This is a genomic window from Zobellella endophytica (genome assembly GCF_003012775.1).
Taxonomy (GTDB): domain Bacteria; phylum Pseudomonadota; class Gammaproteobacteria; order Enterobacterales; family Aeromonadaceae; genus Oceanimonas; species Oceanimonas endophytica.
In genome coordinates, this window is sequence record NZ_PXYG01000007.1 from 1 (window position 1) to 112,271 (window position 112,271).

Genomic DNA, 112,271 nt, shown 5'->3' on the forward strand with positions numbered 1-112,271 from the left:
TGCGAGTGCCCACACAGTTTGCTTGATAGATTGTTAAAGAGCGTTGACCTGGTGTTGGTCAGGGCTGCGTATTCTACGCCGTCCTTTTGATTCGTCAAGCGTTAAAACCGAAGTTTTTACCGCTTGTGACCGCGGCGGGTTGCGCCGTGTCAGTGGATGCGCATTATAGGCAGCCGCGCTTTTTGCGCAAGGGCTTTTTTAATAAAAAACATCGCTAGCCTAATTTTCGACCACAAACCTGCTATTACTCTATTTTTATAGTTTCAGGCCAGCCATGCGCAACCGGCCGCACTTAATACAGCCTGCTTTGGCGGATGCAGCCTCGCCCGCCTTGGGGTAAGATAGCGCCCCTTTTTTACCCCCCTTCAGCTTGGAGAATTGAATGCCTTTTTCCCTCGGCCAGCGTTGGATTAGCGATACAGAAACCGATCTGGGACTGGGAACCATTGTCGCCATCGATGTGCGCATGGTAACCATGCTATTTCCTGCCTGCGGTGAAAACCGCATGTATGCCAGGGACGATGCTCCCGTGACCCGGGTCATGTTTAATCCCGGTGATACCATCAGCAGCCATGAAGACTGGGAACTCGAAGTAGAGTCGATTACCGAGCAGGATGGCCTGCTGACTTACCACGGTACCCGCCTGGACAATGGCGAGCAGACCGGCCTGAAGGAAACCTTTCTCAACCACTTCATCAAGCTGAACAAACCCCAGGAACGGCTCTTTGCCGGCCAGATCGACAAAATTGGCCGTTTCAACTTGCGTTACCAGGCACTGATGTATCAGTTCAACCAGCGCCGCTCTTCCCTGCGGGGCCTGGCCAGCGGCCGGGTGAGCCTGATCCCCCATCAGTTGCACATCGCTCGGGAAGTGGGCAGCCGCTATGCCCCTCGGGTATTGCTGGCCGATGAAGTGGGCCTGGGAAAAACCATCGAAGCCGGCATGATCATCCAGCAGCAATGGCTCTCCGGACGGGCCAGCCGCATTCTGATCCTGGTGCCCGATGCGTTGATCCACCAGTGGCTGGTGGAAATGCTGCGCCGTTTCAACCTGCACTTCGCCCTGTTCGATGAAGAACGCTGTGTCGAGGCCTTTGCCGACGCCGCCAATCCTTTTGATACCGAACAGCTGATCCTGTGCAGCCTCGACTTTATTACCAAGAAACGGAAACGCTTCGAGCAACTGCTCGACAGTCAGTGGGATCTGCTGGTGGTGGACGAGGCCCATCACCTGGTGTGGGACGCGGAGCAACCCAGTCGAGCCTATGAGGTGGTGGAAGCGCTGGCCGAGCAAATCCCGGGGGTATTACTGCTCACCGCTACCCCGGATCAGCAGGGTCACGAGAGCCACTTCGCCCGCCTGCGCCTGCTCGACCCAGAGCGTTTCTACGACTACGACGCTTTCCTGGCGGAAGAGGAAGACTATCAGCCGCTGGCGCAAGCGGCGGAAGCCCTGCTTTCCGAGGCCCCGCTGGATGAAGCGGCCATCGCCCGCCTGGCACCCTTTATGGACGGTCAGGACGTCGACATCCTGAACGACGCCACCGCTCGTCAGCAATTGCTGACCCAGTTACTCGATCGCCACGGCACCGGTCGCCTGCTGTTTCGCAACACCCGCCATGCCATCAAGGGCTTTCCTTCCCGGCAGCTGCATCTGCACCCCCTTCCCCTGCCCAGCCAGTACAAGACCGCTATCCGGGTGGCCGGCATGATGGGCAGCCATCAGGACACCGCCGCCCAGGCCCTGCAGGCACTCTATCCGGAAGAAATCTACCGCCAGTTCGAGGGCGGCGACAGCGCCTGGGCCCAGTTCGACAGCCGAGTGGAATGGTTGCTGGAGTTCACCAAAGCCAAGCGCAACGACAAGATCCTGATCATCACCGCCAAGGCCGGGGTAGCGCTGGCTCTGGAGGAAGTGCTGCGCACCCGCGAAGGGATCCGCGGCACCGTGTTCCACGAGGGGATGTCGCTGCTGGAGCGGGACAAGGCCGCCGCCTACTTCGCCCAGCAGGAAGGGGGCGCCCAGGTGATGATCTGCTCGGAAATCGGCTCCGAGGGTCGCAACTTCCAGTTCGCCCACCAGCTGGTGCTGTTTGATCTGCCGCTGAATCCGGATCTGCTGGAACAGCGCATCGGCCGCCTCGACCGTATCGGCCAGCAGCATGATATCGACATTCACCTGCCCTATCTCGAAGGCACGGCGCAACAGGCGCTGACCCTGTGGTATCACCAGGGCATGGATGCCTTCAGCAAACCCAATGCGGTCGGCCAGCCGGTCTACCAGCAGGTGGCCGAACGCTTGCTGGAGCTGCTGGCCAACCACGGCCAGGATCGGGAAGCCCTGGAACAGCTGATCGCCGACACCCGCGCCCTGACCCTTGAGCTGAACAGCCAGATGGAGCAGGGCCGGGATCGGCTGCTGGAGCTGAATTCCAGCGGCGTTATCCATAACCACAGCCTCGCCAGCGAACTGGCCGAGGCCGACGAGGATCCCACCCTGGCGATCTTCGCCATCAAGCTGTTCGATGAAGTGGGGGTGCATCAGGACGACAAGGGCGAAAACATGATCGTGGTCCGTCCCACCGAACAGATGCTGGTTTCCCACTTCCCCGCCCTGCCCGAAGACGGCGCCAGCATTACCTTCGATCGGGAAACGGCGCTGAGCCGCGACGACCTGCAATTCCTGAGCTGGGATCACCCGATGATCCGCGGTGGCATCGATCTGGTGCTGGGGTCGGAAATCGGCACCACCTCGGTGGCCATCCTCAAGAACAAGGCGTTGCCGGTCGGCACCCAGTTCGTGGAGCTGGTGTTCGTGGCCGAATCGGCCCATAACGCCCAGCTGTATCGCTTCCTGCCGCCGGCCCCGATCCGCCTGCTGCTCGACAAGAACGGCAATAACCTGGCGGACAAGGTCAGCTTCGAATCCTTTGATCGGCAACTGAGCGCGGTCAACCGTCACCTGGCCAGCAAGCTGGTCAACGCCTCCCAGACGGTAATTCACCAATTGCTGCAGGCCGCCCAGCCCGTGGCGGAACAGCAGATGATCCAGTTGGTGGAGCAGGCCAGAGCACAGATGCACGAGTCCATCGGCCAGGAGCTGGGCCGCCTGCAACAGCTGGCCAAGGTCAACCCGAACGTACGTGACAGCGAACTCGGCCACCTGCAGGAACTGAAAACGGAGCTGGACAACCTGCTCAGCCATACCCGCTTAAAACTGGACGCGATTCGGTTTATTGTGGTCAGCCATCAATAAGGGACGATACCACCATCATGGTTTTGCTGCGTTACGATCCGCCCACGGCTCCCCAGTTCGAGGTGCTGTACCAGGACAACAGCCTGATTGTGCTGAACAAGCCAAGCGGGCTGCTGACCGTGCCCGGCCGGGAGCTTGTTCACCGGGACAGCCTGTCCTACCGGGTACAACGGGTCTATCCCACGGTACAGGTGGTGCACCGGCTGGACATGGCCACCTCCGGGGTCATCGTCATGGCCCTGCACCCCAAGGCCCACCGGGAGCTCAACCGGCAATTCCGCGAGCGGGAAACGGCCAAGCGCTACTACGCCTGGGTCTATGGCCGCCCGGAGCAGGACGGTGGCAGCATAGCGCTGCCGCTGTGCTGCGACTGGCCCAACCGACCCCGGCACATGGTCAGCCTCGAACATGGCAAGCACGCCCTCACCCACTGGCGCTGTCTCAAACGGCTCGCCGATCGCAGCCTGCTGGAGCTGACGCCGATCACCGGGCGATCCCATCAGCTGAGGGTGCACATGCTCAGCCTGGGCCACCCCATACTGGGCGACAACCTGTATGCACAGGGCCCGGCCCTGGAGATGGCGCCCCAGTTGCAGCTGCATGCGGCCCTGCTGGAGTTTCGCCATCCCAGGACCAAACAGTGGCTCAGTTTCAGCACCACGGCCCCCTTTTCCATGGAGTAGCCTATGGCCCGGACAGGATGGCGTGCCGGCATATTGATCTTGCTGAGCCTGCTGGGCGGCTCGGCCGCCTGGGCCCGTCTCGACTGGACGGCCTTCGAGCAATACCGGTCGCCGTCGGCGCTGCTGTATTTTGAAACGCCACGGCCACGGGCGGAAGGCAGCCTGCTGATCTGGCCCGAGCTGAGCCAGCCGCACCTCTGGCTGGCCATGGCCGAATACTGGCAGCGGAAGGGATGGGACTTCATCCTGTTACTACCGGATGCCAGCCAGCAGGCCTTTGATCCGGCCACCGAAGCCCCCTCCCCGGTGCAGCGCCAGTGGCTGGTCCGGCAGGGAGAACGCCTGCAGGACGCCCTGGCCGACACTGATCCGGAGCGGCGCCTGCTGGTACTGGTGCAGGGCAGTGCCGCCCTCTGGTATCAACAGCTGGTGGACGGGGGCACACTGAGCACCCCCGATGCCCTGGTGGTGTTCGATGCCCATCCCCGGCCGAGTGCGCAACAACGCATGCTGGCCATCAGCCTGGCCCGCAGCCCCTATCCGGTGCTGGATATCGACAGCCGGCCCCGGGAGCCCCTGAGCCGCCTCAACCAACAACGCCGCCGACAGCAGAGCGAGCAACAGGAAAAAGCCGATTACCAGATGGAATTATTAACCGGGCATGCCCTGCTGGAAAGGCAGATCGCGGGCTGGCTGGTCCGTCTGGGCTGGCTGCCGCTGCCGCCAGGCGCACCCGATTACCTGAAAGGAAAACGCAATGAAGCTGGTATTTCTAGACCGACAGACCCTGGCCCCGGACGTTAAGCTCCGCTCCCCGGACTTTGCCCACCAATGGCAGAGCTTCCAGCACACCGCCCCCGAGCAGGTGGAGGAACGCCTGCAGGATGCGGACATCGCCATCGTCAACAAGGTCCGCCTCAAGGCCGCCACCCTGGCCCGGCTGCCCCGGCTGAAACTGGTGGCCATCGCCGCCACCGGCAGCGATAACGTCGATCTGGCCGCCTGCCGTGCCGCCGGCATCAGGGTGTGCAACATTCGCGGTTACTCGGAAAACTCGGTGCCGGAGCATGCCCTGGCGCTGATCATGGCGCTGAACCGCAGCATCACCGCCTACCATGCCTCGGTCATCGCTGGCCGCTGGCAACAGGCCGGGCAGTTCTGCTATTTCGACTATCCGGTGCGGGATCTGGCCGGACAGACCCTGGGGCTGGTCGGCTACGGCACCATCGCCCGGGATCTGGAGCGGCTGGCGACGGCACTGGGGATGAAGGTCATGGTCGCGGCCCGCAAGGGCCAGCCGGCCGGCGAAGGCCGCCTGGCCTTCGACGAGGTGCTGGCCCGAGCCGATGTGCTGAGCCTGCACTGCCCGCTGACCCCGGAGACCCGCAACCTGATAGGCCCCCGTGAACTCGCGCTGATGAAATCCGACGCCCTGCTGATCAATGTCGGCCGTGGCGGCCTGGTGGACGAGAGCGCCCTGCTGGCGGCCCTGGAAAACGGAACCATCGGTGGCGCCGGCTTCGATGTGGTCACCCAGGAGCCACCGGCGCCGGACAACCCGCTGCTGCAGGCCCTGCGTTACCCCAATTTTATCCTGACCCCCCACGTGGCCTGGGCCAGCCATTCGGCCATGCAGCGGCTGGCGGATCAGTTGATCGACAATATCGAGGCCTTTGTGGCCGGCAGGGCGCAGAACTGTTTGGTGTAAGCGAAGGGGTGAGGGGCCAAGCATGGCATCGCTTAACACTTCCCCCCTGCCACCCATTCAACGAATATTGCGCGCCGCCTTGATGGTTTCCCAGGCCTGCTGAATGTCCTGGGCCTTTTCCTTGGCCATGTCCATCATCTCCTTCGGCAGGCCCTGGGCCACCAGCTTGTCCGGGTGGTGCTTGGACATCTGCCGGCGATAGGCTTTCTTGACGGTGGCGTCGTCGGCGCCGGCCTCCACCTCCAGGATACGGTAGGCGTCGCGCAGCCTGTCCTCCGCCGGCCGCTGTTGCCGCCTGCCCGTCTGCTGTCCGTTGCGGAACATGTGCAGCTGGGCCTCGGCAAAGGCCAGCAACTGCTCCAGTTCATGCTCGGAGAACCCCAACTCGGCGGCGATGACGTGCAACAAACGGCGTTCGGCCGGGTGCAGTCCGCCGTCGGCAAAGGCCAGCTGCAGCTGCACCTCCATGAAGAAGCGCAGCAGGTTGCGGCTGTCCTTCACCTGAGCGCGAAAGCGACGCAGGGTGTCAGCCAGGGGAAAGTCGCTTTCCTTGCCTTCCCGAAACGCCTGCTGGGCCCGGCTGCGCAGCTCGCCCTGCAGCCGCATCTGCGTCATCAGGTGTTCGGCCAGCCGGATTTCTTCACTCGATACCTGGCCGCTGGACTTGGCAATATGTCCCATGGTGGCGAAGGTGGCATAGAGAAACTCGGCCTGGGCACTCTTATTGAACTGCCAGGCATTGGCCAGTTTCTTGTCGACCAGATGCCCCAGCCACAGGCCGAGCAGGGCACCGGGAATATTGCCGATCAGCAGCCCGAACAGAAAGCCGATCAGTTTGCCTTTGATATGGGCCAGCATTCAGCGCCCTCCCGCCCGCACCGGCCGACGGACCGGGCAGGATGTCAAAGGAGAAAGGTGCGGCCTCGACAGCGATGGCCAGTGATGGAAGGATGGTTTCATCGAGCGTGTCCGGGTTCAGAAAAGTGTTGTAAAAGCAGGGCCATAGTGCTGACAGCGAGAATGCATTATCATAGCCAGCTACCATAAAGTAATGACACCAAAAGCTCAACCAGCCTTAACCCCGCGATCAGGGCGGTGTCGCCAAGATCAGGAACGCGAGCGTCAACCCATGAGAATACGGATTATCGGCTTTCCCCTGCTGTTTGTCTCCGGCCTGGCCCAGGCCCAGAGCGACGCCATTGTCGCCGACAATGACGCCCCCTTTTCTTTCAGCCGCTGTTTCAGCCATGTGCCGCTGCGGGTCGACAGCACCGAAAACGACACCGATGCCCCCATCACCGTGACCGCCGAGGTGCTCAATGCCACCCGCGAGGGCAAGATCCTCTACCGGGGCGATGTGCAGGTCAACCAGGCCCGGCGCAGCTTCAGTGCCGACTACGCCGAGCTGGAGCAGCAGAGCCGCGACGTCAGGGCCGAGGGCAATATCCGCTACAGCGACGGCACCATCACGGTGGAAAGCGACGGCCCCCTCAGCGGCAACCTCGACACCAGGGACACCGAGCTGGAGCAGGCCCGTTACCAGTTGCACGGCAATCCCGGCCGGGGGGAAGCCGGCCGGGTGCGGATGACCGACAACACCAACAGGGTCGATCTGAACGGCGCCAGCTATACCACCTGCCCCCCCAACGAGGAAGCCTGGCAACTCAGGGCCAGCTCGGTGCAGGTAGAGCAGGATAAGGTGTTCGGCGAGGCCTGGAACGCCGTCCTGTGGCTGGGAGAAGTCCCGGTGTTTTATTTTCCCTACATCAAGTTCCCGGTCAAGGACGAGCGCCAGAGCGGCCTGCTTTACCCGTCCTTCGACATCAGCAGCGAAAGCGGCACCGATATCCGCCAGCCTTTTTACTGGAACATCGCGCCCAATTACGACGCCACCATCACGCCCCGTTACATGGAACGACGCGGCACCATGGCCCAGCTGGAGTTTCGCTACCTGCCGGTGGAAGGCCAGAGCGGCACCCTCTACGGTGAATACCTGAGCAGCGACGACAAGCTGAGCGATACCGAGTGGCGCGACGACGCCCGCTGGCTGTTCAACTGGCAGCACAGCGCCCGCTTCGATGCCGAGGGCCACTGGCGCGGACAGATCGATTACACCAAGGTGGCCGGCTGGGATTTCGCCTATGTGGACGATTTTTCCCCCCCGGTGGGCGTCCTGGTCGACGACCAGCTGCTGCAGTCCTTTCAGGGCGGCTATTACGACCGCAGCTGGCAGCTGACCGCCGAGATGCGCGATTATCAGATCCTCAAACCGGACCGGCTCAGCCCCTTCGAACTGGCCCCCAGCCTGACGCTGACCAGCTACCGCGGCATGGGCAGTATCGATCTCGCCTTCGACTCCGAACTAACCCGGTTCGGCAACGACGCCCAGGACATCTATGAAGCCACCCGCTTCCATGCCGAGCCCAGGCTGATCTACTCGGTCATCGACCAGCCCGGCGCCCAGCTGACCGCCGATGCCGGCGCCTACTATACCCACTACGAGCAGGATGTGCCTGATCGGCTGAACGATCACTACAGAAATAAACTGGGCTTTAATTCTGAAGAGCTGGACAGCAGCGTCGACCGGTTGCTGCCCCGGTTGCGGCTGAATGGCACCCTGGTGTTCGATCGCGACACCCGCTGGTTCGGCCAGGATTTTACCCAGACCCTCGAGCCCCAGCTTCAGTATCTGTATGTGCCGTACAAGGAGCAGGACCATATCGGCCTGTACGACACCACCGATATGCGCCAGGACTACTACAGCCTGTTCAGCGATCGCCGTTTTGCCGGCCTGGACAGGATCAGCGACGCCAACCAGCTGACCGCCGGCTTCTCCAGCCGGATCTACGACGACAGCGGCACCGAACGCCTGCGCCTGGCACTGGCCCAGTCCTACAACTTTACCCCGCCCCGGGTCCGGCTGTTTCCGGGCGATACCCCGAGCGACACCAACCGCTCCTTTCTGACCTTCGAGGGCGATTTGAACCTCGACGGCAGCTGGTTCATCCATTCTGAAGCCCAGCAGGATACCCGTAACAACCGGCTGGCGGCAGGCAACCTCACCCTGGAATACAACGAGCAGGGCAAGCTGGCTCAGCTCGGCTTCCGCCACCTCAACCGGAACTACTTCAGCGACGCCAGCCTGGAAAAGGATCTGAACCAGCTCGGCGGCACCTTTTCCTGGCCACTAGACCCGCAATGGCGCCTGATTGGCGGTTATTACCGGGATATTGAACTCGATCGCAATATCGATACTCTGATAGGGTTGCGCTACGACTCCTGCTGTTGGGCCGTCAGCCTGGTATGGGAGCAATGGCAGAAAGAGGACAAGCTGACAAACCGCCCGGATGCGATACAGGAAACCAGTATCGGTTTACGTTTCGAACTGAAAGGGTTGAGCTCGGTCGGAACCGGAAGCGGCGAGTTCAAGCCGGGTACCCAGCTGTTGCCTTACTATCGTCCGTTCAATCTCAACAACTGAATTCTTACTGTGCACAGGACCTGTCATGAACAAAAGATGTAAACAACTGCTTATCGCCGCCGGCCTGAGTCTGGTGACGGCCACCAGCCAGGCGGTTGAACTGCTGGATAAGGTGGTCGCTGTCGTCAATCAGGATGTGGTGCTGGAAAGCCAGCTCTCGGGTCTGGTCAATCAGGTCCGGCAGAGCGCCCGGGCCGCCGGTCAGCCCTTGCCGGAAGAGCAACTGCTGCGCAAGCAGGCGCTGGAACGTCTCATCCAGGAAAGCCTGCAGCTGCAGCTGGCCGAACGCCTGGGGCTGCGCATCACCGACACCCAGCTGGAGCAGGCCCTGGCCAATATCGCCCGCGGCGAGGGCAAGAGCCTCGAGCAGCTGCGGGCCGACGCCGCGGCCGAGGGCCTGAGCTACAGCCAGTTCCGGGAGCAGGTGCGCAACGAAATCCTGCTGAGCGAGCTGGCCCGCAACCAGGTTCGCCGCCGCATCAACATCTCCGATCAGGAAGTCAAACAGGTGGTGCAGATGATCAAGGAGCAGGGACAGAGCAACACCCGTTACCGGGTCGGCAATATCCTGCTGCCGCTGCCGTCCAGCCCCAGCAGCGAACAGCTGCGCCAAGCAAGCAGCCGGGCCGAGCAGTTGATCACCCAACTGAAACAGGGCGCCGATTTCCGCCAGTTGGCCATCGCCCACAGTGCCGGTCCCAAGGCGTTGGAAGGCGGCGACTGGGGCATGATGGGCATCAACGAAATGCCCTCGTTGTTCAGTGAAGCCGTGAAGAATTACGGCAAGGGTGATATCATCGGGCCCATTCGCTCCGGGGCCGGCCTGCATATCCTGACCATCTTCGATACCGAGGGCGGAACGGCGCAAACGGTGCAGGCAGTGGAAGTCAAGGCCCGCCATATCCTGATCAAGCCTTCGATCATCATGAGTGAGGAAAAGGCCCAGTCGATGCTGGCCGGCTTTGCCCGCGCCATCCGTTCGGGCGAAACCTCGATGACAGCACTGGCCGAGCAGTATTCCGAAGATCCCGACTCCGCCATCAACGGCGGCGACCTGGGCTGGGCCGCGCCCGAGATGTACGTCAGCGCCTTTCGCGATACCGTCAACCGGCTTGAGGTCGGCCAACTGAGCGAACCGTTCCGCTCCGAACACGGCTGGCACCTGGTGCAGCTGGAAGACCGGCGGGTGACGGACGCCACCGAACAGGCGACGGAGCAACGCGCCTACCAGTTGATCTTTAATCGTCGCTTTACCGAAGAAGTGCAGACCTGGCTGGACGAGCTGAGGGACGAAGCCTATATCCGTATTGTCGACACCAATTTATCCGACGGTGAACTGTGATTTGTAAACGCATAGCGATAACCCCCGGCGAGCCCGCCGGCATCGGGCCTGAGCTGATGCAGGCTCTGGCGGAACACGACTGGCCGGTGGAGCTGGTGGTGATCGCCGATCCCGAGCTGCTGCAGAGCCGCGCCCAGACGCTGGGCAAGCAGTTGACCCTGCTGCCCTACCACCCCGAGCAGCCGCCGCGGCCGCAAAAGGCCGGCACCCTGACCATAGCGCCGGTCCGGCTGGCCAAGCCGGCGGTGCCCGGCAAGCTGGATGAGGCCAACGGCCTCTACGTGTTGGAAACGCTGAAACGCGCCTCCGACGGCAACATGAACGGCGAATTCGAGGCCGTGGTCACCGGCCCGGTCAACAAGGGCATCATCAACAAGGCCGGGGTGTCTTTCAGCGGCCATACCGAGTTTTTTGCCCAGCAGGCCAATGTGCCGGACGTGGTGATGCTGCTGGCCACCCCCGGCCTGCGGGTCGCCCAGGTGACCACCCATATCCCGCTGGCCTATGTGGCCAGGGCCATTACCTCCGACCGGCTCGGCAAGATCACCCGTATCCTGCATGCGGAGCTCAAGGCCAAGTTCGGCATCGCCAACCCGCGTATCTATGTGTGCGGGCTCAACCCCCATGCCGGCGAAGACGGCCACCTGGGGCGTGAGGAGCTGGACATCATCATCCCGACCCTGGACGCGTTACGCACCGAGGGCATGGATCTGGTGGGCCCCTTGTCGTCGGACACCGTGTTCCAGGAAAAATACATGAAGGATGCCGATGCCTTCCTGGCCATGTACCACGATCAGGGGTTGCCGGTGCTGAAATACATCGGCTTCGGCAAGGCGGTGAACATCACCCTGGGGTTGCCGTTCATCCGCACCTCGGTGGATCACGGCACCGCGCTGGAACTGGCCGGCACCGACAAAATCGATGCGGGCAGCATGCTGTGCGCAGTTAATCAAGCCATTGAAATGATAGAAAAACGCGATGAATAGTAAGGTTCACCAGGGCCACAAGGCCCGTAAGAGATTTGGTCAGAATTTTTTGCACGATGACTACATCATTGACCAGATAGTCAATGCTATTCATCCCAGCGACGACTTCACCATGATCGAGATCGGCCCCGGCCTGGGCGCCCTGACCGGCCCGGTCTGCGCTCACGTAAGCCGCCTCAACGTGGTGGAACTGGATCGGGACCTGGCGGCACGGCTGGCGACCCATCCTTTCCTGAAGGACAAGCTCAGCATTCACCAGGCCGACGCCATGAAGTTCGACTTCGGCACACTGAAGGAGCCCGGCAAGAAGCTGAAGATTTTCGGCAACCTGCCCTACAACATTTCCACCCAACTGATGTTCCACCTGTTCGAGTTCGCCCCGCTGGTGGAAGACATGCATTTCATGCTGCAGAAGGAAGTGGTCAACCGGCTGGCGGCCGGCCCCGGCAGCAAGGCCTACGGCCGGCTGAGCGTGATGGCCCAGTATTATTGCCAGGTGGTGCCGGTGCTGGAAGTCGGGCCCGACGCCTTCAGGCCCGCGCCCAAGGTTGAATCGGCGGTGGTCAAGCTGCTGCCCTACGACACGCCCCCTTTTCCCGCCAGGGACATGGCCTGTCTGTCGCGGGTGACCGCCGATGCCTTCGGCCAGCGCCGCAAAACCATCCGCAACAGCCTGCAGCACCTGTTCCGCGCCGAACAGCTGAGCGAGCTCGGCCTGGATCCGTCCACCCGCCCCGAGCAATTGACCCTGGATCAGTACGTGACCCTGGCCAATGCCCTGGCCCAACAGAAGGAATAACCATGCTGCCCGGTACCATCCACATCACCACGGCCCCCCAATATCTGGCGGACAGATCCGCGCCGGATGAGCAGCATTATGTGTTTGCCTATACCATCACCATCAGAAACAACGGCACCCAGCGGGTTCGCCTGCTGGGCCGGCGCTGGGTCATTACCGATGCCAATGGCAAGATAACGGAAGTCCAGGGCAGTGGCGTGGTCGGAGAACAGCCCAGGATAGCGCCGGGCGAACAGTATACCTATACCAGCGGCGTCAGCCTGGAGACCCCGGTCGGGGTGATGGAAGGCAGCTATACCATGGCCCTGGACGATGGCCGGGAATTCCAGGCCCCCATCGACGCCTTCCGGCTGGCCTTGCCGAACCTGATCAACTGATGGCCAGCTACCTGATTGGCGACCTGCAGGGCTGCCTGAAAGAGCTCGATCTGCTGCTGGCCCAGGTCGCCTTCAACCCGTCCAGAGACACTCTCTGGCTGACCGGGGATCTGGTCGCCCGCGGGCCGGACTCCCTCGGCTGCCTGCGCCGGGTCATCGGACTCGGCAACGCCGCCACGACCGTGCTCGGCAACCATGACCTGCACCTGCTGGCCATCGCCCACGGTATCGGCCGCCCCAAACCGGCGGACCGGATCGACGATATCCTCCACGCCGCCGACCGCGCGGATCTGTTGTACTGGCTGCGGCACCAGCCGCTGCTGGCGGAGCATGAGCAACAGGGCTTCGTGATGACCCACGCCGGCATACCGCCGCAGTGGGACCTAGAGCAGGCCCGCACGGCCGCGCGCAGGGTGGAAGCGGAGTTAAGCTCGGACCAGTACCGACAGCGGCTGCGGCAGATGTACGGGGATCAGCCGGATCACTGGCGTGATGATCTGTCGCCCCTCGAACAGCTGCGCTTCAGCATCAACGCCTTTACCCGCATGCGCCTGTGCCATCCGGACGGGCGTCTCGACTTTGCCAACAAGGCCACCCTGGCCGAGGCGCCGGAAGAGCTGCAACCCTGGTTCAGGCTGCGTGCCGGCTATCAGGATCCGCCACTGGTGTTCGGCCACTGGGCCGCATTGGAAGGGGAATGCGACATCGCCGGCATCCATGCGCTGGATACCGGCTGTGTCTGGGGTGGCAGCCTGACCCTGCTGCACTGGGAAAGCGGGGAGCGCCTCAGCACCCCCTGCCCGGCTTACGCCGGCTGAGTACGCTCCAGCAGCTGAAAGCGGCAGGCGTAGGCATTGCGCTCATCCGCCGGGAGCTGCTGCTCCGACACCAGGCGCCATTCCTCCCCCACCTCGGGAAAGTAGGTGTCGCCCGCCAGGCTGGTGTCGATCCGGGTCAGGTAGAGCCGGCTCGCCAGCGGCATAAGGGCCCGGTACAGCTGGCCGCCACCGATCACCATGACTTCCTCCTCGGCGGCCAGCAGCCGGAGCGCCTCGGCCGGAGACGCCACCACTTCGGTTCCGGCGGGCGCCTCGTCCAGGGTGCGGCTGATGATGACATTGCGCCGCCCCGGCAGGGGCTTGCCGATGGAGGCGAAGGTGTTGCGCCCCATCAGCACCGGCTTGCCCAGGGTGGTACGCTTGAAATAGGCCAGATCCCCCGGCAGGTGCCAGGGCATCCGGTTTTCCCTGCCGATGACCCGCTCCCGGGTCATCGCCACGATCAGCGACAGCCTCATGCCTTACTCCCGGGTGTAGATGACATGACCGTCGTCATCGTCATCTTCATCGTCCCAGTCGTCATCGTCGTCATCCGCTTCGGACAGCTTGGCCTGATGGTACTCGTCCCACTTGAAGTTGACCGGCTCGATGGCCTGCTGCAATTCTTCCTTGCTGCGCGGGTGCTCGTCGAGGAAGCCCATCAACGCCTGGGTCAACTCCCGGGTACCATCCTTGCTGATGGCGCAGATGCGGAACACCGGCCCTTGCCAGTCAAGCATTTCGATCACCCGCTCGATGATCTCGTCGGCTTCTTCTTCCAGCACCAGATCCAGCTTGTTGAATACCAGCCAGCGCGGCTTGGCCGCCAGCTCTGCGCTGTATTGCGCCAGCTCATTGACGATGATGTCGGCATTGTCGGCCGGATCCGAGCCGTCCACCGGTAGCACATCGATCATGTGCAGCAATACCCGGCAACGCTCCAGATGCTTGAGGAAACGGATACCCAGGCCGGCGCCGTCGGCAGCCCCTTCGATCAGGCCGGGAATATCCGCCACCACGAAGCTCTTCTGGCCATCACAGCGCACCACCCCGAGGTTGGGCACCAGGGTGGTAAAGGGGTAGTCGGCGACCTTGGGCTTGGCGGCGGAAACGGAGCGGATAAAGGTCGACTTGCCCGCGTTGGGCAGCCCCAGCAGGCCCACGTCGGCGAGCAGCAGCAGTTCCAGCAGCACATTGCGCACTTCGCCCGGGGTGCCGTTGGTCTTTTTCCGCGGTGCCCGATTGACCGAGCTCTTGAAGCGGGTGTTGCCAAGGCCGTGAAAACCGCCCTTGGCGATCAGCAGTTTCTGGCCATGGCGGGTCAGATCACCAAGGATCTCACCGGTCATCTCGTCCTTGGCCCGGCTACCGACCGGTACCGTCAGCACCAGATCCTTGCCGCGCTTGCCGGTACAGTTGCCGCCGCGACCGTTTTCACCGCGTTCGGCCCGGTGAAAACGCTCGAAGTGATAGTCGATCAGGGTATTGAGGTTCTCATCGGCGAGCAGATAGACATCGCCGCCATCGCCACCATCCCCCCCATCGGGGCCCCCGTTGGGGATGTATTTTTCCCGGCGGAAGCTGACACAGCCATTCCCACCGTCACCGGCTTCAATCCGGATCTCCGCTTCATCGACAAATTTCATTGCATTGCTCTCCCATTCGCTTGCTGCGACCAGTATATCCGGCCGGAACGCCGAATGACGCCTTTCTGTAATGCAAAAAGCCCCGCCGGTTGGCGGGGCTTTGATCTGGTCTGCCAGTAGCTTATTCGGCTACGATGCTGACGTATTTACGGTTGTTCGGACCTTTAACCTCGAACTTCACCTTGCCGTCGGCTTTGGCGAACAGGGTATGGTCTTTGCCCAGGCCAACGTTGTCGCCGGCATGGAACTTGGTACCGCGCTGACGAACGATGATGTTGCCCGCCAGGACAGACTCACCGCCGAAGCGCTTAACGCCAAGACGTTTACTTTCTGAATCGCGACCGTTACGAGTTGAGCCGCCTGCTTTTTTGTGTGCCATGGAACTTAACTCCTCTCTTAGGCGCTGATACCAGTGATTTTCACTTCAGTGAACCACTGACGGTGACCCTGCTGTTTGCGAGAGTGCTTACGACGACGGAACTTGACGATCTTGACTTTCTTGCCGCGACCGTGAGCAACCACTTCGGCCACTACCTTGCTGCCGTCTACATAGGGAACACCAACTTTAACGTCTTCACCTTGGGCAACCATCAGTACTTTGTCGAACTCGACAGAAGCACCGGTTTCAACGTCCAGCTTTTCCAGACGAACAACCTGGCCTTCGGCTACACGGTGCTGTTTTCCGCCGCTTTGGATTACCGCGTACATGTTTATAACTCCGAATATGGCACTTTTACCCTCTTCGGGCCGTGCACTAAAACTGTTCTACAATGGCCGCGCATTGTACGCAAATTGATCCCCTTAGACAAGGGCGGATCGGCAAAAAAATCACAGTTTCCGGGATTCTGGCCATCGCCGTCCCGGGCGGGTTTATCCCTTTGACAAATCGTGTAAAATCCTAGCATCCATGGCTTTACAGTGCACCGTCCGGCTTCATTTTATGGTAGATATCAACAAGGTAAAACAACTGACCGAGCAGGACATGCAATCGGTTGACTCGCTGATCATGTCGCGGCTGCAATCGGACGTGGTCCTGATCAACCAGCTCGGGTACTACATCGTCAGTGCCGGCGGCAAACGCATGCGTCCGTTGCTGACGGTGCTGGCCGCCCGCGCCCTCGGTTATGGCGGCGACGCCCACCTCAAGCTGGCCGCCATCATCGAGTTCATCCACACCGCCACCCTGCTGCACGACGACGTGGTGGACGAGTCTGATCTGCGCCGGGGCCGGGATACCGCCAACGCCCTGTTCGGCAACGCCGCCAGCGTCCTGGTGGGTGATTTCCTCTATACCCGCGCCTTTCAGATGATGACCGAGCTGGACAACATGAAGATCATGCATATCCTCAGCGACGCCACCAACATCATCGCCGAAGGCGAGGTGCTGCAGTTGATGAACTGCAACGATCCGGACACCACCGAAGCCAGCTACATGCAGGTGATCTACTGCAAGACCGCCAAGCTGTTCGAAGCCGCCACCCGCCTGGCCGCCGTGCTGACCCACCAGCCACCGGAGATAGAGCAGGCCATGCTGGATTACGGCAAGTACCTGGGCACCGCCTTCCAGCTGGTGGATGACATCATGGACTACAGCTCGGACGCCAGCGACATGGGCAAGAACGTGGGCGACGACCTGGCCGAGGGCAAACCCACCCTGCCGTTGCTGCGCGCCATGGCAATCGGCGACGCCGCCCAGCGTGAACGGATCCGCGATGCCATCGCCAATCGTACCGGCCTGGATCACCTGGATGAAATCATGGCCATACTGGCCGATACCCGGGCGCTGGAATACAGCCGCGGGCGGGCCCAGCAGGAAGCCGACAAGGCCATCGCCTGCCTGACGGTACTGCCCGATTCGGAACACAAGACGGCGCTGGAAGCCTTGGCGCACATGGCGGTGGAACGTACCCGCTGAGCCGGGCCCCTAGCCCACCGGAAACGGGCCTGGCGGTGTGAAGCGAAGGGCTGCCAGTTAAAAACGCCAGTCATCGGACTGGCGTTTTTTATGGCGTTACGTCTTGGCTCAGGCTTCGAACGGATGACGCAAGATCATGGTTTCGGCACGATCCGGACCGGTAGAGATGATGTCCACCGGTACACCGGTGATCTCTTCAATGCGCTTGATGTAATCGCGGGCCGCCTGGGGCAGGCCTTCCACCGCGGTCACGCCGAAGGTGTTGTCACTCCAGCCGGGCATGGACTCGTACACCGGCTTGACGGTTTCATAACCTTCCGCCGCCATCGGCGGTACGTCTTTCACCGAGCCGTCGGGCATCTGGTAGCCCACGCAGATCTTCACTTCTTTCAGGCCGTCGAGCACATCCAGCTTGGTCAGGCAGAAGCCGGAGATGGAGTTGACTTGGATGGCCCGCTTCATCGCCACCGCATCGAACCAGCCGGTACGACGCTTGCGGCCGGTAGTGGCGCCAAACTCGTGGCCTTTCACGCCCAAATACTCGCCCACCTCGTCGAACAGCTCGGTGGGGAAAGGACCTGAGCCGACCCGGGTGGTGTAAGCCTTGACGATACCCAGCACATAATCCAGGTAGCAGGGGCCGAAACCGGAGCCGGTGGCCACACCGCCGGCAGTGGTGTTGGAAGAGGTCACATAGGGGTAAGTGCCGTGGTCGATGTCCAGCAGGGTGCCCTGAGCCCCTTCGAACATGATTTTCTCGCCGTTCAGGCGGGCCTTGTCCAGCATGTCGGTCACATCGACCACCATGCTGGTGAGCAGTTCGGAATAGCCCCTGGCCTGCTCCAGCACCTCGTCGTAAGACACCGCTTCGGCACCGTAGAAGCCGGTGAGCTGGAAGTTGTAGTAGGCCACCACTTCTTTCAGCTTGTCGGCGAAGGAGGCCATGTCGAACAGGTCGCCGACGCGCAGGCCGCGGCGGGCCACCTTGTCTTCATAGGCCGGACCGATGCCACGACCGGTAGTGCCGATGGCCTTGGCGCCACGGGCTTTTTCCCGGGCGATGTCCATGGCCACATGGTACGGCAGGATCAGCGGACAGGCTTCGCTCAGCACCAGGCGCTCGCGTACCGGAATGCCGCTGTCCTCGAGACCGGCCATTTCCTTCAGCAGGGCTTCGGGCGACAGCACCACGCCGTTGGCGATCACACAGGTACAGTTGTCACGCAGAATACCGGAGGGGATCAGATGGAGAACGGTTTTCTTACCGTCAATGACCAGGGTATGGCCGGCATTGTGGCCTCCCTGATAACGTACAACATAACGGGCTTTGTCAGTCAGCAGGTCGACGACCTTACCCTTGCCTTCGTCACCCCACTGGGTGCCTAGTACAACAACGTTTTGTCCCATTTTCACTAACTGTTGAGTTGTTAAAAATGGAGTCTAACAAATTTTGACCAAGGTCGGAATAATCGAAGCAGGAGATCGGGGGAAAAAATCGCGCAGAAAAAAGCCCGGTTGCCCGGGCTTGGTATCATCAGTTGATCCCCGATGGATTCTTCAGGAAACGGAAGAAGTCGCCTTCCGGTTTCAGGATCATCATGTCGCCGCCTTGCTCGAAGCTCTTGCGATAGGCTTCGAGGCTGCGAATGAAGGAGAAGAACTCCGGATTAGCCGAGTAGGCGTTGGCGTAGATCCGCGCCGCCTCGGCATCCCCTTCACCACGCAGGGTGCGGGAATTACGCTGGGCTTCGGCGATCATCACCGTCACCAAACGATCCGCCTCGGCCTTGATCACCTCGGCCTGTTCGCGACCTTCGGATCTGTGCTCCCTGGCCACAGCGGTCCGCTCGGCGCGCATCCGCTGGTAGATGGAGCTGGACACCTCGGTCGGCAGGTTGATCTGCTTGATTCGTACGTCCAGCACCTCGATCCCCAGTTCGGAGGACGACTCCAGCAGGCCCTTCAACGCACTTTCCATCACATCGCCCCGCTCGCCGGAAACAATGTCGCGGATGGTGCGGCTACCGATCTCGGAACGCAGGCTGTTGTTGATCCGCCGACGCAGCAGGCTTTCCGCCTGCAGGCGATTACCGCCACCGGTGGCCAGGTAGTACTGGGCAAAGTTGTCGATCCGCCACTTGACGTAGGAGTCGATGATCAGATCCTTTTTCTCGGAGGTGACGAAACGGTCCACCTGGTCGTCCAGGGTCTGCACCCGGGAGTCGAGCTTGCGTACCTGATCGATCATCGGCACCTTGAAGTGCAGGCCGGGCTGGTACACGGTCGGCAGCTCGGAGTCCTGCTCGCGCTTGACCTTACCGAATTGCAGCACTATGCCCCGCTCGCCCTCGGCCACCACGAATATCGAGGAGTAAAGCAGGATGGCAAACAGGGCAAGAACCACGATTAATACTCTTTTCATCGCTTAGTTTCTCCCCGTTGTCGGACGAATGCTGTTTCTGTCTGAGCTCGGTCTCAACTGGCCGCTGTCCTGACTGGAGGACACATTGCCGTTGAGGTAGTCAGAGGTAATGATGTTGGGATCCACCCTGGCTGCCCGGCTGGCCTGTTGTTCCATCATCTTGTCCAGCGGCAGGTAGAGCAGGCTGTTGTTGCCATCCGGCGTGTCCACCACCACCTTGTTGACCTTGCTGTAGATCTCTTCCATCGTCTCTAGGTAGATACGCTCACGAGTCAGCTCGGGTTGCAGTTGGTACTGGGGCAGCAGCTCGCGGAAGCGGGCTACTTCACCCTCGGCCCGCAAGGCGATCTGCTCCTTGTAGGCCTCGGCTTCCTGCAACAGGCGCTGGGCCTGACCACGGGCCTTGGGCTCGATCTCCCGGGCATAGGCTTCGGCTTCCCGGATAAAGCGCTGCTCGTCTTCCTGGGCGGCGATGGCGTCATCGAAGGCATCCTTCACTTCCTCCGGCGGACGGGCCGGCAGGAAGTTCAGATCCAGGATCATCAGCCCCAGCTGATAGGGTTCGATGATGGTTTCCAGCAGTTCACGGGTTTCCTGACGGACCCGCTCACGGCCGACCGTCAGCACGTCGTCCATGGTGCTGTGACCCACCACATAACGCAGGGCACTGTCGAGCGCCTGATGCAGGCTGTCGTCGGCGTTGGTGACGTTGAACAGATAGTCACGGGGCTCGATCACCCGGTACTGCACGTCCATTTCGACGCGTACCAGGTTTTCATCCCGGGTCAGCATAAAACCGGAGGCCGGCTGGGAACGCACCGTTTCCACATCCACCGGATAGACCCGGTCGATAAAGGTGGCTTTCCAGCTCAAGCCCGGCTCCACCGTTTGGTAGAACTTGCCGAAACGCAGCACCACACCGCGCTGGGCTTCGCCGATGGTGTAGAAGCCACTGACCACCCACACCACCACGGCGATCACCAGCGCCACCACAATACCGAAAGAGCCGATACCGCCGCCACCGCTCCCGGAGCCACGGCTGCCCAGCAGCCCCCCTAATTTACTACTCAGGTTACGAATCACCTGATCCAGATCTGGCGGGCCTTGATGTTTGCCGTTATTCCCCCAAGGGTCACGGTCTTTGCCACCATTTCCAGGCTCATTCCAAGCCATGTGTATCTCCGTCTTTCTGGTTTGTGAAGTAACTTTACCAAGCAATCAACCGCTTATAAAGCGCTCTAGCTGTTCGCCTTCCTGTTTGACCAGTCGTTGCCAGTCCGCATGCTGCAGCCGGATGTCGACCACGAACTCGCCATGCTCGCCAAACGACTCGGCCACCACTCCGTTCAGGGCATAAAGCCGGCTGCGTAGCTTCGCCGCCGAGGGCGGCAGGGTCAACCGGTGCTCGACCAGTACCCCGGCCAGCAGACGATTCAAGGCCTCAAGTAGGCCGTCGATCCCGGTGTCCTGTTGCGCCGACAGCCACACCGAGCGCGGCTGGCCTTGTTCGTCGTCCTCGATACGGGGCGTGGGCTGCTCCAGCTTGTCTATTTTGTTGAACACCATCAGCACCGGCACGTCATCGGCGTCGATCTGCTCCAGTACCGCCTTGACCTCGTGGATGTTGTCCTGCATCTGTTCATCGGCGCAGTCCACCACGTGCAGCAATAAATCCGCATCACGGGTTTCCTGCAAGGTCGCCTTGAAGGCCGCGATCAGATCGTGGGGCAAGTGGCGGATAAAACCGACAGTGTCGGCCAGGATCACCGTGCCGGCATCGGGCAGTTCAATCTTGCGCAGGGTGGGATCCAGGGTGGCAAACAGCTGATCCGCGGCATAGACCCCGGCCTGGGTCAGCCGATTGAACAGGGTCGACTTGCCGGCGTTGGTGTAGCCGACCAGGGACAGGGTGGGGATCTCGTTGCGCTGCCGCGCCCTGCGCCCCTGTTCACGCTGGCGGGACACCTTCTCCAGCCGTTTCTGGATGTATTTGATGCGCTCGCGCAGCAACCGACGATCCGTCTCCAACTGGGTTTCACCCGGCCCGCGCAGACCGATCCCGCCTTTCTGCCGCTCGAGGTGGGTCCAGCCCCGCACCAGCCGGGTAGACAAATGGCGCAGCTGGGCCAGTTCGACCTGCAGCTTGCCCTCGTGGGTGCGGGCGCGCTGGGCGAAGATATCCAGGATAAGACCGGTTCTGTCCAGCACCCGGCACTTGACCTCCCGCTCCAGGTTGCGCTCCTGAGCCGGGCTCAGGCTGTGGTTGAAGATCACCACGTCCGCCTGGTGCATCTGCACCAGGGTGGCCAGCTCTTCCACCTTGCCGGTGCCAATAAAAAACTTGGACTGGGGGGCTCCCCGGCTCGAGGTCACCACCGCACAGGTACTGACCCCGGCGGAATCGGCCAACAGTTCGAGCTCGTCGAGCGCTTCCCGTTCACTGTCGTCGGCAAAATTGATATGAACCAAAATGGCGGACTCACCACCTTGATAACGCTCAAACAAGGGGGCTCCTCCATCGTGTCGATAGCCTGCCTGGCACTGCTACGCGGCATGGATAAAAGTGGCGATAATTCAAGTTCAGTCTTGACCCTGCTCAGATTCGGGCTGATCCGGGCCGCCGGTCGACGGTGCCTGGTGATGTACCGGCCTGGCCGGTACCACGGTGGAGATCGCATGCTTGTACACCATCTGACTGACGGTGTTTTTCAGCAGGATCACGAATTGGTCGAAAGATTCAACCTGCCCCTGCAGCTTGATGCCGTTTACCAGATAAATAGAGACGGGGATCCGCTCACGTCGCAGCGCATTCAAAAACGGGTCCTGAAGAGATTGTCCCTTAGCCATCTTGTTGTCCTTATCTTTTGTAATAGTGGAAAATTGTTATTGTTGTATTTCATTATGAGCCTGCCGGACCCGCTCAACCAGGTCGCGACCCGCCGCGTTGTTATCGGTATCCAGCCAGTGCAGATCCGGCCATCCCCTGAGCCAGGTGAGCTGCCGCTTGGCGAGTTGTCGGGTCGCGGCGATACCCCGCTCCGTCATTTCATCATAGCCGACAACCCCGTCCAGGTAATCCCACATTTGGCGATAGCCCACGCAGCGGATGGAGGGCAGATCGGGGTGCAGATCACCGCGCCGGTACAGCGCCCTCACCTCCTGTTCGAAGCCCCTGTCCAGCATCAGGCGAAAGCGCTCGGCAATGCGCCGGTGCAGCTCGGCCCTCTCCCTGGGTGCAATCGCGAACTGTAACACTTTGTAAGGCAGGGAATCACCCTTGTGCCGTGTTAATTCTGTGAGCGTTTTACCGGAAATACGAAAAACCTCCAGCGCCCGGGACAACCGCTGCGGATCGTTGGGATGAATACGGGCCGCGGAGACGGGGTCGATCGCCGCCAACTGGCGGTGCAACGCCTCCCAGCCCAGTTGTGCCGCTTCCTGTTCAATCCGTGCCCGCACCGCGGCATCGGCGCCGGGCAGGGGCGAGAGCCCATCCAGCAGCGCTTTGAAATAGAGCATGGTGCCCCCTACCAGCAGCGGGATCCGGCCGGCGGCGGTGATCTCCGCCATCGCCGCCAGCGCATCGCGACGAAAATCGGCCACGGAGTAGGCCTCTTTGGGATCCAGCAGATCGATCAGCCGGTGGGGCGCCAGCGCCTGTTCCGCCGCGCTCGGCTTGGCCGTGCCGATATCCATGCCACGATAGACCAGTGCCGAGTCGACGCTGATCAGCTCGCAGGGCAGTTCACGGCACAATGCCATGGCCATATCGGTCTTGCCCGAGGCCGTTGGCCCCATCAAAAAGACTGCCAGGGGCTTAGTCCCCATCCATCCACCTATCTAGTTGTTGCTCCAGGGAGACTGCCTGGAGAAAAGGCAGCTCGTCCGGCGATGCCGGCAACAGCGCCTGCAATCCCTGCCACAGCGCCACCGCCTCGGCCATCGACCAGGATGCCGGCACCGTACTGCCCTGCCGCGCCAGCCACTGGCACAGCGCCTCGGGCCGACGGTCTTCTTCCCCCTGCAGCCGCTCCAGCAACACGGGAAACAGCCGGGCCAGATCCGCATGACGCAACGGCTGCGGCACCCGGGTCAGGATAATGGTGTCTTTACCCCCGCTTTTCAACTCCAGCCCCAGGGTGTGCAGCAAGGGAGCATGCAGCTCCAGCGCCGCCTTCTGCCCCTGGTCCAGGGGAATGCTGATCGGCAACAGCAGCGGCTGCGGGGTGAGCCCCTGTTGCCAGACGTCGAGCAGGGCCCGGCCATCCCGGTAGGCCCTGGCGCCATTCAGATCACAGAGCCAGAGCCGCTGCCGATGCAGCACCACCAGCACCCGCTCCCGCATCACCATCAGCGGCTGGCTGTCGGAGGCCGGGGCCGCCACCGGCGACGGCGTCGTGGCCGGTCGCTCGGGCGCCAGGGTGGTCAGCAGGCTGTTCATGCCCTGCCACTCCCGGCGGCCGATACCGCTGCCGGCACCGTAGCCATGGGACGGCGTCTGAAACGCCGGAGCAGAGCGGGGCGACGAGCCCTCGTCGTAATCGGCGCGGGGCTCTTCGGAAAACGCGGCCCTGGCCGCCGGCACCGGCTCCAGCGCCTGGGCCAGCACCTGGTAGATGAAATCGTGGACCAGCCGGGACTGGTGGAAGCGCACCTCATGCTTGGCCGGATGCACGTTCACATCCACCTCCCGCGCATTCAGCTCCAGGTACAGCACAAAGGCCGTATAGCCGTCCGCCGGCAGCCGCTCGCCATAGGCCTGGCGCACCGCGTGGTTGAGCAGCTTGTCGCGCATCATGCGGCCGTTGACGTAGGTATACTGCAGGTCCGGCTGGGGGCGGGCCGCCTCCGGCGGCGACAGCCAGCCCCACAGGCGCAACCCATGGTGTTCGCTGTCGAGCCGTAGCGCCGAGGCGATAAAGGCCGGTCCACACACCGCCGCCAGGCGCTTGTCCTGCTGCGACGGCAGCTTGCCCGCCCGGTACTGGCGCACCGGCTTGCCGTTGTGCCTGAGGGTCAGGTTGACATCGAACCGACTGAGCGCGATGCGCCGGATCACCTCGTCGATATGGCCGAACTCGGTTTTTTCCGTGCGCAGGAACTTGCGCCGGGCCGGGGTGTTGAAAAACAGATCCGTCACCTCCACAGTGGTGCCGTCGGGGTGCGACGCCGGCTGGAGTTTGACCGCCATGTCCCGCCCTTCGGCCATCGCCTGCCAGGCTTCGGACTGCGCCGCCGGCTTGGAGGTCAGCACCAGCCGGGCCACCGAACTGATGGAGGCCAGCGCCTCACCCCTGAAGCCCAGGCTCAGGATCTGCTCCAGATCTTCCAGGGTGCTGACCTTGGAGGTGGCGTGACGCGACAACGCCAGAGTCAGTTCGTCCCTGGCGATGCCGCCGCCGTTGTCGCGGATGCGGATCAGCTTGGCACCGCCCTTTTCGATATCCACCTCGATGCGGGTAGCACCGGCATCCAGGCTGTTTTCCACCAGTTCCTTGACCACCGACGCCGGCCTTTCCACCACTTCGCCGGCGGCTATCTGGTTGGCCAGCCGTGCTGGCAATATCTGAATCGGCATATCAGCTGCTTGGAATATCCAGTATCTGGCCTACCTTGACCACGTCCGATTGCAGCTGGTTATGACCCTTGAGCCGGCTGACCGACACCCCGTAGCGCTGAGCGATCAGCGACAGGCTCTCGCCGGTGCGCACCGTGTGCTGGCGAGCGGCCTGGGACACCGACTGGCTGGCCACCATGGTGCCGCTGGGCGGGTTCTGCCGATAGTAGGATTTGACCCCGCCGAACACCGCCTGGGCGACCTTCTGCTGGTGTGCAGCGGTCAGCAGCAACTGCTCTTCCTGGGGGTTGGAAATAAAACCCGCTTCGATCAGCAGCGAGGGGATGTCCGGCGACTTGAGCACCGCCAGGCTGGCGTGCTCCGGCTTGCTCTTGTGCAACCTCACCACCTTGCCCATGGCGGACAGGATGTGCTCGCTGATGGCGTAACTGTCGGCGCGGGACCTGTCCATCGACAGATCGAGGAAGGTCCGGGTCAGGTAGGGGTTGCCGTCGGCCTGGGAGATCACCTCGCCCACCCCGCCAAGCAGCTCCGACTGGCGTTCCTGTTTTTCCAGCCAACCGGCCATCTCCCGGTTGGCCCGGTTGGAGGACAACACCCAGACCGAGGCGCCACGCGGACCGCTGTTGGCCACGCTGTCCGCATGGATCGACAACAGCAGGTCGGCCTTGGCCTTGCGCGCGATTTCCGAACGCTGGTTGAGGTTCACAAAATAATCACCGGTACGGGTCAGTACCGCCCGCATGCCCGGCTCCTTGTTGATCAGCTCAGCCAGGCGACGGGAAATGGCCAGGGTAATGTGTTTCTCCCGGTTTTTCTTCGGCCCGATGGCCCCCGGATCCTCTCCCCCGTGGCCGGGATCGATGGCCACCACGATTTCTTTCTGGCCGACCGGGGTGGCCTGGCGCACCACCTGCTGCGGGGCCCGGCTCTGATCTTCATAAGGCAGATCGATCACCAGGCGATGGCCGTAATCCCCCGCCGGCGCCAGCGGAAAGACCACCGGCTTGACCGCCGCCTTCAGCTCGAACACCAGTCGGAAACTGCCTGCCGCCGGCGGCTTGCTGTCGCGGATTTTGGTGATCAGCTCGCTGTTGTTGCCGATGGCAGCGAAACTGACCCGGTTCTGGGTCTGGTTCAGATCGACCACCAGTCGATGGGGGTCGTTGAGCAGAAAATAGTCGTAGGCCGGCGCCGAGCCCATGTCCAGCACGATGCGGGTATTGTCGGGGGAAGGCCAGACACGGATGCTTTCCAGCTGATTGGACCAGGCCGACACACTGAATAACACGCAGAAAAAGGCAAGTATCGACTTCACGCTTGAATTTTCTCCAGCAACGCCTTGCCGACCGGGCTGACCGCGTGCAGCGTCGCTTCGCGTCGCTCGCCCCGGTAGCCGAGGGTAATATCAAGATCCGCCGGCGGCAACATGCCGCTGCCCTGCTCGGGCCACTCCACCAGGCACAGGCTGTCTTGAGAAAAATAATCACGAATTCCCATATATTCCAATTCTTCCGGATCGGCAAGGCGGTAAAGATCGAAATGATACACCTGCCAGCGTGCCGTCCGATAGGGCTCGACCAGGGTATAGGTAGGACTTTTCACCTTGCCTTCGTGCCCCAGGGCGGTGATGAATCCCCGGCTGAAGGTGGTTTTGCCCGCGCCCAGGGCACCGTGCAGGAAGATCACCGTCGCCTCGGTGCAGGCCCGGGCCAGGGTTTGCCCCAGCGCCAGCGTCGCGGCCTCATCGGCCAGTACCTGTGTCCATTTGTGTGTCGTTGTCATGCTCGTCTGCTTGATTGATCAGCGTTCTGATTGGAGATAATAAGTCCGAGGCCAGCAGGCCAAGACGCCCATTCTGGGCGGCCATATCGCCGGCCAGGCCATGCAGGCACACCGCCAGACGCGCCGCCCGGGCGGGATCCAGGCCCTGGGCCAGAAAGGCGCCGATTATACCAGATAACAGATCGCCCATGCCGCCCGATGCCATGCCCGGGTTGCCATAATGACATAAACTGACACCCTGCTCATCCGCGATCAGGCTGCCGGCCCCTTTCAAGACCACCACGCCGCCATATTGTTCCCGCAGGTGGCGCACCGCGGCCAGCCGGTCCGCCTCGATCTCCGCCACCGGGACTCCCAGCAACACCGCCGCCTCCCCCGGATGGGGCGTGAGCACCCACGGCCTGTTCTCGGGCAAGGCAGCGCGACCGGCGGCCAGCAGATGCAGTCCATCGGCATCGATCACCATGGGCATACCACCGCCGATGGCCGCCTCGAACATGGCACCGGCCCAGTCGTCCCGGCCCAGCCCCGGCCCCAGTACCAGGGCATCGGCCCAGGACCAGTGGCTGAAACCGGGAAAGGCCGCCGTCATCAGCTCCGGGCGCGACAGATTCAGCCAGTGCGCCATGGCCGGGTGGCTGACGATGCGGACCAGGCCGGTCCCGCAGCGCAATGCCGCCTCGCCGGCCAGGCGCACCGCGCCACTCATGCCCGCATTGCCCCCCACTACCAGCAACCGGCCGGCCTCCCCCTTGTGTGCCCCCCGCCGCCGCCGGGGACGCCATCGCCGGACCCGCTGCCACTGCAGCAGCTCCGCCACCGGCACCTGCCGCAGCCTGGGCTGAATGCCCAGATCCGCCAGCAGCAACAGGCCCGTAACATCGGGGCCCCGCCCAGTGAGCAACCCCGGTTTCAACCCGACGAAGGACAGGGTAACGCTGGCCGACACCGCCTCGCCCAGAATACGGCCGGTGTCGGCACAGAGTCCGGACGGCAGATCCACCGCCAGCACCGGCGCCGCCGTGAAATTGATCAGCCGGATACAGCGCCTGGCGGGTGCGCGGACTTCTCCCTTGAGGCCGGTGCCGAGCAGGGCGTCGATGATCAGATCAGGACTGTCCTGCAGGGCCTCCAGGCTTTCGATGGCGCCACCATCGGCCCGGTAATGATCCCGGGCGGTGGCCGCATCGCCAGTCAGCGCCTGAGCGTCCCCCAGCTGCACCAGTTGCACCCGAATGCCCGCCGCCCGCGCCAGCCGCGCCACCACATAGCCGTCGCCGCCGTTATTGCCGCCGCCGCAGAACACCCACCAGTGACGGGCCTGTGGCCATTGCCGCCGGGCCAGTTCGAACAGCGCCAGCCCGGCCCGGGACATCAGTTCGAACAGGGCGATGCCGGCGGATGCCGCCGCTTGCCGTTCTCCGGCCCGGATCTGCTCCGAGAGCCAGAGCGACTGTGTTAGACTATGGGGCTTTTCCAGACCGATAATGCTCATGACCGCTCCCGACCTTGCCGCTTTGGCTCACGATATCAAGCTCTGGGCAGCAGAGCTAGGCTTCGACCAGGTGGGCATCACCGATACCGACCTGGCCGCCCACGAGCCCCTGCTGGCCGACTGGCTGGAAAAGGGCTATCACGGCGAGATGGAATACATGGCCCGCCACGGCATGATGCGCACACGCCCCCAGGAACTGCTGCCGGGCACCTTGCGGGTGATCTCGGTGCGCATGAACTACCTGCCGGAGCAGGCCGCCATCGCCCGGGTACTGAGCGACCCGGACAAGGGCTATATCAGCCGCTACGCCCTGGGCCGGGACTACCACAAGGTGCTGCGCGGCCGGCTGAAGAAGCTGGCCGACCGGATAGCCGAGCAGGCCCAAGAGCTTGTCGCCCGCCCCTTCGTCGATTCGGCGCCGATACTGGAGCGGCCGCTGGCGGCCAAGGCCGGCATCGGCTGGGTGGGCAAGCACTCGCTGTTGCTCAACCGTCAGCAAGGGTCCTTCTTCTTTCTGGGCGAACTGCTGGTCAACCTGCCACTGCCGGTAGACGCCCCGGTAGAGGAAGGCTGCGGCAAATGCGTGGCCTGCATCACCACCTGCCCCACCGGCGCTATCGTCGCGCCCTATGTGGTGGACGCCCGGCGCTGCATTTCCTATCTCACCATCGAGCTGGACGGCCCCATACCGGAGCCGTTGCGGCCGCTGTTGGGCAACCGTATCTACGGCTGCGACGACTGCCAGCTGATCTGCCCCTGGAATCGCTTCGCCGATGCCAGCCGGGAGCCGGATTTCGCCGCCCGGGACGATCTCCATGCCCCCGAGCTGCTGGCCCTGTTCGCCTGGAGCGAAGCTCACTTCCTGAAGATGACCGAAGGCAGCCCCATCCGCCGCATCGGCCATCGCCGCTGGCTGCGCAATATCGCCGTGGCCCTGGGCAACGCCCCCGCCTCGGAACAGATCATCCAAGCACTGGAACAGAAGCGGGAAACGGCGGACGAGCTGGTGCGGGAACATATCGACTGGGCCCTGGCGCAACAGCGACAAGGGCTGGCCCGGGCGGATCGCAAGACCGAACGGTTGATCCGCGTCGTGGACAAGGGCATGCCGGATCATGCCCGTTAAGCCCGGTCTGGCTTGATATATCGAGGCGGCTTTCAGCCACAAAAAAACCGACCCTGAGGTCGGTTTCTTTTGATTTGGAGCGGGAAACGAGACTCGAACTCGCGACCCCAACCTTGGCAAGGTTGTGCTCTACCAACTGAGCTATTCCCGCGTAATACTTTTAACTTGTGCATGGGGCCGCGGCGCGACCCTCATCAACTTCAGCAAGGTCCAGCTCTACCAACTGAGCTATTCCCGCAAAATACTTTACTACTTTCAATGCCGCCTTGGTGAGCCGCATCACTGAAATTTGGAGCGGGAAACGAGACTCGAACTCGCGACCCCAACCTTGGCAAGGTTGTGCTCTACCAACTGAGCTATTCCCGCAAAATACTTTTAACTTGTGCATGGGGCCGCGGCGCGACCCTCATCAATTTCAGCAAGGTCCAGCTCTACCAACTGAGCTATTCCCGCAAAATACTTTACTACTTTCAATGCCGCCTTGGTGAGCCGCATCACTGAAATTTGGAGCGGGAAACGAGACTCGAACTCGCGACCCCAACCTTGGCAAGGTTGTGCTCTACCAACTGAGCTATTCCCGCAAAATACTTTACTACTTTCAATGCCGCTTTGATGAGCCGCATCACTGAAATTTGGAGCGGGAAACGAGACTCGAACTCGCGACCCCAACCTTGGCAAGGTTGTGCTCTACCAACTGAGCTATTCCCGCAAAATATTTTTAACTTCTCTATCGGGCCGTTTGCAACCTTCATCAGCTTCAGCAAGGTCAGCTCCATTGAACTGTTCCCGCATAAACCCTATCGTAACCAGCATTTTGCTTCACAATTCCGGCTGGCTACGGGAGGCGAATTATACGAGCCGATTGATCGAATGCAAGATTTTTTTCGCCCCCGCTTATTGTTTGCTGAATTAACCGGCAAACGGGCAAAAATCACTCAGATTTTGAACACCTGCTGCCGGTAGAACTGCAGTTCACCGATGGATTCGCGGATATCGTCCAGCGCCTGGTGGGTGCCGGCTTTCTTGAATTGATCCAGCAGCGCCGGCTGCCAGCGGCGCACCAGCTCCTTGATGGTGCTGACATCGATATTGCGATAATGGAAAAAAGCCTCCAGCTCCGGCATATGGCGGGCCATGAAGCGTCGATCCTGGCCGATGGAGTTGCCGCACATCGGCGAGGTCTTCTCCGGCACCCACTGGCGCAGGAACGCCAGGGTCTGCGCCACCGCCTCGGCTTCGCTCACCCGGCTCGCCTGCACCCGGGCCACCAGCCCGGTGCCGGTGTGGGTACGCACGTTCCATTCATCCATCTTGGCCAGCTCGGCAGCGCCTTGATGGATAGCCAGCACCGGCCCCTCGGCCAGCACGTTAAGCTCCTTGTCGGTGACGATACTGGCGATTTCGATGATTCTGTGCTCATCGGGTTCCAGACCGGTCATCTCCAGGTCAATCCAGATCAGATTTTCTGCATTTTGGCTCATGTTGCGTCTCTAAGGGCGTGGCAATGGGGACAAGGTTGAACGGGAAAGTGTATCATAGCCGGCAGTGAAAGCGGGTTCGAGGACATCGTGACCAAGAAAAAGCAGTTAAGCAAGGGCCAGAAGCGCCGGGTAAGCGATAACCACAGCCGGCGGCTCAAACGCCAGCAGTCCGAGTCTATCGACGACAGCCTGCTCGGGCCGCCCCAGGCAGGGGTGGTGATCAGCCGCTTCGGCCAGCACGCCGACATCGAAGACCATGAAGGCCGAATCCATCGCTGCAATCTGCGTCGGACCCTGAGTTCCCTGGTCACCGGTGATCGGGTGGTCTGGCGCCCGGGTGTGGAAGCCATGCAGGGCATCAGCGGCGTGGTGGAAGCGGTCCATCCCCGCCAGACGATACTGACCCGCCCCGACTACTACGACGGCATCAAGCCGGTGGCCGCCAATATCGATCAGATAGTGGTGGTGTCCTCGGTATTGCCGGAGCTGAGCTGCCACATCATCGACCGCTATCTGGTGGCGGCGGAAGACGTGGACATGCCGCCGATGATCGTGCTCAACAAGGTGGATCTGCTGACCGATGAACAGCGCCGGCAGGCCGAACAGGCCCTGCAGCGCTACCGCGACATCGGCTACCAGCTGTTGTTCGTCAGCCGCGACAGCGGCGAGGGGCTGGACGATCTCAAGCAGGCACTGAAGGATCACACCAGTATTTTCGTCGGCCAGTCCGGGGTGGGCAAGTCGTCCCTGGTCAATGCGGTCATGCCCCATGTGGAGGCGATGACCGGCGCCGTGTCCGACAACTCCGGCCTCGGCCAGCACACCACCACCACCGCCCGACTGTACCACTTCCCGTCCGGCGGCTCGTTGATCGACTCTCCCGGTATCCGCGAGTTTTCCCTCTGGCACCTGGCTCCCGAGCGGGTGGCCTGGTGCTTTCGTGAATTCAGGCACTACCTCGGCGGCTGCCGCTTCCGCGACTGCAAGCACGGCACCGATCCCGGCTGCCTGCTGCAACAGGCCAGAACCGAAGGGGCCATTCATCCGGAACGCCTGGAGAGCTATCACCGCATCATGGACGCCATGGCGGACAAGCCCAGCCGCCACCAGCCCAAATCCTGATCTTCCCGTGCAATGACCTTTTCGGAACCAAGATGACAGACCATTTCAAAATCCTGCTGCAATACCTGCTTCCCAAACACCTGCTGTCCCGCCTGGTCGGCCGCCTGGCCGCCATGGAGGGCGGCCGACTCACCCAGTGGCTGATCCGCCGCTTTATCCGGCGCTACCAAGTGGACATGAGCGAGGCCCAGTATCCGGATCCGGCCCATTACCGGAGCTTCAACGACTTCTTCACCCGTCCGCTGAAAGACGGAGTCCGCCCACTGGTGGAAGGGGGCGACCTCATCGCCATGCCGGTGGACGGCGCCATCAGCCAGCTTGCGCCGATCCAGCAGGGCCGCATCATCCAGGCCAAGGGCCACGACTACAGTGCCCGGGCCCTGCTCGGCGGCGACAAGACCCTGGCCGCCCCCTTCATGGGCGGCGACTTCGCCACCCTCTACCTGGCGCCCAAGGATTACCACCGCATCCATATGCCGCTGGACGGCGTGCTGAAAAGCATGATCTACGTGCCCGGCGAGCTGTTCTCGGTCAACCCGCTCACCGCCTCCCGGGTGCCGGAGCTGTTTGCCCGCAACGAGCGGGTGGTGTGCGTCTTCGACACCGCCGCCGGCCCCATGGCCCTGGTGCTGGTGGGCGCCACCATCGTCGCCAGCATCGAAACCGTGTGGGCAGGGACCATCACCCCGCCCGTGGGCCAGCGCGTGCAGCGCTGGGACTATGATCCGGCAACGGCGCCGCGCCTGGCCAAAGGCGAGGAAATGGGCCGCTTCAAGCTGGGCAGCACCGTGGTCTGCCTGTTCGCCCCCGGCCGGGTCGAGCTGTCCGCAGCCTTTCAGCCCGGCACCCCCACCCGTATGGGCACCGAATTCGGACGCCTGCAGCAGGACTGAACCATCGCAGGTTTTCACCTTTTAACATCGAGAGTCAGCCGTGTTTGCCCCCATACTGCTGTTTTTTGCCCTCCTGTTGTTGCCGGGCCCGGTGCCGGCGGATCAGAGCATTGCCGATATCGAAGCCCTGCTGTCCGAAATCCCGGAGGGCGACAAGCCCGAGCTGCAAAAGCTGCGCGACAGTTATAACCAGGCCCTGCAACTGGTGCGGGAAGGAGAGCGCTACCAGCAACAGGCCGAAAGCCTGAAGCAGTTCATGGACGATTACCCGGCCGAGTTGCAGAAGCTCGAGCGCCGGCAGGCCGGACTCAAGCCCACGGCCACCGATGGCATCGACCGGCTCGGCGAAGCCGCGGTGCAGCAGGCGCTGGTGGATGCCCAGGCGCAACGGCTGGAGCTGCGCCGCCAGCGGGAAGAGCTGACCAACGCCCTCAACCTGCAGGAACTGAGCAACAGCGGCCTGCACGACCTGCTCGACGATCTGCGCCAGCAGCTGCGCACGACCCAGCAGAGCCTGGATGAGCTGCAGTTTGCCGACAACCAGGATCGGCAGCAGAACGCCAACCGCATCCTGGCCATGGTGCGTGAACAGAACCTGCAAAAACGCATTCAGGCGCTGGAGCTGGAGCAGCTGTCTTCCGGCAACAGGGACAGCCTCAACCGCCTGCGGCTGGAGATACTGCAGAGCCAGCTGCAGGATCTGGACGTCTACATCGACGCCCTGCAGCACCGCCAGAACGAATTGCGCCGGGCCACCACCGAAGCAGCCATCGCCGAGAGCGAGCGCCTGCTGGACGAAGTCGAGACCGACTCGGCCCTGCTGGCGGAGCAGCAGCAGCGCAACCAGCAACTGTCCGGTCTGCTCGGTGACAAGAGCCGGGAGGTGGAAGCCCTGCAGTTGGAGTATCAGGCGGTGGAGCGGGCCGCCTCCGAGCTGGCGACCATGAAGACCAACCTCAAGGAGCAGCTGGAATGGCTGCAGGTCAGCCGCGGTTTCGGCGAAAACCTGCGCAATCGCCTGAGCGAATTGCCGGCGCCTTACTCCTTGCCCCAGCTCGAGGCCCGCATCGTCCAGAGCCGGGTCGACAAGTACGGCTACCAGGAGTCGCTGGACGGCCTGAAGAACAACAGCTATCGCCAGGGCCTGCTGGCCAGCACCCTGGAGCAGCCGCCGAGCGAGGAGCAGTTGCTGTTGCTCGATGAACTGCTCGCCACCCAGCGTCGCCTGCTGGAGCGGCTGATCAGCGCCACCGACAACCATATCCATGAGCAGACCCGGCTCAAGGTGGCCTACAGCCGGCAGAACAGCCAGCTGGAGGAGATCCGCGCGCTGACCGATGAACGACTGTTCTGGCTGCCGGATCTGCGTCCGGTGGGCAGTCAGTTTCCGCTGGCGCTGATGGAAACCCTGGGCTGGCTGTTCACCGCCAGCACCTGGACCGCCCTGCCCCAGTCCCTGCTGCAGCAGGGCGGCGCCAGCCTGACCCTGTACGGCATCAGCTCCCTGCTGGTGGTGTATCTGTGGCTGTTGAGCCGGCGCAGCCTGCGTGATTACCTGGACAAGATAGGTCCGCGCATCGGCAACGTCACCCAGGACAAGTACGACTACACCTTCAATACTCTGCTGCTCAGCCTGCTCACCGCCCTGCCGATACCGGCGCTGCTGTCCCTGCTCAGCAACGCCATCGACTCGCCCTGGGCACCGCCGGTGGTGGCCGCCCTGGCCCACGCCCTCGACAAGATGATGCTGCCGGTGTTCATCCTGCTGTTCATCGGCAACCTGACGATGAACAAGGGCCTGCTGGTGGTGCACTTCAACCTGCCCCGGGAGCGGGTGCGGCGGATCTGGCGCCAGTTCCAGACCCTGATGCTGACCCTGATGCCGGCGCTGCTGCTGTTTTATACCACCCAGGAATACCGGGATTTCTCACTCTATGACAGCCTGGGGCGGTTGAGCTTTATCTTTACCTGCCTGCTGGTCAGTCTGTTCTCCTGGCGCCTGTACCGGGAAGATCTGCCGCTGCTGGTGTCCACCCCCAAGAGGGAGCACCTGACCCTGGTCAACCACCTGCTCTGGGGGTTGCTGATCGTCGCCCCGCTGCTGGCGCTGGGCGCGGCCATCATGGGCTACCTGTTCACCGCCCACACCCTGCTGCGCCAGCTGGAAATTTCGGTGATCGCCGGGGTCGGCTTCCTGATGTTCTACTATCTGGTACGGCGCTGGATGCTGCTCCAGCGCCGCCGGCTGGCGTTCGAGCGAGCCAAGGCCCGGCGGGCGGAAATCCTGGCCCAGCGCAAGGAAAAGGAAAAAGAGGACAGCGCCGAAACCCCGCCCAGCCCGGAGGCGGAAGCGGCCGCGGTGGCCGAGGTGGATCTGGACATCATCAGTGCCCAGTCGCTGGGGCTGCTGCGCTCGGCGCTGATGCTGGGCTATATCCTCACCCTGATGCTGCTGTGGTCGGAGATCAACACCGCCTTCAGCTTCCTCGACACCATCGAGGTCTGGCAGGTTTCCAGCACCCTGGCCGGAGAGGACACCCTGGTGCCGATCTCGTTGCGGGATTTGGTCATCGCCGTCTTCGTGGTGGTGCTCACCTGGATCACCGCCCGCAACCTGCCGGGCCTGATGGAGCTCAGCCTGCTGCAGCACCTCAACCTGTCGCCGGGCACCGGCTTCGCCATCACCACCATCTCCAAGTACCTGGTGCTGATGGTCGGCGCCTTCACCACCTTCGCCATGCTGGGCATCGACTGGTCCAAGACCCAGTGGCTGGTGGCGGCGCTGTCGGTGGGCCTGGGCTTCGGGCTGCAGGAGATTTTCGCCAACTTCGTGTCCGGCCTGATCATCCTGTTCGAAAAACCGATCCGCATCGGCGACACCGTCACCATCCGCGATCTGACCGGCACCATCTCCAAGATCAAGACCCGCGCCACCACCATAGTGGACTGGGACCGCCGGGAGATTATCGTGCCCAACAAGGCCTTTATCACCGAGCAGTTCATCAACTGGTCGCTGTCCGATGCCATCACCCGGGTCAAGCTGCTGATCCGGGTACGGCTGGATGCGGATATCGAGCTGGTGCAGCGGCTGACCCACGAGGCCATCGGCGAGTGCAGCCTGATCCTGGACAACCCGGTGCCCGAGGTGTTCCTGATAGAGCTGACCGACTCGGCGTTGGTATACGAGGTGCGGGTCTATGTCAACGACATGAGCCACCGCATGCCGATGACCCACGAGCTGCACAACCTGCTGCTGGACCGGCTGCGCCGCCACGACATCAAGATACCGCACCAGCAGGTGGATATCCGCCTGATCGGCGAGCATCCCATCAACACCCAGCCGGGAGCAGCCCATGCAAAACCGGCTTAAACTGCTGATCGCCATCCTGCCGCCGCTGCTGGTGCTGAACCTGCCGGCCGAGCTGCTGCCGTTGCCGGCGCCGACCCTAGTGGAGCAGCGGCTGCTGGCCATCTTCCTGCTGGCGGCGCTGATGTGGGTACTGGAGCCGGTACCGGTGTTCGCCACTTCCCTGCTGATCATCGGGCTGCTGCTGGTGATGACCTCGGATCAGGCGGCCACCTGGCTTATCCGCGAAAGCAGCAGCCAGCCCCTGGGCGAGCTGCTGCCCTACCAGACCATCATGGGCAGCTTCGCCTCGCCCATCATCATCCTCTTCCTCGGCGGTTTCGCCCTCGCCCTGGGTGCCGCCAAGTACCGGCTCGACACCAACCTGGCCAACACCCTGCTGCGTCCCTTCATGGCCAGCCACGACCGGCTGATGCTGGGGATAATGCTGATCACCGCGCTGTTTTCGATGTTCATGTCCAACACCGCCACCACCCTGATGATGCTCACCATCATGGGGCCGGTGTTCGCCACCCTGGGGCTGCAGGCGCCGTCCACCCGCGGCCTGCTACTGGCCATTCCCATCGCCGCCAACCTCGGCGGCATCGGCACCCCCATCGGCACCCCGCCCAACGCCATCGCCCTGCAGTACATGGCCAATCCGGTCGACTTCCTGACCTGGATGGCCTTTGCCGTGCCCCTGGTGCTGGTGCTGCTGCTGGCGGCCTGGCGGCTGTTGTTGAGGTGGTACCCCTCCACCGAACTGGGCCTGTGCCTGACCCTGGAAAGCCGCTTCGAACGCTCGCCCCGGGCCTGGTTGCTCTACGCCACCTTCGCGCTGACCATAGTGCTGTGGCTCACTTCCTTCTGGCACGGCATGAACAGCTATGTGGTGGCGGTGATCCCGCTGGTGGTGTTCAGCCTCACCGGCATCATCACCCCCGCCGATCTGCAGAAGATCAACTGGGACGTGCTCTGGCTGGTAGCCGGCGGCATCGCCCTGGGGCTGGCGTTGGATCAGTCCGGGCTGGCGCGCAAGCTGGCCCTGTCGTTGCCCCTCGAGCAACTGCCCGGGGCGGCCATCCTGCTCAGCCTGCTGCTGGTATGCTTCCTGCTGGCCAACGTCATGTCCAACACCGCCACCGCCAACCTGATACTGCCGATCACCGCCGCCGTGGCCACCGGCTACCAGGGCATGGCCGACTACGGCCTCGACAGCGCCCTGGTGCTGGTGGCCCTGTCCTGCTCGCTGGGCATGATATTGCCGGTGAGCACGCCGCCCAACGCCCTGGCCTACGCCACCGGCCTGGTCAGCACCAGGGACATGCTGCGCACCGGCCTGGCGGTGGGCCTGTTCGGCCTGGCGCTGCTGCTGGTGGTGATGCTGGTACTGGGCGCGGTGGGATGAACTTCACCCTCAAACAGTTGCGGCTGTTCGTGGCGGTGGCGGAGCATGGCAGCCTGAGCCGGGCCGCCGACACCCTGGCGATCACCCAGTCGGCGGCCACCATGTCGCTGCAGGAGCTCGAGCGCCAGCTCAATCACCCGCTGTTCGACCGGGTCGGGCGCCGGCTCAGGCTCAATGCCTGGGGGCTCTGGCTGCTGCCCCGCGCCCAGAAGATGCTGGCCGAAAGCGACCAGATCGAGCTGGGCTTCCAGGGCAAGAGCCCCATCGCCGGGCGGCTGCGCCTGGGTGCCAGCCGCACCATCGCCGACTGCTGGATCCCCGAACTTATCGAGCTCGGCGCCCGCCGCTACCCGCAGCTGGACATCGGCCTGGCGGTGGACAACACTCACAGCCTGCTGCAGCAGCTGTACCAGGGCCGGCTGGAAATGGCACTGATCGAAGCCCATGCCCAGGAGAAGTGGCTCCGCCTCGATCCCTGGTGCCGGGACGAGCTGGTGATCGTCTGCCAGCCCGCGCATCCCCTCGCCCGGGAACCGGAGGTCGGCCTGGCTCAACTGGAAGCCTGCGAATGGATACTGCGCGAGTCCGGCTCCGGCACCCGGGACACCTTCGAGCAGGCCCTGCAGGGACGGCTGGGCCCGCTGAAAATCCGTCAGGAATACCCCCACCTGCCCACCATCAAACGGCTGTTGCAATCCAGGCCCTGGCTCAGCTGTGTGTCCCGCCTGAGCGTGGCCGAGGAGCTGGCCGCCGGCACCCTGGTCGCCCTGCCGGTGCCCGAGCTCTCCCTCAGCCGTTTTTTCTATTTCGCCTGGCACAAGGACAGGGGGGATCACCCTGCACGCATGGCGCTGATCGAGCTGGCCAGGGAGCTGCTGGAGTGACCGGACGGCATCGCCATCGACACCAGGAGAGGCGGGTAAAAACCGGGGGCGGCGCTTGCTTTTTTCGCGCCGGACGAGAATAACTACAATATGGACCCTCATCGGGAGGTCTCGATAATGTTACGCCTGTTGTTCTTTATCCTGCTGCTGAGCGGCTGTGCCGCCCCTTATGATTACGCCGAAAACGTCGACTTCGGCCGCTTCGATACGGTGGCCCTGGCCCCCGCCGGCGATTTCAGCTCCCTCGACGGTGGCCGCATCGGCGAGGCGGCCCGCGCCCTGCTGCCGTCACGAGGGCTGGCCCTGGCCACCCCGGGGCAGGCTTCGCTCTGGCTGAACTACCAGTTGGTGGAAGAAACCCGCCTGCTGACCACCATGCCCCGCATGTTCAGCCGTCACGATTCCTTCTGGCACGACGAGGAGCGGGTCTACGGCGCCGTGCGCGAGCTCAAGCTCAAGCTGTGGCTGGAGCAGCCCGGCACCGGCAAGGTAGTGTGGAACAGCAAGCATCCGCGCGCCTTTCCCGCCGACCGCTTCCGCGGCGCCGAACGCAGCGGCCGCGTTTACACCCAGGTGGCGGAGCTGCTGGAGAACTACCCGCCGCGCCACTGAATCAGGCGCGGGTGACCGGGAAGGCGATCACCTGCTCCAGCCGCTCAGCCTCCAGCGCCAGCATGATCAGCCGGTCGACGCCGAGTGCCACCCCGGCACAATCCGGCAGCCCGGCCTGCAGCGCCGCCAGCAGATATTCATCGATCGGCCTGGCGGCCAGGCCTCGTGCCAGCCGCTTGCGGTTGTCCTCCTCGAAACGGCGGCGCTGCTCGGCGGCGTCACTCAGTTCGTGAAAGCCGTTGGCCAGCTCGATACCGCGGAAATACACCTCGAACCGCTCCGCCACCCGCGCATCCTGCGGACTGATACGGGCCAGCGCCGCTTGGCTGGCGGGAAAGTCGAACACGAAACAGGGCGTCTGCCGGCCGATGCGCGGCTCCACCCCCAGGGCGAACAGCAGCTGCAGCAGGGTATCCCTGTCCTCTTCGATGGCGATGAGGTCGTCGGCGCCCAGCCCCCGCCCGGCCCGGCGCAGCTCATCGAGCGAGGCGGTCAGCGGGCAGGCCCCCAGGGTGTCGAGAAAGGCCTGCCGGTAGCTCAGCCGCTCGGGCGTGGCACAGCCCAGCACCAGCTGCAGCAGCGCCGCTATCTCCGCCATCAACTGGTGGTGATCGAAACCGGGCCGGTACCATTCCAGCATGGTGAATTCCGGATTATGCAGCCGGCCGGCTTCTTCGTTGCGATAGGATTTACAGATCTGGTAGATGGCACCGCTGCCCGCCGCCAGCAACCGCTTCATATGAAATTCGGGGGAGGTTTGCAGGTACAGATCGAGCCCCTCGGCCATGCCGGGGCCGACGAAACGGGTGACGAAATTATCCAGGTGCAGATCGGTCACCCCGGCCCGGGCCAGGGTGGGGGTATCCACTTCCAGTACGCCACGCTCGGCGAAGAAACGACGGATGCGCGCCAGCAGCTCGGCGCGTTTGGTGAGCGACGGCAGGGAGGCCGTCGGCTGCCAGGTAACAGGGCTCATGAGATCACCGAAAAAATGCGGATTCTACCCTTAATCCTGCCGCTTGCCAGCCTCCGGCGGGCCTTTCAGCTCCACCTGGTTGCCCTCCGGATCGAACAGGTACACCGAAGGCCCCTCGCCCTCGGCGCCGTAGCGCAATACCGGCTCCTCGCAGATCACCCCGGCCCGGCCCAGGTAGTCGCGCAGTGCCTCGGCATCGAAGGGAGAAATACGCAGGCAGAAGTGATCCATGTTGGCCTTGCACTGATCCGCCGCTTCGCCCTCGCCGCCCAAGGGGCCGCGGATGTCGACCATGTCGATCAGGCTGTTGCCGGCCCGCAACTGGTAGAGACCCACTTCGCCCAGTTCCCGTTCCAGCGTGCAGCCCAGCACCCGGCAGTAAAAGTCGAGCATCCGCTCCGGCTGCCTTATTCTCAGCACCAGATGATCGATACCCAGGATCTTGAACATCACCAGCCCCTCCCCGTCAGAATGTAAAAAGCATGGCGTAATTTCGAGCAAAATAAAAGGGCGCCGCGGCGCCCTCAATCATCCCGCCGTCGTCAGTCTTCGCCGAACAGCTGCTCGTCCCGCTTTACCGTGCCGCCGAAGGCGTACCAGGCGAACAGCAGCGCCATCACCAGGTAGCCCAGCACGTAGTCGGGGGCGGCATAAAAGCCGAGTTTGGGTGCGTGCATCAGCCCCACGAAGGAGAAGCCGGCGCTGCACAGGGCGAAGGCCATGGCCCGCCTGAAGGCGCCGTCGATCACGCAGACGGTGATGGCCCCCAGCATCATGGCGGTGAACATGGCGCCCTGGCCCAGGGGCACTATGCCGTCGGAAATGTTGCTGACCACCTCGCCGGCGGCGTTGTTGAAGCGGGTCATCACGTAGTTGGCGAAATAGGGCAGCATGGCCAGGGCCACCGCCGGATAGTATTTCCGGGCATTGGTCTGGAAGGCGGTGGACACCATAGACATGCCCACGAATACCAGGATGGGCGCCACCACCGCCACGGGGATCAGCGCCGAAATCACCGCGATCAGACCGAACATGGCCGCCAGCAGGTAGACCACGCCGTTGAGGATACTGTAGCCGCGGCCGGCCTTCATCCATTTGGCGCCGACGGTGGCGATATAGACCGTGGTCGGGAACAGGCCGCCGAACAGGGCGCCGAACATGGTGCCCACGCCGTCCACCGCCTGGCATTCGCGCACGTCATACCTGTCGCCGGCCGCCTCCATCGCCTCCACGTTGTTCATGGTCTCGATGGCGTTGTAGAGGGTGATGGGCAGCACCACCGTGAGGATGCCGATCATGGCGCCGAACAGGTAGCGCATGCCGTCGACGGCCGCCATGCTGGGCAGTACTGGGTAGAAGCCGAAGTGGGACAGGCCCTCGGCAATCTTGGCGCTGTCGCTCTCGCCAAGCAGATAGGCCAGCAGGGTACCGAACAGGATGGCGAACAGGGAGGCAGGCATGCGCAACGGCAACACCACCCGGCCGACGATGCCGATGATGATCACCGCCAGCACGAACAGGCCGACCACCGGCATCTCCAGGGTCTTGAACATCATCTCCCCGGCGATGAAGGTCAGCGCCACCCCGGCCACCGCCCCCAGCATGGCCGCCCGGGGCAGGTTGCGCTGCACCCAACGGCCGACCAGGCTAACCAATACCTCCAGCAGACCGCTGAGAAAGCAGGCACCCACCGCGATTTTCCAGGCCAGCTCGGGGTCGCCGGTCATGGTCTTGGCCGGCAGCAGCACCCCGAACAGGAACACGAACATCACCGGCGTGCTGATGCCGTAGGACAGGGCGGTCACGTCGGTACGCCGCTCCCGATGTGCCAGGCGGTTGGCGGTGTAGGCGTAGTAGACGTTGCCCACCAGCACCGCGACGGCCGCCCCGGGAATGACTTGACCGAACACGATCTCCCGGGGAAAGCCCATGCCCAGCATGGTAATGGTGATGATCACGAAGTTGGCGACATTGTTCTGGAACAGGGCGAAAAAGGCGTCGGTATCTTCTTTCTTGTACCAGGGATAGTGAAAGCGGGGCTCGGCCACTGCTGAATTCTCCTTTGATGATGGGAATGCCGGCATCGGTTCGGCGATGGGCAAACGATTGCGAGCGTCGCCGCCGTCTTCTGGGGACGGCTGGCAGCGGCCGATTATAGGCGAAAAACGACACCGGCAAAGCCATTCTGAACCAAAAAGTCAGTCTTTCAGGTCAGGAAAATCCAGGGGGGATTTATCTTCACCAAAAGATAAATGTTGAATTTTGGGTCAGGATGGTTGCAAAAAATATGACCCTGGCTAGAATGTTGAAAACCGGGGGCCTAAAAAACCCCCGGTTTTTTGTGCCTGTCACTTATCGAGGTAACACCATGCGTATCGAAGAAGACTTGAAACTGGGCTTTAGGGATGTGCTGTTTCGCCCCAAGCGTTCAACCCTCAACAGCCGCTCCCAGGTCGAGCTGAACCGGGAATTCACCTTTAAGCATTCAGGTCGCCACTGGTCCGGCGTGCCGGTGATCGCCGCCAACATGGACACCGTCGGCACCTTCGCCATGGCCCGGGCGCTGGCCCGCCACGATCTGCTGACGGCGGTACACAAGCATTACTCGGTCGAGCAGTGGCGGGCCTTCGTGGCGGAAACCGGTGCCGACCTGCTCGGGCAGGTGATCGTGTCCACCGGTACCTCCGACCAGGACTTCGAGAAGCTGCAGCAGATCCTGGCCCTGTCCGACCGGCTCGGCTTCATCTGCATCGACGTGGCCAACGGCTACAGCGAGCACTTCACCTCCTTCGTCAGCCGGGTGCGCAGCCAGTGCCCGGGCCACACCATCATCGCCGGCAACGTGGTCACCGGTGAAATGGTGGAGGAGCTGATCCTCTCCGGCGCCGACATCGTCAAGGTCGGCATAGGGCCCGGCTCGGTGTGCACCACCCGGGTCAAGACCGGGGTCGGCTATCCGCAGCTGTCCGCCATCATCGAGTGCGCCGACGCCGCCCACGGCCTGGGCGGCCAGATCATCGGCGACGGCGGCTGCACCGGCCCCGGTGACGTGGCCAAGGCCTTCGGCGGCGGCGCCGACTTCGTGATGCTGGGCGGCATGCTGGCGGCCCACAAGGAGTGCGGCGGCGAGGTCATCGAGCGGGACGGCAGGGCCTTCATGAAGTTCTACGGCATGAGCTCCTCCAGCGCCATGGAAAAGCACGCCGGCGGCGTGGCCAAATACCGGGCGGCCGAGGGCAAGACGGTGGAGCTGCCCTACCGCGGGCCGGTGGAGGAGACGGTGCAGGACATCCTCGGCGGCGTGCGCTCCACCTGTACCTATGTGGGCGCCCAGCGGCTGAAGGAGCTGACCAAGCGCACCACCTTCATCCGGGTGCGGGAGCAGGAAAACAACGTGTACGGCAAGGAATAAACAAAAACGGCGCCACCGGGCGCCGTTCTTACATCGGGGAATAACCGCTTACTTCACCCGGGACACGTACTCGCCGGAGCGGGTGTCGACCTTCAACACTTCGCCGATCTGGATGAACAGCGGCACCCGTACCACGGCGCCGGTGCTCAGGGTGGCGGGCTTGCCGCCGGTGCCGGCGGTGTCGCCCTTCAGACCTGGATCGGTTTCAATCACTTCCAGCTCCACGAAGTTGGGCGGGGTCACCGAAATGGGGGCGCCGTTCCACAGGGTCAGGATGCACACATCCTGCTCCTTCAGCCACTGCTTGGCGTCACCCACCGCCTTGTCGTCGGCGGCCAGCTGCTCGAAGGTGTCGTTGTTCATGAAATGGTAGAACTCGCCGTCGTTGTACAGGTAGGCCAGCTCCATGTCCATGACGTCGGCGGCTTCCACGGTGTCGCCGGACTTGAAGGTCTTCTCCAGTACCTTGCCGTTCAACAGACGGCGGATCTTGACCCGGTTGAAGGCCTGGCCCTTACCGGGTTTGACGAATTCGTTTTCGATAATGGCGCAAGGTTCGCCGTCCAGCATAATCTTTAGGCCGGAGCGGAATTCATTGGTACTATAAGAGGCCATTTTACCCTCGTGAATTTGACAGAGTTGCAGAAAATGCCGGCAATGATACCCCTAAACGGGGGCGATTTACATATTAACTGGCAAAAAGAACTTGCCCGCGCCTTCACCGCTCCCGACGCCCTGCTCGACTACCTGGGGATAGATCCCGAACCTTGGCGGCCAGGCTTTGGGGCCCGCCGGCTGTTCCCGATGCGGGTGCCCCGCCCGTTCGCCGACAAGATGCGTCCGGGCGACATTCACGACCCCCTGCTGCGCCAGGTGCTGCCCCTGGGCGAGGAGTTCGCCGAGGTGCCCGGTTTCGTCACCGATCCGCTCGACGAGCACGACAGCGCCCTGCCCGGGCTGCTGCACAAATACCGTTCCCGGGTGCTCCTGGTGCTGCGCGGGGGTTGCGCGGTGAACTGCCGCTACTGCTTCCGCCGCCATTTTCCCTACGCGGACAACAGCCCGGGACGGGAAGGCTGGCGCGAGGCACTGGACTACATCGCTGCTCATCCCGAAATCAACGAGGTGATCCTCTCCGGCGGCGATCCGCTGATGGCCAAGGATGAACAGCTCGCCACCCTGTTCGACGCCCTGGAGGCCATCCCCCATCTCCGGCGGCTGCGCATCCACAGCCGGCTGCCGGTGGTGATCCCGGCACGGCTGACCGCGGCCCTCAGGGCGCGCCTCGCCCGCAGCCGCCTGCAGGCGGTGCTGGTGCTGCATGTCAACCACGCCCACGAGGTGGACGACATCCTGGCCGACGCCCTGCAGGACTGGCGACGGGCTGGCATCACTCTGCTCAACCAGAGCGTGCTGCTGGCCGGGGTCAACGACGACGCCGACCGCCTGTGCCGGCTGTCGGAGCGGCTGTTCGAGGCCGGCGTACTGCCCTATTACCTGCATCAGCTCGACCAGGTGCAGGGCGCCGCCCACTTCGCCGTGGACGATGCCCGCGCCACCGCATTGATGGCCCAGTTGCTGGCCCGGTTGCCCGGTTTCCTGGTGCCCAGGCTGGTACGGGAGATCGGCGGCGAGTTGAGCAAGACCCCGTTAGACTTAGGCCTTGAACCCTGTTAAGGAACTGACATGCACGATTCCGTCACCGCAAAATTGCATGACACTTTGAGAGAGCTCTACCACCAGGCGATCGATGCCGACAAGAAGCTGGCCGAGCTGCGCAGTCGCGGCAAGGCCAAATTCAGCAGCGTGTTGCGCGAAGACAGCCAGTTCATCACCCATGCCGACCACTTCATGCCCTATGTGGCGGAACTGGCGGAAGAGCTGGAACTGCTGGAGATGGCCGGCGACGAGGAATATCAGGATCTGCTGGCGCGCATGGTGCGCAAGATCCGCTTGCTGGCGGAAACCCTGAACCAGTTCATGCGCTTGTCATAACGTCTTCCCGCCCCTCCGGCGACAGCGGGAGCTGCCGGTTCTTGTTTAGCCAGGCCGGCACGTCCAGGTCGCTCAGCGGCCGCCCGATGTAATCTCCCTGCACCAGCGCATCCTTGTCCATGCCGGCGAGGGCCGCCAACTGGCCGTGGCTGTCGATGCCACAGCAGATCAGGGGCCGCTGCAGTATGCGTCCCAGTGCAAACAGGGTTGCAAGCTGTTCCCGCGCCGCGCCCTGCTGCTCGATGCCGTTGCAGAAGGTCGCGTCGAGCTTCAGCCAGTTCACCGGCAACCGCAACAGGGTGCCCCAGGCCGCCCCGCCGTTGCCAAAGTCGGACAGCGCCATGCGCACCCCGTTCCGCTGCAGACTGCTCATGATGGCGAAGAAGTCATACGACTCTTTCGCGGCGAGCGGCTCGCCGATGTCCAGCACCAGGACATCGGGCCTGAGCCCGTATTCCCGCAACACGCCGGCCACCTCTTCATCCAGGCCGGGGCGAAACAGGGAGGCGGGCAGGTTCAGGCTGACAAATAGCTGGCGCTCACCGTATTCATGCCAGCCTTTCAGCTGCCGGCAACTGGCGTGCAGCAGCCAGCGAAACACCCGCTCCGACAGCTGGAACTGCTCGGTGACCCGCATCAGCTCCGCCGCCGAAATCACCCCGAAGCCCGGGTGGCGCCAGTGCAGCAGTGCCTGCAGCCCATGGCAGCTGCCGCTCTGCAGGCTGACCAGGGGCTGGAAGCGCACGCTCAGGCTGCCGCTCTCCAGGGCCGCGGGCAGGTCGCTCGCCAATCGCTGCTTGCGCGACATCTCTTTCAGCAGCGAGGGGTCGAAAATAACGTAGGGCAAGCGATCACGCTTGCACAACTCCAGCGCCAGTTCGCCCCGCGCCAGCAGATCCACCAGGTTGTCCGCATCCACCGGGTAGAGCACCAGCCCGATCACCGGCTCCATGTAAAAATCGTGCGCGTCAATAGACTCTTTCGGCGCTAGCACCTGCCGGAAACGGGACAGTTGCGCCCGCACCTCTTCGAGCTCCACCACCCCCTCGGCCACCACCACTATGCCTTCACCACCAAACTGGGCAATAAACTCGTGCTGCAGCAGGCTCTGCTGCAGCCGCTGGCTGAAGGCCTGTAACAGACGATCCGCGATTTCAAAACCGAAGCGGTGATGCAGGCGGGTAAACTCCTTCAGCTCCAGCACGGTCAGGCTGAACGGCGTACCCCGTTCGATAACAGGTATCAGGCGGCGCTGCAGGGCGTAACGGTTGGGGAGTCCGGTGAGCGGATCCCTGAACTGCTGGATCCGGTAGCGCAGCAGCTCACGCAGCAGCAGCAGCAGCAGGATGCCGGCGGTGATAAAGAGCCCGACGATCTGCACATAGAGGCGCTTGCCCAGCAGCCGGTAGGCCTGGTCGTACTCGGCATAGAACAGCACGTTGTTGTGCATGGTTGCGGTGACCGTCCGCGACAGCGGCTCCTGGTAGGGGCTCAGTTCGGCGAGGATCTGCTGATAGGCCGGCGAGCCGGGCTCCAGCCGCTGCACCAGCGGCTCCAGGCCGCGTACCCGGGCTTCAATCTGCTGGATCAGTCGCCACAGATCGGGACGCTCGCTGAGGGTATCCTTGAGCTGGCTGCTGAGCAATACCGGGGTCCGGCTCCACAGGATGTCATAGCGCAACAGCAACTCATCGTGGCGAATGCCCCCTGCGTGCAACAGCCTGACCGTATCCAGGAAGCGCCCCATCTCCAGTTGCAGCTGCATCAGCGACCAGGGCACTTCATAGGTTCTCTGCTCCAACAGAGTATTGTGTTCGCGGATTTTCACCAGGGTATGGGTGGCGCCAGTGCCGAACAACAGCATGGTGAGCAGCAGCATCACGGCCGTGGTGATCTTCAGCGGATGGACGCTGCCATACTGGCTCTGCTCCAGGCGACGGTTTAGCCGCTCTTTGATGCTCACATCGGCTCCGTATGGACCTTTATCTGCCTGAGCTGCCAGGTCATGAAGTGCAGAAAATCCGCCTGCTGCAGCTCGGGCACCTGGTCGAAGGGCAGCACCAGCCACAGGGGTCCCTTTTCCCTCCGGCTCATCACCCGGCCATTTTCCTGCCAGGCCAGTACCGGCTGGAACGGCGCCAGCTTCTGCCAGTCCACCGAGATGCTGTAGCCGTTCAGGGCTTCCAGGTAGAGGGTTTTTATCCTGGCATGGCCGAACAGCGACGACATCAGGGCCACCAGATCCGGGCCTCGGTAGGTATGTGGCTGCTGCCCCCAGGGATGGGAAGTGGTGATGACCCGCTGCGGCATCGCCTGCAGCTCCTTCAGGGTATAATCCAGTCGTTCATGCGGCTGCCCCTGCCACAGGATATTGCCGGACACCGTAAGTATCACCGGCTCCTCGGCCACCCCGCCCCGGGGAACCAGGGTCAGCAGGATCAGTATCAAGCCCACGAGTTTCATTACTGCACCTCCTTATGCCACCAGGCGGCTCAGGCTCCTGTCTTTCGGCGTCCGGCCAGCCCAGGCCGGGCAAAAAGGGACTCAATAAAGGCTTTATTATGTAAAAAACCATAATACAGAAATTGTCGCAACAACCTGAAGCTTAATTTGGTTGCAGGATAAAGAAACGCGAACTTTTTCATCGGCCATAAAAAATCCGGGCACGAAGGCCCGGATTAAGATCACTGGTCGGCAGACCAGGTGGTCGATGCGATTTACATCATGCCCCCCATGCCACCCATGCCGCCCATGTCCGGCATGGCCGGAGCGGCTTCCTTCGGCAGCTCGGTGACCATGGCTTCGGTGGTGATCATCAGACCAGCCACGGACGCGGCGAACTGCAGCGCGGAGCGGGTGACCTTGGTCGGATCCAGGATGCCCATTTCCAGCATGTCGCCGTAGCTGTCGTTGCCGGCGTTGTAGCCGTAGTTGCCTTCGCTGGCCTTGATCTTGGACACCACCACCGAGGCTTCTTCGCCGGCGTTGGTGACGATCTGGCGCAGCGGGGACTCCATGGCGCGCAGGGCAACCTTGATACCCACGTTCTGGTCTTCATTGTCACCGGTCAGGCCGGCCAGTTTGGCCGCCACGCGCACCAGGGCCACGCCACCGCCGGGCACCACGCCTTCTTCCACCGCGGCACGGGTCGCGTGCAGGGCGTCGTCGACGCGGGCTTTCTTCTCTTTCATTTCCATCTCGGTGGCGGCGCCCACCTTGATGACCGCAACACCACCGGCCAGCTTGGCCACGCGCTCCTGCAGCTTCTCTTTGTCGTAATCGGAAGAAGAGTCTTCGATCTGCTGGCGGATTTGCGCCACGCGGGCTTCAATCGCAGCCACTTCACCCACTCCATCAATAATGGTGGTGTTGTCCTTGGTGATCACGATGCGCTTGGCACGGCCCAGATCTTCCAGAGTGGCTTTCTCCAGCTCCAGACCCACTTCCTCGGAGATCACGGTGCCACCGGTGAGGATGGCAACATCCTGCAGCATGGCCTTGCGGCGGTCGCCGAAGCCCGGGGCCTTGACGCCGGCCACTTTCACGATGCCACGCATGTTGTTCACTACCAGGGTGGCCAGGGCTTCGCCTTCCACGTCCTCGGCCACGATCAGCAGCGGCTTGGATTGCTTGGCCACGCCTTCCAGCACTGGCAGCAGTTCGCGGATATTGGAGATTTTCTTGTCGACCAACAGGATGAAGGGGTCGTCCAGCTCGACGGTGCCGGTTTCCTGCTTGTTGATGAAGTAGGGAGACAGGTAGCCGCGGTCGAACTGCATGCCTTCCACCACGTCCAGTTCGTCCTGCAGGCCCTGGCCTTCTTCCACAGTGATGACACCGTCGGTGCCCACTTTTTCCATGGCTTCGGCGATCAGTGCGCCCACGGTTTCGTCGGAGTTGGCGGAGATGGTACCCACCTGGGCGATGGCGGTGGTGTCTTTACATTCAACGGACAGGTTTTTCAGCTCGGCCACCGCCTGGATCACGGCCTTGTCGATGCCGCGTTTCAGATCCATCGGGTTCATGCCGGCGGCGACCGCTTTCAGACCTTCGTTGACGATGGACTGGGCCAGCACGGTGGCGGTGGTAGTGCCGTCACCGGCTTCGTCGTTGGCCTTGGAGGCCACTTCCTTCACCATCTGGGCGCCCATGTTCTCGAACTTGTCTTCCAGCTCGATTTCCTTGGCCACGGACACGCCGTCCTTGGTGATGGTGGGGGCACCGAAGGACTTGTCCAATACCACGTTGCGGCCTTTCGGGCCCAGGGTCACTTTAACGGCGTCGGCCAGGATGTTCACACCCTTGAGCATTTTTACGCGGGCATCGTTACCAAATTTTACGTCTTTAGCTGCCATTGTTTATGTTCCTTTAAGCTGAATGAAAATTAGGCTTCGACGATAGCCAGGATGTCGTTCTCGGACAGGATCAGCACTTCCTGGCCGTCCAGCTTCTCGGTTTTAACACCAAAACCTTCGTTGAAAATGACCTTGTCACCCACCTTGACGGACATGGCCTTCACTTCACCGTTGTCCAGTACGCGGCCATTACCAACAGCCAGGACTTCGCCACGAGTGGATTTCTCGGCGGCAGAGCCGGTCAGAACAATACCGCCGGCAGATTTTGACTCGGCTTCAATACGTTTGATAATGACGCGATCGTGCAATGGACGAATGTTCATCGATAACTCTCCCAATGAGTGTTGTTACCTTAGTTGGATAAACGGCCCGGGGCCGCAAACTGTTCCGTTGACCTTCTATATGGGAGCGCTTTTCCCCCCTTCAAGGGCAAAACACAAAATTTTTTTAAATCTGCCCCGCCGGGGGCGTTATCATGGCCGCCGCGTCCCGGGCCCGGCCCACGCATCACCAAGGGATATTCTGTGGCACAACACCATTCACTGCTGACCGGCCCCATCGGCCCACAACTGGCCCGCATGACGGGCCCGATGGCGCTCGGCATCGTCGCCATACTGGCGTTCAACCTGGTCGATACCTTTTTCATCGGCATGCTGGGCACCGATGCCCTGGCCGCGATCAGCTTTACCTTTCCGGTCACCTTCGTGGTGACCTCGCTGGCCATGGGCCTGGGCGCCGGGCTCTCCGCCTGCCTGGGCCAGGCGCTGGGCGCCGGCCGGCAGCGTCAGGCCGCCCGGTTCACCAGCGACAGCCTGTTGCTGGCGGTGCTGCTGGTCAGCCTGCTGGCCCTGGCCGGGGCCGGCAGCATAGACCCCCTGTTCCGGGTCCTCGGTGCCGGTGACGCCCTACTGCCGCTGATCCACGATTACATGCTGATCTGGTACCTGACGGTGCCCATGCTGATCCTGCCGATGGTCGGCAACGCGGCGATCCGCGCCACCGGCGACACCCGCACCCCCAGCCTGGTGATGACGGTGGCCGGGCTGGTCAACGGCGTGCTGGATCCGCTATTGATCTTCGGCCTGGGCCCCTTCCCCGAACTGGGGATCCGCGGCGCCGCCATCGCCTCGGCCTGCTCCTGGCTGATCGCCATGCTGGTCGGCCTGCACCTGCTGCGTACCCGGGAGCGGCTGCTGATCTGGCGGCTGTCGCCGCTGCCTATCCTGCTGGATCACTGGCGGCAACTGCTGCAGGTGGCGATGCCCGCCGCCTTCACCAACATGCTCAACCCCATCGCCACCGCCCTGCTGATGATGGTGCTGGCGAAGCTGGGTCACGAGGTGGTGGCCGCCTATGGCGCCGCGTCGCGGGTGGAAGCCCTGGTGCTGATCGTGATGATGGCGCTGAGCTCGGTGCTGGCGCCCTTTATTTCCCAGAACGCCGGGGCCGGCCAGCATGAGCGCAGCCGCTGCGCCCTGCTGCTGGCCATGCGCTTCGCCCTACTGTTTCAGTTGCTGGTGTTTGCCCTGTTATGGTGGCTGGCGCCATGGATTGCCCTGCTGTTTACCGACAGCCCGGAAGTGGCCCGGCACCTGGAACTGTATCTGCGGCTGGTGCCGCTGGGCTACGGCCTGCAGGGCTGTTTCATGCTGCTGGCCTCGGCCCTGAACGGCTTGCGGGTCTCGGTGATCTCGCTGCTGCTGAACGGTTTCAGGCTGTTCGGCCTGCTGTTGCCGCTGGCCTGGCTGGGCGCCGGCTGGCAGGGGGAAACCGGGATCTTCACCGGCATACTGCTGGCCAACCTGCTGGCGGGCATGGTCGCCTGCCTCTTTGCCTGGCAGCGGTTTCCCTGGAAGATCAGGCACCCGCTGGCCTGACCGCGACGCTATCGGTCATCCTTCTTTTCGAACTCGCCGTCGAAGGTGGTGCCCTGCTTGTCCTGCAGCCGCTCGCCATGGCGGGATTCGTCCTGCCGGTAATGGTACTCGGCGGTAAAGGTGTGTCCCTTGTGGCCTCGCACATGGGCCCGGCTCAGGAAGCGTTCGACCAGGGCTTCCCTGACCGGTGGCAGCAGCAGCAGCAGGCCGCCCAGGTCCGACACGAAGCCCGGCAACAGCAGCAGCACCCCACTTATCGCCAGCATCATGCCCGACAGCATTTCCCGCGCCGGCGGCTCGCCCCGGTTGATCTTCTGCTGGGCCTCCATCAGGGTCCTGAGTCCCTGGATCCGCACCAGGCCCAGGCCCACCACGGCGGTCAGGATAATCAGTGCCAGGGTGCTCCAGGCGCCGATGGCCGCCCCCACCTGGATAAAGACGAAAATCTCCAGCAGGATGGCGCCGATAAACAACAACAGTACTTTGCCCACGGTTGACCTCATTTTGCGCCCATCAGGGCGTTGTTCCGGGTTAATCCACTAAAATGAGGGCAAATGCCATCATTTTCAAGCCACCGCTCACGGCGGCAACGCCCGGCCGGGTGATTTTCGCCGGCGCCGGGGCTATAGTGAAAGCGGCAGCCACCTTGATGCCGATGGGCTCACCGCCGCCGGGCAGGCCTGGATGACTCAGGTCAACATCTTTGGCCCGCGACGCCGTTATCATAGGGTGGCCAGGGACCTGTCGGCCCCCCTCTCTTCGCATGTGCCAGATGGATAAATGATGTTACGCCGCCTCTGTCTTGTTATTCTCTGTTTATGGCTGCCGCTGGCCCAGGCCGGCCTGCTCGAGCGCCTCGGCATCGGCGACGCCGCCCCGGCCCGGGACGAGTTCCTGCGGGTCGAGCAGGCTTTTGTCATCGACAGCCGCCGCCAGGGCGACCTGCTGCTCATCGATGCCACCATCGCTCCCGGCTATTACCTGTATCGCCACAGCATCGAGGTGCTACCCGAGCAAGTCCGCCTGGGAGAATGGACCCTGCCTCCGGGCACGCCGCACCAAGACGAATATTTCGGCCAGAGCCGGGTGTTTTACCGGCAGTTGCAGCTGCGCATCTCCCTGGAGCAGGTCTCGGATCAGAGCCGGGTGAGCTTCCGCTACCAGGGCTGTACCACCGGCCTCTGTTATCCGCCCCAGCGATTATCCCTGAACCTGCACGAGACCCGGGCCGACATGGCACAGCCGGCCGGAGATGGCGGCGCGACGGATACCAGTGCCCAGGGGCGCTTCGCCGCCGCCCTCGGGGCCCGGGGGCCCTGGCTCGGGGTCGGCCTGTTTTTCGCCCTGGGGCTGGGGCTGGCCTTTACCCCCTGCGTCTTTCCCATGTATCCGATTTTAACCGGCCTGATCGCCGGCGCCGGCAGGCTGAGCCCGCGCCGCTCGCTCTGGCTCGCCTTTGTTTATGTTCAGGGCATGGCCCTCACCTATACCCTGCTGGGGCTGGTGGTCGCCTCCGCCGGCCTCAGGGCCCAGGCCGCCCTGCAGCATCCGGCGGTGCTGGTTACCATGGCCGCCCTGTTCGGCGTGCTGGCCCTGTCGATGTTCGGGCTGTTCGAGCTGCGCCTGCCCGGAAGCTGGCAGAGCCGCCTGCACGAACTGGCCAACCGCCGGCGGGGCGGCTCGGCGCCGGGGGTGGCATTGATGGGCATGATCTCCGGCCTGGTCTGCTCCCCCTGCACCACGGCACCCCTGTCCGGCGCCCTGTTGTACGTGGCCCAGAGCGGCAATCTCTGGCTGGGCGGGCTGGCCCTCTATGCGCTGAGCCTGGGCATGGGGCTGCCCCTGTTGCTGCTGGCGGCCGGTAGCGGCCGGCTGTTGCCCAGGGCCGGCGCCTGGATGGAACAGGTCAAGGTGCTGTTCGGCTTCGGCCTGCTGGCGGTGGCCATCATCATGCTGGAACGGCTGCTCAGCCCCGAGCTGAGCCGCTGGCTGTGGCTGGCCCTCGCCATTGCCGGCACGGGTTATGTCGTCCGCCATGTCCGCCGCCGCCCGCCTTCGGCCCGGCGCGCCCTGGCGTCCTTCGTCCTGCTGTTTGCCGCCGGCTCCCTGCTGCTGGGCGGCTGGCAACAGTTCGGCGGCGCCGGCGAGCCGGATCCGGCAAAACCCGCCTTCATCCGGGTAAAAACCACGGCGGATCTGAACCGCCAGCTGCAACTGGCCCGGGAGCAGAACAAGGCGGTGATGCTGGACCTCTATGCCGACTGGTGCGTGGCCTGCAAGGACTTCGAGCAGAAGACCTTCCGCCAGCCGGAGGTCTCCCGGCGGCTGGCGCAGATGGTATTGCTGCAGGCCGACGTGACCGCCACCGATGCCGAGGATCTCGCCCTGCTGAACCGGCTCGGGGTACTGGGGCTGCCGACCCTGGTGTTCTACCACGGCGATGGCCAGGAACCCGCCGGCAGCCGTATCACCGGTTTTATGGCGGCCGCGCCCTTCGCCGAGCACCTGACCCGCCACCGCCTGGCCGACTGAATTATTCCAGCAGGTATTCGACGCTGGTCACCACCCGGACCTGCTTGATATCCGGGGTATAGCTGTCCAGATCCGTCACCGAGAAATAGCCCTGCTGGGCCGAGCGGATGCCCCCGACCTCCGCTTCGGCGTCCTTGGCAAACTGCTGGGCCGCTTCCCGGGCGTTGGCGGTGGCCTCGGCGATCATCTGTGGCTTGATGTCGTTCAGGCCGGTAAACACGTACTGGGTCTTATGCTCATAGCTCTGGGTCAGCAGCACCCCCTGGCTGACCAGCTCCGCCGTGGCCGGCTGGGTGCGCTTCACCCGCTCGACCTGGTTGCTGCGCACCAGCAGCACCGCGTCGGCCCGGTAGCGCTGGGGCGGACGCTGCTCACCAAACTGGTTGGCCCACAGATCCTGCACCACCGGGGCGGCGAAGCGCTGCTCCTGCGCCGTGAAACCAGCCTGGCCGAGAAAGGCGGTGATCTTGTTCTTGTCCGCATCGATGGCACGGTACAGCTCGGCCAGGCTGTCGGCGGACACCGAGAAGCTCAGCGGCCACAGCACCAGATCCGCCCGGACCTGCCGCTCGGCCAGTCCCTTGACCGCCACCACCCGCTCCGCCTGTTTCCACAGTTGCACCGCGTCCTTGAGGTAGCTGCCGCCCCACACCAGCCCGAGGGCGACAAGGCCGCCGAGCACCAGGGCCGGGCCGCTGTCATTTCTATTCATGGTCAACCCCGCTATGATCCCGTTTTATTATTATCGACCGACTGATTGTAATGGATGAAATCGCGACCGAACCGGGATCCGGCCCCAAAATCTGGTTTATTTACCTGCTGCGCTGCCGGGACGACAGCCTCTATGCCGGCATCAGCCTGGATCCCGAGCGCCGTTGCCGCGAGCACAACCGGCAGGCAGGCCGGGCCTCCCGTTATGTCTGGGCCCGTCGTCCGGCCCGACTGGTCTGGCAGCGCCCGGTGGCGGATCAATCCCAGGCCCTGCGCCTGGAGCTCAGGCTGAAACGGCTGCCCCGGACCCGCAAAGAACAGCTGTTGCGCCAACCCGAGTTCTGGCAGCGGCTGTTGGCCGCAGACACAAAAACGGCGCCCTGAGGCGCCGCTGACAACAACCCGGCCACATTATTCCTGCCCGGCCACCGCTTCCGCCTGGTCGTCGCGCTCTATATCCAGCAGCTCGACCTCGAAGATCAGCACCGCATTGCCGGGGATGGTACCGGCACCGGACTCGCCGTAGGCCAGCTCGGCGGGAATAACGAACTTGTACTTGGAGCCCACCGACATCAGCTGCACGCCTTCGGTCCAACCCGGGATCACCTGATTGAGCGGGAAACTCGCCGGCTCGCCACGCTCGACGGAGCTGTCGAACTGGGTGCCGTCCACCAGGGTACCGGTGTAGTGCACCGTCACCACGTCTTCCGCCGCCGGCTTGTCACCCTCGGCCGGGGTCAGCACTTCATACTGCAGCCCCGATTCAGTCACTTCGACGCCGTCGCGCTTGGCATTCTCTTCCAGGAAGGTCTTGCCCTCTTCCAGGGTGACCGCCGCCTGCTCTTTCGCCTGGGTCTCGATCAGACCGTTGATGTGCTCGTCGTAGGCCATCAGCGCGCTCTGCACTTCCTCGTCGCTCATCTGGCCGCCATCGGTAAAGCCGTCTTTCACCCCTTGCAGTATGATGTCGTTGTTCAGGGTGACGCCCAGCTCCTGCTGTTTCTCCAGGGTGGAGCCGATGTAGCGTCCCATGGACAGGCCGATGGCATACGCCGACTTGTCCTCGAAACTGGTCAGTTCCGGCGCCGCTTCGACCGCCGGGGCGGGCGCCGTCGCCTGCTCTTCCTTACAACCACTCAGGCCCACCAGCACCGCGGAGGCCAGCAAGCTGACTTGCAACAGTTTTTTCATTATTAACTCCAGATCAGGGGAAAAACCCCATGGAAAATGAGATGCTTAACACTCGGAACCTATACTAACGTCTCCACTTGCCGATGCGAAAGCCCAAGCGAACAAAAATGCCGAACTCCCTGCTGTCAACAGCGTTGTGCGTCACATTACTGCTGCTGAGCGGGTGCGATGCCGGCCCCCGTCCGTTCGGCCAGAGCCGCTACGCCGAAGGCACGGTGTTGGCCGCCGACACCAGTGCCGACGGCCGCTTTACCCTGATATCCACCGGGCCGAGCCCGGTCCAGGTATGGCAGCGTGGCGATGCCGAGCCGCTCTACCACTGGTACCAGGGCGAGTCGCAGCAGGATATCGTGCTGCTGGCCACCTCGCCGGACGGCCAGGCCGCCGCCACCGCCACCGAAGACACCCTGGCGCTCTGGTCCCTGGCCACCGGCCGCAACCGGGGTTTCTACCGGCTCAACCATCCCCTGCGCGCCCTGGCCATCGCCGACCGGGGCCGGGCCGTGCTGCTCGGCTACCACAACGGGGAAGCGGAATTCGTGGATCTGACCAGCGGCCGCCGGCTGTTGTTCATGGGCCACCGGGACCGCATCAACTCGGTCGACCTCTCTGCCGATGGCCGCCTGGCCCTGACGGGCAGCCACGACGGCGAAGCCATCCTCTGGCAAACCGGGGATGCGGCCATCCTGGCCCGCCTGCCCCATGCGCACAGCGTCAGCCTGGTCCGGCTGGACGAGGAAGGGCGCCGGGCCTTCAGCGCCGATGCCCAGGGCGGCGGCCAGCTCTGGCGGCTGCCCTCCGGCGAGCCGCTGGCGGCCCTGCAGGTGCCCGGGCGCGGCCAGACCTTCATCAGCGCCCGCTTCGATCCGGAGCAGGATCGGCTGCTGACCGGCGGCACCGCGCGCCGGCTGCAGCTGTGGCAACTGGACGACGGCCGGCTGCTCGACAGCCTGCAGGTCGGGCTGCATACCCGGCTCAGGCCCGCCAGTGCCATGGTATACGGGGTGGCCTTCGTCAATCCGCAACAGATTTACAGCATCAGCTCCGCCGGCCTGGGTGAAACCTGGGCCCTCAGTCAAAGAGAATCACGCCATGAATGAAGACCTGCTCCACCGCCTCGAACAGCTGGAAACCCGGCTGGCCTTCCAGGATGACACCATCGAACAGCTGAACCAGGAAATCACCGCCCAGGGCAACGAAATTGTCCGGCTCAAGACCCAGCTCAGCCTGATGGTCAAGAAATTCAAGGAGCTGCAACCCGGCCAACTGGCCAGCCAAGCGGAGGAAACCCCGCCGCCCCACTACTGAAAGGAAAAAAGTGGAAAGCAAAAAAGGCGCCGAAGCGCCTTTTTTAATGCATGCTCATGGCTCAGTGGTGGTGGCCGCAGCAGCCGCCCTCGTGATCGTGATCATGGCCGTGCTCGCCGTGCACATGGCCGTGCGCCAGCTCTTCCTCGGTGGCGGCGCGCACTTCGCGCACCACGCCCTTGAAGGCCAGGGTCATGCCCGCCAGCGGGTGGTTGCCGTCGACTTTCACGTACTCTTCCGCTACCTCGATGATGGTCACCGGGCGATGGCCATCATCGGTTTCGGCCACGAAGGTGTCGCCTTCGGCCACTTCCATGCCGTCGAACAGCTCGCCGGGCACCGACTGCACCAGGCTGCTGTCGTACTCGCCGTAGGCCTGCTCCGGCGCCAGGGTCACCTCGAAGTCTTCACCGGCCACCTTGTCGTCCAGCACCGCTTCCAGCCCGGCCACCAGGTAACCGGTGCCGTGCAGGTATTGCAGCGGTTGCTTGCCCTCGGTGGAGTCGAGAACTTCGCCGTTGGCGTTGGAAACGGTGAAATCCAGCGTTACCACGGTGTTTTGGGATACTTTCATGGGATAGGCCCTGCTCGTGAATTTGGGGCATAGCATACATGATGGCCGGGCCGGATGAAACGTGGCGCCAGGGAGAAAGCGGGGGCACAGCGGAAAATAAAGATGGCCCCGAAGGGCCATGGATTGGCAGAATTCAAGATAACACAGGGAATGAAATACTTGCTCTGCCAAGAGCCAGTTTAGCCGAGCGGGTCCATTCTGGGAAGACGGGCCCCGCACGACTGCATAAAGGACGAGCAACGGAGCCGGCCCGCTCGGCCAGGCAGCGGCGCTATTCCGGCCGGAACAGGCCGATGACCTCGCCGCCCCCGGCTTCGTCCACCTCGGCCTTGGTCTGACTCTGGCTGTGGCCGCAGCTCACGCACTCGACTTTCTCGACACCATGCTCCAGATACAGCATCATGGTGTCCATGGCCTGACACTGGGGACACACGGCACCGGCGATAAAACGCTTTTTACGACGGGTTTCCATGGCTACACACCTTCAATACGACATTGATCCGAATTCTCCGCCAAAACCGAACCGACTACAATGACCAAAGACGCCCATTACAGCATCCATCACCAATCCCTTCACCTGACCCACCTGCAACCGGGCAAGCGCCAGCGCCACTTCAAGGGCGTCCTGCTGCTGGTGCACCGGGGCTCGGGACTGCTGCAGCTGGGCCGACACCATTATCCGCTGACCGCCGGGGAGGCGGCCTTCCTGCCCGCCGACACCCTCTTCGCCTGGCACGGTTTCGCCGGTACCGTGCTGAGCCGGGTGACGCTATCCCCGCGCCTGCCGCAACCCGGGCAGGCCGGCCGGCTGTCGCCTTCCGTCCTGCTGGCCGCCATCGCCGGCAGGCTGGCCGACTGGCAGGGCCCCCGGGAGTGGCAAGGCGCCCATGGCCGCCTGTGCCGGGCGCTGTACGACGAGTTGCTGCCCCATGACCTGCTGCCGTTCGACGCCCAGCCGCCCCTGCACCAGTTGGTCGGCGCCAGCCCGGCGGCGTTCTCGCTGCCGCCGGCGCTGCAGGCCGACTTTCGCCAGCGCTTCGGCTGCGACGCCGACAGCTGGCGGCGCCAGGCGACGCTGTTGCTGGTGTTGCGGGATCTGGCCCGGGGCGAGGGACTCGACCGGTTGCTCCGGGACCACGGTTTCAGCTCCATGCCGCAATTTGAACAGGATTGCCGCCATTGGCTGGGTACCCCCTGTCATCAGGGTGGCAAAACCGGGTAAAATGCCGTTTTTGTCGGATGCCGGGCCATTATGATTATCCTCAGCCAGATTGAATTGCTCCGGGGCGGCCGCCCCCTGTTGAAAGACGCCAGCGCCACCATCCACGGCGGCCAGAAAGTGGGCCTGGTGGGCAAGAACGGCTGCGGCAAATCCACCCTGTTCGCCCTGCTCAAGGGCGAACTCGGCATCGACGGCGGCCAGTTCAGCCTGCCCGCCGACTGGCAACTGGCCAGCGTGGCCCAGGAAACCCCGGCCCTGGGGTGTTCGGCGCTCGATTACGTGATCGACGGCGACCGGGAATACCGCCGGCTGTGCCGGGAGCTGGAACAGGCCGAGACCCGCCACGACGGCATCGCTATCGCCGAGCTGCACGGCCGCCTCGAGACCCACGGCGGCTATCATATCCACGCCCGCGCCGCCGGCCTGCTGCACGGCTTAGGCTTTGCCAACGAGGCCCAGTCCCGCCCGGTGAGCGCCTTTTCCGGCGGCTGGCGCATGCGCCTCAACCTGGCCCAGGCGCTGATCTGCCGCTCCGACCTGCTGCTGCTGGACGAACCCACCAACCACCTGGATCTGGACGCGGTGCTCTGGCTCGAGCGCTGGCTCAACAGCTACCCCGGCACCCTGATCCTGATCTCCCACGACCGGGACTTCCTCGATGCGGTGGTGGATCGCGTCATCCATATCGAGAACGACAGGCTCAACGAATACACCGGCAACTACTCGGACTTCGAGCGCATGCGCGCCGAGCAGCTGGCGTTGCAGCAGTCGATGTTCGAGAAGCAGCAGCGGGCGCTCAGCCACATGCAGAGCTACGTGGACCGCTTCCGCTACAAGGCGAGCAAGGCCAAGCAGGCCCAGAGCCGGCTCAAGGCGATGGAAAAGATGGAGCGCATCCTGCCCGCCCACGTGGACTCGCCGTTCAGCTTCAGTTTCCGTCCGCCGGCCAGCCTGCCGGTGCCGCTGATCGCCATGGAAAAGCTGGCCGCCGGCTACGGCGGCCAGCCGGTGCTGTCGGAGATCAAGCTCAACCTGGTGCCCGGCTCCCGCATCGGCCTGCTCGGGCGCAACGGCGCCGGCAAGTCCACCTTTATCAAGCTGCTGGCGGGCGGGCTGACACCGCTCTCGGGCAAGCTCGAGGCGAGCAAGGGCATCGCCCTCGGCTATTTCGCCCAGCACCAGCTCGAAAGCCTGCACCCGGAGGAGTCGCCGCTCACCCACCTGGCCCGGCTCGATCCCCGTGCCACCGAACAGAGCCTGCGCGACTACCTGGGCGGCTTCGATTTTCGCGGCGACAAGGTGAAGGAGCCGGTCGGCCCCTTTTCCGGCGGCGAAAAGGCGCGGCTGGTGCTGGCGCTGATCGTCTACCAGAAGCCCAACCTGCTGTTGCTCGACGAGCCCACCAACCACCTGGATCTCGACATGCGCGAGGCGCTCACCCTGGCGCTGCAGGAATTCGAAGGCGCCATGGTGATCGTATCCCACGACCGCCACCTGCTGCGCGCCACCACCGACGAGTTCTATCTGGTGGACGGCGGCCGGGTGCTGCCCTTCGACGGCGACCTGGACGACTACCACCAGTGGCTGGTGGAGCAGGACAAGGCCGAACAGCCGGCACAAAGCACCCCGGCCGGCGACAATTCCGCCCAGGCCCGCAAGGCGGAAAAGCGCCGCCAGGCCGAGCTGCGCCAGCAGAGCCAGCCGCTGCGCAAGGCCATCGCCAGGCTGGAAAGCCAGATGGAGCACTGCCAGCAGCAACTGGCCGATATAGAGCGACAGCTCGCCGATCCGGACATCTACCAGGCCGAACACAAGGTCCGGCTGCAGCAACTGTTGCAGGCCCAATCCCCCTTGCAGCAACAACTGGCCGACGCCGAAGCCGAGTGGCTGGAGCGGCAGGCACAACTGGACACCCTGGAGCAAGAGTGACCCCGATCAGCGCCGACGACCTCTGGCAATTCAGCGAACAGCACTACGGCCGCCCCGGGGTGGCCCAGGCCTGCCTGCAACTGCAGGACGAACACGGTGCCAACGTCAACCTGCTGCTGCTGCTGTTGCTGCTGGAAGAGCTGGGCCTGACCACGGATCCGGCCCGCTTCCTGCCGGCGCTCGAGGCCCGTCGGGGCCTGTTCGGCCAGTGGCGGCAACTGCGCCGCCGACTGAAGGACAAACTCGATGAAGACGACTACGGCCAGTTGCTGCAGCACGAGCTGGAGCTGGAGCGCTGGCAGCAGGAAGCGCTGCTGCAGGTGCTGGAGTGGCACCCCGCCGTGCCCGGCAGCGGCGCCCTGCTCGACTACCTTACCCGGCTGCAGGTGGCCGACGCGCCCCTGTGGCAGCTGAAACTCGCAGGCTAGGACCCATTTCATGCTGAGCTATCGCCATGCCTTTCACGCCGGCAACCACGCCGACGTCCTGAAACACGCCGTCCAGTCCCTGATCCTCGAGGCCCTCTGTGCCAAGGACAAGGGCTTTTGCTATATCGACACCCACGCCGGCGCCGGCGGCTACGCCCTGGACCACGAATGGACCCGGAAGAAGGCGGAATACCTGGGTGGCATCGCCCCCCTGTGGCAGCAGCGCGAGCAATGGCCGGAGTTGGCCGGCTACTTCGCCGCCATCCAGGCCATGAACGACGGCGACCGGCTCGACTATTACCCGGGCTCGCCCAAGGTGGCGGAGCACTTCCAGCGTCCGCAGGACCGGCTGGTGCTGATGGAACTGCACAACAACGAGGTGGACAACCTGCGCCACAACCTGGGCGGCGAGGGAGTGGCCATCCACCACCGGGACGGTTTCGAGGGCCTGGTGGGGCTGCTGCCGCCCACCCCCCGGCGCGGCCTGGTGCTGATCGACCCGCCCTACGAGCTGAAGGAAGACTACCGGCGGGTGGCCGATACCCTGAACAAGGCCCGCCAGCGCTGGCCCATCGGCATCTATGCCATCTGGTATCCGCTGCTGGCGAAGCAGGCGGATCGCAGTGCCGGCCTCAAGCAGGCCCTGGCCCGCTGCGGCTTCGAGCAGGTGCTGTGCGCCGAACTCAGCGTCGGCCCCCAGGCCGAGGACTTCGGCATGCATGGCTCGGGCATGATGGTGCTCAACCCGCCCTGGAAGCTGGGCGAGCAACTGGGTGAACTGCTGCCCCGGCTGGCGGAGTGCCTGGGCCAGGACGGACAGGGGAACTGGAAGCTGGAAGCCGAAAGCTAGAAGCGGGAAGCGGGAAGCGGGAAGCGGGAAGCGGGAAGCGGGAAGCGGGAAGCGGGAAGCGGGAAGCTTGCAGGCCTGACTCTTGGTCACAAGTTTTTGTTGACGTTTGATGAGGTGTAGACCGTCAGCCAAAGGGCACAACTCCGCCAACACGCTATGAATACCTCCCTGTACGCTCTCTGTTTCATCCCTGAAACAGAAGGCCGGCTGAGTTGTGCCCTTTGTCCTCCCTAACTGCCCCGCAGCCGCCTGTTGGCACCACCTTCAGACGGCTGCGGGGCTTGAAAAAGAGGCAACAGGGATGGCCTCCGCCGACCGTCACATGCCAGGGATGGCATATGAGAGCCTACATGGATGTACTTGCGGCGTGTCGGAGGAGGCGGCCCTGTTGCCTCTTCTCTGCGTCAAATCACAGACTGTCAGACTTGTAACCAAGAGTCAGGCTGGAGGCGGGAAGCGGAAAACATCTAGTTTCCGGCTTCCCCGTGCAGCCAGTCGCAGAAGGTACGGATCTGCAACCGGCGGGGCGAGTCGGGGCGCCACACCAGGTAGTACTGGTGCAGGGGCTTGAGCTCAGGGGCGAAGGGGCGGCACAGCCGGCCTTCGCGCAGCAAATCCTCCACCAGCACCGAGCGGCTCAACGCCACCCCCTGCCCCGCCAGTACCATGTCCAGCCCCAGGCTGCCGTCGTCCACCACCAGTTGCCGGCACTGGCCGAGCAGCGCCTGCTTGCCCGCCAGCGCCAGCCAGTTGGCCCAGCTGACACCCGCGTATTCGGGGCCCGCCACCAGGGGCACCCGGGCCAGATCCTCGATACGGCGAAGCCGGGGCGCCAGCTGCGGGCTGCACACCGGAAAGGCGGTGTCCGCCATCAGGTATTCGCAGGCCAGTTCCGGGTAGTCGCCCAGGCCGTAACGGATGGCCAGGTCGGTCTTGCCGGCGCCGAAGTCGGCCAGTTGCTGGCTGGGCTGCAGCCGGATTTCGATACCGGGATGGGCCTCGGTGAAACGCCACAGCCGGGGCATCAGCCAACGGGCCGCCAGCGACGGCAACACGCTGATCGACAGCGGGCCGCTGTCCGGCGTGCCGAGGTGTTCCAGTCCCTGCTGCAACAACGCCAGCCCCTGCTCCACAAAGGGCAGCAACTGTTCTCCCTGCCCGGTCAGCAGCATGCTGGCCCCGCTGCGATGGAACAGACGGCAGCCCAGGGATTGCTCCAGGTTGCGGATCTGCTGGCTCACCGCCGCCTGGGTCACGCACAGCTCGGTGGCGGCGGCGGAATAGCTCTGGTGGCGCGCCGCCACCGCGAATACCCGCAACCCGCTCAGCCGGCTTGCCGTCAGTCGCCGCACCCCCTCCTCCCGCTCTGCCTAGAGCCCCTTGTTCAGCACCGGCCGGGCATACATGGACAGCACCCGCTCACGCAGCTCGCCTGGGATCTGGGCCATATGGCGCTCGAATACCTCGACCGCCGCCGGATCCACCTGAGCGGTCTGGCCGGCGGCCAGCAGGTTGCTGGGGAAGAGGTGGTAGTTGCCGTGGATTTCCCGATCGATGGCCGCGGCCAGTTCGTCCGCATTGTCGAAGTCGCCGTGCACCGGCTGGCCGAAGGTCACGTGCACCCGTCCCTTCTGGCCGACGATGCCCTGCACTATGCTCTGGATATCCTCGAACTCGCTCTTCTCGTAGGCGCCGTGGGTGGCCTTGGCGTGCAGCTCGCGGGCCTTGGCCAGATCGCCGGGATCGTATTCATAGGAAATGGACACCGGCACCAGGTTCAGGCTGCCGATATAGTCGTTGAACGGGATCTTCTGCCGCTTGCCTTCCATGTAGAACATCTTGAGGATGGCCGGGTCCGTCTTGTCGTCTCCGTCCTTGGCCCGCCCTTCCTTCTGGGCTATCCAGATGGAATGGCCGTCGTCGATGGAATGGCGCAGGTAGGCGGACAGCTCGCTGAATGCCTTCATCATCTCCCGTGGCCCCCTGGCGGAGCGCTTGACGATAAAGCTCTTGTTCAGCTTCATCAGCTCGGTGGCGCAGGGCTTGCGCAACAGGTTGTCGCCGATGGCGATGCGCACCGTGTCCAGGCCGTGGCTGTGCAGGCCCCAGTTGACGAACGCCGGATCCAGGGCGATATCCCGGTGATTGGAGATGAACAGGTAGCCCACCCCCGGCTTGAGCTGCTCCAGGCCGGAGTAGGTCACGCCGGAGGTGGTGTTGGCGATCATCTTTTCCATGTAGGTCGCCACTTCCAGCTGTACCTGGCGGATGCTGTTCACCTTGCGCCAGCGCCAGCCGAGGTAGAGGCGGATCAGGGATCTGATGGCGGCCCCGCCCCAGCGGGACAGGGCAGCAAAGCGATACTTGGCGATGGCGCCGATAAACTCGTCGTCGCGGATCAGCCGCTGGATGGCGCCAGCGACCTCATCGTCCCGGTAGGGACGGATTTCTTTAAATACATCAGTGTCGGAAACCATGACAGCCTTGGTTCTAGGGGACAAAAAACGCCCAGATTCTACACTCTTTGGCTGCAAACTCGAATGGTTAAGCGCAAAAAGCGGATCAGCACCAGATCATCAGCACGCTGGCCGCGGTCAGCAACGCCATCAGCAGGTTAAAACGCCGCCAGTCCCGTTCGCTGCGCAGCCAGCGCCGCACATGAATGCCGAACAGGGCCCACACATGGCCGGTCACCACCCCGAAAAACAGGAACACCGCCAGCACCATGACCGCCGACGGCCAGTATTGCTCGCCGGCCAGGGTAAAGCCGCTGATCGCCGATATCGCCATCAGCCAGGACTTGGGGTTGAGGAACTGAAACAGGGCGCCCTGGTGCCAGCGCATGCCCGGCTCAGCCTCCCGGCTCCCCGGCGGCGGTGCGCGGCCGATCCGGTACGCCAGCCACAGCAGATAACCGCTGCCGGCAATCTTGAGGCCCCATTGCAGCGCCGGCCAGCGCATGAACAGCTGGCCCAGCCCCAGGGCGGTGAGCAGCATCAGGGCCTGCAGGCCGAGCATGATGCCCAGCAGCAGCTTCAGCGTCGGCCGGTAACCGAAACGGGTACCGGAGCTGGTCAGCAGCATGTTGTTGGGGCCGGGGGTACCGCAGGTGGCCAAGGCGAAACCGGCCACGGAGCCGAGCAGGGCGAAATCCATGGTGTTCAATATGAATGGAAAGAAGAGCCTTGTTTTACTCGATTTTGTGCACGGCGCCCAGTATTTTGTTGGGACAATACCCGCGCCGGGTTCATACTGTCCCGGATCCCAGGCCGATATCAGCGTATTCACAGGAAGTTATGATCCGCCCCAGCCAATTCAGCTCTCCCTGGTGGGCCCGCAACCCCCATGTACAGACCATACTGGCCAAGTACCTGCACCGCACCGGGCTGCGTTACCGCAAGCAGCGGCTGGAGCTGCCGGATGGTGACTTCGTCGACCTGGCCTGGGGGCTGCCCGAACTCGATCCCGGCCGCCCGCTGGTGGTGCTGTTCCATGGCCTGGAGGGCTGTATCGACTCCCATTACGCCAGGGGCATGATGGCCGCGCTGCACGCCCGCGGCTGGCAGCCGGTGCTGATGCACTTTCGCGGCTGCAGCGGCGAGCCCAACCGCTACCTGCAGGCCTATCATTCCGGCGCCATCGAGGATCCCCACTACCTGCTGCAACTGCTGCGCCGGCGCTTTCCCGACCGGCCCATGGCGGCCATCGGCTATTCCCTCGGCGGCAACATGCTGATCAACTACCTGGCGGCGCACCCGCGCAATCCCCTCTGCGCCGCCGCCGTCATTTCGGCTCCGCTGCAACTGGCCGCCTGCGCCGAGCGCATCAACCGGGGACTCTCCCGGCTCTACCAGGGCTATCTGCTCAACCGCATGAAATACAACTGGCAGCAACGGCTGAGCCGCCACCCCGGCCACCCCTGGCAGGGCCAGCTGGCGGCCATCCGCAGCCTGCGCCAGTTCGACGACCAGATCACCGCGCCGGTGCACGGCTTCAAGGATGCCGACGACTATTACCAGCGCTGTTCCGGCCTGTACAAGCTGGCCAGGGTCGCCACCCCGACCCTGGTGATCCACGCGGCCGACGATCCCTTCATGTCGGACGCGGTGATCCCCGACGCCGCCCTGCTGCCGCCGATGGTGCACTACGAGCTGAGCCGGCACGGCGGCCATGTGGGTTTCATGCAGGGCCCGCCCTGGCGGCCCCGCTACTGGCTGGAACAGCGCATCCCCGACTGGCTGGAACGACACTGGCCCCCCTATTGAGGAAACCGCATGATTATTCCCTTTACCGAGCTGGGTGAAGATACCCTCAACAATCTGATCGAGCATTTCGTGCTGCAGGAAGGCACCGAGTACGGCGATCAGGATGTGCCGCTTTCACAAAAAGTTATTCAGGTTAAACAGCAGCTTAAATGTGGCGAAGCGGTCATCGTCTACAGTGAGCTGCACGAGAGCGTCAACATAGTGCCGGCGGCGCAGTTCCATCACAAACCTTGACCTCCACCCGGCCCACTGCGTATAAACATTCACAGTTGAATCAATTACAGAGTCCATTATGTCAGCCAAGCACCCCATTATTGCGGTGACCGGCTCCTCCGGCGCCGGCACATCGACCTCGACCGATGTGTTCCAGTCCATGTTTGCCCAACTGGGGGTCAAGGCCGCGGTGGTGGAAGGTGACAGCTTCCACCGTTACACCCGCCCCGAGATGGACGTGGCCATTCGCCGGGCCCGGGAGCAGGGCCGGCATATCAGCTATTTCGGCCCGGAAGCCAACGATTTCGAGCTGCTGGAGCAGTTCTTCAAGGAATACGGCGACACCGGCACCGGCCAGTTCCGCCGCTATCTGCACACCTTCGACGAGGCCGTGCCCTTCAACCAGATGCCGGGCACCTTCACCCCCTGGCAAAAGCTTGCCGACGACACCAACCTGCTGTTCTACGAGGGCCTGCACGGCGGCGTGGTCACCGAGGATCAGAACGTGGCCCAGCATGTGGATCTGCTGGTGGGCATGGTGCCCATCGTCAACCTGGAGTGGATCCAGAAGCTGATCCGCGATACCGCCGAGCGCGGCCATTCCCGGGAGGCGGTCACCGACTCCATCGTGCGTTCGATGGAAGACTACATCAACTTCATCACCCCCCAGTTTTCCCGCACCCATATCAACTTTCAGCGGGTGCCGACGGTGGACACCTCCAACCCCTTCAGCGCCAAGATCATCCCCACCCCCGACGAGAGCATGATGGTGATCCGCTTTCGCGGCATCAAGAAGGTGGACTTCCCCTACCTGCTGGCGATGATCGACGGCTCCTTCATGTCCCGGCGCAACACCATAGTGGTGCCCGGCGGCAAGATGGGCTTCGCCATGGAGCTGATCCTGCGGCCGATGATCGAGCAACTGCTGGAAACCGGCAAGATCCGCTGAATACAACCAGGCCCGGTATCGCTACCGGGCCCCGGATTGATGACAACACCGTCTGTGTCACTGGTATAAGCCGGCCAAAGGGCCAGCTCCGCCGCCGGCCCCCGCTCAGGTCGACTCAGGCGGCGCGGATCTCGAAGGAGGAAGACACTTCCACCGCCTTTTCCAGCATCTTCATCACCGAGCAGTATTTTTCCATCGACAGTTCCACCGCCCGGGCCACCTGCTTCTCGGGCAGATCCTGGCCGGTCACCACGAAATGCAGCCGGATACGGGTAAAGACCCGGGGCGGGGTTTCGGCGCGATCCGCGTCCAGCTCCACCTCGCAACCGGTCACCTGCTGACGGCCCTTCTCCAGGATGGACACCACGTCGATGGCGCTGCAGCCACCGGCCCCCAGCAGCACCGCTTCCATCGGGCTCGGGCCCTTCCCCGGATTGGTGCCATCCAGCACTAGCTTGTGGCCGGACTCGGACAGCCCTTCGAAACACATCCCTTCCAACCAGCGAACATTGGCTTTCATAACGGCTCCCATTGAAAAACCCGCATTCTAGCCTATTGGCCGGATGCCGACGAGCCGGATAAAACCCCCAAGGCTCTTGATGGCAGGTCACAAGCCTTTTATGCTAGCGGACTATCCACGAAGTAAGGCAAGGCAGCCTGATCGCCAGGCTTTCAGCCCGCGTCAATCAAGAGGAAAGTTCATGGTTATTGGCAAACCCCAAAGTGACCCTACCCTGGAATGGTTTTTGTCACATTGCCATATTCATAAGTATCCGGCAAAAAGCTCATTGATCCATGCGGGAGAAAAAGCGGAAACCCTCTACTACATCGTAAAAGGTTCGGTGGCCGTGCTGATCAAGGACGAAGACGGCAAGGAGATGATCCTGTCCTACCTGAACCAGGGCGACTTCATGGGCGAACTGGGCCTGTTCGAGGAAACCGAAAACCCGGTGCGTACCGCCTGGATCCGCGCCAAGACCCCCTGTGAAGTGGCCGAAATCTCCTACAAGAAATTCCGCCAGCTGATCCAGGTGAATCCGGAAATCCTGGTGCGGCTGTCGGGCCAGATGGCCAAGCGGCTGCAGAGCACCAGCCAGAAGGTGGGCGACCTGGCCTTCCTCGACGTGACCGGCCGCATCGCCGAAACCCTGCTCAACCTGGCCCGCCAGCCGGACGCCATGACCCACCCGGACGGCATGCAGATCAAGATCACCCGCCAGGAAATAGGCCAGATAGTGGGTTGCTCCCGGGAAACCGTGGGCCGCATCCTGAAGATGCTGGAAGAGCAGAACCTGATCTCCGCTCACGGCAAGACCATAGTGGTGTTCGGCACCCGCTGAGCCGGCGTTTACCGCCAACCACAAAAAACCCGGGATTTCCCGGGTTTTTATCGTTTGGGCTGGTGCTCAGAGCCTGTTTGAAATTTTTTGAACTCGACCAATGTCGCCTGCTGGCGCTATCCCCCAGACAGCGCCGGGGCCTAAAAGAGGCAACAGGAGTTGCCGCCACCGACCGTCACATGCCAGGGACGGCATGTGCCGAGCGCCACAGGGATGTGCTTGCAGCGTGTCGGTGGAGGTAATCCTGTTGACTCTTCGCTCAGTAGTGGCAAGCTTCGTAGAGACTTTAAACAGGCACTCAGTCGATCAAGTCGTACTGGTCGCGCAGTATGGCGATGATATCCGCCTTGGGATGGTCGGACAGCGCCAGTTTCTGGCCGGTGATCTTCTCGGCGATGCCCACATAGGTGCGGGACACGTCCATCAGCACCTCGGCCGGCAGGGCGTTGTCCCGGGCCAGGGCCTCGCGCTCGGGCATGCGCTCCTTGTTGAGCAGGATATCCGGGTCCGGGAAGTGGTTGAGCAGCACCTGGCGGAAGTCCTCCTTGGAGTTCTCCACGATGCACCCTTCCCGCCAGGCGGGGCCGTCCCAGATGCGGGACGAGTCGGGAGTGCCCACCTCGTCCATGTAGATCAGCTTCTCGTTGCCCGCCGCGTCGGTGACGTAGCCGAACTCGAACTTGGTATCCACGAAGATCTGGTCGAGCCTGGCCAGCTCGTTGCTTATCACCTCGAAGCCTTCCTTCAGCAGCCGTTCGTACCGGGCGATATCGTCACGGCTCTTGAAGTTGAAGGCGGCGAAGTTGTCCTCGATGTTTCGACGGGTGATGTTGACGTCGTCCGCCTCCGGCACCCCGGGAATGCCCTTGAGGACCCCCTTGGTGGAGGGTGTCATCAGCAGTTCGGGCAGTTTCTGATCCTTTTGCAGGCCGTCCGGCAGGCGGATACCGCAGAATTCCCGTTCGCCCTTGGCGTAGCTGCGCCACATGGAGCCGGTGATGTACTGCCGGCAGATGGCCTCGATCTTCACCGGGGTAGCCTTCTGTACTATCCACACGAAGGGATGGGGGATATCCAGAATATGGCTGTCGGCCAGGCCCTGCTCGCGGAACAACCTGAACCAGTGGTTGGAGATGGCATTGAGCGCCGCGCCCTTGCCGGGCACCCCGTTGAGACCGCCTTCTCCGTGCCAGATACAGTCGAAGGCGGAGATGCGATCGCTGATCACCATGATCGCCAGCGGCGCGTCGGCGGCCACGTTGTAGCCTTTTTCCCGGATCAGCCGGCGGCTGTCTTCTTCAGTCAGCCAGTAGACGGAGCGCACCTTGCCACTGTGCACCGGTTGGCGGGTACGGATCGGAAGGTCGTTGTTAACGGCCAATACCTTGTCTGCAAGACTCATCACTTGTGTCCTGTGTATGGAATGTTGAACCTGTACTGGAAGTCGCCCCGGAGGTTATTGTGTTTGTGTTCGGAGACGGCAGGGCTTGCCAGCGGCGCTATCTTACCAGAAGTGGGAAAGCGGCAATAGCCGCACCAGCAGGGTTGGCCAGGGCGGCGACGCCGGTGCCAGCCACCACCCCCCCGCCAGCAGGGCGAGCAGCAACAGGTTGGCCAGGGGCGCGCGCCACTCGGCCAGTTTCATGGCGGTACCGAAGGACTTCTTGATGCGCCGCCCTTCCAGGTCGATGCTGTACAGCTCGTCTAGCAGCAGGTGGATAAAGGCGCCGGCAAAGACGAAGGCGCCGGTCTCCCAGGCGAGCGCGGCCGTCAGCCCGAACAGCCGGTGACCGATCACCACCACGGCCAGGGCGAACACCCCGTTGGCCAGCAGCGAATGCAGACTGCCCCTGTGCACCGTGAAACGGGCGAAGACCCAGCACAGGGGATAGCGGACAACGCCGTAGGCGGCGGCACCCAGCACCAGGGTATCGGTGAGCGGCAGCCGCTCCTGGCCGTAGAGCAGCGCCAGCATGGCACCCAGCACACCGAACAGCCGGAACAGGATGCGCAAGGAGCGGGAGCTGTCGGCGTCGATGTCCGGCAGTATGCCGCCCAGGGTACCGGCCAGCCACAGCAGGCACGCCTCGGCCATGGTCACCTGCTGGGCCCATACCATGACGCCGGCCAGCAGACCGCTGGCCGCGGTAGCCACCTGAATGTGGGTTCTGAAATCCGCCATCGACCACTCGTCCCGGCTGAGAAAGGCGCCGAGTGTAGCATGCAAAGACTGGATAAAAAAACAGGGCTGCCGAGGCAGCCCTGTCAAATGCCCCGCAAGCGGAGTCGTGCTCAGTGACTGGGCAGCAGGTCCGGCAGGACCAGGCGGCTCAGGGTGCCCGCCTTGAGCAGGGCGTCGGCCTGCTCGATATCGGGGGCGAAGAAGCGGTCCTTGTCGTAGTAGCTCACCTTCTCCCGCAGGGTCTCGCGCGCCAGCTCCAGCGGGGCCGTACTCTTGAGGCCGCCGCGGAAATCCAGGCCCTGGCAGGCCGCCAGCCACTCGATGGCCAGCACACCCCGGCTGTTTTCCACCATGGGCCACAGCCGGCGACCGCCGTTGGGCGCCATGGAGACGTGGTCTTCCTGGTTGGCGGAGGTGGGCAGCGAGTCGACCGAGTGCGGGTGGGCCAGCGCCTTGTTGTCGGACGCCAGGGCCGCGGCCGTCACCTGGGCGATCATAAAGCCGGAGTTGACGCCGCCGTTTTCCACCAGGAAAGGCGGCAGGCCGGACATATGGGTGTCCATCATCAGCGACACCCGCCGCTCGCTTAAGGATCCGATTTCGGCGATGGCCAGGGCGATGTTGTCCGCCGCCATGGCCACCGGCTCGGCGTGGAAATTGCCGCCGGAGATGACATCATTGTCCTCGGCGAACACCAGGGGATTGTCGGACACCGCGTTGCCCTCGACAAGCAGCACTTCGGCGGCCTGGCGCAGCTGGGTCAGACAGGCGCCCATCACCTGGGGCTGGCAGCGCAGGGAGTAGGGATCCTGCACCTTGGCGCAGTTGACATGGGTCTTGCTGATGTCGCTCTGCTCGCCCAGCACATGGCGGTAGGCGGCGGCGGCGTCGATCTGGCCGGCCTGGCCGCGTACCTCGTGGATGCGGGCATCGAAGGGGCGACGGGAGCTCAGGGTGGCTTCCACCGTCAGGCCGCCCACCACCACGGCGCTGGCGAACAGGTCTTCCGCCTCGAACAGGCCGCGCAGGGCGAAGGCAGTGGACACCTGGGTACCGTTCAGCAGCGCCAGGCCTTCCTTGGGCGCCAGGCCCATGGGCTTCAGGCCGGCGATCTCCAGCGCCTGTCCGGCGCTGATGATCTCGCCCTGGTAGCGGGCCTGGCCCTCGCCCAGCAGCACGCAGCTCATGTGCGCCAGGGGCGCCAGGTCACCGGAGGCGCCGACGGAGCCCTTGCCGGGGATGCAGGGGTAGACGCCGTGGTTGACCAGCGCCATCAGCGCCTCCAGCACCTGCAGGCGGATACCGGAGTAACCGCGGGCCAGGCTGTTGATCTTGAGCACCATGATCAGCCGCACCAGCTCGTCGCTGATGAGCTCACCCAGGCCGGTGGCGTGGGACAGCACCAGGGATCGCTGCAGGGTTTCCAGATCTTCCGGCTTGATGCGGGTGTTGGCCAGCAGGCCGAAACCGGTGTTGATGCCGTACACGGTGCGGTCTTCCGCCACCATGCGGTTGACGCAGTCGACCGAGGCCTGGATGGCGCCATGAGTGCCCGGATCCAGGCTCAGCTTGACCGGCAGTTCATAGGCCTGGCGCATCTGCGCCAGGGTCATTTTTCCGGGGTTGATTACAAGGTTTGACATAAGGTGATTACCTCAGGCATCGAGTTGAGGAAACAGCTGGCACAAGGGCGCCAACGATTGTTGTTCTCGCAGCAACCCGTAAGTTGCGCGTATATCCAGGTGGAGTGAGTGCTCTTCTTCATAGAAAGCGACCCGCTCTCTCAGCAGCCGCCAGGCCAGGCCGGTGCCGAGACCAAATGGCTTTTCTTCAATAAAGTCGAATGCTTGCCCTGCAAGCAAGAATTCAATCGCCAGCACATGGAAGGCGTTATCCAGGGCCTTGTCGAGCTTCAAGGCACTGCTTTCGCCCAGGCTCAGGTGATCTTCCTGCAAGCCGGAAGTCAGGAAGTTGTCGGTCACCGCCGGCTGAGCCAAGCGCTTGTTATCGGCCACCAGTGACGCGGCCGAATACTGTGCGATCATCATGCCCGATTTGACCCCGCTGCCGCGGGTCAGGAAAGGCGGCAGCCTGTTGGCCTGGGGCGTGACCAAGCGGTAGCTGCGCCGCTCCGAAATCGAGCTCCACTCGCACACGGCGATGGCCAGCAGGTCACAGGCCATCGCAACCGACTCGCCGTGGGGGTTGGCTTGGGACATCACCCGATATCCCTGCTCTCCCCGAATCACCAGGGGGTTGTCGGTCGCCGAGTTCAGCTCGGCGTTAACCTGAGCGGCTGCGTGCTCGAACTGATCGCGGCAAGCGCCATGCACCTGGGGAATGGATCTCAGGCTCAGCGCGTCCTGCAGATGCTCTCCCTGGCACCCGGCCAGGATCTGGCTGTCCTGCAGCAACTGGCGCAGGTTTTCACCGCTCCGCTCGACACCGGCGTGTCGCTTGCGCCGGGTCACCGCCGGCGACAGGGCATCGAGCTGGCCTCGCAGGGCCTCAAAACTCATGGCCCCGATCACATCGGCCCAGGCGGCGAGCATTGCCGTGTCCGCCAGGGTCAGGCAGGCTAGGCCGGTCATGGCCGGGGTGCCGTTGACCAGGCAGAGCCCGTCCTTGGGGCCGAGTACCACCGGCGCCATGCCGATGGCATCCAGCGCCTGCTGTGCCGGCTGTCGCCGGCCTCGAAACTCGACCTCACCCTGCCCCAGCAGTGCCAGGCCGATGTGGGCCATATGGCTGAGATAACCGACAGAGCCCTGGGCCGGCACCAGGGGGACTATGCCTTCGTTCAACAGACGTATCAGGCCTTCGACAACCCCGGGGCTGACCCCGGAGCAGCCATGGCTGTAGTTGATGACGGCGCAGCACATGATGGCGCGAACCTGTTCGCTTCGAAGGGGGGCGCCGATGCCACAGGAATGGCTCATCAGCGTGTGCCAGGAAAGCTTCTGTAACTGGTTACGCTCAAGCACCACGTCGCACAGGGCGCCCAGGCCGGTATTGATGCCATAGTAAGGCCGCCCGGAGTCGGCAAAAGCCTCGACCGCGGCGCGCGCATCACCGATCCGCGCCCAGGCAGCGTCCGACAGCGAGAGTTGGGCGCCGAAGCGGGCCACCCGCACCACCTCCCGCCACTCCAGTTCCTGATCTGCAATCATCACGGAGGGTTGCGGCTTAGTCATTGACGACTCCCGCCTTCAGGCTGGATGCAGACGGTTCCTCATCGGCACACTCCTTCTTGGTGATAAACACCCGGGCGCCGGCCGCCACGATAAGCACGAACAGGAACAGCACCGAGAAACCACCGGCGGCGGCGAGGAACTTGATACCGTCGACCCCCTGGGCACCGCCGCCGAAGGCCACCATGATATAGGCGATGGCGCCGATGGACAGTCCCCAGATGATCTTCTGCGCCTTGGGCGACTCCTCGTCCGCACTGATGTTCTTGGTACAGATGGTCGCGATGGTGGACGACATGGAATCGGCGGCAGTGGCGAAGGAGATGATCAGTGTAAAGATGGCCAGGGGCACCAGCACTGCGGAGAACGGCAGATGCTGCAGGAAGCCCCACAATCCCGAGACGGCACCGTTCTCGGTGACCACCTTGACCAGATCCAGGGTACCGTCCAGTTGCCACTTGATGGCGGAGCCGCCCCAGATGGCGAACCAGACCATGCCGAATACCGAAGGCAGGATCCAGTTGATGATCAGAAACTCGCGCAGTGTCCGGCCATAGGAGATACGCGCCAGGAACAGGCCCATCAGCGGGGCATAGGCGATCCAGATGGACCAGTCGTACATGGTCCACCAGGTGACCAGGGCTTCGCCCCCGGACTCTTTGGTATCGAACGCCCACAGGAAGAAGTTGTCCAGCCAGTAGCCGAGGCTGGTCACCGACAGGCTGAAGATATAGCTCACGGGCCCGACCAGCAGCAGTATGACCATAAAGCCATAGAATATATAGGCGTTGACCGATGACAGGAAACGAATGCCGCGCTTGAGCCCGGACAGGGCCGAGGTGATAAAGATGGCGGAGATGAGCAGGGTCAGTACAAGCCAGGTGGTCGGGCTCGACTTGATGCCGTATTCGGCTTCAATCCCCGAGCCGATCAGCGCCAGGCCGGCACCCAGCGAGGAAGCCAGACCCAAAGCAATAGCCAGTACGGAAATGATATCGATCAAGGAACGCACCACCGGCTTGCGCTCGTGACCGCCGATCACCGGCGCAATCGTCGAGGCGATGGAGAAATCCTTCTTCCGGTTGTAGTGCATGTAGCCGATCATCAGGCCGACGATGGAATAGATGGCATAGGGAATGAAGCTCCAGTTATGGAAACTTCGGGCGATTGCAAAAACAGCGGCTTCACCGGTATTGGCGGCAAACGACTGGTTGGCGATTTCCCCGTAGATGTTGCCCATATAGATAATGGGCTCGTTTACCGAATAGGTCACGACACCGGTCGCGATACCGCCGGTCAGCGCCATGGCGAAGGTGGTCGCCATCGAGAACGTCGGCTTGGCATTGGCTCCCCCCAGGCGGATATTGCCGGCCTTGGAGAAGAAAATATAAGCCACGACGCCCAGTGCCGATACCGCCAGCAACTGGTAGAGCCAGGCAAAATCAGACAGTGAAAAGTAGAAAATATCCTTGGCTACTTTCACCAATAACTCGTTGTTGATCAGTCCCACCGCCACGGCAATGAGAACGATCGCGAACGCCGGCACAAATACACCGACATTCAGGCTTTTTTTTCCGTTGACAGACATATTTCCTTCCTTGTCGACATGACATCGAAAGCCAGAACGGGAGCCGGCACCGGAAACAACAACCGGCACCGGCTCCTTCTCTACTATGGGTCGCTGATGTCAGCGATCGTTCACCATCGGCAGATCCAGGCCATTGTCACGGGCGCAGTCGATGGCGATATCATAACCCGCGTCGGCGTGGCGCATCACGCCGGTGCCCGGGTCGTTACGCAGCACCCGGCCCAGGCGCGCGGCGGCGGCGTCGGTACCGTCGGCTACGATCACCACGCCCGAGTGCTGGCTGAAACCCATGCCGACCCCGCCGCCGTGGTGCAGGGACACCCAGGTGGCGCCACCGGCGGTGTTGAGCAGGGCATTCAGCAGCGGCCAGTCGGAGACGGCGTCGGAGCCGTCCATCATCGCCTCGGTTTCCCGGTTGGGGCTGGCGACGGAGCCAGAGTCCAGGTGGTCACGGCCGATAACAATGGGCGCCTTCAGTTCGCCGTTCTTGACCATCTCGTTGAAGGCCAGGCCCAGGCGGGCACGGTCTTTCAGGCCGACCCAGCAGATACGGGCAGGCAGGCCCTGGAAGCTGATGCGCTCGCGCGCCATGTCCAGCCAGTTGTGCAGGTGCGGGTTGTCGGGGATCAGCTCCTTCACCTTGGCATCGGTCTTGTAGATGTCCTCCGGATCGCCGGACAGCGCCACCCAGCGGAAGGGACCTATGCCCTGGCAGAACAGCGGACGGATATAGGCCGGGACGAAGCCGGGGAAGTCGAAGGCATTCTTGACCCCCTCTTCCAGCGCCATCTGGCGGATGTTGTTGCCGTAGTCGAAGGTGGGCACGCCCATCTGCTGGAAGTCGAGCATGGCCTGTACGTGTACCGCCATGGACTGCTTGGCCGCCTTGACGGTGGCTTCGGGCTGAGTCTTGCCACGCACCACGTACTCCTCCCAGCTCCAGCCCTGGGGCAGGTAGCCGTGCAGCGGGTCGTGGGCGCTGGTCTGGTCGGTGACCATGTCGGGCTTGACGCCGCGCCTGACCAGCTCCGGCAGCACGTCGGCGGCATTGGCGCACAGGCCGATGGAGATCGCCTTGCCCTCGGCGGTGTAGCGCTCGATGCGGGCCAGGGCATCATCCAGGCTCTCGGCCTGCTCGTCCAGGTAGCGGGTGCGCAGGCGGAAGTCGATGCTGGCTTGCTGGCACTCGATGTTCAGCGAGCAGGCACCGGCCAGGGTCGCCGCCAGGGGTTGGGCGCCGCCCATGCCGCCCAGGCCGGCGGTGAGGATCCAGCGGCCCTTGAGGCTGCCGTCATAATGCTGGCGACCGGCCTCGACGAAGGTCTCGTAGGTGCCCTGGACGATGCCCTGGGAGCCGATGTAGATCCAGGAGCCGGCGGTCATCTGGCCGTACATCATCAGGCCTTTCTTATCCAGCTCGTTGAAGTGTTCCCAGTTGGCCCAGGCCGGCACCAGATTGGAGTTGGCCAGCAGCACCCGCGGCGCGTCGGCGTGGGTCTTGAACACGCCCACCGGCTTGCCGGACTGGATCAGCAGGGTCTCGTCGTCTTCCAGCCGCTTGAGCACGTCGACGATGCGATCGAAGCAGGGCCAGTTGCGGGCGGCGCGGCCGATGCCGCCGTACACCACCAGATCCTCGGGACGTTCGGCCACGTCCGGGTGCAGGTTGTTGTGCAACATGCGGTAGGCGGCTTCGGTCAGCCAGCTCTTGCACACCTTGTTGACGCCGGTGGGCGCCTTGATAACACGGCCAGGAGCGTGACGATCGTTTTGTTGTGACATGTGGGTTTCCCTCTTTACAGTGTCAAAGTATGAATCAACCGAGCCGCCAGCCTGGCCGTGTGGCCATCCACGTCATACTCGGGGTTGAGCTCGGCCAAATCGGCGAGCCGGAGCTTGCCACTGGCCTTGATCTGTTCAATTACGGGTTCAATCAAATCCAGCCCCACCCCCCGGGCCGCCGGCGCACTCACGCCGGGTGCCTGGGCGGCGGGGAACACATCGATGTCGATGGTCAGGTAGAGGTGGTCGCAGCGACCGATAAAGTCCGCCACCTCCTGCTGCAGCCGGGGCAGAGTCGCCGCCGTCATGGCCCTGTCTTCCCATACCAGCACCCCGAGATCTTCGGCGCGCCGGAACAGATTTTGGGTGTTGGCGGCCCGGCTCACCCCCAGGCAGGCATACTGGAACGGCCAGCCCCGCTGCGCGCTCGCCTCGGCGATCTGAGCAAAGGGGGTGCCGGACGACACCACAAACCGCGGATCGCGCAGATCGAAGTGGGCGTCGAAATTGATAATGCCGATGCGCGGGCTCTGCTCGCGTGGCGCCAGATGCCCGGCCAGACCCGACCAGGAGCCGAAGGCCACCTCGTGGCCGCCGCCCATCACGATGGGGAAATGGCCCAGGTCCAGCGCCTCGCTCACCCGGGCGGACAGGGCCAGGTGGGCCCCTTCCAGATCCTCGCCCTGGCAAACCACGTCGCCGGCGTCGAACACGGCCGTGCCCTGGTGCCAGGCCAGACTGCCCAGCATCCTGCGCATGGCCGCCGGGCCCTTGGCGGCGCCGACGCGGCCCCGGTTGCGGCGTACCCCTTCGTCACAGCCAAAGCCGATCAGCACGGCGCCCGGCTCCCGGGCCTGTTCCAGCGGCTGCACCTGCTGGTGCCAGCGGGCGGTGTCGGGCTCGGGATCGACCCGGCCGGTCCAGGGGGTCATGTCAGTCTTCATGCAGGCTCTCCCGCCACGATGCGATGTACGAGCCGGGGCAGGCCCACGCTGTAGGCCAGCTCGGCGTAATTGTCGGTATCCCACAGGCACAGATCCGCCGCCATACCCGGCACTATCCGGCCACACTCGCGCTGCAAGCCCAGGGCCCGGGCACCCTGGGCGGTAACGCCGCGCAGGGCTTCCACCGGGGTCAGGCGGAACAGGGTGCAGGCCATGTTCAGCATTAGCCTGAGGCTGAAGATGGGCGAGGTGCCGGGGTTGGCGTCGGTGGCCAGGGCCATGGGCACGCCGTGGCGACGCAGCAGTTCGATGGGCGGCACCTTGGTTTCGCGCAGTATGTAGAAGGCGCCGGGCAACAGGGTGGCGACGGTGCCGGCCTCGGCCAGGGCTTCCACCCCCGCCTCGTCCAGGTATTCCACATGATCCACCGACAGCGCGCCGGCGCGGGCGGCGGCGGCGCTGCCGCCCAGGTTCGACAGCTGCTCGGTATGACCCTTGATGGCCAGACCGTGGGCCCGGGCGGCGGCATAGACCCGTTCGCACTGGGCGACCGAGAAGGCGATGTTCTCGCAGAACACGTCCACCGCGTCCGCCAGCCCTTCGGCGGCGGCGGCCGGGATCATCCGCTGGCACACCAGCTCGATGTAGCCATCGGCATCGTCTTTATATTCCGGCGGCAGGGCGTGGGCGCCCAGCAGGGTGGTGACCACCCGCACCTTGAGCTCGCGCCCCAGGCGGCGCGCCACCCGCAGCATCTTGAGCTCGTTTTCCAGATCCAGGCCGTAGCCGGACTTGATCTCGACCGTGGTCACCCCGTCCGCCATCAGCGCCTCGAGGCGCGGACGGGCGGCGGCGAACAACTCTTCCTCCGAGGCGGCGCGGGTGGCCCGCACCGTGCTGAGGATGCCGCCGCCGGCGCGGGCTATTTCTTCATAGCTCTTGCCTTCGAGCCGGGCTTCGAACTCCCCGGCCCGGTTGCCGCCATACACCAGGTGGGTATGGCAGTCCACCAGCCCCGGGGTCAGCAGCCGGCCTTCGGCATCGACCAGCTCAAAACCGGCACGGTCGGCCTCGCTCAGCGCTCTCATGGGTTTCAGCCAGTCGATGCGGCCATCTTTCACTGCCACCGCCATGGGTTCGGCGGCGGCGTCGAGGCCGTCAAACAGGGTGGCGTCGATCCAGAGGCGGTGGGGTGACTGTGGCATGGCTGGCTCCTTGATGCGATATTTGTATATACATTTAAACTTTCATTTGCTCTTTGGCAAGTATCGCTCGATAAAAAACCCGGGTTTATCGATCATGATCACATAAAAAATAGACAAAAGATTAACACCAGGTGCATTTTTGTATATACATTAAGCGTTACTCACAAGGAGGTCATTCCATGCACCAGGTTACGGAACAATCCCGGTCCCACGGCAAGGCCATTTGCCGGCTGCTGGGCCTGAGCGCCATTGGCATCTTTATCTTCTTTATCCCCATCAGCCTGCAGGGCAGGACCAGCATACCGCTGGATCATATGGTGGGTTGGCTGCGCGCTGCCCTGGGCGAAAGCGGCGCCGGCTGGTACGCCATGGGGATGATAGTGGCGGGGGCCATTTATCCGCTGGCCACCGGCCGCTGGAAACAGAGCCCGACCGACGGCGTCTTCCTGGTGCTGAAATGGCTGGGGGTGGCGGCGGGCCTGATGGCGCTCACCGGGCTGGGCCCGGCGGCCTTGCAGGCGCCGGACATGCTGCCCTTCCTGTTCAACAAGCTGGTGATCTCGGTGGGGTTGATCGTGCCCATCGGCTCGGTGTTCCTGGCCTTCCTGGTGGGTTACGGCCTGCTCGAGGCCATCGGCATCCTGGTGCAAAAGCTGATGCAGCCGATCTGGCGTACCCCGGGCCGCTCGGCCATCGATGCGGTGGCCTCCTTCGTGGGCAGCTATTCCATCGGCCTGCTGATCACCAACCGGGTATACAGCGCGGGCCACTACTCGGCACGGGAAGCGGCCATCATCGCCACCGGCTTCTCCACCGTCTCCGCCACCTTTATGATCATCGTGGCCAAGACCCTGGGGCTGATGGAGATCTGGAACCAGTACTTCTGGCTGACCCTGCTGATCACCTTTATTGTCACCGCCATCACGGTGCGGCTGCCGCCCCTCTCTCGCATGGACAACAGCGCCGCACACCGGGAGCCGGAAGGCGAGCCCGGCAACCGCCTGGCCACCGCCTGGCAGAACGGGCTGGAGGTGGCCGAGCAGGCGCCGCCGCTCGGCCGCAACGTGTTCGACAACTTCAAGGACGGCCTGGTGATGACCATCAGCATACTGCCGTCCATCATGTCGGTGGGGCTGATCGGCCTGATGGTGGCCAAATACACCCCGCTGTTCGACTGGCTGGGCTATCTGTTCTATCCGGTGACCTGGCTGTGGGGCCTGGAGGACGGCATGCTGCTCGCCAAGGCTACCGCCTCGGGGCTGGCGGAGATGTTCCTGCCGGCACTGCTGATGGCCGAGGCCGACTTCGTGGCCCGCTTCGCCGCCGGCGTGGTGTGCGTGTCGTCGGTGCTGTTCTTCTCGGCTTCGATTCCCTGCATACTGGCGACCCGCATCCCGCTCAAGGTCGGCACCCTGGTGCTGGTGTGGTTTATCCGCGCCTTGCTCAGCCTGCTGCTGGCCATCCCGGTCGCCATGCTGATCTCCCCCTGAATCTCCACCAGCCCGGTAGCCTCCCGGGCTGGCTCCCGCCCGCCCTTGCCGTTAAGATGTCGCTTTTTCCAGAGAGACATCACATGGCCCTGACCGCCACCCTGCACAAGGTGCGGATGAATATCAGCGATCTGCACCGCCACTACTACCAGGAACACAGCCTGACCGTGGCCCGACATCCGTCGGAAACCGAAACCCGACTGATGGTGCGGCTGCTGGCCTTTATGCGCCACGCCGATGAGAGCCTGAGTTTTACCAAAGGATTGAGTACCGATGACGAGCCCGAGCTGTGGCAGAAGGCAGCGGACGGGCGCATCCTGCTGTGGGTGGAGCTGGGCGAGCCCAGCGTCAAGCGCATCAAACAGGCTTTGTCCCGGGCCGAGCGGGTGGTGGTGTACAGCTATGGCGGACGCTCCGCCCTGGAGTGGTGGAGCAAACACCAGATAGAGCTGGGGCAGCTGCCGCGGCTCGAAATCTACCACCTGGCCGATCCCCAGCCGGCCCGGCTGGCGGAACTCTGCGTCCGCAGCATGGACCTGTTCGCCACCCTTCAGGAAAGTGAAATCCAGCTCACCGACGGCGAGCACAGCCTGGACCTGCAGCTGACCCAGTGGTGTTAACCCAAGCGGGAAGCGGGAAGCGGGAAGCGGGAAGCGGGAAGCGGGAAGTATTGTGATTCCGGCCCGCTCCCGCAACCCTGAGTGCCGGGGCGGCGCTCAGCCCAGCTTGAGGGTGGAACGCAGCTTGTAGCGGTTGCCCGGATGCCACAACCGGGCAAAGCTCACCAGTTGATGCAACGACCAGGTCCGGCGGCTGACCAGCAGGCAGGGGGTGTCCGCCTTCAGCTGCAGCCACTCACGGATCTGCGGCGGCGCCAACCGCGCCTCGACGATATGCTCCAGATCCGACAGCGGGCAATGCTGTACCAGGTAGGCATTGGGGGTCATCTCGCTGAAGTCGCAACCCAGGTAATCGGGCGCCAGCGCCGGATTGACGAAGCGCTCCTCCACCTGGATCGGCACCTGGTTCTCCAGGTGCACTATCACCGAGTGGAACACCCGGGCATTGAGCCGCATGCCCATCTGCAGGGCGATTTCCTCGTCGGCCCGGATACTGTCGAGCAGGATCACGCTATTGCTGTAGTCATGGCCGCGCTGGCGCACTTCGTCGGCGATATTGTTGATGTCTGCCAGGGGTGACTCGGCCTTGGGCTCGGTGACGAAGGTGCCGAGTCCGGCCCGGCGCATCAGGTAGCCTTCCTGCACCAGATCGCGGATCGCCTTGTGCGCCGTCATCCGGCTCACGCTGAACTGACCGGCCAACTCCTGCTCGGGGGGGATCTGCTGGTGCAGCGGATACTCCCCGGACTGGATGCGGTCGAGGATATGTTGCTTGATCTGCTGGTAAAGGGGGGTTGATTGGGTCACATGGCCTCCTGCTGCTGGTCCAATTGTACATACAATTGAATGCCAGTCCCAGCCACCCGCCGCCGAAACAGCCGGCGTGCGGACACTTTGTGCCCGGGGCTTTCAACAAAGGGCGATTTGCGCTAAGGTGCGCGCCAATTCAGCAGGTACCGGCGGCAGGTATATCTTGGAAAAACATGAAGAAGTGCTGGTGGCGCTGCGTCAGATCATTCGCGCCATCGATCTCCATTCCCGTCAGCTCAGCAAGGCGTCCGGACTCACCGGACCCCAGCTGCTGTTGCTGCAGGCGATCAGCGATCATGGCGACATCACCATGCGCAAGCTGGCCCAGCACACCAACATGAGCCAGGCCACCGCCACCACCATCATCGACCGGCTGGAGCAAAAACAGCTGGTCCGCCGGGAGCGTAGCCTCACCGACAAACGCAAGGTGCATGCGGTGCTGACGGAAGAAGGGGTCGCCAAGCTGAAAACCGCCCCCAGGCCGTTGCAGGAAAACTTTATCCAGCAGTTCCAGGCACTGGAGGCCTGGGAGCAAAATCTGCTGCTGTCTTCCCTGCAGCGGATCTCCTCGATGATGAACGCCAACGACCTGGACGTGGCGCCCCTGTTGCAGGTAGGCAGCCTGATCCAAGAAGAAAAGTATTAGTCCTGCAGGCTGATGCCGATGTTGGATACCCCGCCCTGAGCGGCGAAGTCGCGGATGGCCAGGATGGACTCGGCCTCCCTCGGCTGGGCCACCCGCTCAAGCAGATCCACCTGAAACTCCATTTCCGCTTCCATCAGTTCGTGCTCGTACAGCTCTTCGTCACTCAGTTCCTGCTCCGCCAGCAGTTCGGCGAAACCGGCCACCGCGCCCAGGGACGCATTGCTCGCCTCCATCGATTCCTCGCCAATCCGGCAGATCACCGAGTTGTAGGCCGCGCCGAGGGCCACGCAGGCGTCCAGCGCCGGGTAGGCGCCGTAGGAGTCGAAACGGACCGGGTCCGGGATGTACTGCTCAAAGGCCTCCAGCTCGGCGGACAAGTCCACCCGCGAGCCTTTCACCGTGAGGTAGGTCCAAAGCACGTCCAGGCCATGGCGGAAGCGCTCGCCATCGCCAAAGCCCGACGTCTCGGCGAACAGCCGGTAGTTGGGATACATGCGCTCGGCCAAGGCCAGGGCGAACACCGTCTGCTGCCAGGGCATCAGCTTGTTGAGTTTCTTATAAAATTTGTCACCGAACACGGGGGATCCTTGTGGTTGGGCTCGCCGCACTGCCGCCAATCTGACCGTTTGTGGCCGGGGCTCACACTTTATGCGGGAAACACTGGTATATGTTTTTGCTTGTGCCATTGTCTCATAAAAAGCTGGTACAAAAAGCATATTGAGGAGAGAAGGTATGGCCAATCATACCCTGTTGCTGCTCAGTCAGGATAACGCCGAATACAACGCCCTGCTGAAAGGGGCCTATCTGCCCGGGCTGACCATACTGGCCCCGCGGGAAGAAGCGGACATCCAGGCCGCCCTGACCCGGGCCGACATCCTGCTGGGCGAACCCGCCCGCATCAAGGCCCGGCTCAAGGATGCCCGCGCACTGAAATGGGTCCAGTCCACCTACGCCGGCGTCGACGTGCTGCTCGGCCCCGGCTGCCGCCAGGACTACCTGCTAACCAATATCCGCGGCATTTTCGGTCCGCTCATCAGTGAATACATCTTCGGTCATCTGCTGTCGATCACCCGCCACCTGCGGCATTACCGGGAGCAGCAGCGTCAGCATGACTGGCAGCCCATCCCCTACCAGAGCATCACCGGCAAGACCATGCTGATCATCGGCACCGGCAGCATCGGCCAGCATATCGCCGACACCGCCCGCCACTTCGGCATGGAGGTGCTGGGCATCAGCCGTTCCGGCCGGGAAGCAGCGGGATTCGACAGAACCTATCAAATGCCGGCGCTGAACAAGGTGCTGCCCCGGGCCGATGTGGTGGTGAGCGTGATCCCGTCCACCCCCGAAACCCGCAACCTGTTCAATGCCGGGCGGCTCAATCATATCAAGCCGGGGGCGGTATTCTTCAACGTCGGCCGGGGGGATGCGGTGGACGAAACCGCCCTGGTACAGGCGCTGCGCAGCGGCCGCATCGGCGCGGCGGTGCTGGACGTGTTCGCCACCGAGCCGCTGCCGGCGGAGAGCCCGCTGTGGGATCTGCCCAACGTGGTGATCACCCCGCACAACGCCGGCTACAGCTTTCCGGAGCAGATCGTCACCCGCTTCAGCCGCAACTACCTCAAGTACATCGAAGGCAAACCGATGGAGGGGCTGGTGAATTTCGATCTGGGTTACTGATGACGGAAAAGCTGGTTTGGGAAATTCGGGCCTGCCGGCTGTGCGAGGCCTATCTGCCGCTGGGGCCCCGCCCGGTGGTGCAGCTGGGTGCCGGGGCCAGAATACTCATCATCGGCCAGGCGCCGGGCACCCGGGTGCACGAAACCGGCATACCCTGGAACGATCCTTCCGGCGACACCCTGCGTAAGTGGCTGGAGGTGAGCCGGGAACAGTTCTACGACCCCGAGCAGTTCGCCATCATGCCCATGGGCTTCTGCTACCCGGGCAAGGGCAAGAGCGGTGATCTGCCGCCCCGCCCCGAGTGCGCCCCCACCTGGCACGACAAGATCCTGGCGGCCCTGCCCCATATCGAACTCACCCTGTTGATCGGCCAGTACGCCCAGCGCTACTACCTGGGCAAGCGCTACCGCACCCTCACCGACACGGTGCGCCACTGGCGGGAATTTGCCCCGGGCCGGCTGCCCCTGCCCCACCCCTCCCCCCGCAACCGCCGCTGGCTGGCCAATAATCCCTGGTTCGAACGGGAAGAACTGCCGGCCCTGCGGGCACGAGTGCACCAGGTGCTGGGGCGGGGCTAACCCCGCTTCGGCAAAAATTGAGAGAGCAGGAAGAGGCTGGCGGCCACCACCACCACCGAGGGGCCGGCAGGGGTATCATGCAGCACCGAGAGCTGCAGCCCTCCCAGCACCGACAGCATGCCAAGGCCCATGGCGTAGAACGCCATCTGCTCAGGGGTGCGGCTGAAGCGGCGGGCGGTGGCGGCGGGGATGATCAGTAACGAGGTGATGATCAGCGCGCCAACGAACTTCATCGCCACCGCGATCAGCACACTGATCATCAGCAGCAACAGCAGTTTGAGCGCCTCGACCCGGACCCCTTCCACCCGCGCCAGCTCCTCGCTGACGGTGATCGACAGCAACTGGCTCCAGAAATGGCGCAGGATCAGCAGCAGCACCAGGCCACCGCCATAGATCCAAATCAGATCCAGCGGCTGAATCGCCAGCAGATCCCCGAACAGGTAGGCCATCAGATCGACCCGCACATTGTCCATGAACGCCAGTGCCACCAAACCGAGGGACAGGGCGGTATGGGCCAGGATGCCGAGCAGGGTGTCGGTGGCCAGCCAGCTGGCCCGCTGCAGGCTGGCCAGCAGTATCCCCAGCACCAGGCAGGCCACCAGCACCGCCAGGGTCAGATCGATCTGCAGCAGCAGGCCCAGCGCCACCCCCAGCAGGGAGGAATGGGCCAGGGTATCGCCGAAATAGGCCATACGCCGCCAGACCACGAAGCTGCCGAGCGGCCCGGCCAGCACGGCAATGCCCAGGCCGGCCAGCAGGGCGTAGAGCAAAAAGCTATCCCACATGGCGCACGTCTCCGTGATGTTCATCGTCGCAATGATGATGGTGGGTGTAGACCGCCAGTTGGGCCAGTTCGGGACGGCCAAACAGGCGGGCGAACTCCGGATGGCGAGCCACGTGCTCCGGCTCGCCGTGGCAGCAGATATGCTGGTTCAGGCAAATCACCCTGTGGGTACTGGCCATCACCAGGTGCAAATCGTGGGACACCATCAGCACGCCGCAGTGAAGCTGGTCGCTGAGCTGCTTGATCAGCGCATAGAGTTCGGTCTGGCCGTGTACATCCACCCCCTGGGCCGGCTCGTCCAGGATCAGCAGCTCCGGCTCCATCATCAGGGCCCGGGCCAGCAGGATGCGCTGCATCTCGCCGCCGGACAGGGCCTGCATGGCCCGCTCGGCCAGTCGTTCCGCCCCGACCCGGGACAGCGCCTGGGCCACCGTCAGCCGGCGCCCGTGGGACAGGCTCAGAAAGCGGGCCACGGTCAGCGGCAACACCGGATCCAGGTGCAGTTTCTGCGGCACATAGCCGATGCGCAGCCCGGGCTTGCGCCAGAGCTGGCCGGAGCTGGCCGCGCGCAGCTGCAGCACCAGCTTGATCAGCGAGCTCTTGCCGGCGCCATTGGGGCCGACGATGGTCAGGATCTCCCCCCGGTTCAGGCTGAACGAGATCTGCTCCAGGATCACATTACCGTCGGCCTCCAGGCCGACGTCCGTCAACTCCACCAGCTTGCTCATGCCCTCAGCGCCTTTACAATTTCATTTGTAATATTATAACATTGCCAGCTTACCAAACTCCAGAACCGAATCGAGCGGATCCTGCCCATGAGACCCTTACTGTTGCTGATGCTGACCTTGCTGCTGAGCAGCCAGGCCCGCGCCCTGGACGTGTTGACCACGATAAAACCCCTGCAATTGATCGCCGCCGCCATCACCGAGGGCGGCGAGCCTCCCGGGCTGCTGCTTGCCCCCGGCACCTCCCCTCACGACTACGCCCTCAGGCCTTCCGACCTACGCCGGATCGGTCAGGCGGATCTGGTGATGTGGATCGGCCCCGAGATGGAAGGATTTCTGACCCCGCTGCTCGGCGACAAGGGTAACAACCTGGCGTTGCTGGCCCTGATCGAGCCGGAAGAACAGGACCATCATCACCAGGATCACGACGGTCACGACGGTCACGACGGTCACGACGGTCACGACGGTCACGACGGTCACGACGGTCACGACGGTCACGACGGTCACGACGGTCACGACGGTCACGACGGTCACGACGGTCACGACGGTCATCATACCGATAAAATCGCGATCGGAAACCATGATGACGCGCACGGGCACGACCACGATCATCGGGGCCGCGACCCCCATATCTGGCTGGATCCCCATCACGGCGCCCGTATCGCCGTCCTGCTGGCCGCGCGCCTGAGCGAGTTGGATCCGGCCAATGCCGAACGATACCAACGCAACCTGGCCGCCTTCCAGGCAAAACTGGCGCAGACGGATCAGGAGGTGGCGGCCCGTCTGGCCCCTGCCCGCGGCAAGGGTTACTTCGTGTTCCACGACGCCTATGGTTACTGGGAAGAACACTACCGGCTGCCGTCCCGCGGTTACTTTACCGTCAACCCGGAGCGGGCGCCCGGCGCCCAGACCGTTAGCCGAATCCATCAGGCGCTGAAAGCGGAGCAGGCCGAGTGCGTGTTCGCCGAGCCCCAGTTCCGCCCGGCGGTATTGGAAGCGGTGGTCCGCAATACCCCGGCGCGCATCGGGGTGCTTGACCCGCTGGCCGCCGATATCGAGGCCGGCCCTGGCGGATATTTCGAGTTCATGCGGCAGACGGCCGAGGCCATGGCCGTATGTTTACTCAATGAATCATAAAAATTTGAAATTAAATTTGGTATAGTGTGGAACTTTCGTATCAAGCGATGCACTAACCATGGTGGCCCGCCTGTGCGGGCCATTTTGTGATAAGACGTCGGCCGCTTTATTATCTTTGGATCCATACAGGGAAGGATAGAGCGGTTTTTGCATGCATAGTTTAGCAACCAACAGGCACAGGTAATCCGGATGAATCCTCTCCGCCCGATACAAACTAAACTGCAGGGAATGCCTACTCCACTACCCAAGCGGCACTTATACGGTATTATCCTCCTGAGCGGCCTGACCCTGACCACGGCGGTGATGATGCCCTCACCCGGCGAACTGATCGAACAGCCGGTCAGGATCAGCATCCCGGCCAGCCTGAACCTGCCGAAAGAACCCAAGTCACAGGTCGGCAACACCGAATTCTACACCCTGCCCCATGATGAGATCGGCCCGGTAGAGCCGGTCGACGCACTGGACGTGATCGCCGCCGGCGAACCCGAGTGGCAGGAATATGTGGTGCAGCGCGGCGATACCCTGAGCACCATCTTCAACGGCCTGGGCCTGCCCCTGGCCACCATGTACAAGCTGCTCGAAGCCGATAAAGAGCGCACCCTCGACGGCCTCAAGCCCGGCCAGACCCTGTCCCTGCTGATCGATGAAGACAACCTGCTGCAGGAGTTCAAGATGCAGCAGGATGTGCTGCATACCCGCATATTCAGCCGTTCCGGCGAAAACTACCAGAGCAGCCTGAAAACGGAAGAAAGCAACTGGGAAACCCGCTCCCTGCGCGGCGTGATCAACGGCAGCTTCTACATCAGCGCCCGGGATGCCGGCCTCTCTCCCAGCCAGATCCAGCGGGTCGCCAACCTGTTCCAGTGGCAACTGAACTTTGCCCGGGACCTGCGCCAGGGCGACAGTTTCAAGGTACTGGTGCAACGGGAGTTCGTCGACGGCCAGAGCACCGGCAAGTCCGAGCTGCAGGCGGTGGAGATCACCAACAAGGGCAGGAGCTACCAGGTGTTCCGCCACGAAGACGGCAACTTCTACAACGAAAAAGGCGAAAGCCTGGAACGTGGTTTCGTGCGCATTCCGCTGGAGCGCAACATGCGCATCAGCTCCAACTTCAACCTGAACCGCAAGCACCCGGTCACCGGCCGGGTTCAGCCCCATAACGGCACCGATTTCGCCGTGCCCACCGGCACCCCGGTGCTGGCTCCGGGGGACGGCGTGGTGGTCAAGGCCGTCCGTCACGCCCTGGCCGGCAATTACCTGGTGATCCGGCACGGCCGCCAGTACACCACCCGTTTCCTGCACCTCAGCCGCTTCCTGGTGAAGAAAGGCGATACCGTGCGTCGGGGCCAGCGTATCGCCCTGTCCGGCAATACCGGCCGCTCCACCGGCCCACACCTGCACTACGAGTTCCACGTCAACAACCGGCCGGTGGATCCCATGCAGGTCAAGCTGCCGATGGCCGAAGGCCTGAGCGGCGCCGAACACCGTGCCTTCCTGGCCAGGGTGGAGCAGTACAAGCGGGAGTTCGCCGGCTAAGCACCGGCCATCGCCATCAAAAAAGCGCCCGAGGGCGCTTTTTTTTGTTTCAACAGTCTGCTGCTGAAGCTCAGCCCTGGTGGTAGGGCCGGGACAGCCGGTGTACCACGTCGATAAAGGCGCCGGCGTGCTCCGGATCCACGTCCAGGTGGATGCCGTGGCCCAGGTTGAACACATGGCCGGAGCCCTGGCCGAAGCCTTCCAGTATGGTCGCCACTTCCTGCTCGATGCGGGGAATGGGGGCGTAGAGCATGGAGGGATCCATATTGCCCTGCAGCGCCACCTGGTCACCGACCCGGCGCCTGGCATCGGCGATGTTGATGGTCCAGTCCAGACCCACGGCGTCGCAACCGGTGGCGGCGATGGCTTCCAGCCACTGGCCGCCGTTCTTGGTGAACAGGGTCACCGGCACCCGGCGGCCCTCGCTTTCCCGCACCAGGCCGTCGACGATCTTGGCCATGTACTGCAGCGAGAAGTCGTTGTAGTCGCGCGGCGTCAGTACCCCGCCCCAGGTGTCGAAGATCATCAGCGACTGGGCGCCGGCGGCCACCTGGGCGTTGAGGTAACTGGTGACGCTGTCGGCCAGCTTGTCGAGCAGCAGGTGCAGGGCCTGCGGCTCGGCGTACATCATCTTCTTGATCCTGGTGAAGGCCTTGGAGCTGCCACCTTCCACCATGTAGGTGGCCAGGGTCCAGGGGCTGCCGGAAAAGCCGATCAGCGGCACCTCGCCCTTCAGCTCGCGGCGGATGGTGCGCACCGCGTTCATCACGTAGCCGAGTTCCTGCTCCGGATCGGGCACGCCGATCTTCTGCACATCGGCCAGGGAGGCGACCGGCCGCTCGAATTTGGGGCCTTCGCCCGCTTCGAAATAGAGGCCCAGGCCCATGGCATCTGGAATGGTGAGGATGTCGGAGAACAGGATGGCCGCGTCCAGCGGGAAACGGCGCAGCGGCTGCAGGGTCACCTCGCAGGCCAGTTCGGCGTTCTTGCACAGCGACATGAAGTCGCCGGCCTGGGCTCGGGTGGCCTTGTACTCGGGCAGGTAGCGGCCGGCCTGGCGCATCATCCATACCGGGGTGTAGTCCACCGGCTGGCGTAAAAGGGCACGTAAGTAGCGATCATTCTTGAGTGTGTTCATCCCGTCGTTCCGGATCAGGTGGCAAATTGGCGCTATTGTACCACCACAGCGCGGGGAACAGAAAAAAGTGCTCACCGCCGCTCTCCTCTCCCGCGCAGGGCAGAGAATAAGGAACTAACACGCAACTTGAGACTCGGCCTATTGACCACCGGGCATCTTTTCTTTACTTATACTCTATCACTACCTGTCCCAGGCAGCCCATGGAGGGAATCATGCTCCGGAAAATGGAACAAACCAAAGCGCAACTGGCGGGAAAACACCACGCCCTGGATGCGTTTATCAATGCTCGTCAGAACCTGCTGGTTGAATACATCCGGCTCTCCACCAACAAGAAAGCCCTGCCCACCCAGGCCGAACTCGATGAATTCTGCGGCCAGTTGGTCGATTATGTCTCAGCCGGCCACTTTGAAATCTATGATTATGTGGTGGCCGCCTTCGAGGCGACCCGGGGCAATTCCCGAATTCTGGCCGAGCGAATTTATCCGCGTATCAAGCAGAACACCGACGAGGCGCTGAATTTCCACGATAAATATACCCAGGCCGATGATGACACCATGATGGAGCTGGACCGGGATCTCAATCATCTGGGGGAAGTGCTGGAAGAGCGCTTCGAACTGGAAGACAGGCTGGTTTCGGCACTCGATCTGGTGGATCGGCTGGATACCGGCCAACCCGCCTGAACAGGAGCATGTTATGGCTGAGCGCAGACTGTTTTCCCGCATCGACTTCAAGGCCAAGGCTTGGCTGGTCGATGGCGCCGGCCATCATCACCACGTGCTGATCCGCGATCTGTCGCTGCACGGTGTGCTGGCGGCGGTGGCCGAGGACTGGCCCGGGCAAAGCGGCGATCGGTTCGAACTGCAGCTGGATCTCGACAGCCATGGCCACCATATCATCATGCAGACCTGCCAGCGCCATCACCACCATGACTGTATCGGCCTGGAATGCCTGCGTATCGATATCGACAGCGCCGGCTACCTGCGCCGGCTGGTGGAGCTGAACCTGGGCGACGACCAGCTGCTGCAGCGTCAGCTCGCCCAGTTGGTGGCCGAGGACTAAAGCGCCGCCAGCGCTTCATCCAGCTTTTTGACGGCGATCACGTCCATCCCTGCCGGCGGCTGCTTGGGCCGGTTGGCCCAGGGCACGATGGCGCGGGTAAAGCCGTGCTTGGCCGCTTCCATCAGCCGCTCCTGACCCGAAGCCACCGGCCGGATCTCGCCGGACAGCCCCACCTCCCCGAACACCACCAGCTCTTTCGGCAGCGGCCGGTCGCGAAAGCTCGACACCAGCGCCAGCAGCAGCGCCAGGTCGGCGCCGGTATCCTCGACCCGCACCCCGCCCACCACGTTGACGAACACATCCTGGTCCGCCATCTGCATGCCGCCGTGGCGGTGCAGCACCGCCAGCAGCAGCGCCAGCCGGTTGTGCTCCAGGCCCACCGTCACCCGGCGCGGATTGGCCAGCTGGGAGTAATCCACCAGCGCCTGCAGCTCTACCAGCAGCGGCCGGGTGCCCTCCCAGATCACCATTACCACCGAGCCGGTGGTCTGCTCCTCGCCCCGGCTGAGGAAGATGGCGGAGGGGTTGCTCACTTCCTTCATGCCGGTCTCGGTCATAGCGAACACCCCCAGTTCGTTTACCGCGCCGAAGCGGTTCTTGTGGCTGCGCAGGGTACGGAAACGGCTGTCGGTGGCGCCGTCGAGCAGCACCGAGCAGTCGATGCAGTGCTCCAGCACCTTGGGCCCCGCCAGGGTGCCGTCCTTGGTGACATGGCCCACCATCAGGATCACCACCCCTTGCTGCTTGGCGAAGCGGGTCAGTTGGGCCGCCGCCTCCCGCACCTGGGATACCGATCCCGGCGCCGACTGCACTTCGGCCACGTGCATCACCTGGATGGAGTCGATCACCATCACCGCCGGCCGTTCTTCCCGGGCGATATGGCAGATCTGCTCGACCCCGGTTTCCGACAGCATGCGCAGTTGGTCGTTGGGCAACCCCAGCCGCTGCGCCCGCATCGCCACCTGCTGCAGGGATTCCTCCCCGGTCACGTACAGGGTTTTCATCCGCCCCGCCAGGCCGCACATCACCTGCAGCAGTAGGGTGCTCTTGCCCGCCCCCGGGTTGCCGCCGATCAGGATGGCCGAGCCGGGCACCAGGCCGCCGCCCAGCACCCGATCCAGCTCCCTGAAGCCGCTGCCGATGCGGGGGATCTCGGTCAGGGCAATCTCGCTCAGGGTCTGCACCTTGTTGTCCTGCACGCCCGCATAGCCGGCGAAGCGGCTGTTGCGGCTGGCTGCGGTCGCCGGCGCCAGGCGGATTTCGGTGATGGTATTCCACTCCCTGCACTCGGAACACTGCCCCTGCCAGCGGGGAAATTCGGCGCCGCACTCGCCGCAGACGAAGGCGGTTTTGGACTTGGCCATGCTGTCTCACTCATTCATTGACGAGCTGTTATACTGGACCAAGTTTTTGGCTCACTCAACCGAAAGGCAAGATGGACCTAAGCCCCTACAAAGCCCTGCTCAACAAACTGGTTCCCCTCAGCTATCACCAGGATCCGGACGCCCTGCTGGAACAGCTGCTGCCCGACGCCGATGCCAACACCCGTTTTCAGTTGCAAGCGGAAGTCCGCCGGCTCACCAGCCCCTGTCTGCGGGTGCTGGATTTGCGCAGCCTGTTTCCGGAGCAGTGCCGGCCGTTCCGCCACCAGGGGCTGGATCATCTGTTGCCGCCGGCCCTGGCGGCCCGTTTCACCAGCATGCTGGCCGACTACAACGGCGAATACACCCGCGGCCTGTATGAAGCGCTGATCGCCGAGCTGGCGGCCCTGCGCAAGCAGCCGTCGATGTTCAACACCCTGCCCTGGCACCTGCCGACCCTCGGCACCCGGCGCAAGGAAAACCGGTTGCGCTTCGTCACGCCCCTGGAGTTGCACCTCGGCGAGCAGCGGCTCAGGGCCAATAGCCTGGATATCTCGGTCCATGGCCTGCTGGCACAGACGCCCCGGCCGGTGACCTTGCCTGAACAGGTGGGGGTTGCCTTTCCCGAACTGGCCAAAACCCCCGGGCTGGCCTGCCTCGCCTCGCCCAGGCACTACCGGCTCAGCCAGGACGAGGGCGGCACCCGGCTCAAGTTGCACCGGCAGGAGCCGGACTCGGAGTGGGATCAGGCCCTGACCCGCTTTATCGAGCAGAGCCGGCCCCGTTACGGAATGGATGCGGAAGACCTCTACGACACGGCCCTGGCCCAGTGCTGGGGCCAGGCCCTGCTCGAAACCAGCCTCAGCCTGTCGCTGTTTTTTGATGCCAGGGGCGCCCTGCAGGAAGTGCTGGCCAACCGCCACGGCAACAAGCTGCTGGCCCACTGGCAGCAACAGCAGCCGGGCGATCTGCTGGCCACCCTGCTCAGCCCGGAGCGGGTGCTGCAGCTGAGTTGCCGTCCCCGGGAGCCCCGGCTGCTGTACAGCTTCTGTCACCAGGGCAAGAGCCAACCCTATTACTTTGTGGCCGATCAATACGAGCTGGAACGGCAGCAGGCCTGCTCGGCATTCGTGAACGAGGGGCTCAGGGCCGGCACCCTGCGCAGCTATTATCTCAGCATCCGGGAGCTGAACTTCACCGATCAGGCGATTGAAGCGCTCGATCACCAGGGGTCGAAACGGCTGCAGCGGCTGGCCTGGCACATCTGGCTGACGCCCCTGCCCGAACTGCCGCCGCCGGTGGACGACGGGGGCGGGCTGCAACAGCTGGCGCCCTTTCTGCGCCAGGCCCGGCCGCAGCCGGTGCAGTGCATCGCCCTCAGCCGGCAGGCTTCCAAACGGCAGGAGCCGCGCTTCCGCCACCAGACCGCGATCACCCTGAAACTGGCCGGGCGGGAGCTCGAAGGACACACCGACGACATCTCGGCCAGCGGCCTGAAGATTACCCTGCCCGCGGCCGAGCGCCTCGACCTGCCCTGCCTGGTCGGCATCAGCCTGACCGAGCTGGGCAAGCGCAGCCGGCAGTGGAAACTGCACGAACTGCCCTACCGGGTGGTGAACCAGAGCGGCGACGGCAAAGTGTTGCACCTGCATATCGAGGGGCCCGCCCAGTCTCATCCGGGGTTTCAGTTTTTCTCGGCCCTGCTCGAGCAGAACCAGGACAAGCTGCGCGCCCGTCCCGACAGCCACCACCGGCCGGCCTGGCTGATGTGGCTCTGCCGCCAGGCGCTGCAGCAACCCCCCTCACCGGCTTTCATCCTGGGCCGCAACGATGCCGGCTTCTACGTGCAGGGCGCCGTCGCCTGCCTGGCCCAGCGCGAACTGATGGCCTTCCTGTCCAACGAATACCAGCAGGCCCATTTCAGCCGGCTGGTCTCGCGCCAGTTGCTGCAATCCATGATCACCACCCTGCACAGGCCCGACGGCAAGAGCCACCTGACCCTGGAGATATGGACGGCGGAGTCCGCCGACGACGGCAAGCGCTGGCTGCTGCTCAATCCGGACCCGGGCCGGCGGCGGTTTCTGCTCGATCCGACCCGGGCCAGGGGGCTGCGCGTCAGCCTGCTGCTCCTCAACCGGCTGCAGTTGCGGCAGCTCGATTACTTCGTCCCGGAATGGGAAGATCTGACCCGGGCGGCGCTGCACAAGACCCAGCAGCTGGAGCAGCAGCTGGCCGAACTGGCCGCCCTGTGCCAGATCTTCGATATCACCGACCTGGTACGCCGGCGGCAACGCCTCAGTGTGCCTGCACCAGGCCGAGCACCCCTTCCAGACTCAGCCGGTTAATACAGACCGGGGCCTGTTCCTGCACCAGCGGCTTGGCATGCAGCGCCACGCCCAGGCCGGCCTGGGCCAGCATCAGCAGATCGTTGGCGCCGTCGCCGATGGCCACGGTCTGGCCGATGGGAATGTTGTGCTCGTGGGCCAGGTTGACCAGGATATTGGCCTTGGCTTCGGCATCGACGATGGCCCCCAGCACCTCGCCGGTGAGCCGACCGTCGCGGATCTCCAGGGTATTGGCAAAGGCCGCGTCCAGCCCCAGCTGCTGTTGCAGGTGGCAGACGAAGGGGGTAAAACCGCCGGAGGCGATGGCCACCTTCCAGCCCAGCTCCTGTAGCCCGGTGACCAGGGTGGTCAATCCCGGCATCAGCGGCATGCGCCCGATCACCTGGTCGATGATGGCCGCGTCGGCTCCGGCCAGGGCCTTGACCCGACGGCGCAGGCTTTCGGAAAAAGGCAACGCCCCTTCCATCGCCGCCCGGGTGATGGCGGCGACTTCGTCACCCACCCCGGCCAGGCGGGCGATCTCGTCTATGCACTCGATCTGGATGGCGGTGGAGTCCATGTCCATCAGCACCAGTCCCGGCTCGCCCGCCGTGGGCAGGGCCGGTACGCAGGCCAGATCCCAGTCGTCGGCCACGGCCTGCAGCCGGGCTTTGAGTGCGGGGCTCCAGGCGGAAAGAGACAGGCACAGCAGATCCCGCTCGGCGATCCGTTTGACCGCCGACAGCTCCACCTCTACCTGCTCGGCCGCCAGTATCGGCAGGCTCCGGGCCAGGGCCGCCTTGTCCAGTCGCTCCGCCAGCAGCACCAGTTGCCCCGCGGGGGACGGGAGCCGCCCCGCAACGAAGCGGCCTTCCCGCCACAAGCAGGGACCTTCAGCCAGCAGAGAGGCCCATTCCTGGACCCGTTCGGGTAATGTATCCATCGACATCGCCACTCGTTTATCCTTGTATCACAACAAAAACCGGCGCTCAGGGTAGCGTATTGCTTTTTCGCCAGGCAAGGGACAATATTGGCCGTCGTTCCAAAACCAAGATGGCCGTGATGTTCCGACCCCTGATAATGCTGCTGTTCCCGGCGTCGCTCCTGCTCGCCGCGGGCTGGCAACTGGTGCAACTGACCGAGCTTGGCCAACGCTGGCAGAGCCTGCCCCAACGCCACGCGGCCGCCCCCCTGGCCGACTACGCCGAGCTCCAGGCGGTGCGCGCCCTCACCACCGAAGATACCGAAACCCAGCAACAACTGGTGGATGAACTGGCCGCCGCCGGCCTGGTGCTATCGGCCCGGCTGTATGATGGCAAGGGCAAGCTGCTGGCCGCGTCCGGCGAGGTGGGCCAGCCGGCGTCGGAGCCCTATGTACGGGAGCTGTATCTGGACGACCGGCCGGTGGGGTTCTTGCGACTGGGGCTGGATGAGGCAACCCTGGCGGCGGAGCAGAGTCGAATCTGGGCGCAGCTGCGCCGTCACCTGGGCTGGCTGCTGCCGCTGTGTACCCTGCTGGGGGCGCTGTTGTGGTTCGGCCTCCACCGGTGGCAGCGGCGGATCGCCGGCAGGGGGGAGGCCGGGACGCCTCCCCCGGGGGAGGCGTCAGGCTGAGTCGCCCAGCAGCACCGACTCCAGCGCCACTTCCATCATGTCGTTAAAGCTGGTCTGGCGTTCGTCGGCGCTCAGCGCCTCGTGACGCAGTATATGATCGGACACGGTGCAGATGGTCAGGGCCCGGGCGCCGAACTCGGCGGCCACGCCGTACAGGCCCGCCGCCTCCATCTCCACCCCGAGGATGCCGTAGTCCTTCATCAACTGGAACAGATCCGCCTGGGGCGAGTAGAACAAGTCCGCCGAGAAGATGTTCCCTACCTTGACCAGTACGCCTTTGGCCCTGGCGGCCGCCACCGCGTTGGCCACCAGCTCGAAGTCGGCGATGGCGGCGAAGTCGTGATCCTTGAAGCGGATGCGGTTGACCTTGGAATCAGTGCTGGCGCCGAGGCCGATCACCACGTCGCGCAAGTTGACATCGTCGCGCACGGCGCCGCAGGAGCCGATACGGATCAGGGTAGTCACGTCGAACTCGGTGATCAGTTCCTTGGCGTAGATGGACACCGAAGGGATGCCCATGCCGTGGCCCATCACCGAAATCCGCCGGCCCTTGTAGCTGCCGGTGAAGCCGAGCATGTTGCGCACCTTGTTCACCAGCCTGACGTCGGACAGGAAGGTGTCGGCGATGTACTGGGCGCGCAGCGGGTCACCGGGCATCAGTACGGTATCGGCGAAATCGCCGCGTTCGGCGTTGATATGTGGAGTAGCCATAATATTCCTCGTTAATCTTGTCGGTTACATCAAAACTGCAATCATTTCTGCCGTCACTCCCACGCGGGAGCAGGGTCCATTTCAATCGACCAAAACGGCGGCCGTCACTCCCGCGCAGGCGGGAGTGACGGCTCCGGTGCTTATAAAAACGACTTGCCGTAATCCATCGGACTGGTGCCGAAATAGGCCGCCAGGGACTGGCCGATATCGGCGAAGGTCTCGCGCCCGCCCAGGGAGCCGGCCGCGAGGCCGCCACCGATACAGATCACCGGGATATGCTCGCGGGTGTGATCGGTGCCGGTCCAGGTCGGATCGCAGCCGTGGTCGGCGGTCATGATCAGCAGATCATCCGGCTGCATGATGGCCAGCAGCTCGGGCAGGCGGCGATCGAAGGCCTCCAGGGCGGCGGCGTAGCCGGCCACGTTGCGGCGGTGGCCGTAGCTGGAGTCGAAGTCGACGAAGTTGGTCATGACGATGGTGTCGTCGCCGGCCCGCTTCACCTCCGCCAGGGTGGCGTCGAACAGCTCGTCCAGACCATTGGCCTTGATCTTGCGGGTGATGCCGCAGTGGGCGTAGATGTCGGCGATCTTGCCGATCGACACCACCTCGCCGTTGTTCTCCTCCACCAGCTTCTGCAGCACGGTCGCGGCCGGCGGCGCTATGCTGTAGTCGCGGCGGTTGCCGGTGCGCGCGAAGTCGGCGGCGCTCCCGCCCAGGAACGGGCGGGCGATGACCCGGCCGATGTTGTAGGGCATCAGCAGCTCACGGGCCAGCTCGCACAACTCATAGAGCCGCTCCAGGCCGAAGCTCTCTTCGTGGCAGGCTATCTGGAACACCGAGTCCGCCGAGGTGTAGCAGATCGGCTTGCCGGTGCGCACATGCTCCTCGCCCAGCTGTTCGAGGATGGTGGTGCCGGAGGCGTGGCAGTTACCGAGAATGCCCGGCAGCCCGGCCTTCTCCACCAGTTCGTCGATAAGGGCCAGGGGGAAGCTGTTTTCAGTGTCGTGAAAGTAACCCCAGTCGAACAGCACCGGCACCCCGGCGATTTCCCAGTGGCCGGAGGGGGTATCCTTGCCGGAAGACAGCTCCCGGGCATAACCGTAGCTGCCGGTGACGTCGGCGGGCAGGGTCACCCCTTCGGCCACTTGGCCGGTGCTCTCCGCATGGGCGTGGAACAGGCCGAGCCGGCCCAGGTTGGGCAGCCGGAGCGGCCCCTGGCGGCCGTTGTCCGCCTCGCCCCGGGCACAGGCGGCGGCAATATGGCCCAGGGTGTCGGCGCCCTCGTCGCCGAACTGGGCGGCGTCGGGCGCGGCGCCGATGCCGAAGGAATCCAGTACCAGTACTATTGCGCGTTTCATTCTGCCTCCTGCTGACGGATCACGTCATAAATCATGTGGGGCGCCTCTTCCCGCTGCTCGCCCAGTATCATGGCGCGGCGGACCTGTTCGGCCGCGGCGGCATAGTCGTCTGCATTGCGGGCATGGACGATGGCCAGCTCGGTGCCGACCTCGACCCGCTCGCCGATGCCGGCGATGGCGGTCAGGCCGACACCGTGATCGATCACATCGTCCGACCGGCGGCGACCGCCGCCCAGGCCCACCACCGCCATGCCAATGTCGCGGGTGTCCATGTCGACGATATAGCCTTCCGCCTCGGCCAGCACCGGTTTGATAATCGGTGCTCTGGGCAGCCGGCGCTCGAAGCTGGTGAGGATATCGGCCGGGCCGCCGAGCCCGGCCACCATCCGCTCGAAGCGCTCGGCGGCGGTCCCTGAGCTGAGCGCGCCGTAGAGCTTGCCCCTGGCCTCGCTTTCGTCCTCGGCCAGGCGGCCCGCCAGCAGCATTTCCACCGCCAGCGCTTCGGTCACTTCATAGAGGCGGCCCTGACGGATCTCGCCTTTCAGCATGGCGATGGCCTCGGCCACTTCCACCGCGTTGCCGGCGCAACTGGCCAGCACCTGATTCATGTCGGTGAGCAGGGCCGAGGTGGAGGTGCCGGCGCCATTGGCCACGGTGACGATGGCCTCCGCCAGCTCCCGCGACGCCGACGCCGTGGGCATAAAGGCACCCGAACCCATCTTCACGTCCATCACCAGGGCGTCCAGGCCGCAGGCCAGCTTCTTGCCGAGGATGGAGGCGACGATCAGCGGAATGGACTCGACGGTGGCGGTCACGTCCCGCACCCCGTACAGCCGCTTGTCGGCGGTGGCCAGGCTGCCGGTCTGGCCGATGATGGCCACCCCCACCTCCTTCACCAGCCGGCGGAAGTCGGCGTTGGGGGGCATGATGTTATAGCCGGGAATCGACTCGAGCTTGTCCAGGGTGCCGCCGGTGTGGCCCAGGCCGCGGCCGGAGATCATCGGCACATGGGCGCCGCAGGCGGCCACCCAGGGCCCCAGCACCAAAGACACCAGATCCCCCACCCCGCCGGTGGAGTGCTTGTCCAGCACCGGGCCGTTGAGCCCCATGCCGGACCAGTCCAGCACCTCGCCCGAGTCGCGGATGCCGAGGGTCAGACCGATGCGCTCCTCGTCGTTCATGTCGTTGAAGAACACCGCCATGGCGAAGGCACCGATCTGGCACTCGGAGATGCTGCCGTCGGCGATGCCCCTGACGAAAAAGGCGATTTCCTCGGCGCTGAGCGCCTGGCCATCGCGCTTGTGGCGGATAATTTCCTGGGGCAGCATCAGTAGCCTCCTTCGGCGGCACCCTTGTCGCTTTCACCCAGGGTATGCAGCAAATTGGCCAGCAGGCTGGAGGCGCCGAAGCGGAAATGGGCGGGGCTAATCCAGTTGGAACCCATAATACTGGCGGCCAGTTGCAGGTATTGCCGGGCCTCTTCGGCGGTGCGCACACCGCCGGCGGGCTTGAAGCCGATGTCCCTGCCACTGTCGCGGATCACCTTGAGCATGATGTCGGCGGACTCCAGGGTCGCGTTGACCGGTACCTTGCCGGTGGAGGTCTTGATGAAGTCGGCGCCGCCCTCGATGGCGAGCTCGGAGGCACGCTTGATGAGCTGCGGCACCTTCAGCTCGCCGCTCTCGATGATCACCTTCAGCAATATCTCACCGCAGGCGGCCTTGCAGGCGCGTACCAGTTCGAGGCCGAGTTGTTCGTTGCCGGCCAGCAGGGCGCGATAAGGAAAGACCACGTCCACTTCGTCGGCGCCGTAGGCCACGGCGGCACGGGTTTCCCGCACGGCGATCTCGATGTCGTCGTTGCCGTGGGGGAAGTTGGTGACGGTGGCAATCTTCACCACCCCTTCCACCCCCAGGCCGCGCAGGGTCTTGCGGGCCACGGGAATGAAACGCGGGTAGATGCAGACGGCGGCGGTGTTGCCGGCCGGGGTCACCGCCTGTTGGCACAGGGCGATCACCCTGGCGTCGGTGTCGTCGTCGTTGAGGGTGGTCAGATCCATCAGGCCCAGGGCCTGGCGGGCTGCGGTGTGTATCTCTGTCATTTGCTTCTCCAGTCTTCACTAGGTGTGAACGAGCGGACTTGGTTCCTTGAAGACAGTTTAAATCCGTTTAACCGCAAATTAGGTGCCGCCTTACTCTGGTTCGGCGCCATCGGGATAAGGTCTCCCCACGCCAACACGCCGCAAAATTATGACACTCGCTGTTTCGGCCTGCTGCGAACATTCACTGGATGTTCGGTCAGGCCGAAATCGCTCGTCGCGGCGAGCAAGCTCGCCCCCTGTAGGCTCGACGACGGCGATATCGCGGCAACTGTCGACGGTTGGCTTAGGGGCCACCTTATCCCTCCCGGTTAGCCACCAGACCAGAGATAAGACCGCCTTATCGCTTTACAGTGCCGCCAAGGCCAGGAAGAAACCGGCGATGGTGGCGGACATCAGGTTGGACAGGGTGCCGGCCAGCACCGCCTTGAGGCCGAAGCGGGCGATGTCGTGGCGGCGGTTGGGCGCCATGCCGCCCAGGCCGCCGAGCAGGATGGCGACGGAGGACAGGTTGGCGAAGCCGCACAGGGCGAAGGAGATGATCGCCTTGGTGTGGTCGGACATGGCCTGGCCGGTGCCTTCCACCAGCAGTTCGTTGCTGAGGTAGGGGGCGAAGTTGATGTAGGCCACGAATTCGTTGACCACCAGCTTCTGGCCGATGAAGGAGCCGGCGATGGTGGCTTCTTCCCAGGGCACGCCCAGCAGGAAGGCCAGGGGCGAGAACAGCCAGCCGAGCAGCAGCTCCAGGCTCAGGTCGTCCATGCCGAACCAGTTGCCGAGGCCGCCCAGCATGCCGTTGATCAGCGCGATCAGGCCGATAAAGGCGAGCAGCATGGCGCCCACGTTCATCGCCAGGATCATGCCGGAGGTGGCGCCGGAGGCGGCGGCGTCGATGATGTTGGCGGGCCTTTCTTCGTCCGGCAGATCGGCGTCGGCCTGGGACTCGTCCACCTCGGGGGTGTCGGTCTCGGGCATGATCAGCTTGGCGAACAGCAGGCCGCCGGGGGCCGCCATGAAGGAGGCGGCGATCAGGTATTCCATCGGCACGCCCATGGAGGCGTAACCGGCCAGCACCGAGCCGGCCACCGAGGCCAGGCCGCCGCACATCACCGCGAACAGCTCGGAGTCGGTCATCTTGGAAATAAAGGGACGCACCACCAGCGGGGCTTCGGTCTGGCCGACGAAGATGTTGGCGGTGGCGGACATGGACTCGGTGCGCGAGGTGCCCAGTACCTTCTGCAGGGCGCCGCCCAGGATGCGGATGATCCACTGCATGATGCCCAGGTAGTAGAGCACGGCGATCAGCGAGGAGAAGAAGATGATCACCGGCAGCACCCGCAGGGCGAAGATAAAGCCGAGGCCGCTGGAGAAGGCGGCGTCGCCCACCAGGCCGCCGAACAGGAAGCCCATGCCGTCGTTGGCGTAGGAAATCACCTGGGACACGCCGGCGGAAATGGACTGCAGAATGTCCTTGCCCACCGGAACATAGAGCACGAAGGCACCCAGGCCGGCCTGGATGGCGAAGGCGCCGCCCACGGTACGAAACCGGATGGCGCCGCGGTTGCTCGAGAACAGTATGGCGATAAGGACCAGCGTCGCCATCCCCACCAGACTCATGATCAAAGTCATATATCTATCCTTCAATAACAGCTAAAACGGGAAACCCGACAATCATTGTCAGCTGGGCGGGATTATACGAGTTCGTTGACAACAGAATAGGAAAACAGCGGCAATAATCGAGCAAAAAGCCAATAAAATTATGGTTTTTAGAACGAAAACGTTTTTCTTGGCATGCGCTCAGGACCAGCCGAACAGCCGTTCGACATTGCGTTCCAGCTGCGCGGCCAGCGGCCCGGGTTGCTGGCCGCGCAGCTCGGCGAGCGCGGCCAGCACCAGCGGCAGCCGGGCGGGATGGTTGGGCTGGCCCTGAAAGCCGCACAGGGGCATGTCGGGCGCGTCGGTTTCCAGCACCAGCGCCTCCGCCGGCATGGCGGCCAGGGTGTGGCGGGTCTTGCTGGCCCTGGGATAGGTGATGGTGCCGCCCACCCCCAGGTGAATGCCGAGCGCCCAGAAGGCCCGGGCCTGCTGCAGGGAGCCGGAAAAACCGTGCACCACCCCGCCCACGGGCGGAAAACGGCGCAGCCATTTGAGCAGGGTATCGTGGGTCTTGTGGCTGTGCAGTATCACCGGCAGCGCCCGTTCCCGGGCCAGCCGCAGCTGGAACAGCAAGGCGGCTTCCTGCTCGGCCGGGGGCAGCGGGATGGTGCCATCCAGTCCCATCTCGCCCAGGGCGACACAGCGGTGATCGGCCTCGTCCAGGGCTTGTACCAGCCGTCCTTGCCAGTCGGCGGACGCCCGCTCCAGCCACCAGGGGTGCAGCCCCAGGGCGTAATGCATGCCCGCCAGCCGCGCGCAGAGCCCCGGCAGCCCCGGCCACTGGGCCTCTTCCACCCCGGGGATCACCAGCCGGTGCACGCCCAGCGCCTGCGCCCGTTGCCAGTGGCCGGGCCTGTCGTCGTCGAAGGCGGCAAAGTCGAAATGGCAGTGGCTGTCGGTCAGGCGCATGGGGCAACTCCCAGGAGGTCAGGTTTCAGCTTAACCGCTGGGCCGAAATAAAAAAGCCCCGGCGGCCGGCCGGGGCTTCAGGCGCCTTTAGTGTTCCCGGGTCTTGCGGAACTGGATGTCCGGGTAGCGTTCCTGGGTCAGGTTGAGGTTGACCATGGTGGGGGCGATGTAGCTCAGGTTGTCGCCGCCGTCGAGCGCCAGGTTGAGCGACATCTTGCGCTGGAACTCGTCCAGCTTCTTGGGATCCTTGCCGTACACCCAACGGGCGGTGGACACGTTCACCGCCTCGTACAGGGCGTCCACGTTGTATTCGGACTTGAGCCGGGCCACCACCACGTCGAACTGCAGCACGCCCACCGCACCCACGATCAGATCGTTGTTGTCGAGCGGGCGGAACACCTGCACCGCGCCTTCCTCGGAGAGCTGCACCAGGCCCTTGAGCAGTTGCTTCTGCTTGAGCGGGTCGCGCAGCCGGATGCGGCGGAACAGCTCGGGGGCGAAGTTGGGGATGCCGGAGAACTTGAGATCCTCGCCCTGGGTGAAGGTGTCGCCGATCTGGATGGTGCCGTGGTTGTGCAGGCCGATGATGTCGCCGGCGAAGGCTTCCTCCGCTCGCTCCCGGTCGCCGGCCATGAAGGTGACGGCGTCGGAGATGTTGACCAGCTTGCCCAGGCGCACGTGCTTCATCTTCATGCCCTGGCTGTACTTGCCGGACACGATGCGCATGAAGGCGATGCGGTCCCGGTGCTTGGGATCCATGTTGGCCTGGATCTTGAACACGAAGCCGGAGAACTTCTCTTCGCTCGCCTCCACCGCCCGCTCGTGGGTCTGCCGCGGCATCGGCGCCGGCGCCCATTCGGTGAGGCCGTCGAGCATGTGGTCGACACCGAAGTTGCCGAGCGCGGTGCCGAAGAACACCGGGGTCAGTTCGCCGGACAGGAACAGCTCCCGGTCGAACTCGTGGGAGGCGCCCATCACCAGCTCCAGCTCCTCGCGCAGCTGGGCGGCGAAGTCGTCGCCGATGGCCTGGTCCAGCTCCGGGTTGTCCAGGCCCTTGACGATGCGCAACTCCTGGATGGTGTGGCCCTGGCCGGACTGGTAGAGGATGGTCTCGTCCCGGTGCAGGTGGTAGACCCCCTTGAACAGCTTGCCGCTGCCGATGGGCCAGGTGACCGGGGCGCACATGATGTTGAGCTCGGTTTCCACCTCGTCCAGCAGCTCCATGGGATCGCGGATGTCCCGGTCCAGCTTGTTCATGAAGGTGACGATGGGGGTGTCGCGCAGCCGGGTCACTTCCATCAGCTTGCGGGTGCGGTCTTCCACGCCCTTGGCGGCGTCGATCACCATCAGGCAGGAGTCCACCGCGGTCAGGGTGCGGTAGGTGTCCTCCGAGAAGTCTTCGTGGCCGGGGGTGTCGAGCAGGTTGACCAGGCGGTCGTTGTAGGGGAACTGCATCACCGAGGTGGTGACCGAGATGCCCCGCTCTTTTTCCATCTCCATCCAGTCGGACTTGGCGTGCTGGCTGGAGCCCCGGCCCTTGACGGTGCCGGCGGTCTGGATGGCGCGCCCGTGCAGCAGCACTTTTTCGGTGATGGTGGTCTTACCCGCGTCCGGGTGCGAGATGATGGCGAAAGTGCGGCGCTTGGCCACTTCCTGCTGGAATGGTGATGACATGGTCGGCGATCTTCTACTTTGATGAAGGAGCGAAAAGCGCGCTGGCGCCCTTCGCTCGATGAGCGACAGAGATAACGGCGCCTATTGTCCCCGATCCGCGCCGGATCCTCAATCGGCAGATCGCATGCCGCCGCCCTTCGCTCAGCCGCGGGCCCGGCGCACGTTGATCAGCATGGGGCTGCCGTTGACCGGATCCGGAATAATGTCGCAGTCCACCCCGTAGAGCCGGCGGACCAGCCCGGCGGTCAGGATCTCGCCCGGGGCGCCGCGCGCCATGATGCGGCCGTCGCGCATCGCGATCAGCTGATCCGCATAACGGCAGGCGCTGGCCAGATCGTGCACCACCATCGCCACCGTCTTGCCCCGGGCCGCCAGGGTACGGATCAGCTCGAAGATTTCGATCTGGTGGCCGAGGTCCAGCGCCGAGGTTGGCTCGTCGAGCAGCAGCAGCGGCGTCGACTGGGCAATCGCCATCGCGATCCAGGCGCGCTGGCGCTGGCCGCCGGACAGTTGATCCAGCACCCGCTGCTCCAACCCCCGCAGATCGGCGGCGTCCAGCGCCCGGGCCACGGCGGCCCTGTCCTCGCTCGACCACTGGCGCAGCCAGCCCTGGTGGGGCTGGCGGCCGAAGCGTACCAGATCCTCCACCGTCATCCCTTCCGGAGCCGAGGTGTCCTGGGGCAGCAGGGCCAGCCGCCGGGCCACTTCCCGCGCCGGCTGGCGGTGGATCTCGGTCCCGTCGAGCAGAATGCTGCCGCCCAGGGGGCGCAGCACCCGCGCCAGTGCATTCAGCAGGGTCGACTTGCCGCAGCCGTTGGGGCCGACGATGGCGGTGACCTGGCCGGGCTCGAGCCGCAGATCCAGCCCGTCGATGATCACCTGGCGGTCGTGGGCCACCACCAGTTCCCGCGCTTCCAGCGGTGCCGTCGGCCGGAGCGGGGAAAGCGGTAGCGTTGAGGTAACAGCATTCATGGCTGACTCCTGGAGGAAGGGTGCAAAAGCATCCACAGCAGATAGGGACTGCCGGCCACGGCGGTGACGATGCCCACCGGGATCTCCAGCGGCGCCAGCAACAGCCGGCCAAGCAGATCCGCCAGCAGCATGATCAGGGCGCCGGCCAGGGCCGAGGCCAGCAGCGGCACGCCCCGGTGACGGCAGAGCAGGCGGGCGATTTCCGGGCCGAGCAGGGCCACCAGCCCCACCGGTCCCGCCACCGCCACCGCCAGCCCGGTCAGCAACACCGACAGCGCCAGCCCCTGGCGGCGCACCCGCCGCAGGCTCACGCCCAGCCCGATGCTGACCGGATCCGCCAGCTGCACCAGCTGCAGGGTCCGCGCCAGCCGCAGCGACAGGGCCAGTCCGACGACAAGCCCGACGCCGAGCAACAGGGTCGCCCCGGGGCTGCGTCCGTTCAGGCTGCCGACCGTCCATGGAAAGGCGGCGTTGGCCAGGTCGATGGCGACCCGGCTGAGCATCAGCTGGGTAACGGCGCCGGCGATGGCGCCGATACCCAGCCCGGCGATGATAAAACGGTACCCGCGGGTGCCGCTGCCCCCGGCCAGGCCGAAGGCCAGCACGGTGGCGGTGGTGGCGCCGACCAGCGACATGGCGGGCGGCGCCAGGGCGATGCCGGTGCCCACCACCGAGGCCACCGCGAAGGCGGTGGCCGCGTTGTCGATGCCGATGATGCCCGGGGTGGCCAGGCGGTTGCGCGCCAGCGTCTGCATCAGGCACCCCGACAGCGCGAAGGCCGCGCCGGTGGCGATGCCGGCCAGCACCCGCTGCAGCCGCAGCTCCCGCACCACCAGCTGGTGCAGCGCCGGCCCCTCGCCCCAGAGGGCGTGCCAGACCTCGGCCGGGCCCAGGCGCACGCTGCCCAGCCCCAGCGCCGCCGTGGCGACCAGCGCCAGCAGCAGCAACAGCAGCAGGTTGACCGTGAGGGCACGACGGGGGAGCAGCAGGCTCAGCTCCCGCCCGCCCCAGCGGGTGGCCAGCAGCCAGTAGCCGGCGGGCATCGGCAGGCCGGCGGCCGGCGCCTTGGGATGGTGCGCGTTCATTCGTCGTCCTCGTTACAGCATGGGCAGGCGGCGGCCGCGCACGATCAGCAGCAATACCGGGGCGCCGATCAGGGCGGTCAGCACCCCCAGCGGCAGCTCGGCCGGCGCCGCGATCAGCCGCGACAGGGTATCGGCGCCGATCACCATGATCGGCCCGAGCGGCAGGCAGAGCCAGAGGGTGCGGCGGATATCGGGCCCGGCCAGGGCGCGGGCGACGAAGGGCACCACCAGCCCGACAAAGATGATGGGGCCGGCCACGGCGGTGGCCGAGCCGACCAGCAGGGCGACGATCACCACCGCCAGCAGCCGTATCCGGCCCGGATGGTGCCCGAGTCCCCGGGCCACCCGCTCACCGAGCGCCAGGGCCGCCAGCGGCCGCACGATCAGCAGCGTCAGCACCAGCGCCAGCAACAGCGAAGGCAGGATCTGGCCCAGTTGCGCCAGATCACGCCCGGCCACGCTGCCGGTGATCCAGAAGCGGATCTCGTCGGCGCTGCGCTGATCGAACATCAGCAGCAGCGAGGTCAGGGCCAGCAGCAGGCTGCTCAACGTCGCCCCGGCCAGCACCAGGCGGATGGGGTCGTTGCCGACCCCCTGCAGCCGGGCCGCGCTCAGTACCAGCAGGCAGCCGGCCAGGGCCCCGAGCTGGGCGACATGCACCGTCAGCGTGGCGGCGCTGGCTCCGAACAGCAACGCCAGGGTCACCGCGAAGCCGCTGCCGGCGCTGACCCCGAGCAGCCCGGGCTCCGCCAACGGATTGCGCGCCAGGGTCTGCATCAGCGCCCCGGCGCCCCCCAGCGCGATCCCGACCACCAGCCCGACCAGGGTGCGCGGCGCGCGCAGCTGCGCCACCACGAACCGAGCCTCGTCGGTACCGGCTCCGAACAGCGCCGCCAGCGCCTGCCGCGGGCTGATGTCACCGGCGCCGAACAGCAGGCTGGCCAGGCACACCGCCAGCAGCAGCATTCCCGTGGCCAGCAGCAACGCCGGCAGGCCGCGCCGGGAGGAGAGGTCCGCCATCCGCGTCAGGGCTCCAGGCTCGCCAGTACCGCCTCGATGTCATCGAGGATGGCATCCGCCGCCAGCGGGCCGCTGGCACTGGTCCAGAGCTGGCCGTCCACCGGCACCACGTGCTGCTGCCGGACCACCTGCAGGCGGGAGAATGCCGGGGACTGCTCGGCGGCCGCCAGGGCTTCGCGGCCGTCGCTGTTCAGGGTGGCCAGAAACAGCCAGTCGCCGTCGATCAGCGCCAGGTTCTCCTGGCTCAGCGGCGAGCTGTGCGGACGCCCCGGCTTGATGATGCCGGCGTCCCGCACCTCGAAGCCGACCACCTGCAGCAGGCTGGCCGAAAACAGCCCGGGCGACATCAGCAACGGGCCCTGGGGCATCCAGCGTGCCAGCGAGGTCTTGCGCGCCTCGGCCGGCTGCAGCGCATCGAAGCGCGCCTTCAGACTGGTGGCGCGCTCATCGACCCGCGCGATCACCTGCTCCAACTCGGCCTCGCGGTTCAGGGCCCGGGCGAAGAAGCGCGCTTCCCGCTTCCAGCTGTCTGGCTGGTACATTTCCACATCCGGCACCAGGGTCGGCGCCACCGCCGACAGCAGCCGGTACTGCTCTTCGGTCAGGGTCGAGGCGGCCAGGATCAGATCCGGCTGCAACGCGATCACCGCCTCCAGGTTGGTTTCACGGGGGCCGCCGACGATGGCGATGTCGCCGACCCGCTGCTGCATGTAGCTGGCGACGCCCTCGCCGCCGCGGGTGATGATGGCACCGAGCGGGGCCAGGCCGACCGCGTGGGCGGTGTCGAGCGCCCCTTCATACAGGGTCACCACCCGCTCCACCTCGCCGTCGATGGCGACGGCGCCGTATTTGGTGTCGAGGGTGCGAACCTCGGCCAGGGCCTGCTGTTGCCACAGCAGCGCGCCCAGCACCAGCGCCGCCGCCCTGAGGGTGCGCGCGGCGGGCCCGAATGAAATTCCTGACATGGTGTTTCTCCAACGATGTGTGGCGAGCGGATAGCGCCCGGATAGGTGCCTCTTGCCGCGAACGGTCGCGGCGCCCACGAAAGCGGTAATGATAATGGTTTGTGTTAGTAACAAGGAGAGGGCAAAGCTGAACACTGAGTTCCGGATAATGGAACAGGACGCGCGACCCGGGGGACGGCCGCCCGGGTCGCGCGCCGCATGGCGCAAGGCGAAGCGCCGCCTATTGCCCCGCCACCGTAGCCACGTAATGGGCCACCGCCGCTATCTGCTCCGCCGACAGGCTGTCGCCGAAGGCCGGCATGACCCCGACGCCCCCGCTCACCGCCTGGCGGACCTGCTCGGCGGTGGGCCTGAGCGTGTCGAGATCGGGGCCTATCTGGCCGGTGCTGCCGGCGTCGTTGAGGGTATGGCACAACCCGCAGGAGGGCTGGGCCTGCTGGGTGAAGACCAGCCGCCCCGCCGCCAGCCCCTCGTCGCCGGCGGCCGGCTGGGCCAGCGCCAGCAGCAGGGCCGGCATCATCCATCGCCGCATGGTATTCCTCGCTGTCTGTACGGCGGGCCCCGGGCCTGCCCGGTTTACGCCACGGTCAGGCTGACACCGTGATCCTTCCAGCCGTTGTGGCCGTAGCCCCGTTCGTTGTCGGTCCGTTCCGGCGGCTGCGCCTGGCCCTGGGCGTCGGTGGCCCGGCTGACCACCCGGTATTCGCCCGGCGCCAGCTCGGCGGCCAGCACGAAGGGCCGCCAGGCAAAGCGGCCCAGATCCGGCCCCAGCAGGCGGGCCTCGGCCCAGCTGCCGCCGTCGTCGAGCGAGACCTCGACCTTGCCCAGGGCCTGGTTGCCGCCGAAGGCCACCCCGTAGATCAGGGTGCGCCCCGCCGCCGCCGTAGTCAGCGGCGAGGTGATCCAGGATTTCACCGGCATTTCCCACATCGAGGGCTGATCCGGCGCCCCTTCCACCCCCACTTCCCGCACCCGGTAGCCGGAGCTCTGGATCTTGGCGTCGCTCTGTTCGGCGGTAAAGGCAATCTGCCGGACGTACTTGACGTTGTTGACCCCGAAATAGCCGGGTACCACCAGCCGCAGCGGGCCGCCATGGGCCAGCGACAGGGGGTCGTCGTTCATCTCCCAGGCCAGCAGCGCCTGCTCCAGCGCCGCCAGCGGCACCGAGCGCTCCACCATGACCGACTTGGGATCCAGGCCCTCGGGGAGGATCTCTCCCCCGGTTGCGGTGATGTAGTTCATGCCCTCCATCACCCCGCCCAGCTCGCGTACCACCTCGCGCAGCGGCACCCCGGTCCAGGCCACGCAACCGGCGGCGCCCACCTCCCACTGGGTGCCGCTGGCCCCGTGGGGGAAGAATTTGCGGCCGTTGCCGGAGCACTGCAGCACGCTGACCACGGTTTCCACCCCCATGGTTTTCAGCTGTTTCAGGCTAACGCTGCCCGACTGGCCGGCCCCCAGGATGTCCAGGGTCCAGCCGTCGGGATCGGCCACGATGTCGTTGCCCGGCGCCGGCAGGTTGTTACGGACAAACAGCTGATCGCTGGGGGTGAGCACACCGCGGCCGATGGCATCCCTCCTGGTTTCCAGGGTGTTGGCGCTGTGCACGATCAGCGCCTCGGGATCTTTCCAGCCGACGTAATCCGGCAGGGCGCCGTCCTGGGCGAGGGCCAGGGGCGACCAGCCCATCAGCCCGGCGCCGGCCACCACGCCGGCGCTGCCCAGCAGCCATTGCCGGCGTTCCAGGTTGACCGGCTCCGCAGCGGGGCCGGACGAGAATACGGGTTTGTTTGTAGCGGACACGACCAATCTCCTTCTGGTGCGGGTAGGCATGGAGCGGCACACGAAGCGGGCGGCTCTATAAAGGTCTAAGTGCTGGTTAAAAAAGTGTCAATCGATAAAGGTTTTATTAACACCCGCTAAACCGGAACGGGGTTCATCCCCGCCGCCAATGCCGGACTGGCACTCCATAATTGCGCCCCCGTCGGATCCGGTGTATACAAGAGATTCAACATCCATCTGGCACCATTTTCGCCTTCCCGCTGTCGCCGCGGGCCGGTTATCCGCTATCATGAGTACCAGGGGCCGGCGCGGCCCCGGCCATCGGCCCGATCGTCTCCCGCTCCAAGCAAAAATTGTAAC

The 112,271-nt window shown here is 64.0% G+C and carries 106 protein-coding genes and 4 tRNA genes; 45 read left to right on the forward strand and 65 right to left on the reverse strand.

Annotation, left to right across the window (positions count from 1 at the left end):
- Positions 1-382: 382 nt before the first annotated feature.
- From rapA to C7H85_RS14545, 4 genes are read left to right on the forward strand one after another with little or no spacing between them, the layout of a single operon-like run.
- Complete coding sequence (rapA, locus tag C7H85_RS14530; RefSeq protein ID WP_106730424.1) at positions 383-3,256, forward strand: RNA polymerase-associated protein RapA; 2,874 nt, start codon at positions 383-385, stop codon at positions 3,254-3,256.
- Between the two features lie 23 nt (positions 3,257-3,279).
- Positions 3,280-3,939 carry a pseudouridine synthase gene (locus tag C7H85_RS14535; RefSeq protein ID WP_425445078.1) on the forward strand — a complete coding sequence of 220 codons (660 nt, stop codon included), beginning with the start codon at positions 3,280-3,282 and terminating at the stop codon, positions 3,937-3,939.
- A 3-nt stretch (positions 3,940-3,942) separates the two neighbouring features.
- Complete coding sequence (locus tag C7H85_RS14540; protein ID WP_106730426.1) at positions 3,943-4,743, forward strand: DUF3530 family protein; 801 nt, start codon at positions 3,943-3,945, stop codon at positions 4,741-4,743.
- Positions 4,697-5,647, forward strand: a complete 951-nt coding sequence (locus C7H85_RS14545) for a D-2-hydroxyacid dehydrogenase (RefSeq protein ID WP_106730427.1) — start codon at positions 4,697-4,699, stop codon at positions 5,645-5,647. The genes C7H85_RS14540 and C7H85_RS14545 overlap by 47 nt, the downstream gene beginning before the upstream one ends.
- A gap of 57 nt (positions 5,648-5,704) precedes the next feature.
- Here the strand turns inward: C7H85_RS14545 and djlA are convergent, their stop codons facing one another.
- Positions 5,705-6,505 (reverse strand): co-chaperone DjlA, encoded by an 801-nt coding sequence (gene djlA / locus C7H85_RS14550; RefSeq protein WP_106730428.1) that lies wholly within the window; start codon positions 6,503-6,505, stop codon positions 5,705-5,707.
- Positions 6,506-6,776: 271 nt separating this feature from the next.
- On the opposite strand from djlA, the gene lptD reads away from it, so the two are divergent.
- Genes lptD through C7H85_RS14580 form a run of 6 tightly spaced genes read left to right on the forward strand, consistent with a single transcriptional unit; the run spans position 6,777 to position 13,450 of the window.
- Complete coding sequence (gene lptD, locus C7H85_RS14555) at positions 6,777-9,128, forward strand: LPS assembly protein LptD (protein ID WP_106730429.1); 2,352 nt, start codon at positions 6,777-6,779, stop codon at positions 9,126-9,128.
- A gap of 25 nt (positions 9,129-9,153) precedes the next feature.
- Positions 9,154-10,470: a peptidylprolyl isomerase SurA gene (gene surA, locus C7H85_RS14560; RefSeq protein WP_106730430.1), complete on the forward strand. Its 1,317-nt coding sequence runs from the start codon at positions 9,154-9,156 to the stop codon at positions 10,468-10,470.
- Positions 10,467-11,456 (forward strand): 4-hydroxythreonine-4-phosphate dehydrogenase PdxA, encoded by a 990-nt coding sequence (gene pdxA, locus C7H85_RS14565; RefSeq protein ID WP_106730431.1) that lies wholly within the window; start codon positions 10,467-10,469, stop codon positions 11,454-11,456. Before surA ends, pdxA begins: the two co-directional genes overlap by 4 nt.
- Positions 11,449-12,255 carry a 16S rRNA (adenine(1518)-N(6)/adenine(1519)-N(6))-dimethyltransferase RsmA gene (gene rsmA, locus C7H85_RS14570; protein WP_106730432.1) on the forward strand — a complete coding sequence of 269 codons (807 nt, stop codon included), beginning with the start codon at positions 11,449-11,451 and terminating at the stop codon, positions 12,253-12,255. Before pdxA ends, rsmA begins: the two co-directional genes overlap by 8 nt.
- 2 nt (positions 12,256-12,257) lie before the next feature.
- The gene (apaG, locus tag C7H85_RS14575; RefSeq protein WP_106730433.1) at positions 12,258-12,632 is read left to right on the forward strand and encodes a Co2+/Mg2+ efflux protein ApaG; all 375 of its coding nucleotides are present in this window, start codon (positions 12,258-12,260) and stop codon (positions 12,630-12,632) included.
- The gene (locus C7H85_RS14580) at positions 12,632-13,450 is read left to right on the forward strand and encodes a symmetrical bis(5'-nucleosyl)-tetraphosphatase (protein ID WP_106730434.1); all 819 of its coding nucleotides are present in this window, start codon (positions 12,632-12,634) and stop codon (positions 13,448-13,450) included. The genes apaG and C7H85_RS14580 overlap by 1 nt, the downstream gene beginning before the upstream one ends.
- On the opposite strand, the gene folA is transcribed toward C7H85_RS14580, so the two are convergent.
- The 4 genes from folA to rplU all read right to left on the reverse strand — a co-directional run bounded on the left by folA (position 13,438) and on the right by rplU (position 15,804).
- Entirely contained in the window at positions 13,438-13,929 is a 492-nt protein-coding gene (folA, locus tag C7H85_RS14585; protein ID WP_106730435.1) for a type 3 dihydrofolate reductase, read from the reverse strand. The two genes, C7H85_RS14580 and folA, sit on opposite strands and share 13 nt — an antisense overlap.
- 3 nt (positions 13,930-13,932) lie before the next feature.
- Complete coding sequence (gene cgtA / locus C7H85_RS14590; RefSeq protein WP_106730436.1) at positions 13,933-15,096, reverse strand: Obg family GTPase CgtA; 1,164 nt, start codon at positions 15,094-15,096, stop codon at positions 13,933-13,935.
- Between the two features lie 121 nt (positions 15,097-15,217).
- Entirely contained in the window at positions 15,218-15,475 is a 258-nt protein-coding gene (gene rpmA, locus C7H85_RS14595) for a 50S ribosomal protein L27 (protein WP_106730437.1), read from the reverse strand.
- Between the two features lie 17 nt (positions 15,476-15,492).
- On the reverse strand, positions 15,493-15,804 hold the full coding sequence (gene rplU / locus C7H85_RS14600) for a 50S ribosomal protein L21 (protein WP_106730438.1): 312 nt from the start codon (positions 15,802-15,804) through the stop codon (positions 15,493-15,495).
- Between the two features lie 232 nt (positions 15,805-16,036).
- Here rplU and ispB point away from each other — a divergent pair, with 232 nt between their 5' ends.
- Positions 16,037-17,011: an octaprenyl diphosphate synthase gene (ispB, locus tag C7H85_RS14605; protein ID WP_106730439.1), complete on the forward strand. Its 975-nt coding sequence runs from the start codon at positions 16,037-16,039 to the stop codon at positions 17,009-17,011.
- 108 nt (positions 17,012-17,119) lie between these two features.
- On the opposite strand, the gene C7H85_RS14610 is transcribed toward ispB, so the two are convergent.
- From C7H85_RS14610 to C7H85_RS14655, 10 genes are all read right to left on the reverse strand, one after another.
- On the reverse strand, positions 17,120-18,418 hold the full coding sequence (locus C7H85_RS14610) for an adenylosuccinate synthase (protein ID WP_106730440.1): 1,299 nt from the start codon (positions 18,416-18,418) through the stop codon (positions 17,120-17,122).
- 127 nt (positions 18,419-18,545) lie between these two features.
- Positions 18,546-19,433: a protease modulator HflC gene (hflC, locus tag C7H85_RS14615; protein WP_106730441.1), complete on the reverse strand. Its 888-nt coding sequence runs from the start codon at positions 19,431-19,433 to the stop codon at positions 18,546-18,548.
- Positions 19,434-19,436: 3 nt separating this feature from the next.
- On the reverse strand, positions 19,437-20,606 hold the full coding sequence (hflK, locus tag C7H85_RS14620) for an FtsH protease activity modulator HflK (protein ID WP_106730442.1): 1,170 nt from the start codon (positions 20,604-20,606) through the stop codon (positions 19,437-19,439).
- A gap of 45 nt (positions 20,607-20,651) precedes the next feature.
- Complete coding sequence (hflX, locus tag C7H85_RS14625) at positions 20,652-21,938, reverse strand: ribosome rescue GTPase HflX (RefSeq protein WP_106730443.1); 1,287 nt, start codon at positions 21,936-21,938, stop codon at positions 20,652-20,654.
- 75 nt (positions 21,939-22,013) lie between these two features.
- On the reverse strand, positions 22,014-22,280 hold the full coding sequence (gene hfq, locus C7H85_RS14630) for an RNA chaperone Hfq (RefSeq protein WP_106730444.1): 267 nt from the start codon (positions 22,278-22,280) through the stop codon (positions 22,014-22,016).
- 36 nt (positions 22,281-22,316) lie between these two features.
- On the reverse strand, positions 22,317-23,261 hold the full coding sequence (gene miaA / locus C7H85_RS14635) for a tRNA (adenosine(37)-N6)-dimethylallyltransferase MiaA (RefSeq protein WP_106730445.1): 945 nt from the start codon (positions 23,259-23,261) through the stop codon (positions 22,317-22,319).
- Positions 23,251-25,011, reverse strand: a complete 1,761-nt coding sequence (gene mutL, locus C7H85_RS14640; protein ID WP_106730446.1) for a DNA mismatch repair endonuclease MutL — start codon at positions 25,009-25,011, stop codon at positions 23,251-23,253. The genes miaA and mutL overlap by 11 nt, the downstream gene beginning before the upstream one ends.
- 1 nt (position 25,012) lies before the next feature.
- Positions 25,013-26,329 (reverse strand): N-acetylmuramoyl-L-alanine amidase, encoded by a 1,317-nt coding sequence (locus C7H85_RS14645; RefSeq protein ID WP_106730447.1) that lies wholly within the window; start codon positions 26,327-26,329, stop codon positions 25,013-25,015.
- A complete protein-coding gene (gene tsaE / locus C7H85_RS14650; RefSeq protein ID WP_106730448.1) occupies positions 26,326-26,796 on the reverse strand; it encodes a tRNA (adenosine(37)-N6)-threonylcarbamoyltransferase complex ATPase subunit type 1 TsaE in 471 nt (156 codons plus the stop codon). Before tsaE ends, C7H85_RS14645 begins: the two co-directional genes overlap by 4 nt.
- On the reverse strand, positions 26,756-28,291 hold the full coding sequence (locus C7H85_RS14655) for an NAD(P)H-hydrate dehydratase (protein WP_106730449.1): 1,536 nt from the start codon (positions 28,289-28,291) through the stop codon (positions 26,756-26,758). The genes tsaE and C7H85_RS14655 overlap by 41 nt, the downstream gene beginning before the upstream one ends.
- On the opposite strand from C7H85_RS14655, the gene queG reads away from it, so the two are divergent.
- Positions 28,290-29,417, forward strand: coding sequence for a tRNA epoxyqueuosine(34) reductase QueG (gene queG, locus C7H85_RS14660; RefSeq protein ID WP_106730613.1), 1,128 nt, complete (start codon positions 28,290-28,292; stop codon positions 29,415-29,417). The genes C7H85_RS14655 and queG overlap by 2 nt on opposite strands.
- Positions 29,418-29,492: 75 nt before the next feature.
- On the opposite strand, the gene C7H85_RS14665 is transcribed toward queG, so the two are convergent.
- The 5 genes from C7H85_RS14665 to orn all read right to left on the reverse strand — a co-directional run bounded on the left by C7H85_RS14665 (position 29,493) and on the right by orn (position 30,898).
- Positions 29,493-29,568 (reverse strand) — tRNA-Gly (locus C7H85_RS14665).
- Between the two features lie 139 nt (positions 29,569-29,707).
- Positions 29,708-29,783 (reverse strand) — tRNA-Gly (locus tag C7H85_RS14670).
- Between the two features lie 139 nt (positions 29,784-29,922).
- Positions 29,923-29,998 (reverse strand) — tRNA-Gly (locus C7H85_RS14675).
- Positions 29,999-30,050: 52 nt separating this feature from the next.
- Positions 30,051-30,126 (reverse strand) — tRNA-Gly (locus C7H85_RS14680).
- Positions 30,127-30,352: 226 nt separating this feature from the next.
- On the reverse strand, positions 30,353-30,898 hold the full coding sequence (gene orn / locus C7H85_RS14685; protein WP_106730450.1) for an oligoribonuclease: 546 nt from the start codon (positions 30,896-30,898) through the stop codon (positions 30,353-30,355).
- A gap of 87 nt (positions 30,899-30,985) precedes the next feature.
- On the opposite strand from orn, the gene rsgA reads away from it, so the two are divergent.
- From rsgA to C7H85_RS14715, 6 genes are all read left to right on the forward strand, one after another.
- The gene (rsgA, locus tag C7H85_RS14690) at positions 30,986-32,020 is read left to right on the forward strand and encodes a small ribosomal subunit biogenesis GTPase RsgA (protein WP_106730451.1); all 1,035 of its coding nucleotides are present in this window, start codon (positions 30,986-30,988) and stop codon (positions 32,018-32,020) included.
- A gap of 32 nt (positions 32,021-32,052) precedes the next feature.
- Positions 32,053-32,913, forward strand: coding sequence for an archaetidylserine decarboxylase (gene asd / locus C7H85_RS14695; RefSeq protein WP_106730452.1), 861 nt, complete (start codon positions 32,053-32,055; stop codon positions 32,911-32,913).
- Positions 32,914-32,953: 40 nt separating this feature from the next.
- Positions 32,954-36,283, forward strand: coding sequence for a miniconductance mechanosensitive channel MscM (gene mscM, locus C7H85_RS14700; RefSeq protein ID WP_106730453.1), 3,330 nt, complete (start codon positions 32,954-32,956; stop codon positions 36,281-36,283).
- Positions 36,267-37,667, forward strand: coding sequence for an SLC13 family permease (locus C7H85_RS14705; RefSeq protein WP_106730454.1), 1,401 nt, complete (start codon positions 36,267-36,269; stop codon positions 37,665-37,667). The genes mscM and C7H85_RS14705 overlap by 17 nt, the downstream gene beginning before the upstream one ends.
- Positions 37,664-38,551 (forward strand): LysR substrate-binding domain-containing protein, encoded by an 888-nt coding sequence (locus tag C7H85_RS14710; RefSeq protein ID WP_106730455.1) that lies wholly within the window; start codon positions 37,664-37,666, stop codon positions 38,549-38,551. The genes C7H85_RS14705 and C7H85_RS14710 overlap by 4 nt, the downstream gene beginning before the upstream one ends.
- Before the next feature lie 117 nt (positions 38,552-38,668).
- Positions 38,669-39,163 carry a DUF4136 domain-containing protein gene (locus tag C7H85_RS14715; protein ID WP_106730456.1) on the forward strand — a complete coding sequence of 165 codons (495 nt, stop codon included), beginning with the start codon at positions 38,669-38,671 and terminating at the stop codon, positions 39,161-39,163.
- Between the two features lies 1 nt (position 39,164).
- On the opposite strand, the gene epmA is transcribed toward C7H85_RS14715, so the two are convergent.
- The 3 genes from epmA to C7H85_RS14730 all read right to left on the reverse strand — a co-directional run bounded on the left by epmA (position 39,165) and on the right by C7H85_RS14730 (position 42,187).
- Positions 39,165-40,139, reverse strand: a complete 975-nt coding sequence (gene epmA / locus C7H85_RS14720) for an elongation factor P--(R)-beta-lysine ligase (protein ID WP_106730457.1) — start codon at positions 40,137-40,139, stop codon at positions 39,165-39,167.
- Between the two features lie 30 nt (positions 40,140-40,169).
- On the reverse strand, positions 40,170-40,589 hold the full coding sequence (locus tag C7H85_RS14725; RefSeq protein ID WP_106730458.1) for a VOC family protein: 420 nt from the start codon (positions 40,587-40,589) through the stop codon (positions 40,170-40,172).
- A gap of 92 nt (positions 40,590-40,681) precedes the next feature.
- Positions 40,682-42,187, reverse strand: coding sequence for a uracil permease (locus C7H85_RS14730; protein ID WP_106730459.1), 1,506 nt, complete (start codon positions 42,185-42,187; stop codon positions 40,682-40,684).
- Between the two features lie 320 nt (positions 42,188-42,507).
- Between C7H85_RS14730 and C7H85_RS14735 the strand changes: the two genes are divergently transcribed.
- Positions 42,508-43,551, forward strand: coding sequence for a GMP reductase (locus C7H85_RS14735; protein ID WP_106730460.1), 1,044 nt, complete (start codon positions 42,508-42,510; stop codon positions 43,549-43,551).
- Between the two features lie 48 nt (positions 43,552-43,599).
- On the opposite strand, the gene efp is transcribed toward C7H85_RS14735, so the two are convergent.
- Positions 43,600-44,166 (reverse strand): elongation factor P, encoded by a 567-nt coding sequence (gene efp, locus C7H85_RS14740; RefSeq protein WP_106730461.1) that lies wholly within the window; start codon positions 44,164-44,166, stop codon positions 43,600-43,602.
- Positions 44,167-44,208: 42 nt separating this feature from the next.
- Here efp and epmB point away from each other — a divergent pair, with 42 nt between their 5' ends.
- On the forward strand, positions 44,209-45,228 hold the full coding sequence (gene epmB / locus C7H85_RS14745) for an EF-P beta-lysylation protein EpmB (RefSeq protein ID WP_210433668.1): 1,020 nt from the start codon (positions 44,209-44,211) through the stop codon (positions 45,226-45,228).
- Between the two features lie 9 nt (positions 45,229-45,237).
- Complete coding sequence (locus tag C7H85_RS14750) at positions 45,238-45,546, forward strand: hypothetical protein (RefSeq protein WP_106730463.1); 309 nt, start codon at positions 45,238-45,240, stop codon at positions 45,544-45,546.
- Here the strand turns inward: C7H85_RS14750 and C7H85_RS14755 are convergent.
- The 4 genes from C7H85_RS14755 to C7H85_RS14770 all read right to left on the reverse strand — a co-directional run bounded on the left by C7H85_RS14755 (position 45,530) and on the right by C7H85_RS14770 (position 50,224).
- Entirely contained in the window at positions 45,530-47,509 is a 1,980-nt protein-coding gene (locus C7H85_RS14755; protein WP_245879680.1) for a GGDEF and EAL domain-containing protein, read from the reverse strand. The genes C7H85_RS14750 and C7H85_RS14755 overlap by 17 nt on opposite strands.
- Positions 47,506-48,009, reverse strand: a complete 504-nt coding sequence (locus tag C7H85_RS14760) for a putative pterin-binding protein (RefSeq protein ID WP_106730464.1) — start codon at positions 48,007-48,009, stop codon at positions 47,506-47,508. The genes C7H85_RS14755 and C7H85_RS14760 overlap by 4 nt, the downstream gene beginning before the upstream one ends.
- 254 nt (positions 48,010-48,263) lie before the next feature.
- On the reverse strand, positions 48,264-49,901 hold the full coding sequence (gene groL / locus C7H85_RS14765; RefSeq protein ID WP_106730465.1) for a chaperonin GroEL: 1,638 nt from the start codon (positions 49,899-49,901) through the stop codon (positions 48,264-48,266).
- A gap of 29 nt (positions 49,902-49,930) precedes the next feature.
- On the reverse strand, positions 49,931-50,224 hold the full coding sequence (locus C7H85_RS14770) for a co-chaperone GroES (protein ID WP_106730466.1): 294 nt from the start codon (positions 50,222-50,224) through the stop codon (positions 49,931-49,933).
- A 201-nt stretch (positions 50,225-50,425) separates the two neighbouring features.
- On the opposite strand from C7H85_RS14770, the gene C7H85_RS14775 reads away from it, so the two are divergent.
- Positions 50,426-51,778 (forward strand): MATE family efflux transporter, encoded by a 1,353-nt coding sequence (locus C7H85_RS14775; RefSeq protein ID WP_483887917.1) that lies wholly within the window; start codon positions 50,426-50,428, stop codon positions 51,776-51,778.
- A gap of 8 nt (positions 51,779-51,786) precedes the next feature.
- Here the strand turns inward: C7H85_RS14775 and C7H85_RS14780 are convergent, their stop codons facing one another.
- Positions 51,787-52,269, reverse strand: a complete 483-nt coding sequence (locus C7H85_RS14780; protein ID WP_245879681.1) for an FxsA family protein — start codon at positions 52,267-52,269, stop codon at positions 51,787-51,789.
- A 289-nt stretch (positions 52,270-52,558) separates the two neighbouring features.
- On the opposite strand from C7H85_RS14780, the gene C7H85_RS14790 reads away from it, so the two are divergent.
- Positions 52,559-54,310, forward strand: a complete 1,752-nt coding sequence (locus C7H85_RS14790; RefSeq protein ID WP_106730469.1) for a protein-disulfide reductase DsbD — start codon at positions 52,559-52,561, stop codon at positions 54,308-54,310.
- Position 54,311: 1 nt separating this feature from the next.
- Here C7H85_RS14790 and C7H85_RS14795 read toward each other — a convergent pair whose 3' ends face one another.
- A complete protein-coding gene (locus C7H85_RS14795; RefSeq protein ID WP_106730470.1) occupies positions 54,312-55,022 on the reverse strand; it encodes an SIMPL domain-containing protein in 711 nt (236 codons plus the stop codon).
- 50 nt (positions 55,023-55,072) lie between these two features.
- Between C7H85_RS14795 and C7H85_RS14800 the strand changes: the two genes are divergently transcribed.
- Positions 55,073-55,405, forward strand: coding sequence for a GIY-YIG nuclease family protein (locus tag C7H85_RS14800; protein ID WP_106730471.1), 333 nt, complete (start codon positions 55,073-55,075; stop codon positions 55,403-55,405).
- Between the two features lie 27 nt (positions 55,406-55,432).
- Here C7H85_RS14800 and fkpA read toward each other — a convergent pair whose 3' ends face one another.
- The gene (gene fkpA / locus C7H85_RS14805) at positions 55,433-56,212 is read right to left on the reverse strand and encodes an FKBP-type peptidyl-prolyl cis-trans isomerase (RefSeq protein WP_106730472.1); all 780 of its coding nucleotides are present in this window, start codon (positions 56,210-56,212) and stop codon (positions 55,433-55,435) included.
- Positions 56,213-56,319: 107 nt separating this feature from the next.
- On the opposite strand from fkpA, the gene C7H85_RS14810 reads away from it, so the two are divergent.
- Positions 56,320-57,312: a WD40 repeat domain-containing protein gene (locus tag C7H85_RS14810; RefSeq protein WP_245879682.1), complete on the forward strand. Its 993-nt coding sequence runs from the start codon at positions 56,320-56,322 to the stop codon at positions 57,310-57,312.
- The gene (locus tag C7H85_RS14815; protein ID WP_106730473.1) at positions 57,305-57,520 is read left to right on the forward strand and encodes a SlyX family protein; all 216 of its coding nucleotides are present in this window, start codon (positions 57,305-57,307) and stop codon (positions 57,518-57,520) included. The genes C7H85_RS14810 and C7H85_RS14815 overlap by 8 nt, the downstream gene beginning before the upstream one ends.
- Before the next feature lie 61 nt (positions 57,521-57,581).
- Here the strand turns inward: C7H85_RS14815 and C7H85_RS14820 are convergent, their stop codons facing one another.
- The gene (locus C7H85_RS14820; protein ID WP_106730474.1) at positions 57,582-58,094 is read right to left on the reverse strand and encodes an FKBP-type peptidyl-prolyl cis-trans isomerase; all 513 of its coding nucleotides are present in this window, start codon (positions 58,092-58,094) and stop codon (positions 57,582-57,584) included.
- A gap of 271 nt (positions 58,095-58,365) precedes the next feature.
- Positions 58,366-58,566: a YheV family putative zinc ribbon protein gene (locus C7H85_RS14825; protein WP_106730475.1), complete on the reverse strand. Its 201-nt coding sequence runs from the start codon at positions 58,564-58,566 to the stop codon at positions 58,366-58,368.
- A gap of 60 nt (positions 58,567-58,626) precedes the next feature.
- Here C7H85_RS14825 and C7H85_RS14830 point away from each other — a divergent pair, with 60 nt between their 5' ends.
- Genes C7H85_RS14830 through C7H85_RS14845 form a run of 4 tightly spaced genes read left to right on the forward strand, consistent with a single transcriptional unit; the run spans position 58,627 to position 62,523 of the window.
- Complete coding sequence (locus tag C7H85_RS14830) at positions 58,627-59,316, forward strand: cupin domain-containing protein (protein ID WP_106730476.1); 690 nt, start codon at positions 58,627-58,629, stop codon at positions 59,314-59,316.
- A gap of 30 nt (positions 59,317-59,346) precedes the next feature.
- On the forward strand, positions 59,347-61,245 hold the full coding sequence (locus tag C7H85_RS14835; protein ID WP_106730477.1) for an ABC transporter ATP-binding protein: 1,899 nt from the start codon (positions 59,347-59,349) through the stop codon (positions 61,243-61,245).
- The gene (locus C7H85_RS14840; RefSeq protein WP_245879683.1) at positions 61,242-61,673 is read left to right on the forward strand and encodes a TIGR02444 family protein; all 432 of its coding nucleotides are present in this window, start codon (positions 61,242-61,244) and stop codon (positions 61,671-61,673) included. The genes C7H85_RS14835 and C7H85_RS14840 overlap by 4 nt, the downstream gene beginning before the upstream one ends.
- A gap of 10 nt (positions 61,674-61,683) precedes the next feature.
- Entirely contained in the window at positions 61,684-62,523 is an 840-nt protein-coding gene (locus tag C7H85_RS14845; protein ID WP_106730478.1) for a 23S rRNA (adenine(2030)-N(6))-methyltransferase RlmJ, read from the forward strand.
- 467 nt (positions 62,524-62,990) lie between these two features.
- Here C7H85_RS14845 and C7H85_RS14850 read toward each other — a convergent pair whose 3' ends face one another.
- The 3 genes from C7H85_RS14850 to C7H85_RS14860 all read right to left on the reverse strand — a co-directional run bounded on the left by C7H85_RS14850 (position 62,991) and on the right by C7H85_RS14860 (position 65,679).
- Positions 62,991-63,875, reverse strand: a complete 885-nt coding sequence (locus C7H85_RS14850) for a LysR substrate-binding domain-containing protein (protein WP_106730479.1) — start codon at positions 63,873-63,875, stop codon at positions 62,991-62,993.
- Positions 63,876-63,893: 18 nt separating this feature from the next.
- Positions 63,894-65,000, reverse strand: a complete 1,107-nt coding sequence (locus tag C7H85_RS14855) for a 1-acyl-sn-glycerol-3-phosphate acyltransferase (protein ID WP_106730480.1) — start codon at positions 64,998-65,000, stop codon at positions 63,894-63,896.
- An 85-nt stretch (positions 65,001-65,085) separates the two neighbouring features.
- On the reverse strand, positions 65,086-65,679 hold the full coding sequence (locus C7H85_RS14860; RefSeq protein ID WP_106730481.1) for a LysE family translocator: 594 nt from the start codon (positions 65,677-65,679) through the stop codon (positions 65,086-65,088).
- A 140-nt stretch (positions 65,680-65,819) separates the two neighbouring features.
- Here C7H85_RS14860 and C7H85_RS14865 point away from each other — a divergent pair, with 140 nt between their 5' ends.
- The 3 genes from C7H85_RS14865 to C7H85_RS14875 are packed head-to-tail and all read left to right on the forward strand — an operon-like array spanning position 65,820 to position 67,950.
- Positions 65,820-66,788: a hydrolase gene (locus tag C7H85_RS14865; protein WP_106730482.1), complete on the forward strand. Its 969-nt coding sequence runs from the start codon at positions 65,820-65,822 to the stop codon at positions 66,786-66,788.
- 9 nt (positions 66,789-66,797) lie between these two features.
- Complete coding sequence (locus C7H85_RS14870) at positions 66,798-67,022, forward strand: YheU family protein (RefSeq protein ID WP_106730483.1); 225 nt, start codon at positions 66,798-66,800, stop codon at positions 67,020-67,022.
- Positions 67,023-67,080: 58 nt separating this feature from the next.
- On the forward strand, positions 67,081-67,950 hold the full coding sequence (locus C7H85_RS14875; RefSeq protein WP_106730484.1) for a phosphoribulokinase: 870 nt from the start codon (positions 67,081-67,083) through the stop codon (positions 67,948-67,950).
- 115 nt (positions 67,951-68,065) lie between these two features.
- Here C7H85_RS14875 and C7H85_RS14880 read toward each other — a convergent pair whose 3' ends face one another.
- Positions 68,066-68,470 carry an OsmC family protein gene (locus tag C7H85_RS14880; RefSeq protein ID WP_106730485.1) on the reverse strand — a complete coding sequence of 135 codons (405 nt, stop codon included), beginning with the start codon at positions 68,468-68,470 and terminating at the stop codon, positions 68,066-68,068.
- A gap of 181 nt (positions 68,471-68,651) precedes the next feature.
- Here C7H85_RS14880 and crp point away from each other — a divergent pair, with 181 nt between their 5' ends.
- On the forward strand, positions 68,652-69,290 hold the full coding sequence (crp, locus tag C7H85_RS14885) for a cAMP-activated global transcriptional regulator CRP (protein ID WP_106730486.1): 639 nt from the start codon (positions 68,652-68,654) through the stop codon (positions 69,288-69,290).
- A 298-nt stretch (positions 69,291-69,588) separates the two neighbouring features.
- Here the strand turns inward: crp and C7H85_RS14890 are convergent, their stop codons facing one another.
- From C7H85_RS14890 to hutI, 8 genes are all read right to left on the reverse strand, one after another.
- Positions 69,589-70,692 (reverse strand): phosphoribosylaminoimidazolesuccinocarboxamide synthase, encoded by a 1,104-nt coding sequence (locus tag C7H85_RS14890; protein ID WP_106730487.1) that lies wholly within the window; start codon positions 70,690-70,692, stop codon positions 69,589-69,591.
- A gap of 102 nt (positions 70,693-70,794) precedes the next feature.
- Complete coding sequence (locus tag C7H85_RS14895) at positions 70,795-71,472, reverse strand: metal-dependent hydrolase (RefSeq protein WP_106730488.1); 678 nt, start codon at positions 71,470-71,472, stop codon at positions 70,795-70,797.
- A gap of 110 nt (positions 71,473-71,582) precedes the next feature.
- On the reverse strand, positions 71,583-73,115 hold the full coding sequence (hutH, locus tag C7H85_RS14900) for a histidine ammonia-lyase (RefSeq protein ID WP_106730489.1): 1,533 nt from the start codon (positions 73,113-73,115) through the stop codon (positions 71,583-71,585).
- A 12-nt stretch (positions 73,116-73,127) separates the two neighbouring features.
- On the reverse strand, positions 73,128-74,666 hold the full coding sequence (locus C7H85_RS14905) for an HAL/PAL/TAL family ammonia-lyase (RefSeq protein WP_106730490.1): 1,539 nt from the start codon (positions 74,664-74,666) through the stop codon (positions 73,128-73,130).
- Positions 74,659-76,251: a BCCT family transporter gene (locus tag C7H85_RS14910; RefSeq protein ID WP_106730491.1), complete on the reverse strand. Its 1,593-nt coding sequence runs from the start codon at positions 76,249-76,251 to the stop codon at positions 74,659-74,661. The genes C7H85_RS14905 and C7H85_RS14910 overlap by 8 nt, the downstream gene beginning before the upstream one ends.
- Before the next feature lie 99 nt (positions 76,252-76,350).
- Complete coding sequence (gene hutU, locus C7H85_RS14915) at positions 76,351-78,033, reverse strand: urocanate hydratase (RefSeq protein ID WP_106730492.1); 1,683 nt, start codon at positions 78,031-78,033, stop codon at positions 76,351-76,353.
- Positions 78,034-78,047: 14 nt separating this feature from the next.
- Complete coding sequence (gene hutG, locus C7H85_RS14920) at positions 78,048-78,977, reverse strand: formimidoylglutamase (RefSeq protein WP_106730493.1); 930 nt, start codon at positions 78,975-78,977, stop codon at positions 78,048-78,050.
- Entirely contained in the window at positions 78,974-80,182 is a 1,209-nt protein-coding gene (gene hutI, locus C7H85_RS14925; protein ID WP_106730494.1) for an imidazolonepropionase, read from the reverse strand. The genes hutG and hutI overlap by 4 nt, the downstream gene beginning before the upstream one ends.
- A 179-nt stretch (positions 80,183-80,361) precedes the next feature.
- Here hutI and C7H85_RS14930 point away from each other — a divergent pair, with 179 nt between their 5' ends.
- Together C7H85_RS14930 and C7H85_RS14935 are read left to right on the forward strand one after the other, a co-directional pair.
- Positions 80,362-81,672 carry a YjiH family protein gene (locus tag C7H85_RS14930; RefSeq protein ID WP_106730495.1) on the forward strand — a complete coding sequence of 437 codons (1,311 nt, stop codon included), beginning with the start codon at positions 80,362-80,364 and terminating at the stop codon, positions 81,670-81,672.
- Positions 81,673-81,755: 83 nt separating this feature from the next.
- Positions 81,756-82,292, forward strand: a complete 537-nt coding sequence (locus C7H85_RS14935; RefSeq protein WP_106730496.1) for a YaeQ family protein — start codon at positions 81,756-81,758, stop codon at positions 82,290-82,292.
- A gap of 96 nt (positions 82,293-82,388) precedes the next feature.
- Here the strand turns inward: C7H85_RS14935 and hutC are convergent, their stop codons facing one another.
- Positions 82,389-83,099: a histidine utilization transcriptional repressor HutC gene (gene hutC / locus C7H85_RS14940; RefSeq protein ID WP_106730497.1), complete on the reverse strand. Its 711-nt coding sequence runs from the start codon at positions 83,097-83,099 to the stop codon at positions 82,389-82,391.
- A 166-nt stretch (positions 83,100-83,265) separates the two neighbouring features.
- Between hutC and C7H85_RS14945 the strand changes: the two genes are divergently transcribed.
- Positions 83,266-83,748 carry a MarR family winged helix-turn-helix transcriptional regulator gene (locus C7H85_RS14945; protein ID WP_106730498.1) on the forward strand — a complete coding sequence of 161 codons (483 nt, stop codon included), beginning with the start codon at positions 83,266-83,268 and terminating at the stop codon, positions 83,746-83,748.
- Here C7H85_RS14945 and C7H85_RS14950 read toward each other — a convergent pair.
- Positions 83,745-84,326, reverse strand: coding sequence for a YjaG family protein (locus tag C7H85_RS14950; protein ID WP_106730499.1), 582 nt, complete (start codon positions 84,324-84,326; stop codon positions 83,745-83,747). The two genes, C7H85_RS14945 and C7H85_RS14950, sit on opposite strands and share 4 nt — an antisense overlap.
- A 154-nt stretch (positions 84,327-84,480) precedes the next feature.
- On the opposite strand from C7H85_RS14950, the gene C7H85_RS14955 reads away from it, so the two are divergent.
- Together C7H85_RS14955 and C7H85_RS14960 are read left to right on the forward strand one after the other, a co-directional pair.
- The gene (locus tag C7H85_RS14955; RefSeq protein WP_106730500.1) at positions 84,481-85,425 is read left to right on the forward strand and encodes a D-2-hydroxyacid dehydrogenase; all 945 of its coding nucleotides are present in this window, start codon (positions 84,481-84,483) and stop codon (positions 85,423-85,425) included.
- On the forward strand, positions 85,425-86,003 hold the full coding sequence (locus C7H85_RS14960; RefSeq protein WP_106730501.1) for a uracil-DNA glycosylase family protein: 579 nt from the start codon (positions 85,425-85,427) through the stop codon (positions 86,001-86,003). Before C7H85_RS14955 ends, C7H85_RS14960 begins: the two co-directional genes overlap by 1 nt.
- Here the strand turns inward: C7H85_RS14960 and znuB are convergent.
- Positions 86,000-86,788 carry a zinc ABC transporter permease subunit ZnuB gene (znuB, locus tag C7H85_RS14965; protein WP_106730502.1) on the reverse strand — a complete coding sequence of 263 codons (789 nt, stop codon included), beginning with the start codon at positions 86,786-86,788 and terminating at the stop codon, positions 86,000-86,002. The genes C7H85_RS14960 and znuB overlap by 4 nt on opposite strands.
- On the reverse strand, positions 86,778-87,515 hold the full coding sequence (gene znuC / locus C7H85_RS14970) for a zinc ABC transporter ATP-binding protein ZnuC (RefSeq protein WP_106730503.1): 738 nt from the start codon (positions 87,513-87,515) through the stop codon (positions 86,778-86,780). The genes znuB and znuC overlap by 11 nt, the downstream gene beginning before the upstream one ends.
- 87 nt (positions 87,516-87,602) lie before the next feature.
- On the opposite strand from znuC, the gene C7H85_RS14975 reads away from it, so the two are divergent.
- Both C7H85_RS14975 and mepM read left to right on the forward strand, forming a co-directional pair.
- Positions 87,603-88,649, forward strand: a complete 1,047-nt coding sequence (locus C7H85_RS14975) for a zinc ABC transporter substrate-binding protein ZnuA (protein ID WP_106730504.1) — start codon at positions 87,603-87,605, stop codon at positions 88,647-88,649.
- A gap of 189 nt (positions 88,650-88,838) precedes the next feature.
- The gene (gene mepM / locus C7H85_RS14980) at positions 88,839-90,185 is read left to right on the forward strand and encodes a murein DD-endopeptidase MepM (protein ID WP_106730505.1); all 1,347 of its coding nucleotides are present in this window, start codon (positions 88,839-88,841) and stop codon (positions 90,183-90,185) included.
- 70 nt (positions 90,186-90,255) lie between these two features.
- Here the strand turns inward: mepM and hemE are convergent, their stop codons facing one another.
- Positions 90,256-91,323 (reverse strand): uroporphyrinogen decarboxylase, encoded by a 1,068-nt coding sequence (gene hemE, locus C7H85_RS14985; protein WP_106730506.1) that lies wholly within the window; start codon positions 91,321-91,323, stop codon positions 90,256-90,258.
- Positions 91,324-91,535: 212 nt separating this feature from the next.
- On the opposite strand from hemE, the gene rsd reads away from it, so the two are divergent.
- Positions 91,536-92,003: a sigma D regulator gene (gene rsd, locus C7H85_RS14990; protein ID WP_106730507.1), complete on the forward strand. Its 468-nt coding sequence runs from the start codon at positions 91,536-91,538 to the stop codon at positions 92,001-92,003.
- A 13-nt stretch (positions 92,004-92,016) separates the two neighbouring features.
- Entirely contained in the window at positions 92,017-92,382 is a 366-nt protein-coding gene (locus C7H85_RS14995; protein WP_106730508.1) for a PilZ domain-containing protein, read from the forward strand.
- Here the strand turns inward: C7H85_RS14995 and radA are convergent.
- Positions 92,379-93,746 carry a DNA repair protein RadA gene (gene radA / locus C7H85_RS15000; protein ID WP_106730509.1) on the reverse strand — a complete coding sequence of 456 codons (1,368 nt, stop codon included), beginning with the start codon at positions 93,744-93,746 and terminating at the stop codon, positions 92,379-92,381. The genes C7H85_RS14995 and radA overlap by 4 nt on opposite strands.
- A 71-nt stretch (positions 93,747-93,817) precedes the next feature.
- Between radA and C7H85_RS15005 the strand changes: the two genes are divergently transcribed.
- A complete protein-coding gene (locus C7H85_RS15005) occupies positions 93,818-96,088 on the forward strand; it encodes a PilZ domain-containing protein (protein WP_106730510.1) in 2,271 nt (756 codons plus the stop codon).
- Here C7H85_RS15005 and serB read toward each other — a convergent pair.
- A complete protein-coding gene (gene serB / locus C7H85_RS15010) occupies positions 96,039-97,016 on the reverse strand; it encodes a phosphoserine phosphatase SerB (protein WP_168388271.1) in 978 nt (325 codons plus the stop codon). The genes C7H85_RS15005 and serB overlap by 50 nt on opposite strands.
- A gap of 113 nt (positions 97,017-97,129) precedes the next feature.
- On the opposite strand from serB, the gene C7H85_RS15015 reads away from it, so the two are divergent.
- The gene (locus C7H85_RS15015; protein ID WP_245879686.1) at positions 97,130-97,681 is read left to right on the forward strand and encodes a hypothetical protein; all 552 of its coding nucleotides are present in this window, start codon (positions 97,130-97,132) and stop codon (positions 97,679-97,681) included.
- On the opposite strand, the gene deoD is transcribed toward C7H85_RS15015, so the two are convergent.
- The 13 genes from deoD to sorT form a co-directional block, all read right to left on the reverse strand.
- Positions 97,673-98,392: a purine-nucleoside phosphorylase gene (gene deoD, locus C7H85_RS15020; RefSeq protein ID WP_106730513.1), complete on the reverse strand. Its 720-nt coding sequence runs from the start codon at positions 98,390-98,392 to the stop codon at positions 97,673-97,675. The genes C7H85_RS15015 and deoD overlap by 9 nt on opposite strands.
- 140 nt (positions 98,393-98,532) lie before the next feature.
- The gene (locus C7H85_RS15025; RefSeq protein WP_106730514.1) at positions 98,533-99,750 is read right to left on the reverse strand and encodes a phosphopentomutase; all 1,218 of its coding nucleotides are present in this window, start codon (positions 99,748-99,750) and stop codon (positions 98,533-98,535) included.
- Positions 99,747-101,078: a thymidine phosphorylase gene (gene deoA / locus C7H85_RS15030; RefSeq protein WP_245879687.1), complete on the reverse strand. Its 1,332-nt coding sequence runs from the start codon at positions 101,076-101,078 to the stop codon at positions 99,747-99,749. Before deoA ends, C7H85_RS15025 begins: the two co-directional genes overlap by 4 nt.
- Entirely contained in the window at positions 101,078-101,851 is a 774-nt protein-coding gene (gene deoC / locus C7H85_RS15035; protein WP_106730516.1) for a deoxyribose-phosphate aldolase, read from the reverse strand. The genes deoA and deoC overlap by 1 nt, the downstream gene beginning before the upstream one ends.
- 345 nt (positions 101,852-102,196) lie before the next feature.
- Positions 102,197-103,477: a NupC/NupG family nucleoside CNT transporter gene (locus C7H85_RS15040; RefSeq protein WP_106730517.1), complete on the reverse strand. Its 1,281-nt coding sequence runs from the start codon at positions 103,475-103,477 to the stop codon at positions 102,197-102,199.
- A gap of 168 nt (positions 103,478-103,645) precedes the next feature.
- Positions 103,646-104,413: a TatD family hydrolase gene (locus tag C7H85_RS15045; protein WP_106730518.1), complete on the reverse strand. Its 768-nt coding sequence runs from the start codon at positions 104,411-104,413 to the stop codon at positions 103,646-103,648.
- Positions 104,414-104,500: 87 nt separating this feature from the next.
- Positions 104,501-106,087, reverse strand: a complete 1,587-nt coding sequence (prfC, locus tag C7H85_RS15050; RefSeq protein WP_106730519.1) for a peptide chain release factor 3 — start codon at positions 106,085-106,087, stop codon at positions 104,501-104,503.
- 141 nt (positions 106,088-106,228) lie between these two features.
- Positions 106,229-107,059: an ABC transporter ATP-binding protein gene (locus C7H85_RS15055; protein ID WP_106730520.1), complete on the reverse strand. Its 831-nt coding sequence runs from the start codon at positions 107,057-107,059 to the stop codon at positions 106,229-106,231.
- Positions 107,056-108,144 carry a FecCD family ABC transporter permease gene (locus tag C7H85_RS15060; RefSeq protein ID WP_106730521.1) on the reverse strand — a complete coding sequence of 363 codons (1,089 nt, stop codon included), beginning with the start codon at positions 108,142-108,144 and terminating at the stop codon, positions 107,056-107,058. Before C7H85_RS15060 ends, C7H85_RS15055 begins: the two co-directional genes overlap by 4 nt.
- Positions 108,145-108,156: 12 nt before the next feature.
- Positions 108,157-109,164: a FecCD family ABC transporter permease gene (locus C7H85_RS15065; RefSeq protein WP_106730522.1), complete on the reverse strand. Its 1,008-nt coding sequence runs from the start codon at positions 109,162-109,164 to the stop codon at positions 108,157-108,159.
- A gap of 5 nt (positions 109,165-109,169) precedes the next feature.
- Entirely contained in the window at positions 109,170-110,129 is a 960-nt protein-coding gene (locus C7H85_RS15070) for an ABC transporter substrate-binding protein (protein WP_106730523.1), read from the reverse strand.
- A gap of 220 nt (positions 110,130-110,349) precedes the next feature.
- Positions 110,350-110,661, reverse strand: a complete 312-nt coding sequence (sorU, locus tag C7H85_RS15075) for a SorU family sulfite dehydrogenase c-type cytochrome subunit (RefSeq protein ID WP_106730524.1) — start codon at positions 110,659-110,661, stop codon at positions 110,350-110,352.
- 44 nt (positions 110,662-110,705) lie between these two features.
- On the reverse strand, positions 110,706-111,932 hold the full coding sequence (sorT, locus tag C7H85_RS15080; RefSeq protein WP_210433669.1) for a SorT family sulfite dehydrogenase catalytic subunit: 1,227 nt from the start codon (positions 111,930-111,932) through the stop codon (positions 110,706-110,708).
- Between the last annotated feature and the right edge of the window lie 339 nt (positions 111,933-112,271).

Excerpts from the sequence above, each read along its gene's own strand:
- C7H85_RS14895 (WP_106730488.1), bottom strand. The coding sequence starts at position 71,472 with ATGGCGGATTTCAGAACCCACATTCAGGTGGCTACCGCGGCCAGCGGT.
- C7H85_RS14610 (WP_106730440.1), bottom strand. The coding sequence starts at position 18,418 with ATGGGACAAAACGTTGTTGTACTAGGCACCCAGTGGGGTGACGAAGGC.
- C7H85_RS14890 (WP_106730487.1), bottom strand. The coding sequence starts at position 70,692 with ATGAGTCTTGCAGACAAGGTATTGGCCGTTAACAACGACCTTCCGATC.
- C7H85_RS14835 (WP_106730477.1), top strand. The coding sequence starts at position 59,347 with ATGATTATCCTCAGCCAGATTGAATTGCTCCGGGGCGGCCGCCCCCTG.
- rplU (WP_106730438.1), bottom strand. The coding sequence starts at position 15,804 with ATGTACGCGGTAATCCAAAGCGGCGGAAAACAGCACCGTGTAGCCGAA.
- djlA (WP_106730428.1), bottom strand. The coding sequence starts at position 6,505 with ATGCTGGCCCATATCAAAGGCAAACTGATCGGCTTTCTGTTCGGGCTG.
- znuC (WP_106730503.1), bottom strand. The coding sequence starts at position 87,515 with ATGAGCAAGCTGGTGGAGTTGACGGACGTCGGCCTGGAGGCCGACGGT.
- ispB (WP_106730439.1), top strand. The coding sequence starts at position 16,037 with ATGGTAGATATCAACAAGGTAAAACAACTGACCGAGCAGGACATGCAA.
- hutI (WP_106730494.1), bottom strand. The coding sequence starts at position 80,182 with ATGCCACAGTCACCCCACCGCCTCTGGATCGACGCCACCCTGTTTGAC.
- C7H85_RS14825 (WP_106730475.1), bottom strand. The coding sequence starts at position 58,566 with ATGGAAACCCGTCGTAAAAAGCGTTTTATCGCCGGTGCCGTGTGTCCC.
- hflC (WP_106730441.1), bottom strand. The coding sequence starts at position 19,433 with ATGAAAAGAGTATTAATCGTGGTTCTTGCCCTGTTTGCCATCCTGCTT.
- hutG (WP_106730493.1), bottom strand. The coding sequence starts at position 78,977 with ATGAAGACTGACATGACCCCCTGGACCGGCCGGGTCGATCCCGAGCCC.
- groL (WP_106730465.1), bottom strand. The coding sequence starts at position 49,901 with ATGGCAGCTAAAGACGTAAAATTTGGTAACGATGCCCGCGTAAAAATG.
- C7H85_RS15045 (WP_106730518.1), bottom strand. The coding sequence starts at position 104,413 with ATGCGCCTGACCGACAGCCACTGCCATTTCGACTTTGCCGCCTTCGAC.
- lptD (WP_106730429.1), top strand. The coding sequence starts at position 6,777 with ATGAGAATACGGATTATCGGCTTTCCCCTGCTGTTTGTCTCCGGCCTG.
- hfq (WP_106730444.1), bottom strand. The coding sequence starts at position 22,280 with ATGGCTAAGGGACAATCTCTTCAGGACCCGTTTTTGAATGCGCTGCGA.
- C7H85_RS14725 (WP_106730458.1), bottom strand. The coding sequence starts at position 40,589 with ATGTTCAAGATCCTGGGTATCGATCATCTGGTGCTGAGAATAAGGCAG.
- C7H85_RS14935 (WP_106730496.1), top strand. The coding sequence starts at position 81,756 with ATGGCCCTGACCGCCACCCTGCACAAGGTGCGGATGAATATCAGCGAT.
- C7H85_RS14845 (WP_106730478.1), top strand. The coding sequence starts at position 61,684 with ATGCTGAGCTATCGCCATGCCTTTCACGCCGGCAACCACGCCGACGTC.
- mutL (WP_106730446.1), bottom strand. The coding sequence starts at position 25,011 with ATGCCGATTCAGATATTGCCAGCACGGCTGGCCAACCAGATAGCCGCC.
- asd (WP_106730452.1), top strand. The coding sequence starts at position 32,053 with ATGACAGACCATTTCAAAATCCTGCTGCAATACCTGCTTCCCAAACAC.
- C7H85_RS15025 (WP_106730514.1), bottom strand. The coding sequence starts at position 99,750 with ATGAAACGCGCAATAGTACTGGTACTGGATTCCTTCGGCATCGGCGCC.
- hflK (WP_106730442.1), bottom strand. The coding sequence starts at position 20,606 with ATGGCTTGGAATGAGCCTGGAAATGGTGGCAAAGACCGTGACCCTTGG.
- orn (WP_106730450.1), bottom strand. The coding sequence starts at position 30,898 with ATGAGCCAAAATGCAGAAAATCTGATCTGGATTGACCTGGAGATGACC.
- C7H85_RS15015 (WP_245879686.1), top strand. The coding sequence starts at position 97,130 with ATGTTCCGACCCCTGATAATGCTGCTGTTCCCGGCGTCGCTCCTGCTC.
- C7H85_RS14735 (WP_106730460.1), top strand. The coding sequence starts at position 42,508 with ATGCGTATCGAAGAAGACTTGAAACTGGGCTTTAGGGATGTGCTGTTT.
- tsaE (WP_106730448.1), bottom strand. The coding sequence starts at position 26,796 with ATGACAACGACACACAAATGGACACAGGTACTGGCCGATGAGGCCGCG.
- C7H85_RS14875 (WP_106730484.1), top strand. The coding sequence starts at position 67,081 with ATGTCAGCCAAGCACCCCATTATTGCGGTGACCGGCTCCTCCGGCGCC.
- C7H85_RS15070 (WP_106730523.1), bottom strand. The coding sequence starts at position 110,129 with ATGTCAGGAATTTCATTCGGGCCCGCCGCGCGCACCCTCAGGGCGGCG.
- serB (WP_168388271.1), bottom strand. The coding sequence starts at position 97,016 with ATGTCGATGGATACATTACCCGAACGGGTCCAGGAATGGGCCTCTCTG.
- C7H85_RS14655 (WP_106730449.1), bottom strand. The coding sequence starts at position 28,291 with ATGAGCATTATCGGTCTGGAAAAGCCCCATAGTCTAACACAGTCGCTC.
- rsmA (WP_106730432.1), top strand. The coding sequence starts at position 11,449 with ATGAATAGTAAGGTTCACCAGGGCCACAAGGCCCGTAAGAGATTTGGT.
- queG (WP_106730613.1), top strand. The coding sequence starts at position 28,290 with ATGACCGCTCCCGACCTTGCCGCTTTGGCTCACGATATCAAGCTCTGG.
- folA (WP_106730435.1), bottom strand. The coding sequence starts at position 13,929 with ATGAGGCTGTCGCTGATCGTGGCGATGACCCGGGAGCGGGTCATCGGC.
- C7H85_RS14870 (WP_106730483.1), top strand. The coding sequence starts at position 66,798 with ATGATTATTCCCTTTACCGAGCTGGGTGAAGATACCCTCAACAATCTG.
- hemE (WP_106730506.1), bottom strand. The coding sequence starts at position 91,323 with ATGAACACACTCAAGAATGATCGCTACTTACGTGCCCTTTTACGCCAG.
- C7H85_RS15005 (WP_106730510.1), top strand. The coding sequence starts at position 93,818 with ATGGACCTAAGCCCCTACAAAGCCCTGCTCAACAAACTGGTTCCCCTC.
- C7H85_RS14715 (WP_106730456.1), top strand. The coding sequence starts at position 38,669 with ATGTTACGCCTGTTGTTCTTTATCCTGCTGCTGAGCGGCTGTGCCGCC.
- C7H85_RS15065 (WP_106730522.1), bottom strand. The coding sequence starts at position 109,164 with ATGGCGGACCTCTCCTCCCGGCGCGGCCTGCCGGCGTTGCTGCTGGCC.
- rapA (WP_106730424.1), top strand. The coding sequence starts at position 383 with ATGCCTTTTTCCCTCGGCCAGCGTTGGATTAGCGATACAGAAACCGAT.
- C7H85_RS14880 (WP_106730485.1), bottom strand. The coding sequence starts at position 68,470 with ATGAAAGCCAATGTTCGCTGGTTGGAAGGGATGTGTTTCGAAGGGCTG.
- C7H85_RS14705 (WP_106730454.1), top strand. The coding sequence starts at position 36,267 with ATGCAAAACCGGCTTAAACTGCTGATCGCCATCCTGCCGCCGCTGCTG.
- C7H85_RS15060 (WP_106730521.1), bottom strand. The coding sequence starts at position 108,144 with ATGAACGCGCACCATCCCAAGGCGCCGGCCGCCGGCCTGCCGATGCCC.
- prfC (WP_106730519.1), bottom strand. The coding sequence starts at position 106,087 with ATGTCATCACCATTCCAGCAGGAAGTGGCCAAGCGCCGCACTTTCGCC.
- C7H85_RS14830 (WP_106730476.1), top strand. The coding sequence starts at position 58,627 with ATGACCAAAGACGCCCATTACAGCATCCATCACCAATCCCTTCACCTG.
- C7H85_RS14790 (WP_106730469.1), top strand. The coding sequence starts at position 52,559 with ATGATGTTACGCCGCCTCTGTCTTGTTATTCTCTGTTTATGGCTGCCG.
- deoC (WP_106730516.1), bottom strand. The coding sequence starts at position 101,851 with ATGACAGAGATACACACCGCAGCCCGCCAGGCCCTGGGCCTGATGGAT.
- C7H85_RS14540 (WP_106730426.1), top strand. The coding sequence starts at position 3,943 with ATGGCCCGGACAGGATGGCGTGCCGGCATATTGATCTTGCTGAGCCTG.
- epmA (WP_106730457.1), bottom strand. The coding sequence starts at position 40,139 with ATGAGCCCTGTTACCTGGCAGCCGACGGCCTCCCTGCCGTCGCTCACC.
- miaA (WP_106730445.1), bottom strand. The coding sequence starts at position 23,261 with ATGGGGACTAAGCCCCTGGCAGTCTTTTTGATGGGGCCAACGGCCTCG.
- radA (WP_106730509.1), bottom strand. The coding sequence starts at position 93,746 with ATGGCCAAGTCCAAAACCGCCTTCGTCTGCGGCGAGTGCGGCGCCGAA.
- epmB (WP_210433668.1), top strand. The coding sequence starts at position 44,209 with ATGATACCCCTAAACGGGGGCGATTTACATATTAACTGGCAAAAAGAA.
- C7H85_RS14795 (WP_106730470.1), bottom strand. The coding sequence starts at position 55,022 with ATGAATAGAAATGACAGCGGCCCGGCCCTGGTGCTCGGCGGCCTTGTC.
- C7H85_RS14820 (WP_106730474.1), bottom strand. The coding sequence starts at position 58,094 with ATGAAAGTATCCCAAAACACCGTGGTAACGCTGGATTTCACCGTTTCC.
- C7H85_RS14930 (WP_106730495.1), top strand. The coding sequence starts at position 80,362 with ATGCACCAGGTTACGGAACAATCCCGGTCCCACGGCAAGGCCATTTGC.
- surA (WP_106730430.1), top strand. The coding sequence starts at position 9,154 with ATGAACAAAAGATGTAAACAACTGCTTATCGCCGCCGGCCTGAGTCTG.
- efp (WP_106730461.1), bottom strand. The coding sequence starts at position 44,166 with ATGGCCTCTTATAGTACCAATGAATTCCGCTCCGGCCTAAAGATTATG.
- C7H85_RS15055 (WP_106730520.1), bottom strand. The coding sequence starts at position 107,059 with ATGAATGCTGTTACCTCAACGCTACCGCTTTCCCCGCTCCGGCCGACG.
- rsd (WP_106730507.1), top strand. The coding sequence starts at position 91,536 with ATGCTCCGGAAAATGGAACAAACCAAAGCGCAACTGGCGGGAAAACAC.
- C7H85_RS14710 (WP_106730455.1), top strand. The coding sequence starts at position 37,664 with ATGAACTTCACCCTCAAACAGTTGCGGCTGTTCGTGGCGGTGGCGGAG.
- C7H85_RS14995 (WP_106730508.1), top strand. The coding sequence starts at position 92,017 with ATGGCTGAGCGCAGACTGTTTTCCCGCATCGACTTCAAGGCCAAGGCT.
- mepM (WP_106730505.1), top strand. The coding sequence starts at position 88,839 with ATGAATCCTCTCCGCCCGATACAAACTAAACTGCAGGGAATGCCTACT.
- C7H85_RS14910 (WP_106730491.1), bottom strand. The coding sequence starts at position 76,251 with ATGTCTGTCAACGGAAAAAAAAGCCTGAATGTCGGTGTATTTGTGCCG.
- C7H85_RS14860 (WP_106730481.1), bottom strand. The coding sequence starts at position 65,679 with ATGGATTTCGCCCTGCTCGGCTCCGTGGCCGGTTTCGCCTTGGCCACC.
- C7H85_RS15040 (WP_106730517.1), bottom strand. The coding sequence starts at position 103,477 with ATGACTTTGATCATGAGTCTGGTGGGGATGGCGACGCTGGTCCTTATC.
- C7H85_RS14815 (WP_106730473.1), top strand. The coding sequence starts at position 57,305 with ATGAATGAAGACCTGCTCCACCGCCTCGAACAGCTGGAAACCCGGCTG.
- deoA (WP_245879687.1), bottom strand. The coding sequence starts at position 101,078 with ATGCTGCCCCAGGAAATTATCCGCCACAAGCGCGATGGCCAGGCGCTC.
- C7H85_RS14955 (WP_106730500.1), top strand. The coding sequence starts at position 84,481 with ATGGCCAATCATACCCTGTTGCTGCTCAGTCAGGATAACGCCGAATAC.
- sorU (WP_106730524.1), bottom strand. The coding sequence starts at position 110,661 with ATGCGGCGATGGATGATGCCGGCCCTGCTGCTGGCGCTGGCCCAGCCG.
- C7H85_RS14750 (WP_106730463.1), top strand. The coding sequence starts at position 45,238 with ATGCACGATTCCGTCACCGCAAAATTGCATGACACTTTGAGAGAGCTC.
- C7H85_RS14865 (WP_106730482.1), top strand. The coding sequence starts at position 65,820 with ATGATCCGCCCCAGCCAATTCAGCTCTCCCTGGTGGGCCCGCAACCCC.
- cgtA (WP_106730436.1), bottom strand. The coding sequence starts at position 15,096 with ATGAAATTTGTCGATGAAGCGGAGATCCGGATTGAAGCCGGTGACGGT.
- C7H85_RS14545 (WP_106730427.1), top strand. The coding sequence starts at position 4,697 with ATGAAGCTGGTATTTCTAGACCGACAGACCCTGGCCCCGGACGTTAAG.
- C7H85_RS14810 (WP_245879682.1), top strand. The coding sequence starts at position 56,320 with ATGCCGAACTCCCTGCTGTCAACAGCGTTGTGCGTCACATTACTGCTG.
- hutU (WP_106730492.1), bottom strand. The coding sequence starts at position 78,033 with ATGTCACAACAAAACGATCGTCACGCTCCTGGCCGTGTTATCAAGGCG.
- C7H85_RS14580 (WP_106730434.1), top strand. The coding sequence starts at position 12,632 with ATGGCCAGCTACCTGATTGGCGACCTGCAGGGCTGCCTGAAAGAGCTC.
- deoD (WP_106730513.1), bottom strand. The coding sequence starts at position 98,392 with ATGGCTACTCCACATATCAACGCCGAACGCGGCGATTTCGCCGATACC.
- hutH (WP_106730489.1), bottom strand. The coding sequence starts at position 73,115 with ATGTCAAACCTTGTAATCAACCCCGGAAAAATGACCCTGGCGCAGATG.
- C7H85_RS14905 (WP_106730490.1), bottom strand. The coding sequence starts at position 74,666 with ATGACTAAGCCGCAACCCTCCGTGATGATTGCAGATCAGGAACTGGAG.
- apaG (WP_106730433.1), top strand. The coding sequence starts at position 12,258 with ATGCTGCCCGGTACCATCCACATCACCACGGCCCCCCAATATCTGGCG.
- C7H85_RS14855 (WP_106730480.1), bottom strand. The coding sequence starts at position 65,000 with ATGGTTTCCGACACTGATGTATTTAAAGAAATCCGTCCCTACCGGGAC.
- crp (WP_106730486.1), top strand. The coding sequence starts at position 68,652 with ATGGTTATTGGCAAACCCCAAAGTGACCCTACCCTGGAATGGTTTTTG.
- C7H85_RS14960 (WP_106730501.1), top strand. The coding sequence starts at position 85,425 with ATGACGGAAAAGCTGGTTTGGGAAATTCGGGCCTGCCGGCTGTGCGAG.
- C7H85_RS14975 (WP_106730504.1), top strand. The coding sequence starts at position 87,603 with ATGAGACCCTTACTGTTGCTGATGCTGACCTTGCTGCTGAGCAGCCAG.
- znuB (WP_106730502.1), bottom strand. The coding sequence starts at position 86,788 with ATGTGGGATAGCTTTTTGCTCTACGCCCTGCTGGCCGGCCTGGGCATT.
- fkpA (WP_106730472.1), bottom strand. The coding sequence starts at position 56,212 with ATGAAAAAACTGTTGCAAGTCAGCTTGCTGGCCTCCGCGGTGCTGGTG.
- C7H85_RS14800 (WP_106730471.1), top strand. The coding sequence starts at position 55,073 with ATGGATGAAATCGCGACCGAACCGGGATCCGGCCCCAAAATCTGGTTT.
- rpmA (WP_106730437.1), bottom strand. The coding sequence starts at position 15,475 with ATGGCACACAAAAAAGCAGGCGGCTCAACTCGTAACGGTCGCGATTCA.
- C7H85_RS14770 (WP_106730466.1), bottom strand. The coding sequence starts at position 50,224 with ATGAACATTCGTCCATTGCACGATCGCGTCATTATCAAACGTATTGAA.
- C7H85_RS14760 (WP_106730464.1), bottom strand. The coding sequence starts at position 48,009 with ATGAAACTCGTGGGCTTGATACTGATCCTGCTGACCCTGGTTCCCCGG.